106 protein-coding genes (1 of these 106 cut by a window edge) are annotated in these 112474 nt (G+C 70.9%); 63 read left to right on the forward strand and 43 right to left on the reverse strand.

Features of this window, described 5'->3' with window-relative positions; genetic code table 11:
* Positions 1-91: 91 nt before the first annotated feature.
* From AB0C26_RS41715 to AB0C26_RS41730, 4 genes are read right to left on the reverse strand one after another with little or no spacing between them, the layout of a single operon-like run.
* Entirely contained in the window at positions 92-484 is a 393-nt protein-coding gene (locus AB0C26_RS41715; RefSeq protein ID WP_360259543.1) for a hotdog domain-containing protein, read from the reverse strand.
* Positions 485-521: 37 nt separating this feature from the next.
* Positions 522-2015 carry a PH domain-containing protein gene (locus tag AB0C26_RS41720; RefSeq protein WP_360259545.1) on the reverse strand — a complete coding sequence of 498 codons (1494 nt, stop codon included), beginning with the start codon at positions 2013-2015 and terminating at the stop codon, positions 522-524.
* A complete protein-coding gene (locus AB0C26_RS41725; protein WP_360259548.1) occupies positions 2012-2524 on the reverse strand; it encodes a PH domain-containing protein in 513 nt (170 codons plus the stop codon). The genes AB0C26_RS41720 and AB0C26_RS41725 overlap by 4 nt, the downstream gene beginning before the upstream one ends.
* Before the next feature lie 10 nt (positions 2525-2534).
* On the reverse strand, positions 2535-2780 hold the full coding sequence (locus AB0C26_RS41730) for a hypothetical protein (RefSeq protein WP_360259807.1): 246 nt from the start codon (positions 2778-2780) through the stop codon (positions 2535-2537).
* A gap of 286 nt (positions 2781-3066) precedes the next feature.
* On the opposite strand from AB0C26_RS41730, the gene AB0C26_RS41735 reads away from it, so the two are divergent.
* From AB0C26_RS41735 to AB0C26_RS41745, 3 genes are read left to right on the forward strand one after another with little or no spacing between them, the layout of a single operon-like run.
* Positions 3067-4197, forward strand: coding sequence for a MoxR family ATPase (locus tag AB0C26_RS41735; protein ID WP_360259550.1), 1131 nt, complete (start codon positions 3067-3069; stop codon positions 4195-4197).
* Positions 4179-5186 carry a DUF58 domain-containing protein gene (locus AB0C26_RS41740; protein WP_360259552.1) on the forward strand — a complete coding sequence of 336 codons (1008 nt, stop codon included), beginning with the start codon at positions 4179-4181 and terminating at the stop codon, positions 5184-5186. The genes AB0C26_RS41735 and AB0C26_RS41740 overlap by 19 nt, the downstream gene beginning before the upstream one ends.
* Entirely contained in the window at positions 5183-6133 is a 951-nt protein-coding gene (locus AB0C26_RS41745; protein WP_360259554.1) for a VWA domain-containing protein, read from the forward strand. The genes AB0C26_RS41740 and AB0C26_RS41745 overlap by 4 nt, the downstream gene beginning before the upstream one ends.
* 371 nt (positions 6134-6504) lie before the next feature.
* Here AB0C26_RS41745 and AB0C26_RS41750 read toward each other — a convergent pair whose 3' ends face one another.
* The 3 genes from AB0C26_RS41750 to AB0C26_RS41760 form a co-directional block, all read right to left on the reverse strand.
* Entirely contained in the window at positions 6505-7380 is an 876-nt protein-coding gene (locus tag AB0C26_RS41750; protein WP_360259556.1) for an alpha/beta hydrolase, read from the reverse strand.
* A gap of 63 nt (positions 7381-7443) precedes the next feature.
* On the reverse strand, positions 7444-8088 hold the full coding sequence (locus AB0C26_RS41755; RefSeq protein WP_360259559.1) for a response regulator transcription factor: 645 nt from the start codon (positions 8086-8088) through the stop codon (positions 7444-7446).
* Positions 8085-9284 (reverse strand): sensor histidine kinase, encoded by a 1200-nt coding sequence (locus tag AB0C26_RS41760; protein ID WP_360259561.1) that lies wholly within the window; start codon positions 9282-9284, stop codon positions 8085-8087. The genes AB0C26_RS41755 and AB0C26_RS41760 overlap by 4 nt, the downstream gene beginning before the upstream one ends.
* Positions 9285-9372: 88 nt before the next feature.
* Here AB0C26_RS41760 and AB0C26_RS41765 point away from each other — a divergent pair, with 88 nt between their 5' ends.
* The 5 genes from AB0C26_RS41765 (at position 9373) to AB0C26_RS41785 (ending at position 13769) form a co-directional block, all read left to right on the forward strand.
* Positions 9373-10077 (forward strand): beta-ketoacyl-ACP reductase, encoded by a 705-nt coding sequence (locus tag AB0C26_RS41765; RefSeq protein WP_360259563.1) that lies wholly within the window; start codon positions 9373-9375, stop codon positions 10075-10077.
* A 20-nt stretch (positions 10078-10097) separates the two neighbouring features.
* Entirely contained in the window at positions 10098-10865 is a 768-nt protein-coding gene (gene fabI / locus AB0C26_RS41770) for an enoyl-ACP reductase FabI (RefSeq protein WP_360259566.1), read from the forward strand.
* A 20-nt stretch (positions 10866-10885) separates the two neighbouring features.
* Positions 10886-11911 carry a ferrochelatase gene (locus AB0C26_RS41775; protein ID WP_360259568.1) on the forward strand — a complete coding sequence of 342 codons (1026 nt, stop codon included), beginning with the start codon at positions 10886-10888 and terminating at the stop codon, positions 11909-11911.
* Positions 11911-12690 (forward strand): HAD-IIA family hydrolase, encoded by a 780-nt coding sequence (locus tag AB0C26_RS41780; protein WP_360259570.1) that lies wholly within the window; start codon positions 11911-11913, stop codon positions 12688-12690. The genes AB0C26_RS41775 and AB0C26_RS41780 overlap by 1 nt, the downstream gene beginning before the upstream one ends.
* A gap of 206 nt (positions 12691-12896) precedes the next feature.
* Positions 12897-13769: a L,D-transpeptidase gene (locus AB0C26_RS41785; RefSeq protein WP_360259572.1), complete on the forward strand. Its 873-nt coding sequence runs from the start codon at positions 12897-12899 to the stop codon at positions 13767-13769.
* Positions 13770-13993: 224 nt separating this feature from the next.
* On the opposite strand, the gene AB0C26_RS41790 is transcribed toward AB0C26_RS41785, so the two are convergent.
* A complete protein-coding gene (locus AB0C26_RS41790; RefSeq protein ID WP_360259575.1) occupies positions 13994-14995 on the reverse strand; it encodes an SDR family oxidoreductase in 1002 nt (333 codons plus the stop codon).
* 104 nt (positions 14996-15099) lie between these two features.
* The gene (locus tag AB0C26_RS41795) at positions 15100-16359 is read right to left on the reverse strand and encodes a hypothetical protein (RefSeq protein WP_360259578.1); all 1260 of its coding nucleotides are present in this window, start codon (positions 16357-16359) and stop codon (positions 15100-15102) included.
* Positions 16360-16512: 153 nt separating this feature from the next.
* On the opposite strand from AB0C26_RS41795, the gene AB0C26_RS41800 reads away from it, so the two are divergent.
* Positions 16513-17739 carry an MFS transporter gene (locus AB0C26_RS41800; protein ID WP_360259580.1) on the forward strand — a complete coding sequence of 409 codons (1227 nt, stop codon included), beginning with the start codon at positions 16513-16515 and terminating at the stop codon, positions 17737-17739.
* Positions 17740-17826: 87 nt separating this feature from the next.
* Entirely contained in the window at positions 17827-18063 is a 237-nt protein-coding gene (locus tag AB0C26_RS41805; RefSeq protein WP_360259583.1) for a hypothetical protein, read from the forward strand.
* 51 nt (positions 18064-18114) lie between these two features.
* Here the strand turns inward: AB0C26_RS41805 and AB0C26_RS41810 are convergent, their stop codons facing one another.
* Together AB0C26_RS41810 and AB0C26_RS41815 are read right to left on the reverse strand one after the other, a co-directional pair.
* A complete protein-coding gene (locus tag AB0C26_RS41810) occupies positions 18115-18606 on the reverse strand; it encodes an NUDIX domain-containing protein (protein ID WP_360259585.1) in 492 nt (163 codons plus the stop codon).
* Positions 18599-19381 (reverse strand): hypothetical protein, encoded by a 783-nt coding sequence (locus AB0C26_RS41815; protein ID WP_360259588.1) that lies wholly within the window; start codon positions 19379-19381, stop codon positions 18599-18601. The genes AB0C26_RS41810 and AB0C26_RS41815 overlap by 8 nt, the downstream gene beginning before the upstream one ends.
* Positions 19382-19470: 89 nt before the next feature.
* On the opposite strand from AB0C26_RS41815, the gene AB0C26_RS41820 reads away from it, so the two are divergent.
* On the forward strand, positions 19471-20271 hold the full coding sequence (locus tag AB0C26_RS41820) for a DUF3097 domain-containing protein (RefSeq protein WP_360259590.1): 801 nt from the start codon (positions 19471-19473) through the stop codon (positions 20269-20271).
* On the opposite strand, the gene AB0C26_RS41825 is transcribed toward AB0C26_RS41820, so the two are convergent.
* Positions 20258-21643, reverse strand: a complete 1386-nt coding sequence (locus AB0C26_RS41825; protein WP_360259593.1) for a PLP-dependent aminotransferase family protein — start codon at positions 21641-21643, stop codon at positions 20258-20260. The genes AB0C26_RS41820 and AB0C26_RS41825 overlap by 14 nt on opposite strands.
* A 57-nt stretch (positions 21644-21700) precedes the next feature.
* Here AB0C26_RS41825 and AB0C26_RS41830 point away from each other — a divergent pair, with 57 nt between their 5' ends.
* Both AB0C26_RS41830 and AB0C26_RS41835 read left to right on the forward strand, forming a co-directional pair.
* Positions 21701-22816 carry a DMT family transporter gene (locus AB0C26_RS41830; RefSeq protein ID WP_360259595.1) on the forward strand — a complete coding sequence of 372 codons (1116 nt, stop codon included), beginning with the start codon at positions 21701-21703 and terminating at the stop codon, positions 22814-22816.
* A 499-nt stretch (positions 22817-23315) separates the two neighbouring features.
* Positions 23316-24041 carry an SDR family oxidoreductase gene (locus AB0C26_RS41835; RefSeq protein WP_360259598.1) on the forward strand — a complete coding sequence of 242 codons (726 nt, stop codon included), beginning with the start codon at positions 23316-23318 and terminating at the stop codon, positions 24039-24041.
* Positions 24042-24121: 80 nt separating this feature from the next.
* Here AB0C26_RS41835 and AB0C26_RS41840 read toward each other — a convergent pair whose 3' ends face one another.
* Positions 24122-24541 (reverse strand): helix-turn-helix domain-containing protein, encoded by a 420-nt coding sequence (locus AB0C26_RS41840; protein ID WP_360259601.1) that lies wholly within the window; start codon positions 24539-24541, stop codon positions 24122-24124.
* 92 nt (positions 24542-24633) lie between these two features.
* Here AB0C26_RS41840 and AB0C26_RS41845 point away from each other — a divergent pair, with 92 nt between their 5' ends.
* Entirely contained in the window at positions 24634-25242 is a 609-nt protein-coding gene (locus AB0C26_RS41845) for a flavodoxin family protein (protein WP_360259603.1), read from the forward strand.
* Between the two features lie 11 nt (positions 25243-25253).
* On the opposite strand, the gene AB0C26_RS41850 is transcribed toward AB0C26_RS41845, so the two are convergent.
* Entirely contained in the window at positions 25254-26573 is a 1320-nt protein-coding gene (locus AB0C26_RS41850; RefSeq protein ID WP_360259606.1) for a serine hydrolase domain-containing protein, read from the reverse strand.
* Positions 26574-26705: 132 nt separating this feature from the next.
* On the opposite strand from AB0C26_RS41850, the gene AB0C26_RS41855 reads away from it, so the two are divergent.
* From AB0C26_RS41855 to AB0C26_RS41865, 3 genes are all read left to right on the forward strand, one after another.
* Positions 26706-27155 carry an NfeD family protein gene (locus AB0C26_RS41855; RefSeq protein WP_360259608.1) on the forward strand — a complete coding sequence of 150 codons (450 nt, stop codon included), beginning with the start codon at positions 26706-26708 and terminating at the stop codon, positions 27153-27155.
* A 9-nt stretch (positions 27156-27164) separates the two neighbouring features.
* Positions 27165-28295 carry an SPFH domain-containing protein gene (locus AB0C26_RS41860; protein WP_360259610.1) on the forward strand — a complete coding sequence of 377 codons (1131 nt, stop codon included), beginning with the start codon at positions 27165-27167 and terminating at the stop codon, positions 28293-28295.
* 110 nt (positions 28296-28405) lie between these two features.
* Positions 28406-28612, forward strand: a complete 207-nt coding sequence (locus AB0C26_RS41865; RefSeq protein ID WP_360259612.1) for a hypothetical protein — start codon at positions 28406-28408, stop codon at positions 28610-28612.
* A 17-nt stretch (positions 28613-28629) separates the two neighbouring features.
* Here AB0C26_RS41865 and AB0C26_RS41870 read toward each other — a convergent pair whose 3' ends face one another.
* From AB0C26_RS41870 to AB0C26_RS41880, 3 genes are read right to left on the reverse strand one after another with little or no spacing between them, the layout of a single operon-like run.
* Entirely contained in the window at positions 28630-29460 is an 831-nt protein-coding gene (locus AB0C26_RS41870; RefSeq protein ID WP_360259615.1) for an RNA methyltransferase, read from the reverse strand.
* Positions 29461-29465: 5 nt separating this feature from the next.
* Complete coding sequence (locus tag AB0C26_RS41875; RefSeq protein ID WP_360259617.1) at positions 29466-30053, reverse strand: dihydrofolate reductase family protein; 588 nt, start codon at positions 30051-30053, stop codon at positions 29466-29468.
* A 16-nt stretch (positions 30054-30069) separates the two neighbouring features.
* Positions 30070-30747, reverse strand: a complete 678-nt coding sequence (locus AB0C26_RS41880; protein ID WP_360259620.1) for a hypothetical protein — start codon at positions 30745-30747, stop codon at positions 30070-30072.
* 130 nt (positions 30748-30877) lie between these two features.
* Here AB0C26_RS41880 and AB0C26_RS41885 point away from each other — a divergent pair, with 130 nt between their 5' ends.
* The 3 genes from AB0C26_RS41885 (at position 30878) to AB0C26_RS41895 (ending at position 35482) form a co-directional block, all read left to right on the forward strand.
* On the forward strand, positions 30878-31420 hold the full coding sequence (locus tag AB0C26_RS41885) for a GNAT family N-acetyltransferase (RefSeq protein ID WP_360259623.1): 543 nt from the start codon (positions 30878-30880) through the stop codon (positions 31418-31420).
* A gap of 4 nt (positions 31421-31424) precedes the next feature.
* Positions 31425-32573, forward strand: coding sequence for an aminotransferase class I/II-fold pyridoxal phosphate-dependent enzyme (locus AB0C26_RS41890; RefSeq protein ID WP_360259625.1), 1149 nt, complete (start codon positions 31425-31427; stop codon positions 32571-32573).
* Positions 32574-34276: 1703 nt separating this feature from the next.
* Positions 34277-35482 (forward strand): globin, encoded by a 1206-nt coding sequence (locus tag AB0C26_RS41895; protein WP_360259628.1) that lies wholly within the window; start codon positions 34277-34279, stop codon positions 35480-35482.
* A gap of 1 nt (position 35483) precedes the next feature.
* Here AB0C26_RS41895 and AB0C26_RS41900 read toward each other — a convergent pair whose 3' ends face one another.
* Positions 35484-35849: a signal peptidase I gene (locus AB0C26_RS41900; RefSeq protein WP_360259631.1), complete on the reverse strand. Its 366-nt coding sequence runs from the start codon at positions 35847-35849 to the stop codon at positions 35484-35486.
* A complete protein-coding gene (locus AB0C26_RS41905; RefSeq protein ID WP_360259809.1) occupies positions 35839-37131 on the reverse strand; it encodes a hypothetical protein in 1293 nt (430 codons plus the stop codon). The genes AB0C26_RS41900 and AB0C26_RS41905 overlap by 11 nt, the downstream gene beginning before the upstream one ends.
* Positions 37132-37209: 78 nt before the next feature.
* On the opposite strand from AB0C26_RS41905, the gene murD reads away from it, so the two are divergent.
* From murD to AB0C26_RS41945, 8 genes are all read left to right on the forward strand, one after another.
* Positions 37210-38559 carry a UDP-N-acetylmuramoyl-L-alanine--D-glutamate ligase gene (gene murD / locus AB0C26_RS41910; protein ID WP_360259633.1) on the forward strand — a complete coding sequence of 450 codons (1350 nt, stop codon included), beginning with the start codon at positions 37210-37212 and terminating at the stop codon, positions 38557-38559.
* An 838-nt stretch (positions 38560-39397) separates the two neighbouring features.
* Complete coding sequence (locus AB0C26_RS41915) at positions 39398-40375, forward strand: MurR/RpiR family transcriptional regulator (protein ID WP_360259636.1); 978 nt, start codon at positions 39398-39400, stop codon at positions 40373-40375.
* A gap of 70 nt (positions 40376-40445) precedes the next feature.
* Positions 40446-41756, forward strand: coding sequence for an extracellular solute-binding protein (locus AB0C26_RS41920; RefSeq protein WP_360259638.1), 1311 nt, complete (start codon positions 40446-40448; stop codon positions 41754-41756).
* A gap of 56 nt (positions 41757-41812) precedes the next feature.
* Positions 41813-42775: a sugar ABC transporter permease gene (locus tag AB0C26_RS41925; protein WP_360259641.1), complete on the forward strand. Its 963-nt coding sequence runs from the start codon at positions 41813-41815 to the stop codon at positions 42773-42775.
* Positions 42775-43668 (forward strand): carbohydrate ABC transporter permease, encoded by an 894-nt coding sequence (locus AB0C26_RS41930; protein ID WP_360259643.1) that lies wholly within the window; start codon positions 42775-42777, stop codon positions 43666-43668. Before AB0C26_RS41925 ends, AB0C26_RS41930 begins: the two co-directional genes overlap by 1 nt.
* Before the next feature lie 26 nt (positions 43669-43694).
* Complete coding sequence (ngcE, locus tag AB0C26_RS41935) at positions 43695-45134, forward strand: N-acetylglucosamine/diacetylchitobiose ABC transporter substrate-binding protein (protein ID WP_360259645.1); 1440 nt, start codon at positions 43695-43697, stop codon at positions 45132-45134.
* 30 nt (positions 45135-45164) lie between these two features.
* Positions 45165-46070: a sugar ABC transporter permease gene (locus AB0C26_RS41940; protein ID WP_360259648.1), complete on the forward strand. Its 906-nt coding sequence runs from the start codon at positions 45165-45167 to the stop codon at positions 46068-46070.
* A 10-nt stretch (positions 46071-46080) separates the two neighbouring features.
* Entirely contained in the window at positions 46081-47013 is a 933-nt protein-coding gene (locus AB0C26_RS41945) for a carbohydrate ABC transporter permease (protein WP_360259650.1), read from the forward strand.
* On the opposite strand, the gene AB0C26_RS41950 is transcribed toward AB0C26_RS41945, so the two are convergent.
* Positions 47006-47908, reverse strand: coding sequence for an AraC family transcriptional regulator (locus AB0C26_RS41950; RefSeq protein WP_360259652.1), 903 nt, complete (start codon positions 47906-47908; stop codon positions 47006-47008). The two genes, AB0C26_RS41945 and AB0C26_RS41950, sit on opposite strands and share 8 nt — an antisense overlap.
* 38 nt (positions 47909-47946) lie before the next feature.
* On the opposite strand from AB0C26_RS41950, the gene AB0C26_RS41955 reads away from it, so the two are divergent.
* The 5 genes from AB0C26_RS41955 to fxsT (AB0C26_RS41975) all read left to right on the forward strand — a co-directional run bounded on the left by AB0C26_RS41955 (position 47947) and on the right by fxsT (AB0C26_RS41975) (position 56285).
* Positions 47947-48690, forward strand: coding sequence for an SDR family NAD(P)-dependent oxidoreductase (locus AB0C26_RS41955; protein WP_360259654.1), 744 nt, complete (start codon positions 47947-47949; stop codon positions 48688-48690).
* Positions 48687-50057 carry an FAD-linked oxidase C-terminal domain-containing protein gene (locus AB0C26_RS41960; RefSeq protein WP_360259657.1) on the forward strand — a complete coding sequence of 457 codons (1371 nt, stop codon included), beginning with the start codon at positions 48687-48689 and terminating at the stop codon, positions 50055-50057. Before AB0C26_RS41955 ends, AB0C26_RS41960 begins: the two co-directional genes overlap by 4 nt.
* Positions 50058-50474: 417 nt before the next feature.
* The gene (gene fsxC, locus AB0C26_RS41965; protein WP_360259659.1) at positions 50475-51602 is read left to right on the forward strand and encodes an FxsC protein; all 1128 of its coding nucleotides are present in this window, start codon (positions 50475-50477) and stop codon (positions 51600-51602) included.
* Positions 51603-51666: 64 nt separating this feature from the next.
* Entirely contained in the window at positions 51667-52374 is a 708-nt protein-coding gene (locus AB0C26_RS41970; protein WP_360259661.1) for a TIR-like protein FxsC, read from the forward strand.
* Positions 52371-56285: an FxSxx-COOH system tetratricopeptide repeat protein gene (gene fxsT, locus AB0C26_RS41975; protein ID WP_360259663.1), complete on the forward strand. Its 3915-nt coding sequence runs from the start codon at positions 52371-52373 to the stop codon at positions 56283-56285. The genes AB0C26_RS41970 and fxsT (AB0C26_RS41975) overlap by 4 nt, the downstream gene beginning before the upstream one ends.
* A 44-nt stretch (positions 56286-56329) precedes the next feature.
* Here the strand turns inward: fxsT (AB0C26_RS41975) and AB0C26_RS41980 are convergent, their stop codons facing one another.
* The 5 genes from AB0C26_RS41980 to AB0C26_RS42000 form a co-directional block, all read right to left on the reverse strand.
* Positions 56330-57550, reverse strand: coding sequence for a hypothetical protein (locus AB0C26_RS41980; protein WP_360259664.1), 1221 nt, complete (start codon positions 57548-57550; stop codon positions 56330-56332).
* 17 nt (positions 57551-57567) lie between these two features.
* Positions 57568-58068, reverse strand: coding sequence for a SigE family RNA polymerase sigma factor (locus AB0C26_RS41985; protein WP_360259666.1), 501 nt, complete (start codon positions 58066-58068; stop codon positions 57568-57570).
* A gap of 72 nt (positions 58069-58140) precedes the next feature.
* Positions 58141-58866 (reverse strand): anti-sigma factor, encoded by a 726-nt coding sequence (locus AB0C26_RS41990; protein ID WP_360259669.1) that lies wholly within the window; start codon positions 58864-58866, stop codon positions 58141-58143.
* Positions 58863-59426 carry an ECF RNA polymerase sigma factor SigK gene (gene sigK, locus AB0C26_RS41995; protein WP_360259671.1) on the reverse strand — a complete coding sequence of 188 codons (564 nt, stop codon included), beginning with the start codon at positions 59424-59426 and terminating at the stop codon, positions 58863-58865. Before sigK ends, AB0C26_RS41990 begins: the two co-directional genes overlap by 4 nt.
* Before the next feature lie 21 nt (positions 59427-59447).
* Positions 59448-60314, reverse strand: coding sequence for a LysR family transcriptional regulator (locus tag AB0C26_RS42000; protein ID WP_360259673.1), 867 nt, complete (start codon positions 60312-60314; stop codon positions 59448-59450).
* Positions 60315-60391: 77 nt separating this feature from the next.
* Here AB0C26_RS42000 and mgrA point away from each other — a divergent pair, with 77 nt between their 5' ends.
* Positions 60392-61423 carry an L-glyceraldehyde 3-phosphate reductase gene (gene mgrA, locus AB0C26_RS42005; protein WP_360259676.1) on the forward strand — a complete coding sequence of 344 codons (1032 nt, stop codon included), beginning with the start codon at positions 60392-60394 and terminating at the stop codon, positions 61421-61423.
* Here mgrA and AB0C26_RS42010 read toward each other — a convergent pair.
* The gene (locus AB0C26_RS42010) at positions 61420-62286 is read right to left on the reverse strand and encodes an NAD(P)-dependent oxidoreductase (RefSeq protein WP_360259678.1); all 867 of its coding nucleotides are present in this window, start codon (positions 62284-62286) and stop codon (positions 61420-61422) included. The genes mgrA and AB0C26_RS42010 overlap by 4 nt on opposite strands.
* Positions 62287-62348: 62 nt before the next feature.
* On the opposite strand from AB0C26_RS42010, the gene AB0C26_RS42015 reads away from it, so the two are divergent.
* The 3 genes from AB0C26_RS42015 (at position 62349) to AB0C26_RS42025 (ending at position 68140) form a co-directional block, all read left to right on the forward strand.
* The gene (locus AB0C26_RS42015; RefSeq protein WP_360259680.1) at positions 62349-64010 is read left to right on the forward strand and encodes a bifunctional 3'-5' exonuclease/DNA polymerase; all 1662 of its coding nucleotides are present in this window, start codon (positions 62349-62351) and stop codon (positions 64008-64010) included.
* Positions 64011-64130: 120 nt separating this feature from the next.
* Positions 64131-67751: a methionine synthase gene (gene metH / locus AB0C26_RS42020; RefSeq protein ID WP_360259683.1), complete on the forward strand. Its 3621-nt coding sequence runs from the start codon at positions 64131-64133 to the stop codon at positions 67749-67751.
* Positions 67748-68140 (forward strand): rhodanese-like domain-containing protein, encoded by a 393-nt coding sequence (locus AB0C26_RS42025; RefSeq protein ID WP_360259686.1) that lies wholly within the window; start codon positions 67748-67750, stop codon positions 68138-68140. Before metH ends, AB0C26_RS42025 begins: the two co-directional genes overlap by 4 nt.
* Here AB0C26_RS42025 and AB0C26_RS42030 read toward each other — a convergent pair.
* On the reverse strand, positions 68134-69147 hold the full coding sequence (locus AB0C26_RS42030) for a sialidase family protein (RefSeq protein ID WP_360259688.1): 1014 nt from the start codon (positions 69145-69147) through the stop codon (positions 68134-68136). The genes AB0C26_RS42025 and AB0C26_RS42030 overlap by 7 nt on opposite strands.
* Positions 69148-69346: 199 nt before the next feature.
* Here AB0C26_RS42030 and AB0C26_RS42035 point away from each other — a divergent pair, with 199 nt between their 5' ends.
* Together AB0C26_RS42035 and AB0C26_RS42040 are read left to right on the forward strand one after the other, a co-directional pair.
* The gene (locus AB0C26_RS42035; protein WP_360259691.1) at positions 69347-71050 is read left to right on the forward strand and encodes an NAD-binding protein; all 1704 of its coding nucleotides are present in this window, start codon (positions 69347-69349) and stop codon (positions 71048-71050) included.
* Positions 71051-71064: 14 nt separating this feature from the next.
* Positions 71065-71544, forward strand: a complete 480-nt coding sequence (locus tag AB0C26_RS42040) for a hypothetical protein (RefSeq protein ID WP_360259693.1) — start codon at positions 71065-71067, stop codon at positions 71542-71544.
* Here the strand turns inward: AB0C26_RS42040 and fxsT (AB0C26_RS42045) are convergent.
* A complete protein-coding gene (fxsT, locus tag AB0C26_RS42045; protein ID WP_360259696.1) occupies positions 71541-74387 on the reverse strand; it encodes an FxSxx-COOH system tetratricopeptide repeat protein in 2847 nt (948 codons plus the stop codon). The genes AB0C26_RS42040 and fxsT (AB0C26_RS42045) overlap by 4 nt on opposite strands.
* Before the next feature lie 209 nt (positions 74388-74596).
* Here fxsT (AB0C26_RS42045) and AB0C26_RS42050 point away from each other — a divergent pair, with 209 nt between their 5' ends.
* From AB0C26_RS42050 to AB0C26_RS42065, 4 genes are read left to right on the forward strand one after another with little or no spacing between them, the layout of a single operon-like run.
* Positions 74597-75448 carry an AAC(3) family N-acetyltransferase gene (locus AB0C26_RS42050; RefSeq protein ID WP_360259698.1) on the forward strand — a complete coding sequence of 284 codons (852 nt, stop codon included), beginning with the start codon at positions 74597-74599 and terminating at the stop codon, positions 75446-75448.
* Positions 75445-75642: an FXSXX-COOH protein gene (locus tag AB0C26_RS42055; RefSeq protein WP_360259700.1), complete on the forward strand. Its 198-nt coding sequence runs from the start codon at positions 75445-75447 to the stop codon at positions 75640-75642. The genes AB0C26_RS42050 and AB0C26_RS42055 overlap by 4 nt, the downstream gene beginning before the upstream one ends.
* A gap of 4 nt (positions 75643-75646) precedes the next feature.
* Positions 75647-76834, forward strand: coding sequence for an FxsB family cyclophane-forming radical SAM/SPASM peptide maturase (locus AB0C26_RS42060; protein ID WP_360259702.1), 1188 nt, complete (start codon positions 75647-75649; stop codon positions 76832-76834).
* Entirely contained in the window at positions 76835-78469 is a 1635-nt protein-coding gene (locus AB0C26_RS42065; protein ID WP_360259704.1) for an aKG-HExxH-type peptide beta-hydroxylase, read from the forward strand. It begins immediately after the preceding gene.
* On the opposite strand, the gene AB0C26_RS42070 is transcribed toward AB0C26_RS42065, so the two are convergent.
* Positions 78466-78945, reverse strand: coding sequence for a hypothetical protein (locus AB0C26_RS42070; protein WP_360259706.1), 480 nt, complete (start codon positions 78943-78945; stop codon positions 78466-78468). The two genes, AB0C26_RS42065 and AB0C26_RS42070, sit on opposite strands and share 4 nt — an antisense overlap.
* 77 nt (positions 78946-79022) lie before the next feature.
* Between AB0C26_RS42070 and AB0C26_RS42075 the strand changes: the two genes are divergently transcribed.
* Together AB0C26_RS42075 and AB0C26_RS42080 are read left to right on the forward strand one after the other, a co-directional pair.
* Complete coding sequence (locus tag AB0C26_RS42075; RefSeq protein ID WP_360259709.1) at positions 79023-80219, forward strand: cytochrome P450; 1197 nt, start codon at positions 79023-79025, stop codon at positions 80217-80219.
* The gene (locus AB0C26_RS42080; RefSeq protein ID WP_360259711.1) at positions 80216-80416 is read left to right on the forward strand and encodes a ferredoxin; all 201 of its coding nucleotides are present in this window, start codon (positions 80216-80218) and stop codon (positions 80414-80416) included. The genes AB0C26_RS42075 and AB0C26_RS42080 overlap by 4 nt, the downstream gene beginning before the upstream one ends.
* A gap of 60 nt (positions 80417-80476) precedes the next feature.
* Here the strand turns inward: AB0C26_RS42080 and AB0C26_RS42085 are convergent, their stop codons facing one another.
* Genes AB0C26_RS42085 through AB0C26_RS42095 form a run of 3 tightly spaced genes read right to left on the reverse strand, consistent with a single transcriptional unit; the run spans position 80477 to position 82914 of the window.
* Positions 80477-81517, reverse strand: a complete 1041-nt coding sequence (locus AB0C26_RS42085; protein WP_360259714.1) for a glycoside hydrolase family 43 protein — start codon at positions 81515-81517, stop codon at positions 80477-80479.
* Between the two features lie 39 nt (positions 81518-81556).
* Positions 81557-82381: a metal-dependent hydrolase gene (locus AB0C26_RS42090; protein WP_360259716.1), complete on the reverse strand. Its 825-nt coding sequence runs from the start codon at positions 82379-82381 to the stop codon at positions 81557-81559.
* A gap of 56 nt (positions 82382-82437) precedes the next feature.
* Positions 82438-82914 (reverse strand): DUF1707 domain-containing protein, encoded by a 477-nt coding sequence (locus tag AB0C26_RS42095; RefSeq protein WP_360259718.1) that lies wholly within the window; start codon positions 82912-82914, stop codon positions 82438-82440.
* A gap of 219 nt (positions 82915-83133) precedes the next feature.
* On the opposite strand from AB0C26_RS42095, the gene AB0C26_RS42100 reads away from it, so the two are divergent.
* The 4 genes from AB0C26_RS42100 (at position 83134) to AB0C26_RS42115 (ending at position 86489) form a co-directional block, all read left to right on the forward strand.
* On the forward strand, positions 83134-84453 hold the full coding sequence (locus tag AB0C26_RS42100) for a histidine kinase (protein WP_360259720.1): 1320 nt from the start codon (positions 83134-83136) through the stop codon (positions 84451-84453).
* Positions 84454-85125, forward strand: coding sequence for a response regulator transcription factor (locus AB0C26_RS42105; RefSeq protein ID WP_360259723.1), 672 nt, complete (start codon positions 84454-84456; stop codon positions 85123-85125).
* A gap of 59 nt (positions 85126-85184) precedes the next feature.
* A complete protein-coding gene (locus AB0C26_RS42110) occupies positions 85185-86000 on the forward strand; it encodes a formate/nitrite transporter family protein (RefSeq protein WP_360259725.1) in 816 nt (271 codons plus the stop codon).
* A gap of 135 nt (positions 86001-86135) precedes the next feature.
* Positions 86136-86489 carry a hypothetical protein gene (locus AB0C26_RS42115; protein WP_360259727.1) on the forward strand — a complete coding sequence of 118 codons (354 nt, stop codon included), beginning with the start codon at positions 86136-86138 and terminating at the stop codon, positions 86487-86489.
* Between the two features lie 157 nt (positions 86490-86646).
* On the opposite strand, the gene AB0C26_RS42120 is transcribed toward AB0C26_RS42115, so the two are convergent.
* The 4 genes from AB0C26_RS42120 to AB0C26_RS42135 form a co-directional block, all read right to left on the reverse strand.
* Positions 86647-87012 (reverse strand): nuclear transport factor 2 family protein, encoded by a 366-nt coding sequence (locus AB0C26_RS42120; protein ID WP_360259729.1) that lies wholly within the window; start codon positions 87010-87012, stop codon positions 86647-86649.
* Positions 87013-87158: 146 nt separating this feature from the next.
* Positions 87159-87488 carry a hypothetical protein gene (locus AB0C26_RS42125; protein WP_360259731.1) on the reverse strand — a complete coding sequence of 110 codons (330 nt, stop codon included), beginning with the start codon at positions 87486-87488 and terminating at the stop codon, positions 87159-87161.
* Positions 87485-87970, reverse strand: coding sequence for a response regulator transcription factor (locus AB0C26_RS42130; protein ID WP_360259733.1), 486 nt, complete (start codon positions 87968-87970; stop codon positions 87485-87487). The genes AB0C26_RS42125 and AB0C26_RS42130 overlap by 4 nt, the downstream gene beginning before the upstream one ends.
* Before the next feature lie 43 nt (positions 87971-88013).
* Positions 88014-88688 (reverse strand): histidine kinase dimerization/phosphoacceptor domain-containing protein, encoded by a 675-nt coding sequence (locus tag AB0C26_RS42135; RefSeq protein ID WP_360259735.1) that lies wholly within the window; start codon positions 88686-88688, stop codon positions 88014-88016.
* Positions 88689-88785: 97 nt separating this feature from the next.
* On the opposite strand from AB0C26_RS42135, the gene AB0C26_RS42140 reads away from it, so the two are divergent.
* On the forward strand, positions 88786-89169 hold the full coding sequence (locus AB0C26_RS42140; RefSeq protein ID WP_360259737.1) for a hypothetical protein: 384 nt from the start codon (positions 88786-88788) through the stop codon (positions 89167-89169).
* A gap of 7 nt (positions 89170-89176) precedes the next feature.
* On the opposite strand, the gene AB0C26_RS42145 is transcribed toward AB0C26_RS42140, so the two are convergent.
* Both AB0C26_RS42145 and AB0C26_RS42150 read right to left on the reverse strand, forming a co-directional pair.
* Positions 89177-90928 carry a SpoIIE family protein phosphatase gene (locus AB0C26_RS42145; RefSeq protein ID WP_360259739.1) on the reverse strand — a complete coding sequence of 584 codons (1752 nt, stop codon included), beginning with the start codon at positions 90926-90928 and terminating at the stop codon, positions 89177-89179.
* A 23-nt stretch (positions 90929-90951) separates the two neighbouring features.
* Positions 90952-93570 carry a glucosidase gene (locus AB0C26_RS42150; protein ID WP_360259741.1) on the reverse strand — a complete coding sequence of 873 codons (2619 nt, stop codon included), beginning with the start codon at positions 93568-93570 and terminating at the stop codon, positions 90952-90954.
* Between the two features lie 55 nt (positions 93571-93625).
* Here AB0C26_RS42150 and AB0C26_RS42155 point away from each other — a divergent pair, with 55 nt between their 5' ends.
* The 3 genes from AB0C26_RS42155 (at position 93626) to AB0C26_RS42165 (ending at position 97457) form a co-directional block, all read left to right on the forward strand.
* Positions 93626-95527, forward strand: coding sequence for an amylo-alpha-1,6-glucosidase (locus tag AB0C26_RS42155; RefSeq protein WP_360259744.1), 1902 nt, complete (start codon positions 93626-93628; stop codon positions 95525-95527).
* Positions 95528-95658: 131 nt separating this feature from the next.
* Positions 95659-95811 carry a hypothetical protein gene (locus AB0C26_RS42160; RefSeq protein WP_360259747.1) on the forward strand — a complete coding sequence of 51 codons (153 nt, stop codon included), beginning with the start codon at positions 95659-95661 and terminating at the stop codon, positions 95809-95811.
* Positions 95812-95888: 77 nt separating this feature from the next.
* Positions 95889-97457 carry an FAD-dependent oxidoreductase gene (locus AB0C26_RS42165; RefSeq protein WP_360259749.1) on the forward strand — a complete coding sequence of 523 codons (1569 nt, stop codon included), beginning with the start codon at positions 95889-95891 and terminating at the stop codon, positions 97455-97457.
* Here the strand turns inward: AB0C26_RS42165 and AB0C26_RS42170 are convergent.
* Positions 97370-97588 carry a hypothetical protein gene (locus AB0C26_RS42170; protein WP_360259751.1) on the reverse strand — a complete coding sequence of 73 codons (219 nt, stop codon included), beginning with the start codon at positions 97586-97588 and terminating at the stop codon, positions 97370-97372. The two genes, AB0C26_RS42165 and AB0C26_RS42170, sit on opposite strands and share 88 nt — an antisense overlap.
* 68 nt (positions 97589-97656) lie before the next feature.
* Here AB0C26_RS42170 and AB0C26_RS42175 point away from each other — a divergent pair, with 68 nt between their 5' ends.
* Together AB0C26_RS42175 and AB0C26_RS42180 are read left to right on the forward strand one after the other, a co-directional pair.
* A complete protein-coding gene (locus AB0C26_RS42175) occupies positions 97657-98487 on the forward strand; it encodes an LLM class F420-dependent oxidoreductase (protein WP_360259753.1) in 831 nt (276 codons plus the stop codon).
* Positions 98484-98903, forward strand: a complete 420-nt coding sequence (locus tag AB0C26_RS42180) for a TIGR03668 family PPOX class F420-dependent oxidoreductase (RefSeq protein ID WP_360259755.1) — start codon at positions 98484-98486, stop codon at positions 98901-98903. The genes AB0C26_RS42175 and AB0C26_RS42180 overlap by 4 nt, the downstream gene beginning before the upstream one ends.
* On the opposite strand, the gene AB0C26_RS42185 is transcribed toward AB0C26_RS42180, so the two are convergent.
* The gene (locus AB0C26_RS42185) at positions 98900-99502 is read right to left on the reverse strand and encodes a hypothetical protein (protein ID WP_360259757.1); all 603 of its coding nucleotides are present in this window, start codon (positions 99500-99502) and stop codon (positions 98900-98902) included. The genes AB0C26_RS42180 and AB0C26_RS42185 overlap by 4 nt on opposite strands.
* Positions 99499-100380, reverse strand: coding sequence for an ATP-binding cassette domain-containing protein (locus tag AB0C26_RS42190; protein ID WP_360259759.1), 882 nt, complete (start codon positions 100378-100380; stop codon positions 99499-99501). The genes AB0C26_RS42185 and AB0C26_RS42190 overlap by 4 nt, the downstream gene beginning before the upstream one ends.
* An 80-nt stretch (positions 100381-100460) precedes the next feature.
* Here AB0C26_RS42190 and AB0C26_RS42195 point away from each other — a divergent pair, with 80 nt between their 5' ends.
* From AB0C26_RS42195 to AB0C26_RS42210, 4 genes are all read left to right on the forward strand, one after another.
* A complete protein-coding gene (locus AB0C26_RS42195; protein WP_360259761.1) occupies positions 100461-102089 on the forward strand; it encodes an SCO7613 C-terminal domain-containing membrane protein in 1629 nt (542 codons plus the stop codon).
* 57 nt (positions 102090-102146) lie between these two features.
* Entirely contained in the window at positions 102147-105200 is a 3054-nt protein-coding gene (locus AB0C26_RS42200; RefSeq protein ID WP_360259763.1) for an EAL domain-containing protein, read from the forward strand.
* Complete coding sequence (locus AB0C26_RS42205; protein ID WP_360259765.1) at positions 105197-106435, forward strand: pyridoxal phosphate-dependent aminotransferase family protein; 1239 nt, start codon at positions 105197-105199, stop codon at positions 106433-106435. The genes AB0C26_RS42200 and AB0C26_RS42205 overlap by 4 nt, the downstream gene beginning before the upstream one ends.
* Before the next feature lie 95 nt (positions 106436-106530).
* Positions 106531-107397, forward strand: coding sequence for an LLM class flavin-dependent oxidoreductase (locus tag AB0C26_RS42210; RefSeq protein ID WP_360259768.1), 867 nt, complete (start codon positions 106531-106533; stop codon positions 107395-107397).
* Positions 107398-107489: 92 nt separating this feature from the next.
* On the opposite strand, the gene AB0C26_RS42215 is transcribed toward AB0C26_RS42210, so the two are convergent.
* Both AB0C26_RS42215 and AB0C26_RS42220 read right to left on the reverse strand, forming a co-directional pair.
* Positions 107490-107759 (reverse strand): hypothetical protein, encoded by a 270-nt coding sequence (locus AB0C26_RS42215; RefSeq protein WP_360259770.1) that lies wholly within the window; start codon positions 107757-107759, stop codon positions 107490-107492.
* Positions 107760-107856: 97 nt separating this feature from the next.
* Positions 107857-108435 carry a DsbA family protein gene (locus AB0C26_RS42220; protein ID WP_360259772.1) on the reverse strand — a complete coding sequence of 193 codons (579 nt, stop codon included), beginning with the start codon at positions 108433-108435 and terminating at the stop codon, positions 107857-107859.
* Positions 108436-108735: 300 nt separating this feature from the next.
* Between AB0C26_RS42220 and AB0C26_RS42225 the strand changes: the two genes are divergently transcribed.
* The 4 genes in view from AB0C26_RS42225 to ugpC are tightly spaced (at most 6 nt apart) and all read left to right on the forward strand, a layout consistent with a single transcriptional unit that may run on beyond the window.
* The gene (locus tag AB0C26_RS42225) at positions 108736-109863 is read left to right on the forward strand and encodes an ABC transporter substrate-binding protein (RefSeq protein ID WP_360259775.1); all 1128 of its coding nucleotides are present in this window, start codon (positions 108736-108738) and stop codon (positions 109861-109863) included.
* Positions 109860-110831 (forward strand): sugar ABC transporter permease, encoded by a 972-nt coding sequence (locus tag AB0C26_RS42230; protein ID WP_360259777.1) that lies wholly within the window; start codon positions 109860-109862, stop codon positions 110829-110831. Before AB0C26_RS42225 ends, AB0C26_RS42230 begins: the two co-directional genes overlap by 4 nt.
* Positions 110832-111665 carry a carbohydrate ABC transporter permease gene (locus tag AB0C26_RS42235; protein WP_097318874.1) on the forward strand — a complete coding sequence of 278 codons (834 nt, stop codon included), beginning with the start codon at positions 110832-110834 and terminating at the stop codon, positions 111663-111665.
* A gap of 6 nt (positions 111666-111671) precedes the next feature.
* Positions 111672-112474, forward strand: the 5' portion of a protein-coding gene (gene ugpC / locus AB0C26_RS42240; protein WP_360259780.1) for a sn-glycerol-3-phosphate ABC transporter ATP-binding protein UgpC. Its footprint extends 403 nt past the window's final position; only the first 803 of its 1206 coding nucleotides appear in the window; its start codon is at positions 111672-111674; its stop codon lies off the right edge, out of view.

Consider the following 112474-nt stretch of genomic DNA (forward strand, 5'->3'; position numbering starts at 1 on the left):
CTAGGTGAAGCGTCGTAACTTCCACCTCGCCGGAGGTCTTCTCATTGATCAAGGCGCCACGCCGCGTCAACAACCCTCATGGTCACTACACCTAGTCGCCGAGCGCCTTGGAGATGAAGCGCTGGCGATCGAGGATCACGCGCTCGACGCGGACCTCGGCCACGAGTTCCTCGCCGTCGCGGACGGCGACGTCGAAGATCAGCTTGCGGCCGTCCACTTTGGCCAGGGTGGCCAGGGCGGTGACCCGGCGGCCGAGCGGGGTGGGCGCCCGATGCTCCACCTCGGCCCGGGTGCCGACCGTGGTGAGGCCGCCGGGGATGGTGCGGGCGGTGGCGGCGACCGTGGCCGCCTCGGCCAGCGCCAGCACGCGCGGCGTGCCCAGCACGGGCACGTCGCCCGAGCCGAGCGCCTGCGCGGTGTCGGCGTCGGTCACGGTCAACTCCACCCGGGCGCTGAGACCGGGCGAAAAATCCGGAAGCTCCATGTCCAGAGCTTAGGGCCGCGCGGGGTAGGACGGGGGCCTAGGACTGCTCGGGCCGTCGCCAGTAGGAGTCGTCGGGGCCGTTCTCCATCGTGTCGCCCACCGTGCCTTCCACAGCGCCCGAGCCCGAGGCCGGGACCGCCACGGCGGACGGGTCGAGGCGGTCGGTGAGCAGCGGGGCCGGGCGGCGGGCCAGGCGGGCCCGCTCGGCCAGCTCGCGGGCGAGGGCCCAGGCCTCGGCCAGGTCCCGGTCCTTGGCCTGGCCCGAGCGGCCCCGGGCCGTGTCGGCGTAGACGGTGGCCAGGCCCAGCCGGCGCTGCACGGGACCCTGCACGACGCGGACGCTTTGCAGGCGGGCGTACGGCACGATGTGCATCTCGCGGGTGAACAGGCCCCAGCGGCTGACGAAGACCTCCGGCGCCAGGCCCACCCCGAGGGAGCGCAGTGCCACCGGGTTGAGCCAGCGGGCCCGCTTCGGCGGCGGGCTGGTGGCCAGGGTGGCCAGGTCGACGCCGGGCAGGACGTCCCACACGAGGGCGCGGGCCGTCGCGAAGTCGCCGACCGGCAGGAGACGGTCTGATCCCTTGCTCTCGCCGGGCTCGCCCGCGTAGCCGGCGATGTCCAGGCGCAGGTGCAGCCAGCCCTGTGCCCGCCACAGCAGCGGCCAGGTGACACCCACCGCCTGCACCCGGTTCAGCGGGACGATCTGGCTGCGGGTCTCGAGCAGGCCGAAACGCACCACGAGGCGGCCGTCCGGGTCACGGGCGAGCCGGAAGTCCCAGTCCTGCAGCACCCGGCGCACCGGTTGCAGCAGCACGCCGGCCATCGCGGTGACCGTGCTGGCGATGCCGATGAAGGTCCAGGAACCTTCGAGCACGAACTGCATGACGACGAAGGCGATGCCGACCGGGAGGAAGAACGCCTGCGGGGTGAGGAGCTGGCTCACCACCAGATCGCGGTTGCCGACGCGCAACAGCGGGCGTTCGACGGCAGTCGTCTCGAAAGCGGCCGCGGGCCCGGTCGCGGAGGGTGGGGTCACCGTCGCGGGCCCGGCCAGCGCGAGCAGGCGCTCGCGCAGGGCGGAGGCCTCGCGCACGGTCAGGAACGACAGGGGCGCCTCGGTCTTGCCGCCGCCGATCACCTCCAGGCGCAGCTCGGCGAGGCCGGTGAGCTGGGCCAGCAGGGGACGGCGGAGCTCGACGGCCTGCAGACGTTCGAGGGGGATGGCCCGGTTGCGGCGCCAGATCACGCCGTCGGAGATGCGCAGCTCGCGGCCGACGACCTGATATCCGGTGGTGAGCCAGCCGACGATGGAGAAGATGACGACGCCGACCGCGAGGACGAGCACGACGAGCGTGAATCGCTCGAGGCCGACCCGCGACAGCGTCTGCCAGGACAGCGCCGCCACGATGACCGCGATGCTCTTGGCGCCGTGCAGCAGTGGGCTCAGCGGGTGAAGGCGCCGCCGCGGCTCCTCCTGCGCGGTGGTGGCGGGTGGAGCGGCGGCGGGCGGGTGGGGACCGGGGGTGCTCACAGGCCCTCGGCCCGGTCCTCGCCCAGGGCGGTGAGGCGGTCGCGCAGGCGGGAGGCCTCGGCCGGGGGCAGGCCGGGGATGCGGGCGTCGCTCGCGGCGGCGGCGGTGTGCAGTTGCACGGTGGCCAGGCCGAAGGCCCGTTCGAGCGGGCCCGCGGTCACGTCGACGAACTGCATCCGCGCGTACGGGACGATCGAGAGGCGGCGGATCAACAGGCCGTGCCGGACCAGAAGGTCCTGGTCGCGTTCGGCGTAGCCCCAGGCGCGCACGGCGCGGACCGTGACGAAACAGCGCCAGATCGCGTTGAGGACGACCAGCAGGATGCCCAGGCGCCACAGCCAGTGGCCCTGCAGGGCCCAGCCGACGGCCAGCCCGGCCACGATCACCAGCGACCAGGCGATGCGGACGATCAGCTCCACAGTGATCAGCTTCGGGGAGACCGGGCGCCACTCGACGGTGTCGGGCCACGGCTCCAGGGCATCGACGGCGGCACTCTGCGGCTCGGTCACAACTCGAAGCCTAGGAGATGGGCGCGCTCGACGCCGTACCGAAGGGCGTCACTTCGCGCAGGAAACCCCGGAGATCGAGGAAGTTTCCCAGGGAAATCCGATGTTCCTCGCACGCGAGCCACGTTTTGCGGTAATCGGGGGCGTGCAGCTTGGGGTTGTTCCACCGAAGTTGCCACACCGCTTCAGCCCGACAACCCTTGGCGGAGCACTGAGGGCTGAGTTCCACAGGGCTGAGTTCGACCGGGCTGGGTTCCATCGGGCTGGGTTTCATCGGAAAATTATGCGCCGGGCGACCACGGGGGAAGTCGCCCGGCGACGCGATGAATGTTACACGGTTCACGGCGTGACGCATCCACCCGGCTCGGGTGCCCGATCCGGCGTATCGCGCAGAAAGATCGACACGTCCGACCCATGGTGGCGGTCACCGGCGGCGCGTAATGCGACACCACGAGCGCGCTCTCAGGTCGGTCGTGTAAGTCTTGAGCGTCGGCAGCACGCCGGCGCGAGGAGTCGATGGCATTTTCGACCGCTGTGGAGGACCGGTGGCTCAGCCGCTCACGCCCGAGACCGAGAACAACAACGGCGCGGCCGCGCCGGTGCCCCCGGCACAGGACGCCTCGCAGCTCGAGCGCGCGATGTTCGAGGTCAAGCGGGTGATCGTCGGGCAGGACCGGATGGTCGAGCGCATGTTCGTGGCGCTGCTGGCCCGCGGGCACTGCCTGCTCGAGGGCGTGCCGGGCGTGGCCAAGACGCTCGCCGTCGAGACCCTGGCCCGGGTCGTCGGCGGCACGTTCTCCCGGGTCCAGTTCACCCCCGACCTGGTGCCGGCCGACATCGTCGGCACCCGCATCTACCGGCAGAGCAGCGAGAAGTTCGACGTCGAGCTCGGGCCGGTCTTCGTCAACTTCCTGCTCGCCGACGAGATCAACCGCGCGCCGGCCAAGGTGCAGTCGGCGCTGCTCGAGGTGATGGCCGAGCACCAGGTGTCGATCGGCGGGCAGTCGCACGCCGTGCCCGACCCGTTCCTGGTGATGGCGACGCAGAACCCGATCGAGCAGGAGGGCGTGTACCCGCTGCCCGAGGCGCAGCGCGACCGCTTCCTCATGAAGATCCTGGTGGGCTACCCGACCGACGCCGAGGAGCGGGAGATCGTCTACCGGATGGGCGTCAGCGCCCCCGAGCCCAAGCCGGTCTTCACCCCGGACGACCTGATCGGCCTCCAGCGCCGGGCCGACCAGGTGTTCGTGCACAACGCCCTGGTCGACTACACCGTCCGGCTGGTGCTGGCCACCCGCGCCCCGGCCCAGCACGGCATGCCCGACGTGGCCCAGCTCATCCAGTACGGCGCGAGCCCGCGCGCCTCGCTCGGCATCGTCCGGGCCACCCGCGCGCTGGCGCTGCTGCGCGGCCGCGACTACGCGCTCCCGCAGGACGTGCAGGACATCGCGCCCGACATCCTGCGCCACCGCCTCGTGCTCAGCTATGACGCGCTCGCCGACGACATCCCGGCCGACCACATCGTCAGCCGCATCATGCAGAGCGTCCCGCTGCCCTCGGTCGCGGCCCGCCAGGGCACCTCGCCCAACGGCACCCACCCGTCCGCCGCGCCCGTCAGTGGGGTCCCGCAGGGCGCGCCGGCCCAGAACGGAGCGGCATGGCCGGCGCAGCACTGAGTGGGCTGGCTCCCGAGGGCGAGACCGGGACCGCCCGGGCCGAGGCGGTGCTGTCCCGGCTCCAGCTGCTGGTCACGCGCAAGCTCGACGGGCTGCTGCAGGGCGACTACGTCGGCCTGCTGCCCGGGCCCGGCAGCGAGGCGGGGGAGTCCCGCGAGTACCGGCCCGGCGACGACGTGCGCCGCATGGACTGGCCGGTCACCGCCCGGACCACGCTGCCGCACGTGCGCCGCACGGTCGCCGACCGTGAGCTGGAGACCTGGATGGCGGTCGACCTGAGCGCCAGCCTCGAGTTCGGCACGGCCCAGTGGCTCAAGAGCGACCTGGTGATGGCCGCGGCGACGGCGATGGCCCACCTGACCGTGCGCGGCGGCAACCGCATCGGTGCGGTCGTGGGCACCGGCACCGGCGTACGGGCGAAAAGCGGACCCCGCTGGGGCCGCAAGCGGGACCCGCAACCGCAACCCGGCAGCGAGGTCGTCCGGATGCCGGCCCGGCCCGGCCGCAAGGAGGCGCAGGGTCTGCTGCGCGCGATCGCCCGCACCGAGATCCGGCCCGGGCGCGCCGACCTGGGCGCTCTCATCGACATGCTGAACCGGCCGCCGCGGCGGCGGGGCGTGGCCGTGGTGATCAGCGACTTCATGGCGCCGGTGGAGGGCTGGTCGCGGCCGGTCCGCAAGCTGGCCGTGCGGCACGACGTGCTCGCGATCGAGGTCGTCGACCCGCGTGAGCTGGAGATCCCCGACGTCGGGGTGCTGACCCTGGCCGACCCCGAGACGGGCGCGCTGCACGAGGTGCAGACCGCCGACCCGAAACTGCGCGCCCGCTACGCCGAGGCGGCCGCACATCAGCGGGGCGAGATCGCCCGTGCGCTGCGCGCCGCCGGCGCCGCCCACCTGCGCCTTCGTACCGATACCGACTGGCTGCTGGATGTGGTCCGATTCGTGGCCGCCCAGCGACACGCACGTACCCGGGGGACCAAGCGATGATCCGTTTCCTGGAGCCCTGGTGGCTGCTGGCGCTCCTGCCCGTGGTGATCGTGGCGGGCGTCTACGTGTTCCGGCAGTTCCGCCGCCGGCAGTACGCGATGCGGTTCACCAACGTCGACCTGCTCCGCACGCTCGCCCCGCGCGGCCTGGGCTGGCGCAAGCACGTCTCGGCCGCCGCCTTCCTGCTCTCTCTGCTGACCTTGGGCGCCGCGCTGGCCCGGCCCTCGGTCGACAAGGAGGAGCCGCTGGAGCGGGCCACCGTCATGCTCGCCATCGACGTGTCCCTGTCGATGGAGGCCGACGACGTCGCCCCCAACCGGATCGAGGCGGCGCAGGAAGCGGCCAAGGCGTTCGTCAACGAGCTGCCACCCACGTACAACCTGGGTCTGGTGTCCTTCGCGAAGTCGGCGAACGTGCTGGTGTCGCCGACCAAGGACCGCTCCGAGGTCGTCTCCGGGATCGACGGGCTGTCGCTGGCCGAGGCGACGGCGACCGGCGAGGCGGTCTTCACCTCGCTCGACGCGATCCGCTCGGTGCCGGCGGACGGGGCCGACGGCGCGCCGCCGGCCCGGATCGTGCTGCTCTCCGACGGCTACCGCACCTCGGGCCGGTCGATCGAGGACGCGGCGACGGCGGCCTCGCAGGCGAACGTGCCGGTCTCGACGATCGCTTTCGGCACCGACAGCGGCGTGGTCGACATCCGTGGCGCGCTGCAGCGGGTGCCGGTCGACCGGCTGTCGTTGCAGCAGCTGGCGGAGAAGACCGACGGCTACTTCTACGAGGCGGCGTCGGTGAGCGAGCTCAAGAAGGTCTACCAGGACATGGGCAGCTCGATCGGCCACCGGGTGCAGCCGCGCGAGGTCACTCAGTGGTACGCCGGAGTGGCGCTCCTGCTGGGCCTCGCGGCGGCCGCCAGCAGCCTGCTCTGGACTTCACGGCTGCCGTAGGACCCGGTCATGGGTTGCCGTGCACGAGGACGAACAGGACGACCACCCAGACGGCGGCGATGGTGAAGCTCAGCGGTGCGACGAAGTTCTTCATGTCGGGGGCTACTTCCACGCGGTGGCGGGCGAGGGGAAGCGCACACGGTCACGTCGCGGCCGGCACCCGCGCATCCGTGTCGCGGTGCACACGACGGGGCCGGGGCCGTCGACAGGACGGCACCGGTGGATGCGGGGCGGTGAAAAGGAACGTGTCAGCGACGGGGCTGACGAACGGCCCGGCCGCGACTAGGAGGATCGCTATCTCGCACAGCGATCACCTCCCGAGAGTCGTTTCGGCGTCAGGGCCGGATGGCACAATACCCCTTAAGGTTCCGCTAAGAAACTTCCCCCGCCCCGTCGTGGCGCGGAACACCCGATAGGACGACATCGCCGACCGCGCGCAGGGTGGTGCTACCCGGCGTCAGGTAGTAATCGTGGCCGGCCACACCGTCGGTGGGCAGCGCGAACGCTCCGAAGTCCGGATTCGACGGCCGCCGGCCGAGGCCCAGGCCGAGCAGGCGCACCTGGGGGATCCGGCGGATCCAGTCGGTCGGCGCGAGCGCCGACCAGACCCGTGCGCCGCCGAGATCGGCCGCGTGCGAGGCGCCGATGCCCGGGGCGCCCAGGGCGATCACGTCACCGACCCGCGGGAGCCGGGGTGCGGCCAGCCCGACGACGACCGAGCCGTAGCTGTGCCCGATCAGGGTCACCGCCAGGCCGGGGCGCTGGGTCTCCAGGGATCGGACGAAGGTGACCAGCGCGGCGGCGCCCGTCCGGGCCCGCCCGTAGGTGGCGGCGGCCGGCCCGATGCCCTCCGGCGGGTCGTAGCCCAGCCAGGCGATCACCGCCACGCCGGGGGAGCGCTTGCTCAGCTGCTCGTAGAGGGCGCGGGCCTGGACGCCCGGAGCGCGCCGGGGCACTCCGCCGAGGCCGCGGTCGAAGTCGGCCAGGACGGTGTCGACGCCCGGAACCAGGACGGCGACGCGCGACGCCGTGGCGAGGTCGCCGAGCACCTCCACCGCCCGCCCGTCGCCGGTCGGGTCGAAGGCGAGGAAGCGGCGGCCCTGGGCGGCCCAGGTGGCGTACGGGCAGCCGGTGGCCAGCATCCGTACGGCGGTCTCGCGGTAGGTGTAGTGGAGGGGCGGAAGTTGATCTTGAGCAACGGGAAGGGAAAGAGCGGACAAGGCCAGGACGAGCGGCAGGATTCGCATGAGCCGCAACGTCTCGCGGCGACGGGGTCCCGATCGTCACCCTCCAGACCGGACATCGATGTCCTACCCCGGTACTACGAGGCCGGTCTCGTAGGCGAAGACGACCGCCTGGGCCCGGTCGCGCAGGCCCAGCTTGGCCAGAATTCGGCCGATGTGGGTCTTCACGGTCTGCTCGGCCACCACCAGATCGGCGGCGATCTCCTGATTGGACAGGCCGCGGGCGATCAGGCGCAGCACGTCGGTCTCGCGCGGGGTGAGCGCGTTCAGCGCGGCCGGCCGCGGCCGGTCGGTGACGGGCCGGGCCGCGAACTCGGCGATCAGCCGGCGGGTCACCGAGGGAGCCAGCAGAGCCTCGCCGGCGGCCACGATCCGTACGGCCTGAATGAGATCGGCGGCCGGGGCGTCCTTGAGCAGGAAGCCGCTCGCGCCGGCGCGCAGCGCCGCGTACACGTAATCGTCCAGGTCGAACGTCGTCAGAATGACGACCTTGACATCCGCTGTGAGCCGCCGTGTCGCCTCCAGGCCGTCCATGACCGGCATCCGCACGTCCATCAGCACCACGTCGGGCCGCAGCTCCCGGGTCCGCGCGACCGCCTGCGAGCCGTCCGCGGCGTCGCCCACCACGAGCATGTCGGGCTGGGCGCCGAGCAGCGCGCCGAAGCCCTCGCGGACCATCGCCTGGTCGTCCGCGATCAGAATCTTGATCACTCGCCCGCCTCCACCGGAAGGACCGCCCGCACCACGAAAGCTCCCTCGACGACGCCGGCGGTCAGGGTGCCACCGAGCAGTGTGGCCCGTTCCCGCATCCCCGGCAGGCCGTGGCCGCCCTCGCCCACCGGGCCGGCCACGGGATTGCTGATCCCGAGCTCCAGACGCCCGCCGTCACCGCGGGCGGTCACCGTCACCGCCGCCCCCGGCGCGTGCCGCGCCGCGTTGGCCAGGGCCTCCTGCACGATCCGATAGGCGGCCAGCCCCACCGTCTCCGGCAGAGCGGGCACATCCGCGTACGACAAAGAAACCTCGACCCCCGCCGCCCGGGCCGTCTCGACCAGCTCGCCCACCTCACCGAAGCCGGGTTGCGGCGCCCGCGGAGCGTCGCCCTCGCCGGTCCGCAGCACGCCCAGCAGCCGCCGCATGTCGGTCAGCGCCTCCCGGGCCGCCGACGCGATCGTCGCCAGCTCCTGCCCGGCCTCGTCCGGCAGCCCACCCAGCCGGTAGGGCGCGGTCTCCGCCCGTACGGCGATCATCGACATGTGGTGGGCCACCACGTCGTGCATCTCGCGGGCGATCCGGGCGCGTTCCTCCAACACCGCCCGCTTGGCCCGCTCCAGCTCGGTCAGCTCCTCGTTCTCGGCGAGCATCCGGCGGGCCTGGCGCCACCGGGACACGATGTCGCCCATCACCGTGATCACCGCCACCAGCACGGCGGCGCCCCACGCGTTGGCCTCCGGCGCATAGGCGAAGATCGGTACGACCGTGAGGGCGGCCGCCCACACCGTCAGCGCCGTGTCCTGGGTGACGGCGAGCCGGCCCAGCACGAAGAGGAACCCCAGGATCTGCACGGTGTTCCAGGGCCACGCCTCCTTCGGGACGTAGTACATCGACCCGATGAACAACATCACGTAGCTGAACCGCCAGGCGAGGACGGGCCACCGGAAGGCCACCGCGACCGGCAGCACCGAGCCGATCGCGATGATCCCGATCGCTATGCCGGGCGCGTTCCGGTTCTCCCCGAGGTACGTCGCCGCAGCTCCGCCCAGGCCGATCAGCGCCAGAAGGCCGACCGGCCACGCGTAGACCCAGGGCCGGCGCCGGATCGGCGGCCGGGGTTTCTCCCGGCTCCAGAGCAACCGGCGCAACGGCCCCATGACGTTGCGCGCCGGCGCCGGGCCGATAGTCTCCATCCCGGCAGGTTACGGCGCTGACGAGGCGCCGTCGTGCCCCCGAGGTGCCACCCGGCACCCCCTACCTGGGTATGAGGAGCGTTTCGTCGTGGCTCGCACGGTATTGGTGACTGGCGGCAACCGGGGCATCGGCCTCGCCATCGCGCAGGCGTTCGCCAAGCAGGGTGATCGGGTCGCGGTGACCCACCGTGGCAGCGGCGCGCCCGAGGGCCTGTTCGGGGTGCAGTGCGACATCACCGACCCGGCCCAGGTCGACGCGGCCTTCACCGAGATCGAGAAGGAGCTCGGCCCGGTCGAGGTGCTGGTCGCCAACGCCGGCATCACCGACGACACGCTGCTGCTGCGGATGAGCGAGGAGCAGTTCGAGCGGGTGATCGACACTAACCTCAAGGGCTCGTTCCGGGTGGCCAAGCGCGCCAGCTCCAAGATGCTGCGCGCCAAGTGGGGCCGGATTATCTTCATCTCGTCGGTCGTCGGCCTCTACGGCGGGCCCGGCCAGGTGAACTACGCGGCGAGCAAGGCCGGACTGGTCGGCATGGCCCGCAGCATCACCCGTGAGCTGGGCAGCCGCAACATCACGGCCAACGTGGTGGCGCCGGGCTTCATCGAGACGGAGATGACAGCGGTCTTGTCCGAGGCCCGCCAGGCGGAGATCATCAAGGCGGTTCCGGCGGGGCGGCTGGCCAGCCCCGACGAGGTGGCGGCCGCGGTGACGTTCCTGGCGAGCGACGCCGCCGCGTACATCAACGGCGCTGTCATCCCGGTCGACGGCGGCCTCGGTATGGGTCACTAAACAACTTAGGAGCGTTTTCAGTGTCTGGACTGCTGGCCGGCAAGCGGCTGCTCGTCACCGGTGTCATCACCGACGCGTCGATCGCGTTCTCGGTGGCGAAGATCGCTCAGGAGCAGGGCGCCACCGTCGTGCTCACCGGCTTCGGCCGGCTGTCGCTGGTCGAGCGCATCGCCAAGCGCCTGCCGTCGCCGCCCCCGGTGATCGAGCTCGACGTGACCGACCCGGATCATCTGGCCGCGCTGCCCGACAAGGTGCGCGAGCACGTCGACGGCATCGACGGCGTCGTGCACTCGATCGCCTTCGGCCCGCAGAGCGTGCTCGGCGGCGAGTTCCTCAACGCCAAGTGGGAGGACGTGGCCAAGGCGATCCAGGTCTCCACGTACTCGTACCAGGCCCTCGCCGTGGCCTGCCTGCCGCTGATGCAGCAGGGCGGCGGCATCGTCGGACTGACCTTCGACGCGACCAAGGCGTGGCCGGTGTACGACTGGATGGGCGTGGCCAAGGCCGGCCTCGAGTCCGCCTCCCGGTACCTCGCTCTGCACCTGGGCAAGCAGGGCATCCGCAGCAACCTGGTCTCGGCCGGCCCGCTGCGCACGATGGCCGCCAAGTCGATCCCCGGCTTCGAGCAGTTCGAGGACGCGTGGGCCGACCGGGCGCCGCTCGGCTGGGACCTGCACGACACCTCGGCCGCCGGCAAGGCCGTCTGTGCCCTGCTCTCCGACTGGTTCCCGGCCACCACGGGTGAGGTTGTGCACGTCGACGGGGGTTACCACGCGCTCGGTGCCTGACCCGGTGACAGTATTGACAGGTGGTTTACGACGCCTTCGTCCTGCTGTCCTTCGGCGGCCCCGAGAAGTCCGATGACGTGATGCCGTTCCTGCGCAACGTGGTGCGCGGGCGCGGCGTCCCCGACGAGCGCCTGGCCGAAGTGGCCGAGCACTACTACCACTTCGGCGGCGTCTCGCCGATCAACCAGCAGAACCGCGATCTGCTGGCCGCGGTTCGCCAGGAGTTCGCCACCCACGGCATCGATCTGCCGACGTACTGGGGCAACCGCAACTGGCACCCCATGCTCACCGACACCCTCGCCCAGATGCGCGACGACGGTGTCAAGCACGCGCTGGGGTTCGCCACCAGCGCGTACGGCGGCTACTCGTCCTGCAAGCAGTACTGGGAGGACATCGCCAACGCCCGGGCCAAGGTCGGCCCGGACGCCCCGATGATCTCCAAGATCCGCCAGTTCTGGGACCACCCCGGCTTCGTGCTGCCCAACGTCGACGCCGTCCGGGCCGCCCTGGCCACGCTCGACCCGTCGCGCCGCGCCACCACGAAACTCGTCTTCACCGCCCACTCCATCCCGGTGACGATGGCCGAGACGGCCGGGCCGACCGGCGGCCGCTACACCGCCCAGCTGGAGGAGACGGCCCGCCTGGTGCACGAGCGCGCCGCCGCCGACCTGCCGTGGGATCTGGTCTGGCAGAGCCGCTCCGGCCCGCCGCAGGTGCCGTGGCTCGAGCCCGACATCAACGACCACCTCGTTCGTCTCGCCGAGGACGGGGTCACCGATGTGGTCGTCAGCCCGATCGGCTTCGTCTCGGACCACCTCGAGGTGGGCTGGGACCTCGACAACGAGGCCGCCGAGACGGCGCAGAAGCTCGGCCTGGGCTACGCGCGCGCCGCGACGCCGAACACCGACCCCCGTTTCGTCAGCATGGTCCGCGAGCTGGTCCAGGCGCGCACCGACGGCATCCCGCTCCAGCGACTCGGTACGCTGCCGGTCTGGGACGACTGCCCGGTGAACTGCTGCCCACCACCACGGCGACGAGGAGCATGATGCCTGAGCGCAAAGCCATCGAGAGCTGGCTCACCGACATGGACGGCGTCCTCGTCCATGAGGGTGTCCCGGTCCCCGGCGCGCCCGAGTTCGTCAACAAGATGAAGTCGTCCGGCAAGCCGTTCCTCATCCTGACGAACAACTCGATCTACACCCCGCGCGACCTGCAGGCCCGGCTCAACCGGATGGGCTTCGACGTGCCCGAGCAGTCCATCTGGACGGCCGCCCTGGCCACCGCGCAGTTCCTGCACGACCAGCGCCCCGGCGGCACGGCGTACGTGATCGGCGAGGCCGGCCTGACCACCGCCATGCACGCGACCGGCTACGTGCTGACCGATTTCAATCCCGACTACGTGGTGCTCGGCGAGACCCGTACGTACAGCTTCGAAGCCATCACCAAGGCCATCCGCCTCATCGACGGCGGCGCCCGCTTCATCTGCACCAACCCCGACGCCACCGGCCCGTCCAACGAGGGCGCCCTCCCCGCCGCCGGCTCCGTGGCCGCCATGATCTCCAAGGCCACCGGCGTCGACCCCTACTTCGTCGGCAAGCCGAACCCGATGATGATGCGCTCGGCCCTCAACACCATCGAGGCCCACAGCGAGAGCACGGCCATGATCGGCGACCGCATGGACACCGACATCCTCTGCGGCCTCGAGGCGGGCCTCGAAACGATCCTCGTCCTGACCGGCATCAGCACCCGCGAGGAAAGCGACCGCTACCCGTTCCGCCCGTCACGCGTCGTGAATTCGGTAGCCGATCTGATCCCCGAGATCTAAAACCAGATGTCGTAGCGGGGTGGGGTGTACGGACCGTAACTCCCGTCGAGGGCCGTGGCGGGGCGAGCAGGGCGCTGCGCGCCCAGAGCGCTCACCCCGCCACGGCGACGTGAGTAAGCGGTAACGCCCAAAAGCCAAACCGTGAGGGATGTCGCGTAACAGGCGTTATGCGCAATTGAGACTGTTTCGGGTCTTAGGGTGGGGGTGTGCCGCGCCTTCCCAGCTCTCGCCGCTTGGCCGCGGCCGGGGTGTTCGTGGCGGCGCTCGCCGTCGGCGTGGGCGTCGCGCGGGTTGACGCCGCCCCGCAGGGGGAGCGCTACGAGATCAGGGTGGCCCAGCGGGCCGTGGCCGTCGCGCCGGCGCCCGCTCGGAAGGCGGAGCCGGTGGCCGAGGCACGGCCGGCGCCGCGTGATCTGCCGGTGATCGACTACTGGGGTGCGCCGAGTGGGTTCCGCCGGGACGCGGCGCCCGCGTCGGTGGCGGCGATCCCGGAAGGGCTGCGGCCGCTGCGGAAGCTGGCCGTCTACGACGCTCCGGGCGGGCGGCCGCGCGCCTTCCTGCCGAAGTCGATCAGCGGCCTGCCCGTGACCCTCCCGATCGTCGAGCGGCGGCCCGGCTGGGCCGGCGTGCTGCTGCCCTCGCTGAACCGCCGCGTCGGCTGGATCCCGGAAAGCCGGCGCGGGTGGGAGGTCCGGCGGCTGCGGGACCAGTTGGTCCTGCATCGGCGCGAGCACCGGCTTGTCTGGCTGCGCGACGGCCGGCCGCGGGCGGACTGGGAAGTCGCCGTGGGGGCGCCGCGGACCCCGACGCCGCCGGGGCGGACCTTCGTCCTCGGGCGGACGATCACGGTGGGCGGGGTCTACGCCGGGCTGGACGCGCTCGTGCTCGGTGCGGTGCCGGACGACCGGGACGCACTCGCGCCGGCGCTGCGCAACGGGCACACCGGCATTCACGCCTGGAGCCGGCGATCCGCCTTCGGCCGCAGCGTTTCCAACGGCTGTGTGCGCCTGCCCGCCGGCGCGCAGCGGACCCTGCTGCGCCACCTCGCCTCCGGAACGCCCGTCCACATCGTCGACTGAGCCCCGTCAGCGGCGGAGGAGCCACGCGCCGTCGGCGGGGGAGGGGCCAGGGCGCCGTCGGCGGCGGAGGGGCCAGGCGCCGTCGGCGGGGGAGGGGCCAGGGCGCCGTCGGCGGCGGAGGAGCCAAGGCGCCGTCGGCGGCGGTGCCGTAGGCCGGGAAGGTGCCGTGTGCGCCGTGCCGAGCGGGTCGCCATCCTGGCGGAGCCGGCTGCGCGGGAGCCGGACTACTCCGCCGGGCGCCGCCCCTGGTTGATCCGGCGCACAGCGGCCAGCAGCCACTCGCCCGGGCGCCGGCGCCGGCCGATCAGCGTGGTGAAAGGGCTGTGCCGCAGCACCAGGCCCGGGTGGGCCCCGTGGACCCGGCCGGGCTCGCCGATCGGGCCGTCCACGTTGTCGATGTCGTTGTCCGGGCGGCGCGTGCGCTGCGAGCCCAGCCCGAGCCGGCGCACGCCCAGCAGCGCGTCGGTCACCGCGGGGGTGAAGCGCTGGGCCAGGCCGAACGCGGCGGCCGCCCCGCCGACCGGTATCTCCCGGCGGGGGTGGGCGGCGGCGTAGAGGATGGTCTCGGCCACGAGCTCGGGTGTGTAAACGGGCGGAGGCGGCTTGACCATGGTGCCGAGCCGGCTGCGGGCGTGCTCGAAGAACGGGGTGTCGATCGAGGCGGGCAGGATGGTCGTCACCGCGATCGGGGCGCCCTCCTGGGCCAGCTCGCTGCGCAGGCTGTCGTGCAACGCGCGGACGGCGAACTTGCTGGCCGTGTACGGAGCCTGCAGCGGCACGCTGCGGACACCCTCGGCCGACACGACCCCGATCAAGGTGCCACCCCCGGCCCGGCGCAGGGCGGGCAGGGCGGCCTGGATGCCGTGCAGTTGGCCGAGGAAGTTGACCCGCATCACCCGCTCGAACTCGGCGCTGCTGATGTCCTCCACCCGGCCCCAGATGCCGACGGCGGCGTTGTTGATCCAGGTGTCGATCCGCCCGAACCGCTGCTCGGCCGCCTCGGCCAGGGCGGTCACCGCGTCCGGGTCGGCGACGTCGGTCGGCACGGCCAGCGCGGTTCCGCCGGCTGCGGTGATCTGCTCGGCCAGCGAGTCGAGCGCTGTCGTGGTCCGCGCCGCGCAGACCACCCGTGCGCCTCGGGCCGCGAAGGCCAGGGCGGTGGCCCGGCCGATGCCGCTGGACGCTCCGGTGATCACCACGACCTGGTCGGGTACGGGTACAGGCATGCGTAGCCACTACCCCGATCGAGGTCGCTTAGTGCGCTTTCCGGCACCGGACCCACGAAGAAGGGCGCCGCCCGGAGGCGACGCCCTTCTCCACTGAATCCGGATCAGCAGCGGCCCTTGGTGACCACCGGCTCCTTGCTCGCCGAGACCTTCACACAGGCGAACGCGCCGTCGGCCGTCACCTGGGCGACGCCGCCGCGGACGACGGCGGCCTTGACGCCGTCGCCCTCCGCGTTGCGCTCGGCCACGGCCTGCTTGAGGTAGGTGTTGACGTTGCCCTTCTCCAGCTGGCGGAGCTGGACGTCGAGGGCGAGCAGGCGCGCCTCGGTGTACGCCGTGTCGCCGTCGAGGCCGCTGAGGCCGCCGCCCGCGGACGGGCTGGTGGCGCCGGCGCCGGCCAGGCCGGAGGTCAGCTTGCTCGGGTCGATCTTCGTGGCGCCCTCGGGGACCGCGATCTCGGAGCCCGTGGTGACCTCGAAGCGCAGCGCGGCCCGGCCGGTCGCGCCGTCGATGAACTGCAGGAAGTTCACCTCGATGGCGGTCAGCTTCTCATCCTTGATCCACAGGTCGAGGGTGATCGGCCGCTCCTTCGGCGCCTTCGGGAGCTCCTTGGTGACGTCGGTGCCGAGCTCCTTGCCGAAGACCCCGGCCAGCCGCTTGAACTCCTCGTACCCCTTCGTGGTGGACGAGGTCACCGTGAGGTGGGCCGGGTCGGCCGAGTCGCGGACGATCTGGGCGGACTCGAACAGGTTCTTCGCGCTCGTCTGGATCTCGCTCTGCAGCTTGGCCGCCTGAGCCGGGTCCTGCGTCGGCGTGGCCTTGCCGAGCGCGCCCTCGGTCACCTTGGCCACGTCGACCGAGACCCACTTGCCGTCGAAGAGCGCGGAGGCCTCGGGCAGCTCGGACGACAGGCCCTGGCGCATCTCGGTGATGTCGCTCGCGGCCGCGCCGAACTTGGTGGCCAGCTCCTGCACCGGCGCCTTGACGTAGACGACGCCGTCGACGACCCGTAGCTCGGTGCCGGTCACGCCGTCGATGGTGGCCGACAGCGACGCGCGGTCGTCCTTGTCGCCCTCGCCGGCCTTGTCGGTGGCGATGGTGAACGACGAGTTGAACAGCTTCTTCAACGTGTCGGCGTCGGGCACGTCGGCCGGGTCCTCGAGCTTGAGGCCGGCGGCCAGGTCGTCGGGGCTGCCGGTGACCTTGACCGTGAAACCGGTCTGCTTGGCCTCGGACAGCTGCGAGGCGGCGTTGCGCAGCTCGAGCTTGGGCTCGATCTGCTTGATCTGCTGGGCGCACGCGCCGGCGAAGGCCAGAGCGGTGGCACCGGCGGCGGTTCCCGCCAGGAGGCGCTTAACGCGCATTTTGGTTCTCCCCGTGATAAAAGTCAGCAACCTAGGGTGCTGCATCGACGTCCGACGCGCCATAGACGAACGTACTAATCCTTGTCAACGGGTGACTGAGTCCTTGATCACGGAGCGCCATGGTTGCCCGCGCAAGCGGGCAAGGGCGTCGCCGTGGCGAAAAACGGATTCCGGGCGCTGAGGTCAGTGCCGTTCCGCTGGTACTTCGGCGGGCAGATCGCGTCGGCGAGCGGCACCTTCCTGCAACAGACGGCGATCGGCTGGCTCGTGCTCCAGCTGACCGGCTCCGCCTCGGCACTGGGCCTGGTGCTCGCTGTGGGCGGGTTGCCGTCGCTGCTGCTGGGCCCGTGGGGTGGCAGCATCGCCGACCGGTTCGACCTGCGGCGGCTCCTGATCGTGACGCAGGCGATCTACGGGGCGCTGGCCCTGGCCATCTGGATCGCGGCCACCACCGGGCACGCCGGGGTGCCGCTGGTCATCGCGATCGGCGTCGCCGGCGGCATCGTCGGCATCGTGGACTCGCCGGCCCGGCAGGCCTTCGTGTCGTCGCTGGTGCCCCCGGACGACCTGGCCAGCGCGGTCAGCCTCAACGGGGTCGTGATGAACAGCGCCCGGGTCGTCGGCCCGGCCGTGGCCGGCGTGCTCATCGTCGCGGTCGGCGTCACCCCGTGCTTCCTGGTCAACGCGATCTCGTACCTGGCCGTGATCGGGGCTCTCCTGCTGATCCGCCCGCTCGGCGGCCCCCGGCACAAGCCCACGCACGCGACCGGCGTGGCCGCCGCCGTCCGCTACGCCCGCACCCGCCAGCAGGTGTGGCTGCCGCTGACCATGATGGCCCTGGTCGGCCTGCTGGCCTTCAACTTCTCGGTGGTGCTGCCGGTCCTGGCCAAGCAGACCTTCCACGGCTCGGGCGGCACGTACGGCCTGCTCTCGACCATGCTCAGCGTCGGCTCGATCGCCGGTTCCCTCGGCGTGGGCCTGGTCAAGCACCCGCGGCGGCAGTACCTGATCGTCACCGCGCTGGCCTTCGCGGCCGGGCTCGGCGCCACCGCCGCCGCGCCGAACGTGGCCACCGCGACGGTCACCCTGCTGATCACCGGCGCCGCCGGGTTCGCCTTCACCACCCTCGCCTCGACGACGATCCAACTGCACACCGCACCCGAGTACCGCGGCCGGATCGTGGCCCTCTGGGTCTTCGTCTACATCGGCACGACGCCGATCGGCAGCGTGCTCACCGGCTGGCTCAGCGGCCTCGGCGGCCCGCGCCTGGCGTTGCTGGTCGGCGCGGTCTCGTGCGTGGTCGCCGCCCTGATCGCCGCGCGGGTGAAGACTCCGCCGCACATCGACGACACCCTGCTCGACCTGACGCCGTCCCGGTAATCGTGCTGTTCAGGGACGCGCCGACACAGCGCCCGCCTCCGAGGTACCGCCTTGATATCGCCGTGCGACGCGGATACACAGGGCCACATGTCCGCCCTTCTCATCATCGCCGGGCCACCCGGAGCCGGGAAGTCGACCATCAGCTCCATCGCTTCCTCGCGCCTGTCGCCAAGCGTCCTGATCCGCGGAGATGCCTTCTTCCGGTTCCTGGACCAGCGCAAGCAGGAGCCGTGGCGGGCGGCGGCGAAGGAGCAGAACCGGACGGTCATCCGCGCCTGCTGTTGTCTAGCTACCGTCGGGGTGCCCTACTCTGTCGCGAGATGACGTGGCCGAATCGTTCCCCATGACACCGGCTACCGCGGTGTGAATGCGCGGCTAGCGCGAGGCGAACCAGCGGTCGGCAATCGCCGTGTGCAGGCTGAAGCCCAGTTCCTGGGGCGCGGCCAGGATCTCCCAGCCCAGCGACTCGTCGTTCGGCTCGGACAGGGGCATGTCGGACACGTGGGCCAGCGCCGGCAACAGCCCGAAGACGAGCAGGGTCCCGTCCGGGGCGCTCCGGGTGTCGTACAGGCGTACCTCGCAAGGGTCTGCTCTGAGCCCGGTCTCCTCGAAGAGTTCGCGGACGACGGCCTCGGGCCACGCCTCGCCGAAGTCGATGAAGCCGCCGGGCAGCGCCAGCTGGCCGGCGGCCGGGGGAATGGCGCGCCGGACCGTCAGCAGGCCGCCGCCGACCGGCTGCACCGCCACCCCGACCGGGGTGGGGTTGCGATAAGTGGTCTCACCGCAGGCGCCGCAGCGGCGCGGCCACTCCCGTACGGCGCCGAAACGGGCCCCGCAGAACGTGCAATGCAGGAACCGGTCAGGCATGCAGCGGCGAGTTGCACGCGGCGACCAGCGCCTGCCGGCACGCGGTCGTCAACGGGCGCAGCGCCGCGTCGCGCTGCTGAGCCTCGAAGCCGTTCACCGCGCCGCCCGGCGCGCTGGTCCCGGCCAGCGCCAGCACCTGGTCGAGCACACTGGCCCGGGCGAACAGCCGCCGCGCGCGGGGGTCGAAGCCCGGCGGCAGCGTGGCCGTGCTCTCCGGGCGGCGCAGCGCCTGCAGAGCGCCGGCCAGCTCGGGTTTCCACTGGGCCACGTCGAGCTTGGTCAGTTGCGCGGTGGCCTCGCTCAGCGCGAGGGTCAGCTCGCCCTCGGCCTCGGCCGCGCCCATCTGGAAGACCGGGCGGTAGCCCTCGACCGGGAAGTAGCGCCAGACCACCGTCTCGAATTCGACGCCGGAGCCGGAGACGTGCCGCCGCACGTCGGGCACCACGCCGAAGTCCGGGGTCATCACGGCCTCGCCGGCCAGCATCGCGGCGCCGGTCAGCTCGCCCGGGCCGGGCAGGCCGCGCGGGTCGCCGGGCGCCGGCAGGACCAGCCGGATGTCGTCGGGGTGCACCTTGGCGAAGGCCGGCAGGCCCTGCGGCAGCGGGACGTCGGTCCAGGTGCCGGGCGCGTCGGCGAACAGGTGTTCCTCGTCGTGGGCGATCTCGTCGGCGAGCTCGTCGAACGGCACGAGCCCGGCACGCCAGGCGCGAACCCAGGACACGAACCGGGTGGAGCGCCGCGTGGTGCGGGTGGCCGCATCAGCTGCGGGGGACATGCGAGCAAGGGTACGTGCCCACCGGGAAGCTTGTCTCGGCCGGAGAGTCATAAGTGGCGTGTCCGAGCCCACGGGTTACGGTGCCTGGCATGTATGGGGAGGACGTGCTCAAGGGCGACTGGCGTAAGCGCCGGACCGTGCCCGAGGTGGACGCCGAGCGGGACCTGGTGGTCGAGGACGCGGAGTCGGGCTTCTGCGGTGCGGTGATCGGCTTCGAGTTGGGCGCGGTGGTGCTCGAGGACCGGTTCGGCAAGCGGCGCAACTTCCCGCTGGCGCCGGCCGCGTTCCTGCTCGACGGCAAGACGGTGACGCTGCGCAAGCCGGCCGCGGCGCCGGCGCAGGCCCAGCGGCGGGTCACCGCGTCCGGCTCGATCGCCGTCGACAACGTGCGCGCGCAGGTGGCGAAGGCGAGCCGCATCTGGGTCGAGGGCATCCACGACGCGGCCCTGGTCGAGCGGATCTGGGGCGACGACCTGCGTATCGAGGGCATCGTGGTGGAGCCGCTGGACGGCATCGACGACCTGGCCGCGGCGGTGCGGGAGTTCCAGCCGAGCTCGCGGCGGCGGCTGGGCGTGCTGGTCGACCACCTGGTGGCCGGCTCGAAGGAGAGCCGGATCGTGTCCTCGGTCACCGATCCGAACGTGCTGGTCACCGGCCACCCGTACGTCGACATCTGGCAGGCGGTCAAGCCGGAGCGGGTGGGCCTGTCGAAGTGGCCGGTGATCCCGCCCGGCCGGCCCTGGAAGGAGGGCATCTGCCAGGCCGTCGGCGTGCGCGAGCCGGCCGACATGTGGCGGCGGATCCTGCGCTCGGTGAGCAGCTACAAGGACGTCGAGACCCCGCTGATCAACTCGATGGAGCGGCTGATCGACTTCGTCACGGTCCCATGACCGTCGCGAGGCGCCGCGCGGCCTCGGCCAGGCGGTCCGGCGGCTGCGCGGCGTAACCCAGGATCAAACCCGGCGGTCCGGGTGTCAGGCAGTGCCACGACAGGGGGTGCGTGAGTACGCCGGTACGGGCGGCCGCGCGCTCGGCGAGCACCGTGTCCGGCGTGTCCCCATCGGTCATGATCAGCAAGTGGAGCCCGGCCGCGACGCCGGTGACCCGGCCGCCCGGCAGGTGCTGCCGCAGCCCGGCGAGCAGGGCGTCACGCCGCCGCCGCTGCCGGGACCGGACGGTCCGCAGGTGCCGTTCGTAGTCACCGGACGCGAGCAGCCGGGCCAGCACCAGCTGCGGCAGGGCCGGGTTGCCGAGGTCGCTGTCGTGCTTGGCCGCGAGCAGTTCGGCCTGCATCGGCCGGGGCGCCACCAGCCAGCCGAGGCGCATCCCGGGCGCGAGCGATTTGGAGACGCTTCCGCAGTACGCGACGTGATCGGGCGCCGATCCTTGCAGGGCGGCCACGGGCGCCCGGTCGTAGCGGTGCTCGGCGTCGTAGTCGTCCTCGATGATCAGCCCGGGCCAGGTCAGCAGCGCCCGCCGCCGGGCCGGGCTCAGCACCACCCCGGTCGGGAACTGGTGGGCCGGGGTCAGCAGGACCGCGTCCTGCGTCAGCGCGCCGACCTGGAGCCCCTGCTCGTCGACGGGCACCGCCTCCGGGCGTACACCCCAATGCGCGAGCTGGTCCCGCGCCCCGCGTGACCCCGGGTCCTCGACCGCGACAGCGGTCCGGTTCCGCGCGTGCAACGTCTGCGCCAGCAGGGCGAGGGCCTGGGCGACGCCGCCGACCACTATGACGTCGTCCGGTTCGCAGCGCACCCCGCGGATCCGGGCCAGCCACGACGCCAGCTCCGTGCGCAGCCGGGGCGCGCCGCCCGGATCGCCGTAGCCGAGGTCGGCCGCGGTGATCTCGTCGAGGACCGCCCGCTCGGCCCGCAGCCAGGCCGCGCGCGGGAAAGCGGCGAGGTCGGGAACGCCGGGGGAGAGGTCGATGTCGATCCCCTCGGGCGGCGGCAGCGGCAGCCGGATCGCGGCCAGATCGCGGCGGCGGTCGGTGGTCCGGGCCGAGACCGCCGGCGCGGCCGTGACCACCGTGCCGGCGCCGGTGCGCGCGGTGGCCAGCCCTTCGTCGACGAGCCGTTGGTACGCGTCGACGACGACCCCGCGGGAGACGGCGAGTTCGGTGGCGAGCTGCCGGGTGGCGGGCAGCTTCGCGCCGGGGGTGAGACGGCCGGTGGTGATCGCGGCCCGCAGCGCGCCGGCCAGCCAGGCGGTGAGGCCCTTGGGCGGCGCCTCGGCCGGCCGGAGCTGGAGGAAGTCGGACATTGGTCCTCCCGGGCGATCCGCGATTGGTCCTTCAATCGGACCATACCGCCGACGAGCATGAGGGACGTGACATCTTTGCCCGCCCTTTCGGGCGCCCTCGGAATGGTCTTCGTCGGCGGCAGCGTCGCCGTCTCCGGCGTGCTCGGCGACGCCCCCGCCCTGACCGTGCAGGCCTTGCGGTACGCGGTGGCCTGCCTGCTGCTGGTGCTCTACGCCCGCGTCATCGGCCGCCGGCTGGTGCGCCCGCGCGGCGCCGAGTGGCTGTGGCTCGGCGGGGTCGTGCTCACCGGCATGTTCGTGTTCAACCTGGCCCTCGTGCACGGCGCCCGGCACGCCGAGCCGGCGGTCCTCGGGGTGGCGGTGGCCTGCGTGCCGCTGCTGCTCGCGGTCGGCGGTCCGCTGCTGGAGGGCCACACCCCGGCCCCGCGCCTGCTGCTGGCGGCCGCGGTGGTCACCGCGGGCGCGGTCCTGGTGCAGGGCCTCGGCCGGGCCGACGGGATGGGGCTGGTGTGGGCGCTGGTCACGTTCGTCTGCGAGGCCGGCTTCACGCTGCTGGCCGTGCCCCTGCTGAACAGGCACGGCCCGCTGGGCGTATCGGTCCACTCCACGTGGATGGCGGCCGGGGTGTTCGGGCTCGCGGCCCTGTTCCTGGAGGGCCCGTCACCCCACCTGCGCGCCGCGCACGTGTTCGCCGGGATCTACCTCGCGATCGCGGTGACGGCCTTGGCGTTCGTCCTCTGGTACACGTGCGTGTCCCGGCTCGGCTCGGCCCGCGCGGGCTTGCTCACCGGCATCGCCCCCATCGCCGCCGCGGCGGCGGGCGTGGCCCTGGGCGGCCCGATGCCGAGCCCGCTGGTGTGGGCGGGGATCGCTTTGGTGGCGCTCGGACTCGCCGTGGGCATGGCCCCGCGCCGGCACCTCCCGGCGGCCGCCTCGTCCCCGCTCCCCGGACCTGAAGTCATGCCCTCGCTTTCCCCGCCGACCGTGCCGCTGGCGCTGGCCGCCGCGTCCCCGCCCGCGGTTGCCGCCGCGCCTCTGACGCCTTCCGCCACGCTCCCGCCCGCGCCTCCAACGCCTTCCGCCACGCCCCCGCCTCTAACGCCTACCGCCCTGCCCACGATCGCCGCCCCGTCCCCGAACCCGGGATCCGCCGCTGAGCCCACCGCCCTTTAGCCGTCTGCACCCCGCCGCCATGCTCGCCGCCTCGGCCCTCTCCGTCCGTCGCGCCTTCGGCGCCTTTCCCGCCCGCCGTCTCTCCCTCCGTGCCCGCAGCCATGCCCGCCGTCTCTCCCTCCGCGCCCGCAGCCATGCCCGCCGTCTCTCCCTCCGCGCCTGCCACGCCCGCCGCCTCGCCCTCTGCGCCTGCCTCCTCCGCCGCCGCGCCCGCCGCGCGCGCCGCGCCCGCAGCCTCGGCCTCCGCGCCCGCAGCCATGCCTGCTGCCTCGCCCTCTGCGCCCGCCGGGCCCGCCGCTTTTCTCTCCGCGCCTGCCGTCTGCCGCCCGCCCGCCGCCCGCGGCCGCTGTCGGCTGACTTCTCGCTATGTCTTCGGTCTGCCGCCGGTCGAGCGAATCAGCGATACGTCTTTCTCGTATCGTCGCTCCGATGTCGTGCTATGGTTGGCTTATCGGCGATACGCAGAAGGCGTATCGACATGATCATTGAGGTGAGACTCATGGCCGTAGCTGTAGTCACCGGTGCCTCGCGCGGGATCGGCCGCGCCGTCGCCATCGCCCTCGGCGCCGCCGGCCACGACGTGGTCGTCGGTTACGCCGGCTCGGCGGGTGCCGCTGAAGAGACCGTCTCGCTGGTCACGCGGGCCGGCGGGCGTGCCGTGGCCGCTCAGGCCGATGTCGCCGACGAGCAGGCCGTGGCCGGCATGTTCGATCTGGCCGAGAAGGAGTTCGGCGGGGTCGATGTCGTGGTCAACTCGGCCGGGTCGATGGTGCTGTCCCCGCTGGTCGACCTGAACCTCGACGACCTCGACCGCATGCACCGCACCAACATTCGGGGCAGCTTCGTGGTCGCCCGCGAGGCCGCCCGCCGCCTGCGCGACGGCGGCGCCATCATCATGATCTCCACGTCCGTGGTCGGCCTGCAGTTCCCGTCGTACGCGGGCTACGCCGCCAGCAAGGGCGCCGTGGAAGCCATGATTCTGGTCCTGGCCCGCGAGCTCCGGGGCCGCAACATCACGGTGAATGCGGTGGCCCCCGGCCCTACCGCCACCGATCTGTTCCTGAACGGCAAGGACCAGTCCGTCATCGACAACCTGGCCAAGCAGCCCCCGCTGGAGCGCCTGGGCCAGCCCGAGGACATCGCCCAGGTTGTCGCCTTCCTGGCCGGCCCGGCCGGCCACTGGGTGAACGGCCAGACCGTCCGAGCCAACGGCGGCATCATCTGACCCGCCGCGGCCCGGCGGTTGCCAGAGGCTGGGCCTCGTCGGAGCGTCCCCGGTTCGGCGGTTGCCGGGGCTGGGGTGTGTCAGGCCGGCTCGGTGCGGTGGTCGTAGGCGTCGCGGGCGGCGTGTACCTGGGCTGCCCGGCGGCCGCTCCATGAGCAGAGGACCTTGGTCTCCTCGGCGATCTCGGCGCCGAGCGGGGTGAGGGCGTAGATGACCTGCGGCGGGGCGGCCTCGCCGTGCACTGTGCGGCTGACCAGGCCGTCGCGCTCCATGGTGCGCAAGGTCTGCGCCAGCATCTTGCGGCTGATCCCGCCGACCGAGCGCTGCAGCTCCGAATAGCGCTGGGCGCCGCGCTCGCGGAGGCTCATCAGCATCAGCAGAACCCACTTGTCGGCCAGGTCGACGAAGACGTCGCGGCTCGGGCACGCCGCGTCGAGGAGGTCCATCTCCCGGTTCGGATCGATCTGTACGGCATCGACGGCCGCGTGGCGCTGTGACACAGCATCCAACTTACACCTGCCCTGTCGGGAAGACTTGGTAACCAAGAGAGACTTAGACTCTTGCGTAAACCAGCTACACCGAGGAGCAGTTCATGTCCGAGACCATTCGCCGTCCGCTCGTCGCCGTCGCTTACCACTCCGGGTACGGGCACACCGCCGTACTGGCCGAAGCTGTTCGCCGTGGCGCTGAGAACCAGGGCGCCGACGTGGCCCTGATCGCCGTGGACGCCATCACCGAGGACCAGTGGCGGCAACTGGACGACGCCGACGCGATCATCTTCGGGGCGCCCACCTACATGGGTGGCGCCTCGTCGGCCTTCCACGCCTTCGCCGAGGCGACCAGCGGCCGCTACCTCGCCAACCGCTGGGCTGACAAGATCGCCAGCGGCTTCACCAACTCGGCCTCCAAGAGCGGCGACAAGCTGAACACGCTCAACTTCATGACCGCCCTGGCCGCCCAGCATCACATGCTCTGGATCGGCCTGGGCCTGGCTCCGGGGTGGAACGCCACGACGGCCGCCGAGCACGACCTCAACCGGCTCGGCTTCTGGCTCGGCGCCGGCGCGCAGACCCCGCAGGACGGCGGCGTCGACACCGTCCACGCGGCCGACGTCGCCACCGCGGAGCACCTGGGCCGTCGCGTCGCCCACCAGTCCGCGATCAACGCCGCCGGAAAGGCGCTGCTCGCCGCCGCGGCCTGACAGCGCGAGAATCAGGCGAGGTGGGACGGGTCGCGACTGAAGACGAAGGTGGCGATGTCGAGGCGGTCGACCTCGCCGTCCGGGGTGCGCAGGACGGCGAGGATCTCGCCCTCGTTCTCGCCGTCCACGCCGCGCCAGCGGTCGGGGGCCTCGCGGGTGAACCGGGTCCAGTGGAACGGTCCGGTCATCTCCAGGGCGGCGCCGTCGGCGACGATCTCGTACTCGCGGCCCATCCACCACCATCGGCCCACCAGCGACGCCGCCTCGCCGGTCGGGGGCGACGGCGGCTGCCACGGCGCGGGCGGGGCCGGCGGCTCGGCGTCCAGCACTGCGGTCAGGGCTTCCAGGCTCACCTCTCTGATGCCGGTGCCCCTCAGGCCGTACGCGTTGGCGAAAGCGATGACCCCGATCCGGCTGCGCCGGTGCACCGCGAGGAAGGCGTTGTAACCGGGCATGGAGCCGCCGTGGCCGACGAAGACGCGCTCGCCCACCCGGAACAGCTGGGGGCCGAGGCCGTGGCCGGCGGTCCACGACTCGAGGTCACTGATCACCACCGGCGCGCACATCTCGTCGACCGTTTCGCGGGAGAGCACCGCCGGGGCGGGGTCGGTCCAGAACGCCGCCCACTTGGCCATGTCGGTGATCGTCGACCAGAGCTGGCCGGCCGGGGCCATCGCGCCCGAGTCGAGGCGCGGCTCCTCGTGCGTCGTGCCGCCCAGCGCGTGCACCACATAGCCGCGGGCGAAGGGCTCCACCGGAGCGTACGTCGTGCGTTTCATGCCCAACGGGTCCAGCACCCGCTTGCCGACCAGCGTCGCCCAGCTCTCGCCCGTCACCTTCTCCAGGACCGCGCCCAGCAGGCCGTAGGCCAGGTTCGAGTAGCGGAAGCGGCGGAACGGCGGGCCGGCCACCTTGTCGTACCCGAGCTCGGCCAGCAGTTTGTCGACGTCACCGCCGGGGGCGCGTTCCCACCAGGCGCCGTCCGGCTCGCGTTGCAGGCCGGAGACGTGGCCGAGCAGCTGGCGCAGGGTCACGCCGCCGATCGGGGTGCCCGGCAGGTGGCGGTAGAGGAGGTCGTCGAGGGCGAAGAAGCCCTCGTCGCGCAGCTGCATGACCATGGTCGCGGTCAGGGTCTTGGTGATCGAGCCGAGACGGTACTGCGTTTTCGCGTCCGGCCGGGGGTGCTCCCCGGCGAAGGACTGGTGCAGCACCGCCCGGTCCCGCACGATGGCCAGGGCGAAGGACGGCGTACGCCCGTCGGCCTGCGCCCGCGCGGCGATCTCATCGACCCGCCGGCCGGTCTGCGGTAGCAGCGATGGAAGCGGCGACACGGAGGACCCTCTCGATAAACGACTGATGGGTACAACTGTGTACTACGGATTGAGTGTCGCCCCCGATGCACCGAATCTGCGCTCGGTGTATGGGAAGTCGCCGTACGTGCGCGAGCGTGCAACGATCGACGTGTGGAAGCGGTTCTCTGGATCGTGCTAGGCATCGCGTTGGCGATCGCCGAGGCGTTCACGGCCACGTTCCTCATCATCTTCTTCGCGGCGGGCGCGCTCGCCGCGGCCGGCGTGGCCGCCCTGGGCGCGCCGCTGCTGGTTCAGGTGATCACGTTCGCGCTCGTCTCCGGCATCTCGGTCGGCGCGCTCCGGCCGATCATCATGCGGCACGCCCGGCCCGCCTCCGAGACCGGCGAGACGCCGTTCGGGGTGGAGGCGATCGAGGGCAGCCACGGGCTGGTGCTCGAGGAGGTCGACGCCGACCGGGGGATGATCAAGCTGGACGGGGAGCTCTGGCAGGCCCGGTCCTTCGACGGCAACGAGAAGTACCTACCCGGCGAACGCGTCCGGGTCATCAAGGTCAAGGGCGCCACCGCCATCGTGTGGCGCGACGACCTGCCCAACATATAGAGAGGCGCCATGGAAGCTGTGATCGGTGTACTCGTCATCGTGATCGTGGTCTTCGCCATCGTCACGTTGCTCCGGTCCGTCCGCATCGTCCCCCAGCAGCGTATGGACGTGGTGGAGCGCCTGGGCAAATACAAGCGGACCCTGTCCCCGGGTCTGAACCTGCTGGTGCCGTTCGTCGACTCGGTGCGCAGCAAGGTGGACATGCGCGAGCAGGTCGTCTCCTTCCCGCCGCAGCCGGTGATCACCTCGGACAACCTGGTCGTCTCGATCGACACGGTGCTCTACTTCAAGGTGGTCGACCCGGTCCGGGCCACGTACGAGATCGCGAACTTCCTCCAGGCGATAGAGCAGCTGACCGTCACGACGCTGCGTAACGTCATCGGCTCGCTCGACCTGGAGCGTGCTTTGACCAGTCGTGAGGAGATCAACCGGCACCTGTCGTCGGTGCTGGACGAGACCACCGGCCGCTGGGGCATCAAGGTCACCCGCGTCGAGATCAAGGCGATCGAGCCGCCGCCGAGCATCCGCGACTCGATGGAGAAGCAGATGCGCGCCGAGCGGGACCGCCGCGCCGCGATCCTGAACGCCGAGGGGCACAAGCAGTCGCAGATCCTCACCGCCGAGGGTGAGAAGCAGGCGGCGGTGCTGCGCGCCGACGGTGACCGGCAGGCCCGCATCCTGCAGGCCGAGGGCCAGGCCAAGGCCATCCGTACGGTCTTCGACGCGATCCACACGGCGAACCCGTCGCAGAAGGTTCTGGCCTACCAGTACCTTCAGGCCCTGCCGCAGATCGCCAACGGCTCGGCCAACAAGGTCTGGATCGTGCCGACCGAGCTGACCAAGGCCCTCGACGGTCTGGGCGGCGCGCTGGGCGGGCTGGCCAACATGGCCGGCGACGCCCCGAAGGCGGGGGTCGACGCGGCCGCCGTCGAGCGTGAGGCGGTGGCCGCGGCGCAGGCCGCGGCGGCCGAGGCCAACAAGATCAACGAGGCCGTACGGGAGGCGGAGGCGCAGGTCAGCGGCGACCCCGACAAGACGGCCGCCCTGCCCGCTCCCGAGCCGATTCCGCCGTCGGCCGCCCTCGGCGGCGCCGACTACAACGGCGCGGCCGACCTCGAGGGGCGACGCGAGCGCGCCTGACGTTTTTGATCGCGGCCGGCCCGAACGGGTCGGCCGTGTCGCGTCCGAGCGGGGATAATCATGCTGCCGCCCGGTTCCTCGCGCGGCCACGGATGCTTCAGGAGGCACGGATGTCTGAGTCCACCGCAAATTCCGAGACCCCGGACGAGACGCCGGAAGCCGAGCAGCCCGAGGAGTTCCTCAACCGCGCCGCCCGCCGGGCGGCGAAGGGCAAGGCCAAGGGCCATTCGCATCACACCGAGCACACGCACGGCGGCCCGCACGGCCGCGGCGCGGTGCAGAGCCCGCGGCAGTACGGCAACCGCCGCAGCGGTTGATCAAGGAGGGCCTTCAGTCAGGTCAAGGGCGGCCGGTGGGGTGGTTGGATGGGGTCGTCGCGGCCCAGCTCCCAGAACGCCACAGCTGCGGCCGCGGCGACGTTCAACGAGTCCACGTTGCGGCGCATCGGGATCTTCACCGGTACGTCGCTGGCGGCCATCGCGTTCTTCGACAGGCCGGGACCCTCCGCCCCGAGGAGCAGGGCGGTGCGCTCCCGCTGAGATGCGGTGAGCCGCTGCAAGGCCACCGCGTCAGGGTCGGGGGTGAGGGCCAGCACGGTGAACCCGGCGTCCCGCAGCTGTTGCAGGCCCGACGGCCAGGGCTCGAGGATCGCGTACGGCACCGCGAAGACCTCGCCCATGCTCACCCGCACGCTGCGCCGGTAGAGCGGATCGGCGCATGTCGGCGAGAGCAGCACGGCGTCGATGCCGAGCGCCGCCGCCCCGCGGAAGACCGCGCCGATGTTCGTGTGGTTGTTGACGTCCTCGAGCACGGCCACCCGGCGGGCGCCCTCGACGACCTCCGCGGCCGACGGCAGCGGCCGGCGGTGGAACGACGCCAGCACACCCCGGTGCACGTGGAAGCCGGTCACCTTCTCCAGCACCGACGGCACTGCCGCGTAGACCGGCGCGTCGTCCGGCAGGTCGGCGATCTGGCCGGTCCGCTTGGCGTCGATCAGGTAGGACCGGGGCCGGTATCCGGCCCGCAGCGCCCGCCGCAGCACCAGCTCGCCCTCGGCGATGAACAGCCCGTTCGGCGGCTCCCACTTCGTCCGCAGTTCCAGGTCGGTCAGCGCGTGGTAGTCGCCCAGCCGTTCGTCGTCCGGGTCGGTGATCTCGAAAACCACTGAAGTCAGTCCACCCGGTACGTCAGGTGGGTGGCGTGACCCGAGGCCCGCACGTGGATCTGGCGCAACTGCCGGGGCGACGCGCCCTGGAACAGCGGGGTGCCCGACCCGAGCAGCACGGGGGCCAGGTGCAGCCGCAGCTCGTCGACGACGCCGGCCTCGATCGCGCCGCGGATCACCGCGCCGCCGCCCATGACCACCACGTCCCGGCCGTCGGCCAGCGCGGTCGCCTTCGCCACCGCGCTACGCACACCGTCCACGACGAAGCTGAACCGGTCGCCGAGGCGTACCGAATCGGGCGGGTTGGAAGTGACGACCAGCACCGGCGGCGCCGTGTTGAGCCCGGCGCCGTAACCCTCCTCGTCGTTCCACCCGTGCGGGCCGTCGACGACGTCGAACAGGGCCCGCCCCATGACGACAGCGCCGGTCGCGTCGGTCGCCTCCTGAAGCACCGCACGGTCGATCGCGTCACCCTCGAAGACCCACCGGTGCAGCGCGTCGCCTCCGGTGCCGAGCCCGTTGTCCGGGCCCGGATCAGGCCCGGTGACGTACCCGTCCAGCGAAACCGAGATGTCGGCGACCACCTTTGTCATGCACCGAGCATGCCATTCAGGTCTTCGGGATCAACCGGCCACCCGTCCAGGCGAGGCCGGTTCCGGCCGCGAGGAGCAGCAGGGCGCCCACGGTCGGCAACGGCTGCCGGGCCTCGGCGCCGGCGCCGAGGGTGACCGCGGCGAGCATGAGCAGTACGCCGTCGGCCGGGTTGACCAGGCGCGAGCGGAACACCGCCCAGCCCATCACCAGCCACCCGACGCCGGCCGTCGCGGCCGCGGTCACCGCGACCAGGCGCAGCTGATCGGCGGTGAGTGGCGCCCCGGCGGCCACCGTCCCTTTGGGCAGCGCGGCCAGCGGCAGGGTCAGCACCTGCCCGCCCAGCCCCAGCAGCAACCCGGTCAGCGCGGTCCGCCGGGTGCGGGCGCCGGCCAGCAGCCCGGCCAGGGCGATCAAGGCGATGGCGGCCAGCCAGTTGGCGGCCAGCTCGACGACTAGGGGCCCGGGTGGCGTGTCGATGCCGAGCGTGGTCCAGCCGTACAGCAGGGCCGCCGCCGGCAGCGCCCACAGGGCCAGGCGCGCGTACCGCCGTACACCCCAGACCCAGACCGCCTCCCGCACCGGAAGATGATCGTCGTGTCCGGCCGAGCCGGCGGGCGGGGTCGCGGCACCGACCCAGGCCGGGGAGACCCGCAACGGTCGTCCGCTGGCCGTGCGGTGATGGCTGATGGTCATGGGTGTGCCCTCGCGTCGGCTCAAGCCGAACGGCCCGGGGGTAACCGTCGGGAATCCTGGCCGAAGCCTCGCAAATGGCGGAGGTCCCCGCACCCGGTTCGGCGGAAAAAACGCCGATAGGCTGTCGCCGATGATTGAATTGCGCACCGAACGCCTGCTTCTGCGCCAGTGGCGCGACGACGACCTCGACGCCTGGGCCGACCTCAACGCCGACCCGGCGGTCCGCGAATTCTTCGGTACGGTGCTGGCCCGCGACGAATCACTGGGGTCGCTGAATCACTTCCGCGCCGAACTGGACGCACGCGGCTGGGGCTGGTGGGCCGTCGAGGCGCCGGACGAAGGCGGCCTGATCGGCATGGCCGGCCTCGACCCGGTCGACGACCAGGTGCCGTTCGAGGGCACCGAGGCCGGCTGGCGCCTGGCCCGCAAGACCTGGGGCAAGGGGTACGCGACGGAAGCGGCACGAGCGGTTCTCGAGTACGGGTTCACCCAGCTCCGCCTGCCGGAGATCCTGGCCATCGCCGCCGCCGGCAACGTCCGCTCGCACGCGGTGATGCGCCGCCTCGGCATGACCCACGACCCGGCCGACGACTTCGACGACCCGACGGCGCCGCCCGGCCCGTTGCGCGCCTCGGTGGTGTACCGCCTGCGGAACCCGGCCCTGGCACCCTAGGGGCATGAGCGAAGAGCTTCCGGTCGCATCGCTGGCCGAGCTGCGGCGGCGGCGCAGCGAGAAATGGCGGACCTTTCCCGACGACGTCCTGCCCCTGTTCGTGGCCGAGATGGACTACGACCTGGCCCCGCCGGTGACGGCGGTGCTGACCGAGGCGGTGCGCCGCGGCGACCTGGGCTACGCGTCGTCCACTCCGGACCTGGGCCGGGCCCTGGCCGGTTTCGCCGGCCGGCAGTGGGGCTGGGAGATCGACCCGGCCCAGGTCACGGCGGTCACCGACGTCGGCGTCGGGGTGGTCGAGCTGATGCGCGTGCTGACCCGCCCGGGCGACGCGGTGGTGATCAGCCCGCCGGTGTACTCACCGTTCTTCGACTGGGTGCCCGAGGTCGGCGCCCGCGTCCTCGAGGTGCCGCTGGCCCGCCACGAGTCCGGCTACCGCCTCGACCTGGCCGCGCTGGAGGCCGCGTTCGCCACTCACCCGGCGGCGTACGTGCTCTGCAACCCGCACAATCCGGTCGGCCGCGTGCACACCCCCGGCGAACTGGCCGAGTTGGTCCGGCTCGCGCGCCTGTACCGGGTGCCACTGATCAGCGACGAGATCCACGCCCCGCTCGTGCTGCCCGGCGCGACCTTCACCCCGATCCTCACCGTGCCCGGGGCCGGGGAGGTGGCGGTCAGTGTCATCTCGGCCAGCAAAGCGTTCAACACGGCCGGCCTGAAGTGCGCGGCTGTCGTCACGGCCGACTCCCGCATGGCCCAGGCGGTGACCCGTTTCCCGCCGAACCCCGACGATCGAGTCGGCCACCTCGGGGTGCTGGCCACCATCGCCGCCTTCACCGAGGGCGACGCGTGGCTGGCGGCGCTGCGGACCACGCTCGACCGGCGCCGCACCCAGCTCGGGGACCTGCTGCGCGCCCATCTGCCCGCCCTGGGCTGGACTCCGCCCGAGGCCACGTACCTGGCCTGGATCGACGCCTCGTCCCTGGGCCGCGACGCCGCCGCGCGCGACCGTTTCCTCGCCAAGGCTCGCGTGGCCCTGGAACCGGGCACGAAATTCGGCGCGGCGGGCTCGGGTCACGTACGCCTCAATTTCGCCACCAGCCCCGACATCCTCACCGAGGCGGTCCAGCGGATGGCCGCCGCCATGCCCTGACCGAAGAGTCGGCGAAATGAGGTGATTTGTAGCAGTACGGTGGAGGGCAGGGAGCCGTCCAGCGGGGGTGTGTAGCGGTGTCGTCCGGATCGGGTACGGGCTCCGGCGGAGACCAGCACCTGCTGGCCCTGCTGCGAGCGATCCGCCTGCGCCAGGCCGCCCCCGACGCGGTCGCCGCCGGCATCGCCGACGCCGCGGCCGCGCTGCACGAGCTCACCAGCGAGGGCGAGGAGGGCAACCATCCCGCCCTGCCGCCGGGCGAGAGTCACAGCGCTCTACCACCGGCCCCACCCCGCCTGGGCCTCCCCCCGGCGTCTCCCCATGACGCGGCTTCCCCCGGCGTGGCTCCTCCCTACGGTGCGGCTTCCCTCGGCGTGGCTCCTCCCTACGGTGCGGCTTCCCCCGGCGCGGCTCCTCCCTACGGTGCGGCTTCCCCCGGCGCGGCTTCTCCCTACGGCGCGGCTCCTCCCCACGGCGCAGCTTCCCCTCGCGGCGCGGCCTCGTCGTATGCGGCGGGCGAGGGCGGCGGCTCCGGTCAGCAGTTGCGGCCTCGCTGGGCTGCCGGAACTCCAGGTTCGACGGGTCCGAACAGGCCCGGTGTCCCGCCCTTCTCCGACGACAGATCCGGCGTCCCGCCGCTCCCGGGTGACAGGTCCGGCGTCCCGCCGCTCCCGGGTGACAGGTCCGGCGTCCCGCCGCTCCCGGGTGACAGGTCCGGCAACCTCCCGCTCCCGGGCGACAGGTCTGGCGTTCCACCTCTGCCCGGCGATAGGTCCGGCGTCCCTCCCTTCTCAGGCGACCGGGCCGGCGCGCCCTCCGACGGGGCCGGAGAGCATGGCGCGGCGGAACCCGTTGTCACCCCGCCGATCGGGCCGTCGGGCGGCGGCCGCGTCGTTCATTCGCCGATGGCGGGCGACGGCGAGCCGCCGTACTTCGACGACCTAGCGGCGGAAAATGCCGATATCTCACCCGCCGGGCGAAGTTTCTGGGACAGGCGCCCGGTCCGGCCCGGCTTGTCGCGACCGCACGGCGACCGGCCCGAGACGACCGGTCGAGGAGATCACCCGGGCGGCGGGGGAGGACGGCCCGTCATCTACGGACTCACCGACACGCCGCGGGTGAGCCGGGGCACCGAGCTGGGCGGACTCACTGACATGCCGCGAGTGGGCCGGGGTCCGGAGGCGGGCGGTCTCGCTGGCACGCCGGGGGTGGGCCGGGGTGCGAAGGCGGGCGGTCTCGCCGGCACGCCGGGGGTGAGCCGGGATCTGGAGCTGGGCGGTCTCGCTGGCACGCCGGGGGTGGGCCGAGAGGTGGAGACCGGCGGTCTCGCTGGGATGGGACGGGATTCGGAGACGGGCGGAGAGGTCGCCGAATCGTCGCCGGGGCGTGCTGTGGTGTGGCGGCCGCTGGCTGGTGGGTCCGATGCCGGGGGATTCGATGAGGAGAACGGGACCGAGGCGGTGGGGCGGCCGCATCGGAATCGTTTTGCCGGGCTTCCCGTTCGGCGGCCCGGCGCAGAGGTTCAGCCGAAAGGCGGGGCCGATTCGGAAGGGGCGGTGGGGCGGGACGGGCCGGAAGGGCGCGGTGCCCTGGGCGCCGGGGACAGTGGCCGATGGGGTGACACGAACGCGGGTGCGCGAGCTCGATGGGGCGCGCGGCCGCGATGGGCGGCCGAAGGTCAGTCCGCACCGCCGGGTCACCCGATGCGGCGGCTGCCGGAGATGGATCTGCCGCATGTGATGCCGCCCCTGGTGACCCGGGTGAACGCCGGCGACGGCATGGATCCGGCCGACGACGCGCTTCTGCGGCAGACGCAGCGGCTGCTCAGCACCAGTCTGACCTTCGCCGGTGGGCCGCTGGAGGTGGCCGAGCGGCTGCGGGCCGCGTTGATGCAGGCGCATCCGGGACTGATCGCCACCCTGCCGGGTGGGGCGGCCACCCAGGTGGGGCAGCTGGCCAAGGCCGTGACCTGGCTCGTGCACAACCTCGACCGGCCGCCGGTGCTCGTCGAAGGGTGCGGGCGGCTGGGGGCGGCGCTGGCCGCCTGCGGGGTCCGGGCGGGACAGCTCCAGCTCGTCGGCGCGGCGCTGGCCGAGGCCATGCGGGCCGGCATGTCGGCCGGGCAGTGGCGGCTGGACTTCGAGGTGGCCTGGCGGTCGACGTGGCAGCACGCCTATGAATGGATTGTGCACGGTGGAGCTTCGGCGGCCTATGAGCCGCCCGTCTGGGACGCGGTAGTGGTCGAGCATCAGATGCGGCGGCCGGACCTGGCCGTCGTACGGCTGCGACCGTTTTTGCCCATGCCTTTCGAGGCCGGGCAGTATGCGCGGATTCAGGTGCCCGAGTTGCCGGCGATCTGGCGGCCCTATTCGCTCGCGGGGGCGCCGGCCCGCGATGATCTGGTCGAGTTGCATGTGCGGGCCAAGACCGAGTCGGGGGTCAGCGGCACCCTGGTGCACCGCACCCGGGTGGGTGATCAGGTGCGGCTGAGCCGGGCCGAGGGCACGATGACGCTGCCGGCCGATCCGCGGCGGCACCTGCTGATGATCGCCGGGGACACCGGGGTGGCGCCGTTCAAGGCGCTGCTGACGCGGCTGGCCGAGACGGGCGACGCGCGGTCGGCGGTGCTGTTCTGGGGCGTACGGGATCTCTCGCAGCTCTATGACATCGAGGAGCTCACCGAGATCGCGCGGGCCGCGCGCCGGGCCACCGTCGTGCCCGTGGTGGCCGAGGGCGACCCCGGGCCGTACGCGTCGGGCCTGGTCACCGACGCGGTGGCGGGCTACGGCGAATGGTCGGGCCACGAGGTCTTCCTGGCCGGGCCGCCGCTGATGGTGGCCGCCACCTCCGTGGCCCTGCACCAGCTCGGCGTCGCGCCGGAGCGCATCCACCACGACCCGCCCGAATAGGTCAGGGCACCGCGTAACCCGGAACCGACGGCCACCGGACCGTCAGCACCACCGACTCCTGTTCGGCCACCCACGAGTGGTCGACACCGCGACCCCAGACCACGTAGTCGCCCGGCTCGGTCAGCACCACCGTCCGGTCCGGCAGCTCGACGTGGAAACGGCCGCTGATCAGCAGGAGCAGGGCCTCGCGCTCCTCGCCGGTCACCCACTGGGCGCGGCGGTCGCCCTTGACGTGGCGCCCCCACTTGATCTCCACGTCGGTGCTGTGGCGCGGGTCGCCCGGCGGCCGGAAGTAGCCCAGCAGCCAGCCTTTCTCCTCGGGGGCGTCGAGGTCGGCCTTGCCGACGTAGACGCCGTCAGAGGGCATCGGTCAAAACCTTCGCGTACGCGGCCGGTACGAACGTGGGCCCGCCCGGCGTCAGCACGTCCTCGCGGGACGCCTCGGCCCACGCCGAATCGGGCACCGCCGCCCGCAGCGCCACCAGCACCGGCGCGTCGTCGGTCAGCATGGCCAGCGCCACCAGCGACTCCTCGACCTCGCCGACGCACTCGAACGGCTTGTGCGCGTCGATGCCGAGCAGTTCCAGGAAGCCGGGCACCTGCTCGACGTCGGCGAACAGGTCCTTGCCGAAGATGCGGGTCAGCCTGTCCCGCTCCATGGCCGGGGCCATCGCCAGGAAGACGAACCGGCACTTCGGGCAGTCGCCGCACCAGCGGGCCGTCGGGTCGTGCAGCTTGAACGCCTTGTTGCAGCTGGTCACCACGTCGTCGTAGCGGTCGTGCCGCGCGTACAGCTGGGCGATGTGCAGTTCGGAGAGCGAGCGGAGCAGCGAGAAGTACGGCTCGGTCAGGCCGACGTGCGCGGTGACGGCGGCCCGCAGCAGGCCCTCGGCCTCGACGCCCTTCGACCACTGGTGGTTGACCTCGTGACCGTTCCAGATCAGGTTGGGGTCGGAGGCGGACCGCTCGTTCGACATCACCACCGGCCCGAGCCCGTGCCAGACGGCGGTGGCGATGGCGATCAGCGAGTTGATCGCGGTGACCGGGATGTGGCCGTTGAGCGCGCCCGCCTTGTTCAGCTCGAACAGGCGCGGGTCGAGCTGCCGGCGGGCGGCGAGCGCGTCCAGGCCGGAGGCGGCGTTCACGTTCTTGATCACCGGGTTGGGGTTCACCGAGAACGGCACCGGGTCGAGCCCGGCCGCGCGCAGGATCTCCAGGGTGACGATCGAGTCCTTGCCGCCGCCGACCGCGGACAGCGGCCGGTCGCCCGCGTTGTCGATCGGGGCGGCCGTCGTCGCGCCGGACGGCACCTCGACGACGGCTTCGAGGACCCAGGGCAACTGATTGCGGTACGCGTACTCGGCCATCCCCTTGGTGTAGATGGCCGTGAAGAAGGAGGCGGCCTCGGCGGGCAGCGGCTTCGGGGCGACGATCCGGCGCGGGGCGCCGACCTTGAAGTAGCTCACCCCGGCCACGACGTGCAGCAGATCGAGGACGCGGTAGAGCGCGCTCTCGCGGCTCTCGTCGCTGCTCGAGGGGACCGGCAGCGTGATCGTCTCGGTGAACTCCAGCGGCTCCGGGCCGTCGAGCACGTAGTCGAACGTCGCGACGCCGGTCGACGGGTCGAAGGCGTACGAGGGGAAGCGCATGACGTCGAACTGCACCCGGAAACTCCTGTCTTGGGACCGACGGGCAATACTAGTTCGACTCATCGAGGAGGGAACGACGTGCGCCTGTCAGACCTGAAAGGCCGCTCGGTGGCGGTGTGGGGCACCGGCCGGGAAGGACGGGCCGCGGTCACCGCGATCGCCGCCCACGGGCCGTCGCGCCTGATGGCGGTCGATGACAGCGCCAACTTCCTGTCCGTCGAATGGGACGCCTCGCTCGCCGCCCTGGCCCCGCTGGCCGGTGGTGACCACGCGTTCCCGGCCCTGGTCAGTGCCGACGTGGTCGTCCGCTCGCCCGGCGTGCCGAACACGCACCCGTGGATGGCGCAGCTGCGCGAGCGCGGCGTCACGGTTACCGGCGGTAGCGCGCTCTGGATGGCCGATCACGCCTCGCGCACGATCGGTGTCACGGGCAGTAAAGGCAAGAGCACCACCTCGAGCCTGATCAGCCACCTGCTGGCCGCGGTGGGCCGCCCCAACGTCTTCGGCGGCAACATCGGCGTACCCCTGCTGGACCTTCCCGAGGCGGAGCAGTACGTGCTGGAGCTGTCCAGCTACCAGTGCGCCGACCTCACCGACTCGCCGCGCGTGGCCGTGGTGACCTCGCTGTTCCCCGAGCACCTGGACGCGCACGGCGGCGAGCGCGAGTACTACCGCGACAAGCTCAACATCCTGCGGCACGACCCCGACCTGATCGTCGTGAACGGGGCCGACGACCGGCTGCGGGCCGAGATCCGCGGCGTCACCGACGTCAACGGCTTCCCGCCGGTGCCGGCCGCGGCCGACGACTCCCGCTTCCGGATCGAGGACGACACCGTCTTCTGCTCGGACGAGCCGCTGTTCCCGCGCGCTGCCCTGAAGCTGAAAGGCGCCCACAACGGCCGCAACCTCTGCGTGGCGCTCGCCGTGCTCGACGGTCTCGGCATCGACGTCCCCGGTCGGAAGGACGTGCTGGCCGAGGCCGTGGCTGCCTTCGAGGGCCTGCCGCACCGGCTGGCCGAGATCGAGGACCCGTCCGGCGTCACCTTCGTCGACGACACGCTGTCGACCAGCCCGTACGCGACCATGCACGCCATCGACGCCTACACCGGCCGGCCACTGACCGTGCTCGTCGGCGGCAACGACCGTGGCCTCGACTACTCGCCGCTGCGCGAGTTCCTGCGCGACAAGCAACTGACGGTGATCGGCATGCCGGACAGCGGCCCGCGCATCCTGGCCGAGCTGGCCGGCCTCGACGGCATCGTGACCCACCAGGCCGACGACCTTCACGCGGCGGTACGGCTGGCCCGCGAGACCACCCCGAGCGGAGGCGCCGTCCTGCTGTCGCCCGGCGCGCCCAGCTACGGCCAGTTCCGCAACTTCGAACACCGCTCCGAGGTCTTCCTCGAGGCGATCCGCGACTCCGCCTGACAGATTCCCCCTCCGCCGGCGCCCGCGAGTGGAGGCCTGGCACCGCCTACGCGTGGCGTGTTCGATGCCGCGCTGCGGAGCAACTTGTGCTCGATCCTCTTGAGCAGCGGCGCGGCGGAACCGATTCGCCGCGAGCTGCGCGGAGTCGCGCTGCGGTCCGGTGTCCGCGCGATGTGCGTGACAGCGTCTTCCGCGACGGAGGCGCCGGCGGTCGTTGGGACCTGATCCGCCACGGCGACGCCGGTGGTGAGGCCGAGCTGCGCGCGTCGGCGGCGGCGGTCCCGGCCTGAGGCGGCGACGTAGCCAAGATCTGAGGACAACGGAACCGAGGCCCGAGGCAGACGGACCCGGTCCCGGGCCGGGTCGAACCGGGGCGGGGGAGACGGGACCGGTCCTGGGGCCGGGCCGAACCGGGGCCTGAAGGAGACGGAACTGAGGTCTCGGGGAGACGGCACGAAAGGCTGACGAAGGCGAACCGAGGGTGGCGTGATCGCCACCCTCGGCTCTTTGTGCCGCTCAGGTTTGTTACGGCGGTAAAAACCGCGTTTCAAGGACGCCAAGATCTAGTACGAACGGGCCACCGGCTCTAGTTCGAACGGGCACACGGCATCAGTAAAACGTCCGAGGACAAATCGCATCAAAAGCGGACGCGTGATGGCGGTCACGTCGTAAAGAACATTTCCGGATCGATGACTGTCAAGTGGTGGTCGCGTAACACGCGTTCATCGGCGCAGGTCAGGTAACGGTTTGAAAACTTCGCCCACAGTCTTGACACGGAGGGGCCTTCAGTAAGAACTTTTACCGCGACAGTAAACAGTCCTTCCTGAAGGGATGACCAATGGGCGAGCCGGAGATGGACGGCACCGCGTCGACCGCGGTCGTCGACTCCCTGGTTCGTGGCGAGCCGGTCGTCCCGACGGTCGAGAGCGCCGCGAACCAGGTGTCGGTGCTCGTGCGTGTGCGGTCTTTGCTGCCGGAGTTCACGGGGGCCCTGCGGCGCGTCGCCGAGCAGGTGCTGACCGATCCGGCGGCGGCCTCGCGGGCCACCATCGTCGAGCTCGCCGAGCGCAGCGGCACCTCACCCGCGACCGTCACGCGGTTCTGCCGTGCGCTCGGCTTCGACGGCTACGCCGATCTGCGGCTCGGGATCGCGGCCGAGACCGGGCGGGCCCGCTCCGCCGGATGGACCGTCGACATCGGGCGCGAGATCCAGCCCAGCGATCCGCTCGAGCGCGTGCTCGGCCAGATCATGGCGGCCGACACGCAGGCCATGCACGACACCGCCGCGCTGCTCGATCTCGCCGAGGTGGAGCGGGCCGCCGTCGCCATCGCCGCCGCCCCCCGGGTCAACATCTTCGGGGCCAGCGGCAGCGCCCTGGTCGGCGAGGAGATGCAGTTCAGCCTGCACCGCATCGGGGTGCCGGCCTGGGCCTGGACCGACGTGCACAACGGTCTGGCCAGCGCCGCCCTGTCCCGCCCGGGTGACGTCGCGCTCGGCATCTCGCACAGCGGCCAGACCGGCGAGACGATCGAGCTGCTGGCCGAGGCGAGCAGCCGCGGCGCCACCACCATCGCGTTGACCAGCTTCCCGCGCTCGCCGCTGGCCGAGCTGGCCGACATCGTCCTGCTCACCGCCACCCAGGCGACCACCTTCCGGCCGGACGCGCTCAGCGCCCGCCATCCCCAGCTGGTCGTCCTCGACCTGCTGTATGTCGCCGTGGCCCAGCGCACCCACGAACGCTCGCACGCCGCCTTCCAGCGCACCGCCCAGGCCGTACACGGTCACAAGGCAGCCAAGGACGGCAGCCCCACATGATCTCCGCCGGTCACCGGCGGTGCACCAGCGAAAAGACCTGACACATAAAAAACTCCCCTCTGGAGGAAGCGTGAAGCGCAAGATCGCGGTCGCCGCGGCACTCGCTGCGACGCTGCTCGGCGCCGCCGCCTGCGGCTCCAACGAAGATGCACCTACTACTTCCGCATCGGGCAAGGTCGACGGTGCCGGCAAGACCCTCAAGGTCTGGCTGATGGTCGACGCCCAGACGGCGTGGAAAGACGTCGTCGACAACGCGAGCAAGCGCTTCACCGAGGCCACCGGGGCCCAGGTCAACGTCGAGTACCAGCAGTGGGCCAACCACCTCACCAAGCTGGACGCCACGCTGGCCGGCACCGACGTCCCGGACGTGATCGAACTCGGCAACAGCGAGTTCCCCAAGTACGTCTTCAGCGGCGGCTTCGCCGCGATCAACCCGTCCGACTACGAGAACTCGGGCACCTGGCTGGCCGGTCTCAAGGGCGCCTGTGACTTCGAGGGCAAGACCTACTGCGTGCCCTACTACGCCGGCGCGCGCCTGCTGATCTACCGCACCGACCTGTTCAAGGAGGCCGGCGTCACCGCCGCCCCCAAGACGTACGAGGAGTTCCTCTCGGCCGCCGACAAGCTTCAGACCCTGAAGAAGTCGGACCCGAAGTTCGGCGCCGTCTACATGCCGGGCCAGTACTGGTACGCGGCGATGAGCTGGGTCAAGTCGACCGGCGGCGACATCGCCAAGCAGGACGGCGACAAGTGGGTCGGCCAGCTTTCGCAGCCGGCGTCGATCGAGGGCCTGCAGCGCTGGGTCGACATGGTCAAGAAGTACTCGAAGGCCGACCCCACCAAGAACGAGAACGAGCAGGCCGGCATCTTCGCGCAGGGCACCTCGGGCATGTTCTACGGCAACGCGTGGGAGCAGGGCTCGGCCGAGGAGGTCAAGAAGGACCCCAACGACGAGAACTCGCCGCTGGTGCCGACCAAGGTCAAGGGCAAGCTGGCCACCGCGGCCATGCCGGAGGTTCCGTCGTTCCTGGGCGGCTCGAACCTCGGTGTGGCCGAGAAGAGCCAGAACAAGGAGCTGGCGGCCCAATGGATCAAGGCCTTCACCGACAGCCAGTCGATGGCCGGCCTGATCAAGGCGAACGCGCTCCCGAACTCGACCGCGCTGCTGGACAAGGCGGCGGCCGACAACCCGTCGCTGGCGCCGGCCGCGCAGGCGGCCAAGGACAGCTGGTTCACGCCGAACGCCGAGAAGTGGGCTGACGTCGAGAAGGGCGCGGTGCTGCAGACCATGCTCACCGACATCCTGACCGGCAAGAAGTCGGTGGCCGACGGCGCCAAGTGGGCCGACGACCAGATCAACGCGACGCTCAACGAGAGCTGAGGCCTCGCGGTGCTGCCCGTAGGGGCAGCACCGCCCCTCCCTGAAGGGAACCGCTGATGTCCGTCGTCGAATCACCGGCGACCCGCCCGGCTGCTCCAGCTCCGATTCGGCCGGCGTCGGGAAAAACCCGCAAGTCGGATAAAACCCCTTGGCTGCTGGCGATTCCGGCTCTGGTGCTGCTGGCCGGGCTGCTCGGCTACCCGCTGGTCCGGATGGTGGTCCTCTCCTTCCAGAACATGCGGTTGCGCGAGCTGTTCAGCGGCGCCACGCCGCCGTGGGTGGGCTTCGACAACTACACCAAGGTGCTCACGGACGGCGTGTTCTGGGGCGTCGTGGGCCGTACGGTCGCCTTCACGGTCGTCTCGGTCGTGATCTCGGTGGTCTTCGGCCTGGCCATCGCTCTGCTGATGCGGCGGGTGACGCGAGGGGTACGGCTGTTCATGGTCGTCGCCATGATGTTCGTCTGGGCGCTGCCGCAGCTGGTCGCCGCGCAGATCTTCCGGTGGATGACCGACTCCGACTTCGGCGTCGTGAACTACCTGATCGACAAGATCCCGGGCGTGGACTACGCGAACCACAGCTGGTTCGTGAACCCGTGGCAGGGCTGGTCGGTGATCACCACGCTGGTGATCTGGGCCGGCATCCCGTTCCTGGCCATCACTCTGAACGCCGGCCTCACGCAGGTGCCCAAGGAGCTGCTCGAGGCGGCGACGATGGACGGCGCGACGCCCTGGCAATCCCTGCGCAACATCATCCTGCCGATCTTGAAACCCTTGATCACTATCGTCACGACGCTCTCGGTGATCTGGAACTTCGGGCTCTTCACGCAGGCGTGGGTGCTGCGTGACGGGCACCCGGAGCCGTCGTACCAGACTCTGGCGACGTATTCGTACACGCAAGCCTTCGGGCAGTCCCGGTACAGCCTGGGCTCGGCCATCGCGGTGATCACCGTGATTCTGATGCTCGGCGTGATGGTCTTCTACATCCGCCAGATGTTCAAGATCGGTGAGGTGGAGTGATGGTCGCCGTCGCACCCGTGGTGAAGAGAAGACGCGCGAAGAGCGCCGACGACGGCGTGCTCACCGTCGGCCGCAGCCGGGCCGGCACGATCGCCGCCAACACCGCCGGCATCCTGTTCTCGATCTTCATGCTGTTCCCGGTCTACTGGGTGCTCAACACCGCGTTCAAGCCGGCCAACGAGGTTCTGTCGCTGGAGCCGACGCTCCTGCCGAAGAGCCCGACCTTCGACAACTTCCGGTCCGCGTTCAACGCGCCGCTGTTCCTCGAGAACATGCTCAACGGCGTGATCATCACGCTGCTGGCGGTGGCCGGAGCGCTGGTCGTGGGCTTCCTGGCCGCGCTGTCGATCGCCCGGTTCAAGTTCTACGGCCGCAAGTCGATCATCCTGGTCATCCTCGTGGTGCAGCTGATCCCGTTCATCTCGTTGCTCATCCCGCTGTTCCTGATGCTCCAGCAGGCCAAGTTGACCAACAGCCTGATCGGTGTGAGCATCACCTACCTTGTGCTGATCCTGCCGTACACCGTGTGGACACTCCGCGGCTTCATCTCGGGCATCCCGCGGGAGCTCGACGAGGCCGCGCTGATCGACGGCTGTACCCGGGCCCAGGTCTTCTGGCGCATCATCCTCCCGCTGACCGGACCCGGCCTGGTGGCCACCAGCGTCTACGGATTCATCCAGGCCTGGAACGAATTCATCATCATCAACACGCTCAACAGCCCGGACAAGCAGAACCTGATGGCCTGGCTGCTGCAGAACCAGACGACCCGCGGTACCGCCTGGGGCCCCCTCATGGCCGGTGCGATCATCACCTCGATCCCGGTGGTGATCTTCTTCCTGATCATCCAGCGCAATATCGCCACCGGTCTCACGGCCGGCGCGGTCAAGGGCTGATCACAAACACAACCTGAGGAGATGTTGTGACCGATATTTTCGCCAAGCCCGAGCTGGACCGCCGTACGCTGCTGCGTCGCGCCGCCGCCGTCGGCCTGCTCGCGACCCCCGCCGTCGGCCTGCTCAGCGCCTGTGTCGGCGGTGGCTCGGACGACAGCGACTCCGAGCAGGCCACCGGCACCAAGTCGGCTGACAACCCGCTCGGCATCGACACCAAGGCCGGCGTGGAGATCGTGATCTTCAACGGCGGTCTCGGTACGGCGTACGCCACCGACGTGGACACCCCGCTGTTCAACAAGAAGTGGCCGGACGCCAAGATCACCTACTCGGCGACCGAGCAGATCTCGACAGTCATCCAGCCCCGGATCAACGCCGGCAACCCGCCGGACATGATCAACAACTCGGGCTCGAACCTGATGGACTTCGGCGCCATCGTCAAGGCCGGCCAGGCCGCCGACCTGACCGACCTGTTCGCGGCGCCGTCGCTGGACGTGCCGGGCAAGACCGTGGGCGAGACCCTGGTGCCGGGCGCGATCGAGCAGGGCAGCTACGACGGCAAGCCGTTCGCGGTGAACTACTCGTACACCGTCTTCGGCCTCTGGTACAACAAGAAGCTGTTCGAGAAGAACAACTGGACCATCCCCACCACCTGGACCGACTTCACGGCGCTGCTCGACAAGATCAAGGCGGCCGGCATCACGCCGTTCGGCTACGCGGGCGCCAACGCGTCGTACTACATGGTCCGGGCGCTGCTCACCAGCGCCGCCAAGATCGGCACCGAGCAGGTCCTCAAGGACATCGACAACCTCAAGGAAGGCGCCTGGCAGAACGACGCCATCAAGAAGGCCGCCCAGGCCTGGGGCGAGATCGGCAACAAGTACATCAACAAGACCTTCCTCGGCCTCAAGCACACCGAGGTCCAGCTCCAGCAGGACCAGGACAAGGTCGCGTTCTACCCCTGCGGCTCGTGGCTCGAGAACGAGCAGGCCAAGGACACCCCGCCCGGTTTCGAGTACGCCATCGCGGCGTACCCGAGCGTGACCACCTCGGACAAGCTTCCGGCGACGGCGATCAACGCCGCGGCCGGCGAGATCTACTTCGCGGCGGCCAAGGGCAAGAACCCGCAGGGTGGCAAGGAGTACCTGCGGACGATGCTCTCCAAGGAGGCGGCGCTGGGCTTCACCAAGCTCACGAAGTCGCTTACGGTGGTGGCGGGCGCCTCCGACGGTGTCACCATCTCGCCCGGTCTGACCAGCGCCAACGACGCGGTCACCAAGGCCGGCAAGGACATCTTCATGGGCTACCTGTTCGACACCTGGTACAAGAAGCTCGACGACGAGTCCCGCGGCGCCGTCAACGACCTCATGTTCAAGGGCGGCGACGCGCAGAAGTTCTGCGACCGGATGGAGAAGGCGTCCCAGGCCGTGGCCAAGGACTCCTCCATCACCAAGTTCACCCGTAGCTGATCTTCGGTAACAAAAAGTAGGTAGGGCGCCATGCGACGCGGCAAGTACCCATTCATCATCGGCTTCCTTATCGTGCCGGTGGCGCTCTACTGCACCTTTGTGGTGGCGGCGTACATCCAGACCTTCCAGTTGTCGTTGAGCAACTGGTCGGGGCTCGGCCCGATCGAGTACGTCGGCTTCGACAACTTCACGAAGCTGTGGCACGACGAGCTGTTCTGGAAGTCGATCCGGCACAACCTCTTCCTGCTCATCCTGCTGCCGATCGTCACGATCATCCTGGCCCTGGTCTTCGCCTTCCTGCTCAACGTCGGCGGCGGCCACAAGGGCGGCGCCACCCGTGGCGTCTGGGGCTCCAAGGTCTACCGGGTCATCTTCTTCTTCCCGCAGCTGCTGGCCCTGGCCATCGTCGCGGTGATCTTCGGCCGGGTCTTCGGGCCGGACAAGAGCGGCATGCTCAACGGCCTGTTCCCGGACGACTGGAAACCCTGGCTGTTCCTGGCCGACGAGCGGTACGCGATGCTCTGCATCCTGATCGTGCTGATCTGGCAGGCGGTCGGCTTCTACGTCGTGCTCTTCTCGGCCGGCATGGGCTCGATCCCGGCCGAGATCTACGAGGCGGCCGCACTCGACGGCGCCACCCGCATCACCCTGTTCTTCCGGATCACGATCCCGCTGCTGTGGAACACCGTGCAGGTCGCCTGGGTCTACCTGGGCATCGCCGCGTTCGACGCCTTCGCCCTGGTCAACATCATGACCGTGGACCGCGGCGGCCCGAACGGCGCCTCGTCGGTGCTCAGCCTGATGATCTACCGCAACGCCTTCGAATTCTCGCAGGCCGGCTACGCCTCCGCGCTGGGCGTGGTCCTGTTCTTCCTGACCCTGACCTTCGCCGCGCTGACCCTGAGGGTCACCCGCCGCGATTCCGTCGAAGCCTGAGGCGGACGAGATGACGAACCTGACCAGTACCCCCGGCACCGACGCCGCGCCGGCCCCCGTCTCGCCGACGCCCAAGAGCGCCGGCCGCAAGCCCGACAAGAAGCGCGACGTCAGCGCGTTCACCGGCCTGGCCCACATCGCCCTGTTCGCCTGGGCGCTGGTGACCGCCGGCCCGCTGATCTGGGTGCTGCTGGCCTCCTTCAAGAGCAACACCGAGATCTTCCTGGGCAAGCCGTTCGCGCTGCCCGACCACTTCTCGTTCCAGACGTACTTCGACGCCTGGGGCGAGGCGCACATCGGGCGCTACTTCCTCAACAGCGTCATCGTCGTGATCATCAGTACGGCCGGCACGATGCTGTTCGGTTCGATGGCCGCGTACGTGCTGGCCCGGTACCGCTTCTGGGGCAACCGGTTCATCTACTACCTGTTCGTCTCGGGCCTGGCGTTCCCGACCTTCATGGCGCTGGCGCCGCTGTTCTACATCCTCAAGAGCATGGGGCTGCTGGGCTCGTACACCGGTCTGGTCCTGGTCTACATCGCCTACTCGCTGCCGTTCACCGTCTTCTTCCTCGCGGCGTTCTTCAAGACCCTGCCGTACGAGATCGAGGAGGCGGCCACTGTCGACGGCGCCTCGCACACCCGCAAGTTCTTCCAGATCATGATGCCGATGGCCAAGTCCGGCCTGGTCAGCATCACGATCTTCAACATCGTCGGCCAGTGGAACCAGTACCTGCTACCGGTCGTGATCATGACCGGTCCCGGCGCCGAGTCGAAGTACCTGCTCACTCAGGGCATCGCGAACATCAGCACCTCGGCCGGCTATCACGCGGAGTGGTCGACGCTGTTCGCCGCGCTCGTCCTCTCCATCCTGCCCATGATCATCGTCTACGCGATCTTCCAGCGGCAGATCCAGGCCGGCCTCACCGCCGGCGCGGTCAAATAGAACGCCAGATTCCCGGGGGTACGCCGTACGCGCGCCGAAACGCCGCCGCGAACGCGAACTCCGAGGAGTAGCCGACCCGGGCCGCCACCGCGGCCACAGTGAGCCGCTCGTCTCGCAGCAGGAGCCGCGCCTTGTGCAGGCGCAGCGCCCGCAGATAGTGGACGGGCGGCTCACCCACGGCGGCCGAGAACCGGGCCGCGAACGCCGTCCGGGACAGCCGCGCCGTGGCCGCCAGCGACGCGAGCGTCCACGGGCGGGCCGGCTGGCTGTGCATCGCGCCGAGCGCCGCCGCCAGATGCGGGTCGCGCAGCCCGGCCAGCCACCCCGGACGCTCGGTGACCTCGCCGTGCCGGCGGATGGCCCGCGCGATCATCGCGTCGGACAGCCGGGCCATGACGACGTCACTGCCCGGCCCGGCGTCGAACGCCTCCTGCCGCAGCGCCTCGACGTAGGGCGTCAGCCACCGGCTCTCGGACGCCGGAACCAGGATCACCCGCGGCAGCCCGCTCAGCGCCGGATGGCCGGGCTCGCCCGCGACGAAGGCCCCGCAGACGATCGTGGTGCGAGGCCCGTCCGTGCCGTGGCGCAGCCGCACCCCCTGCGCCCGCGCCGCGAGCTCGAAGCCGGAGGTGGCGGGTGCGGACCCGTACCTCAATTCGTGATCGTCGCCCTGGGGCAGGATGACCGTGTCGCCCGCGCTCAACGCGACGACCTCGCCGGCCAGCGCCAGCTCGCAGGCGCCGCCGGTGATCAGGTGGACGCCGCGCAGCCCCGGCCGGTCGAAGACGAGCCGGAACGGGCCGCTCATCTCCAGCCAGCGGTAGGCGGCGGTGGTGAAGCGGACCTCGCGCAGGATCGCGCCCAGGACGTCCGATGGGGTCTGCGGGACGGGCACACATGGATTGTCGCCCCGGCCCTTCCTAGCGTCGAGGCATGACGAAGATACTGGTGACGGGCTCGACGGGAATCGGCGGCGCGGTGGCCGCGTGGCTGGGGGAGCGGGCCCTGACGGTCGGCCGCCACGGGCGGATCCGGGCCGACCTCTCCTCACTCGAGCAGACGTCACAGGCCGCCGAGGAGATCGCCGCGAGCCATGACCGGCTCGACGCGATCGTCTGCTGCGCCGGCGTGTTCACGATGCGCGCGGCTCTGACCGGGGAGGGGCTGGAACGGGCGTACGTGCTCAATTATCTTTCCCGCTTTCTGCTGATCGGCCGGCTGCTTCCGCTGCTGCCGCCGGACGGGCGCGTGGTCCTGGTGGCCAGTGCGGGCCGCTATCGGGACACGAGCGCGAACCGCACGTGGGGGATGGGGGTCGCCGGTCGCACCCAGTTCGCCAACGACCTGTACGCGGTGGAGCTGGCGGCCCGGCACCCCTCGCTCTCGGTGGCCTGCGTCTACCCGGGCCTGGTGGCGACGCGGGTGTTCCGGGACGCGACCGGTGTTCCGGCCGCGCTGCGGTGGGTGATGGACGCACTCCAGCAGCGGATCGGCGCGTCACCGGAATCGGCCGCGCGAGGACCCGTACGACTGGCAATCGGTCCTCGGTTCGCCTCCGGCTTCTATGGGCCGTCGGCGAAGCCGCTGACCGTGCCCGCGCGGGTCCGCGACGGGCGGCGGACCGAGCTGTGGGCCGAGAGCGAGGAGCTGACCACGCGCGTAAGGTCGCAGGGGTGAAAGATCTGCTCAACGGGATCGATGTCGTCGACGACGCGGACGTGCTGGAAAGCCTCGCCCACGACGACGCCGAGTGGGCGCCCTACGGCAAGCCGGTCGCGGCCGTCCGCCCCCGAACCACCGATGAGGTACGCCGGGTGGTGGCGGCCTGCGCGGAGCGCGGCATCCCGCTCGTCGCGCGCGGGGCCGGCACCGGACTCTCCGGCGGCGCCAACGCGGTCGACGGCGCCATGGTCGTCGACCTGTCGAAGATGAACCGGATCGTCGAGATCGACGCCGAGAACATGACGGCGACCGTGCAGCCGGGCGTCGTCAACGACGACCTGAAGAAGGCGGTCGCGGCGCACGGCCTCTGGTACCCGCCCGACCCGGCCAGCGCGCCCTGGTCCACCATCGGCGGCAACGTCGCCACCAACGCGGGTGGCCTCTGCTGCCTGAAATACGGGGTCACCCGCGACTACGTGCTCGGCCTGGAAGCGGTGGTGGGCGGCCCGGCGGGGGACTACGGCACTGTCGTCCGCCTCGGTCACCGCACCACGAAGGGCGTCAGCGGTTACGACCTGGCCGCCCTGTTCACCGGCTCCGAGGGCACCTTCGGCATCATCACCGAGATCACGCTGCGGCTGCGCCCGGCCCGCCGCGAGGCGCCCCGCACGGTCGTCGGCGCCTTCGACAGCGTGGTCGCCGCGGGTTCGGCGGTGGCCGCCCTGACCCGGTCCGGCCTGCTGCCGGCCGCGCTCGAACTGCTGGACCGGACCTGCCTGCGCGCGGTGGAGGAGTGGAAGCACCTGGGCCTGTCGGCCGACGCCGCCGCCCTGCTCCTGGCTCAACTCGACAGCCCGGGCGCGGCCGGCGACGAGGAGGCCGCGGCGGTGGCCGCCGTCTTCCAGGAGGCCGGCGCGATGTGGGCCGAGCAGTCCACCGACGAGTTCGAGGCCGAGGCCCTGTTCGCGGCCCGGCGCCTGGCCTACCCCGCGCTGGAGCGCCTGAGCCCGGTGCTGACCGAGGACGTGTGCGTACCCCGTTCGAAGGTCCCGGCCATGCTGGCCGCCATCGAGGAGATCGCCACCCGCCACGGGGCCACGATCGCCACCATCGCCCACGCCGGGGACGGCAACCTGCACCCATTGATCCTCGCCCCCGCCGGCGACGACGAGGCCCGCCGCGCCGCTCAGGCCGCTTTCGAAGACATGCTGACAGCCGCCATAGCCATGGGCGGCACAGTGACCGGCGAACACGGCGTGGGCCTGCTGAAGCGCGACGGCATGAAGCAGGAACTCGCCCCGGAAGTCCTGGCCATGCAGGTGGCCATCAAGCAGACCCTCGATCCACTGAACATCTTCAACCCGGGCAAGGTCGTCGGCTGACCTGGCCGTACTTCGGTCGGGGGACGTCGGGCAGCAAGACCCCGGAGGGGCGGGCACCGCGGAGACCGGCGCGACGCGCCGGTCCGAACAGGATCTTTGGCCCGCGTGCGACTTGCGCCGTTGAGCAACCTTCGAAGGTGTGCTCTCTTCGCGATTGAGTCCCGCTGGCGCTACCACTAGCCTGGTCGGGTCCCTCGGCCGACCTGGTCCGCCGAGGGGCCGCCGAGACCCGCATGCTCGGCAACCGCGCTGGCGATTCTCCACCCGCCACGCTTGTCGACCCGGTGACCGGCGAAAGAGGCTTCAGATGATCGAGCGCGACTCACGCTGCTCTTTCGCGCTGCGTGGTGTAGTCGTTACGCTAGGGCGGTCCAGGCGTCGTCAGGAAGCCGGGGGTCTATAGTGCCGAATTTCTTTTTGAGTTCGGCCGCCGGCGACGACGATCCGTATGTTCGGCAGTTCTTCGACGATCTCCGCGGCCAGGTCTCGGCCCTGAGCTCCGACCACGGCGCTGATCTTTCCTTCCTCGGTACGGTCGGCAACCGGGACACCGCCCTTCCGGCCGACATGCTCTTACGCCTGGCCTCGTGCGATGTCTTCGTCGCGCTGACGTCGCCGCGGTATTTCCGCAACGCGACCTGCGGGCGGCAGTGGGAGATCTTCACGAGCCGGTTCAAGGCGGGCGACGACCGGGCGGCGGTCATCCCGGTCGCCTGGTCGGCCGACGCGGCGATGCCGGAATTCCTGGATGTCCCGCTGGTCGTGCCGGAGGGCACCTCGCGAGGACTGCGACAGCTGGTTCGCCTGCGTGGCCTCAGATCCGACTACGAGTCGTTCCTCGGCCAGCTCGCGCGCCGGGTCGTCGCCGCCGGTGAGGCCGCCCCGGCCCCGGCGAGCGAACCGGTCACGGATTTCGCGAGGGTGCCCAACATCTTCTCGGCGTCCATCGTGGACCGCCGGGTGCACATCATCATCGCGGCCGCGTCCCGCCAGGAGATGGACGAGGTCCGCGACGACCTCTCCTATTACGGCGCCGAGGCCGGGGACTGGGCGCCCTACCGGCCGGACGTGCCGGGATCGCTGGCCAGCCGGGCCCGCCTGCTGGCGGCCGATCAAGCGCTGCGGGGTGAGGTGGCGGCGCTCGACGACGTCGTCGACCGTATCGAACGTGCCCGCGCCGCCCACGAGATCGTGGTCATCCTCTGTGACTGGTGGATCACCCAGCTCGACGCCTACCGGCACATCCTCGCCGAGATCGATCGCCGTGGACTCGGTGACACTGTCGTGCTGGTTCCGGCCAGCCGGGCCGACCGGGAGTCGATGGACAACCTCGCCGAGCTCCGCTTCGGGTTACGCCGGACGTTCCAGGAGAGTTGGCGGCAGGCGCAGGGCCGCCTGCACAGCGATCTCAGCACGGCCGAGGCGTTCGACGCCGACCTGGCCGGCGTCCTCGAGGAAGCCCGCAACCGTCTGTTCCGCAGTGGAGCCGAGCCCGGTGAGGACAGCGGGCCGGTGGTCGAACGGCCCATCCTCCGTGGTCCGTGATGGCGCAGGGAAAGTACACTGAGTGATCGATTACTTACGATCAATCGTCCTCGGGAGAAGGCACGTGGGATCGTCAGTCGCGCCGCCGTTCTTCTTCATCAGCTATGCGCATGATCCCGGCGAGGACAACTACCACGTCGACCGGTTCTACCGGGATCTGAACCATGACGTGCTGATGTTCGCCGGCAGCCGGGCCGAGACCGCCGGCTTCTGCGACGCCCTGCTCAAGCTCGGTCAGCGCTGGTCCGAGTCGCTTGTCGACAATCTCAGCACGGCCCAGGTCTTCATCCCGATCATGAGCCCCGGTTACTTCCGCAGCCCGGCGTGCGGCAAGGAATGGGCCGTGTTCTCCGCGCGGCTCGCCCGCGGCGCCCGGCCCGGCTCGGAGAGCGCGCTGATCATTCCCCTGCTGTGGGTGCCGATGACGCCGCCGCCGATCGCCCAGCCGTACCAGTTCAAGGACAGAGACCTCGGCGCCACGTACGACGAGGTCAAGCTCCGCGCCCTGATCCGTGAGGGCCGATACGCGGACGACTACAAGGCTTTCGTGCAGAAGCTGGCCCAGCGGGTGTTCGAGCTCGGCGAGACCGCGCCGTTGGCCCCGGAACCGGGCCGGCCGAGCTTCGACGACATCGCTTCCGCGTTCCCCACCGTGCCCGAGGCCCGGACCCCGAACGGGGGCCGGGACGTGAAGGCCCCCGCCGGCAACCGCCGGTCGTCCCGCGTCGACCGCCCCATCCTCAACACCAACCTCCCCGAGGACCCCCGATGAGTGTCAGCGCCGACAACGGCCCAGCCGGCCGGATCATCACCTTCTACAGCTACAAGGGCGGTACCGGGCGGACGATGGCGCTCGCCAACGTCGCGTGGCTGCTCGCGATGAACGGGTACAAGGTGCTGGCCATCGACTGGGACCTCGAGTCGCCCGGCCTGCACCGCTATTTCCACCCCTTCCTACGGGACAAGAATCTGCGCAACTCCGAGGGCATTCTCGACCTCATCCGCCAGCACACCGAGTTCAACTTCCGGCTCGAGGACACGCTGGATCCGGCGCGGGCCACGGTGCAGATCCACGAGTACGCCGCCTCCCTGGAGTGGGAGTTCCCGCGCGGTGGTCTGCTCGACTTCGTGCCCGCGGGCCGGCAGGACCTGGGATACACCGAGGCGGTCAGCACCTTCGACTGGGACTCGTTCTGGCGGTTGCACCACGGGCCCCGCCTGCTCAACGCTCTGCGCGAGGACATGGCGCGCAACTACGACTTCGTGCTGATCGACAGTCGTACCGGCACAAGCGACACGGGCGGGATCTGCACCGTGCATCTGCCGGACACGGTGGTCAACTGCTTCACGCTGAACACGCAGAGCGTCAACGGCGCGGTGGCCATCACCGCGTCGATCCTCAAGCACGCGTCGGACATCACGGTGTTGCCGCTGCCGACCCGCATCGAGGACGGTGAGATGGCGAAGCTCGAGCGCGGCCGGATGTTCTCCCGGCGCAGCTTCGAGCCCTACCTCGGTTTCCTGGGCACTCAGTCCGCCGACGAATACTGGAACAGCATCGAAGTTCCGTACATCCCTTATTACGCATATGAAGAGATTTTGGCCGTTTTCGGGGACATGCCGCGTCTCAACGGCCCGCTGCTCAGCCCGTACACCAATCTGGCGTCGCGGATCGCCGGTCGTGAATGCCGGGCGGTGGCCATCCCGGAAGCCGACCGCAACCGGGTGCTGCGCGCCTTCGAGCAGTCCGTTCCTCACCAGAAACGGACGATCGTGGTGGCCTACGCGCCGCTCGACCGGATCTGGGCCGAGTGGCTCAGCGACCGCCTGCGAGGCACTGCCAACCGCGTCATCCTGCAGAGCATCCGGGAATCCGTACCGGACCTCGACGCTCTCGACCATCTGGTCGTGATCTTCTCGCGCGACCTGATCGCCCGCGAGGGCGGCCTACGGTTGCTGCGGACCGTTCGCGACAGCACCACGCAGAACAACGACAGCCTGCTCGCGGTACTCCGGGTCGACGCGACGCCGCTGGACGGCCGGGTACCGCCGCGCATGCTGGTCGACGCCATGGGCACCAGCGAGGACCGCGTCCTGGAGACGGTCTCGTCGGTTCTGGCGCTCGACGCGTCCGCGGTGTCCACCGGCGGGGCGGAGGTGGGCGAGGTGCGCTACCCGGCCGACCTGCCGCCGTACTTCCAGGTCAGCCTCACCCGTAACCCCCGCTTCTCGGGCCGGGGTGGCGTCATCGAGGACATCCGCAATCGCCTGGTCGGCAGCGAGCCGAGCGGCGCCCGGCTGGCGTTGACCGGCCTGCCCGGTGTCGGCAAGACGCAGACGGCCTTGGAGTACGTCTACCGGTTCGCCGCCAGCTACGACGGCATCTGGTGGATCTCGGCCGCGCAGCCCAGCCGGGTCCGGATCGGCCTGGCCGAGATCGCGACCAAGCTGTCCCTGCCCGGCGGCACGGTCGAGGAACAGGTCGCCGCGGTCATGGAGGCGCTGAAGCGGGCCGTCCCGGTGCGCCGGTGGCTGGTGGTGCTGGACAACGCCGACGCGCCGGCCGATCTGGAGGGCCTCGTCCCGTCCGGCCCGGGCCACGTCCTGGTGACCTCGCGCAACCCGCAGTGGGCGAACGAGCTCGACGCGGTCGACGTCGGGGTGTTCAAACGGGCCGAGAGCATCGAGCTGCTGGGCCGTCGGGTGGAGAACCTGGGCCCGGCGGACGCCGACCAGCTCGCCGGCCGGCTGGGCGACCTCCCGCTGGCCCTCGAACAGGCCGGCGGCTGGCTGGGCAGCACGGCCATGTCGGTGTCGGACTACCTCGACCTGCTCGACCGCGGCGCGGCGGCGGCGATGAGCGAGAGCGCGCCCGCCACGTACAACCAGACCGTGGCCTCCACCGTCGGCGTGGCCTACGAGCGACTCAGCCAGACCAGCCCGGCCGCCACCCGCCTCATCGAACTTCTCGCATTTATGGCGCCCGAAGTCATCCCTTATCGCATGATTAGCAACAAACAACTGACCGCGCTTCTGGCGCCGATCGACCCGCGGATGTACGACCCGGCCCGACACGGGTCGCTCATCCAGGACATCGGCCGCCTGGGGCTCGCGAGGGTGGACGCAGGCACGAACGAAGGGAAACCGGCTCCGGGAAGGCGTGGCATCGTGGTGCATCGGCTCACTCAGGATATCGTCCGGTCGCGGTTGTCCCCTTCCGACCAGGACGAGCGCAGGAGGGAAATCCAGAGCGTGCTGGCAGAAGCGGACCGGGGAAACCCGGACAATTTTGAGAACCGCGAGGCCTACGAGGCCATCCGCCCGCACCTGGAGCCGAGCGGTGCGCTCACCTCCGACCGGCCCGAGACGCGTCAGCTCGTCATCGACATGTCGCGTTACCTCTACGTGCGCGGTGACTTCGAGGGATCGCGGGAGCTGGCCGAGGCGGCGCTGAAGGAGTGGCTGCCCAGCTTCGGCGTCGACGACCTGTGGTTGCTGCGGCTCAAGCGCACTCTCGCCGTCGTCCTGCGCGAGCAGGGCCACGAGGCCGAGGCGTACGACATGAACGCCGACAGCCTCGAACGGCTCCGCCGGGTCGCGGGCGACAACGATCCGTACACGCTCTCGACCGCCATGAGCTTCGGCGCGGATCTCCGCGCCCGCGGCGAGTACGAGAAGGCCGTAAGCCTCGACGAGCAGACCCTCAAAGGCCTCCGTGAGGCGTACGGCGACAATCACCCCGAGACCCTGAACGCGGCCAGTAACCTGGGCGTGTCACTGCGCTTCGTCGGCAACTTCGAGGATGCGGCCGAGCGGGACCGCGACACGCTGCGCCGCCGCCGCGAGGTTCTCGGGCCGCGCCATCTCTACACCATGAGTTCGCAGGAGAATCTGGGTACCGACCTGATCGAACTGGGCGACCTGGTGCCGGCGCGGAACCTCCTCGAGGAGGCGTACGAGGTGACGCGCGCCGATCACGGAGAGAGCCACTGGCGCACGCTTCGCGTGGCCACCACCTACTCGGTGGCTCTGCGCCGGCTGAACGAGGTGGCGAAGGCCGCGGAGGTCATCGACGACATGGTCCGGCGGGCTACCGAGGTCCTCGGGCGCTACAACCGGGTGACCCTCACCGGGCGCCTGGAACAGGCGGACGTGCGCTGGGCGCAGGGCCGGGTCAAGGAGGCCCGCGAGGTCGCCGAAGAGGTCTACGCCGACTTCCGTGCCACCCGGGGCGAGCAGCACCCCGACACCATGGCCGCCGGAAACGACCTGGCCGTCTTCCGGCGGCTGACGGGGGACGCGGCGAAAGCGCTGACGCTGGCCGAGCGCACGTTCGTGGTTCTCGACGACGTCTTTCGTCCCGGTCACACCTACACTCTCGCGGCGATGATCACCTTGGCCAACGCTCAGTTCGCGGACGGAACGCGCCACCTGGCCCAGGAGACTGACGCCGGCGTTCTTCAGCGGGCGCGCCGGGTCTTCAAGGACGCCCACCCGACCGTGGCCGTGGCGATGATCAACTGGGCGGTGAGCCATCGCGAGGCCGACCCGGGCACCGCGAACCGCAACCGGGACGAGGCGCTGAAGACGTTCGATGCCGCCCTGGGCTCCAACCACCCCCGAACGATCGCGGCGCGTGAGTGGCAGCGTGTCGACCAGGACATCGCGCCGTTCCCGGTTTAGACCTTGATCTCGGCCGCGGTTCCTCGTGTCGGTGTACCCGACGTTCACCGGCAGGTCCACATGAGAGGGCGGTTGGCCACCGGCTCGGTGGCGGTCGTGTCGGTGGTGTAACCGCCGGCTGTCTTGCCGTCGGCGCTGAGGGTGGTGGTCACGTACTCGCGCATCTTGGTGAATCCGGGGAGCGTGACCACCTTGCGGCCGGCGATGATGACCGGCTTGAAGTCGCCCGTGGTGGCCAGCACCCAGCCGTTGGCGGCGCCGACCGCCGGCGGGCCGAGCGGGATGGGCAGTTTCTCGTACCGGCCGGCGGCGATGTCGTAGCGGTACGAGGCGAAGCTGCGGCCGCCGCTCCTCCCGATGATGTCGCGGACCGCCCGGCCGTAGACCCAGCCGTTGCTGATGGACTCCGGCCAGAACAGGGTCGCCTGCCCGCCGTCCACAGTAGGCATCGGCATGAGACGGCCCGAACCGTCGGGGCGCCACAGATAGCCGGTGCTCTCGCCGTTCTCTCGGGCGACGGTGCCGACGATCGTGCCGTCCTCGTCGATGCCCTTCCCCTCACCGGTGACGAAGCCGGCCGGCAGTGCCAGCCGCACCGGGGCGGCCGTCGGTGACGCCCAGGTGGCCGGGATGCCGTTGTCCGGGTCGCCCAGCGTGCCGACGATCCGGCCGGCCTCGTCGATGCCGGACGCCACGGCCCGGCCGCCGGGCAGCCGGGTCACGCTGGCACCCGTGGAGGTGTACGCCTGCTGTCTTTCCGCCTCGTCGAAGCTGTAGCCGACGGCGACGCCGGCCGAGTTGATGTCGCCCCACGCCCCCTCCTGGCCGGGCATCGCCGGGCGGGGCTGGAGGACGCCGTCCTTCCAGATGACCGAGTGGGACTCGAGCCGGGCCGGATAGACGCGCCCGGTCAGGTAGTGGCCGCTCGGGTCGCCACCGCTGACGATGGCCTTCTCGACGTCGCCGGTGGGCAGCAGCTTCACCGTGCAGTCCCGCGGCACCGGCACCGGCACCGGCACCGCCGCGGCCGACGGCGCCGCGGAGACCACCGGCTCGGGGTCGTCGCGCAGGGCGGCCACCGACACCGTTCCGCCGCCCGCGGCCACGGCGGTCACCGCGGCCAGCGCCACCCCGCCGGACCAGCGGCGCACCCGGCGCCGGCGGCGGCCCTCGGCCATCGTCCGGGGGATGTCGATCCCGGACGGCGCCGGCGGCTCGTCCGGGATCGTGCGCAGAATCCGTACCGCCCGGTTGTCCTCGGTCATGTCTTTCTCTCCACGGTTCATAGCCGGTCCAGGGCGGCTGAGTCGAATGCGAGGCGAAGCTTGTCCAGGGCGTGCGCGCACTGGCTCTTCACGGTCCCCTCGGAGCAGCCCAGGTGGTGGGCGACGTCCTTGACCGGCAGATCGCAGAGGTAGCGCAGCACCACGACGGCCCGCTGCCGCGGCGGCAACTCCATCAGCGCGGTCCGGACGACTGACTGGTCGTCGACCGGCGCCACGACGGCCGGAGCCCGGTCCGGTAGCCAGTCGAGCAGGGCGACCTTCCACCAGCCGCGGCGGCGCTCGTCGAGGAAGACCCGCACGAGCATGGTGTTCACGTAGGCGTCGACGTTCTCCACGTGGCCGATGCCGGGCCATCGTGTGTAGAGCTTGGTCAGGGTCTCCTGCACGAGGTCGTCGGCCTGATGCGAGTCACCGCAGAGCAGGTAGGCCGTGCGCCGCAGCGCTTTGACCCGGCCGTGCACGAACGCCAGGTAGTCGCTGTCCGTTCTCTTCGGCATTCCCGCTCCTGTCGGTGTCCTGTGTATCCGACGGCGGATCGAGGGGATCGGTTGGTCCGGGAGCAAAGAAAATCAAAGTTGTACGAGGGCGTCGAGCGGCGTGGTCGGCGTCGTGGCCCCGGGCGCGTTCTCGATCGTCACGCCCACCGCGCTCGACGCCGGCAGGCCCTGGACGATCCGCACGGTGGCCGCCTGGCCCTCGCCGAGCGCCCCGGCCGAGGCCGGGTCGTCGTCGCGGATGGTCCACAGTTGATAGACGCGTCCCTCGCCCGGCGCCGAGGTGGCGGCCAGCATGATCACGCCGGCGTCGGTCAGTTTCGACGACGCCACTGTCACCCGCCCGCCGCTGGTCAGCGTCTGTTCCCGCACCTGCAGGTCGGGGGCGGCCAGGATCGCGCGGACACGCGCCTCGGAGGCGCGCGCGGCTTCGGCGACGGCCCGTTCCTGCCGTACCCGCTGATCTTGAATGGCGTAGACGGCGGCGCCGACGCCGGCGGCCGCCACCACCGCGGCCGCCGCGGCCACCAGGTGAAAGCGGCGTTTCGGCGTGACCGCACGGACCGGGACGGCCGGATCTTGCCGGGTGGTGGTGATCGCGTCGAGGACGTTCGCCCGCAGCGCGGGCGGCGGCACCGACCAGGTGGTATCGGCCAGGCGGGCCGCGGCCTCGCGGAATTCGTCCACCTCGGCCCGGCAGGCCGCGCACTCGCGCAGGTGCCGCTCGAAGGCGGCCCGTTCGAGGTCGTCCACCGCGTCCAGCACGTAGGCGCCGACGAGCGCGTGCACGTCGGGCCTCACGCCGTCGCCCCCGTCGTCAGGCAGTCGCGCAGCCGGGCCAGGCCGTCGCGCATCCGCGATTTGATCGTCGGCAACGGCGCCCCCAGCAGCTCGGCCACCTGGGGGTAGGTGTGGCCCTGGAAATACGCGAGGGTGACCGCCTGCCGCTGGAGGCCGGTCAGCTCGTCCAGGCAGTGCCGCACCTGCCGGCGTTCCAGGCGCACCGCGACCTCGTCGGCCACGGCGTCGTACGGGGTGTCGACCGCCGCGATGCCGGCCCGGACGGTCCGGTCGGCCGCCGCCCGCTCGGAGCGGGCCCGGTCGACCGCCCGGCGGTGCGCGATCGTGAAGATCCACGCCGTCGGGGTCCCCCGCCCGGGATCGAACTGGGGAGCCCGCCGCCACACCTCGACCAGCACCTCCTGCGCGACCTCCTCGGCCTGCGACACGTCCCGCAGCACCCGCCGAACCAGCCCGAACACCCGCGGCGCGACCACGTCGTACAGCCGGGCGAAGGCCTTCTCGTCGCCCCGCGCCACCCGCGCCAGCAGCGCCTCGATGTCCAGCACCGGCGTCACCATCCGCGCCCCCTCACGGGGAGCCTAGAGCGAGGAAATCATGCGCAACAGCTCCCCGGCCGCCGGCCCGGGCGGCGCCGACGCGGGCAGGGCCACCGACACCTGCCAGGACGCACCGGCGGCGAGCCGGGCCACGTGCAGGCCCGAGGCGTGCGGCTTGCGGGTCACCGGCGCCGGCACGACGGCGATCCCCAGCCCCTGGTGGACGAAGTCCAGCAACGTGTGGACGTCGTTCACTTCGACCGAGACGCGCCGGTCCACGCCGTGCCGGGCGAACAACTGGTCGTTGACCTTGCGGGCGCCCCAGTCGGGGCGGAAGTCGACGAAGTCCGCCCCGGCCAGGGCCGCGGGATCGAGGTCGGCCGGTACGTGGTCCGGGTGGGCGAGGAGCAACATCTCCTCGGTGGCCAGCGGTTCCAGCCGTACGCCCTCGGGAGCGGCACCGGGAAGCGCGACGAATCCGACGTTGAGGCGCCCCTGCCGGATCTCCTCGACGATGTGCCCGGAACCGGCGTAGCGCAGGCTGATCTCCACCCCCGGATGGGCGCGGCGGAACGACGCCAGCAGCGGTGGCGGATCGATCACCCCGAGGCACTGCTCGGTGCCGACCGCGAGGCTGCCGCGCAGCAGTCCGCGCACCGCGGCCACCGCTTCCCGGGCCGCGGCCGCGCTGGCCAGCGTACGATTCGCCTCGGTCAGCAGGGCGCGCCCGGCGTCGGTGAGCCGCACGCGGCGGGTGTGCCGGACGAACAGCTCGGCGTCCAGTTCGCGCTCGAGCGCCTTGATCGAGGCCGAGAGGCCGGACTGCGCCACCCGCATCCGCTCGGCGGCCCGGGTGAAGTGGCGTTCCTCGGCCACCGCGACGAAGTACTCCAGGTGCCGCAACTCCATGATTGAGCAGTCTAGGTGCTGAATCCGAGCGCTTTCTTCTGTTGGACCTTTGATCACCGAGGGACGAGGGTGGGGACATGCCAACCAGCTACACCGCCGAAGGCGACCGTTACGACACCATGGAGTACCGCCGGACCGGGCGTTCCGGGCTCAAGCTGCCCGCCGTCTCGCTCGGTCTGTGGCACAACTTCGGCGACGACAAGCCCCTGGAGACCCAGCGGGCCATCCTGCGCCGGGCCTTCGACCTCGGCATCACCCACTTCGACCTGGCCAACAACTACGGTCCGCCGTACGGGTCGGCCGAGCTCAACTTCGGGCGCCTGCTGGCCGAGGACTTCCGCCCGTACCGCGACGAGCTGGTCGTCTCGACCAAGGCCGGGTACGACATGTGGCCCGGACCGTACGGCGAGTGGGGCTCCCGCAAGTACGTGACGGCGTCGCTGGACCAGTCGCTCAAGCGGATGGGCCTGGAGTACGTCGACATCTTCTACTCGCACCGCTTCGACCCGGAGACGCCGCTCGAGGAGACGATGGGCGCGCTCGACGCCGCCGTGCGGGCCGGCAAGGCGCTCTACGTGGGCATCTCGTCGTACTCGCCGGAGAAGACCGCCGAGGCGGCCGCGATCCTGCGTGACCTGGGCACGCCGTTGCTGATCCACCAGCCGTCGTACTCGATGCTGAACCGCTGGATCGAGGGCGGCCTGCTCGACACGCTGCGGGAGGTGGGCGCCGGCTGCATCGCCTTCTCGCCGCTGGCCCAGGGCATGCTCACCGACCGCTACCTGGACGGCGTCCCTTCGAACAGCAGGGCCGCCGAGCACAAGTCGCTCTCGACCGACCTGCTGAGCGACGACAACCTGGGCAAGATCCGGGCGCTGAACGAGATCGCCCAGCGCCGCGGTCAGAGTCTGGCCCAGATGGCGATCGCCTGGTCGCTGCGCGATGAGCGGATGACCTCGGTGGTGCTCGGCGCGAGCAGCGTGGCCCAGCTCGAGGCGAACGTCGCGTCCCTGGGGAACACGACGTTCACCGACGGCGAGCTGGCCGAGATCGACAAGTACGCCACCGAGTCGGGCATCAACCTCTGGGCGCGCAGCAGCGGGGTCTAAGAGAAGGACGCGTGGTAGGACGCGGCCATGTCCGCGTCCCCATGCCCCTGCTCCTCGGCCCGGCGGAAACGTTCGGCGCCGGCTTCGGCCAGGTCCAGCCGTACGCCGTGACGCCGGCCGGCCTCGACGATGAGCCGCGCGTCCTTGCCGGCCGTGCTCACCGCGAAGCTGGCCGGCGTCAGGTTGCCCTCGCGGATCAGGCCGGTCTTGGCTCGCAGGTAGCCGTTGTCGAGCGGGCCGCCCTGGATCAGCTCGAGGAACTTGCCGAAGTCGACGTGCAGCGCCTCGGACAGGGCCAGCACCTCGCCGCCGGCGTGGGTCAGGGCCAGCACCCAGCTGTTGGCGACCAGCTTCAAACGGGTTCCCTCGCCCGGTTTGTCCAGCCACACGGTTTTCGCGCCGACCGCGTCCAACACCGGCGCGATGTCGTCCCTTTTGTCAGCGGGGCCGGCCGCCAGCACCGTCAGCTGGCCCGCCTCGGCCGGCTGCCGGGTGCCCAGCACGGGGGCGTCGTAGTAGACGAGGCCGTGGGACGCCGCATAACCGGCGAACTCGTCGACGTCGTCCAGGCTGACCGTTGTCGACTGCACCCAGATCTGGCCCTCGGAGAGCGCGAGCTGCGCCTCGCGCATCACCTCGCGCACGGCCGCCCCGTCGAAGAGCATGGTCAGGACGACGTCGGCCCCGCGCACGGCCTCCTCGACGGTGGTCACGACCCGCGCCCCGTCGGCCGCGAGGGGTTGCGCCCGCTCCGGGGTGCGGTTCCACACCCGTACGGTGAAACCGTTCTTGACCAGATTGCGGGCCATGGCGGCGCCCATGATGCCGGTGCCGAGAACGCTGACGGTGAGGGTCTCTGTCATGCGCATCATCTTCCCGCTCGCCCGCGGCGAAAACTGTCGTACCCCTTCGCGAGAATGGCCACGTGCTGGTAGCGGTGGACCCGTCGGGGTTCCTTCAGGAGCTGCGGGCCGACGGATCACCCGCCGGTCCGCCGGTCCGCGCCGCCGACCTGCCGGCCGCGATCGCCGCGCGGGAGGCCGCCGACGGGCCGCGCTGGGTCTGGCCGTCCACCGCCGAGTTCTATCCGGGCCTGCTCAAAGCCGGGGTCCGGGTCGCCCGCTGCCACGACCTGGAGCTCACCGAGACGCTGCTGCTCGGCCACGCCGGCCAGTGGGGCGCTCCCCGCTCGCTCGCCGCGGCGCGGGCCCGCCTGCACGGTCTGCCCGTCCCACCCGATCCACCGCCGCGTCTGCCCGATCCGCCCGGTCTGGCCCAGGTCGCCCTGTTCGAGACCTTGGGCGGGCCTCCGGCGCCCGGATTCGACGTTCTCGAGACCATTTCCCAGGTGTACGCCGATCAGGTGCGCCGGGTCGCGACAACCGAACACCCGGGCCGCTTCCGGCTGCTCGTGGCCGCCGAGTCGGCCGGCTCCCTGGTCGGGGCCGAGATGGGCCACGCCGGCCTGCCCTGGCGGGCCGACGTGCACGACGAGCTGCTGCGCGAGCTGCTGGGCCCGCCCCAGGCGGTCGGGCCGCCGCGCCGCCTGGCCGAGCTGACCGCCGAGATCAACGCGGCCTTCGGCGTCCGGGGTCTCCACCCCGACTCGCCGGCCGAGGTGGTCAAGGCGTTCGCCCGGGCCGGCGTCGACATCCCCAACACCCGGGCCTGGGTGGTGCGCCAGGTCGAGCACCCGGCCGTGAAGCCCCTGCTGGAATACAAGGAGCTCTACCGCATCTGGACCGCGCACGGCTGGTCGTGGCTCGACCAGTGGGTCACCGACGGCCGCTTCCGCCCGGAGTACGTGCCGGGCGGCGTCGTCTCCGGCCGCTGGGCCACCCGGGGCGGCGGCGCCCTCCAGGTGCCGAAAGTGGTGCGCCGGGCCGTGATCGCCGATCCGGGCTGGCGGTTCGTGGTGGCCGACGCCGGTCAGCTCGAGCCGCGGGTGCTGGCCGCGATGTCCGGCGACCGGCGGTTCGCCGAGGCCGGGGCCGGACACGATCTCTACGCGGCGCTGGCCGCGGCCTCGTTCGACGGTGACCGGGCCAAGGCCAAGGTGGCGCTGATCGGCGCCATGTACGGCCAGACCGGCGGCAACGCGATCCCCGCCCTGGCCGTGCTGCGCAAGCACTACCCGGTCGCCTTCGACTACGTGGAGGCCGCCGCCCGTACGGGCGAGGCCGGTGGCCTGGTCCGCTCCTGGCTGGGCCGGACCTGCCCGCCCTCGTCAGCAACCTGGGGCGACGACGCCGGGCTGGACCCGCCCGAGACCGAGCAGCCGCTGAGCGGCGCGTCCGGGCGGGCGCGCGGGCGCTTCACGCGCAACTTCGTCGTGCAGGCCACCGCGGCCGAGTGGGCGCTGGTACTGCTGGCCACTTTGCGTACGGCTTTGGAGGGAACCCGGGCCGAGCTCGTGCTTTTCGTGCACGATGAAGTGGTCGTGCATTGCCCCGCCGAGGAGGCGGACCAGGTGGTCGCCGCCGTCCACGACAGCGCCGCCAAGGCGGGCCGGATGCTTTTCGGGGACACGACGGTGCGCTTCCCGCTCGACGTCTCAACAGTTGGCGCGTACGCCGACGCCAAGTGAGATTGCGGTAACTTGGGTGGACCGAAGCGAGAGGCGCTGCAACGGGGAGTGATCCCCGCCACGCTCGCTCGGGGCAATCCGACCAAGGGCGCCTCCGTTGTAACCACGGAGGTGGTCGGTATGGAGAGAAACGAACGTGTCGCGGAACTGAAGCGTCTGCTCGGCGAGCGGATCCTGGTGCTCGACGGCGCCTGGGGCACGATGCTGCAGGGCGCCGAGCTCAAGCCGGAGGACTACCGGGGCGACATGATCCCGGCGGATCATCCGCAGGACGTGACCGGCGACCCCGACCTGCTGATCCTCACCCGGCCCGACGTGATCCTCGACGTCCACCGGCAGTACCTGGCGGCCGGGGCCGACATCACCACGACCAACACCTTCACCGCGACCAGCATCGCCCAGGCCGACTACGGCCTGGAACATCTGGTCCGCGAGATGAACATCCGCGGCGCCCGGCTGGCCCGGCAGGCGGCCGACGAGGCCGGGGGGATGCGGTTCGTGGCCGGCTCGGTCGGCCCGCTGAACGTCACGCTGTCGCTCTCGCCCAAGGTCGACGACCCGGCGTACCGCGCGGTCACCTTCGATCAGGTCAAGGCGGCGTACGCGGAGCAGATCTCGGCCCTGGCCGAGGGCGGCGTCGACCTGCTGCTGATCGAGACGATCTTCGACACGCTGAACGCCAAGGCGGCCGTCGCGGCCGCCCGCGAGGTCGCGCCCGACCTGCCGCTCTGGATCTCGGTGACGATCGTCGACCTGTCCGGGCGTACGCTCAGCGGCCAGACCGTCGAGGCGTTCTGGCGCTCCATCGAACGGGCCGAGCCGCTGGTCGTGGGCGTGAACTGTTCGCTCGGCGCGACCGAGATGCGCCCGCACGTGACCGACCTGGCCCGCCTCTCGAACGTCTACGTGGCCTCCCACCCGAACGCCGGCCTGCCCAACGCCTTCGGTGGCTACGACGAGAAGCCCGCGGAGACCGCCGCGCTGGTGAAGGGCTTCATCGACGACGGCCTGGTCAACATCGTCGGCGGCTGCTGCGGGACGACTCCCGCCCATATCGGGCAGATCGCGCTGGCGGCCAAGGGCGCGACGCCCCGCGTGATCAACCCGCCGGCCGAGACCACCCGCTTCAGCGGCCTCGAGCCGTTCGCGATCGGCCCCGACACCGGCTTCGTCATGATCGGCGAGCGGACCAACGTCACCGGCTCGGCCAAGTTCCGCCGGCTCATCGAGGCCGACGACTACCAGGGCGCGGTCGACGTGGCCCTCGACCAGGTGCGCGGCGGGGCCAACCTGCTCGACGTGAACATGGACGCCGACCTGCTCGACAGCGAGCAGGCGATGACCACCTTCCTCAACCTGATCGCCACCGAGCCCGAGGTGGCCCGCATCCCGGTCATGATCGACAGCTCCAAGTGGAGCGTGCTCGAGGCCGGCCTCAAGTGCGTGCAGGGCAAGGGCGTGGTCAACTCGATCAGCCTCAAGGAGGGCGAGGAGGCCTTCCTGTCGCAGGCCCGCAGGATCCGTGACTTCGGTGCGGGCGTGGTGGTCATGGCCTTCGACGAACAGGGCCAGGCCGACACCCGTGACCGCAAGGTCGAGATCTGCGGGCGCGCGTACGACCTGCTGGTGAATGTCGCCGGCTTCGCGCCGGACGACATCATCTTCGACCCGAACGTGCTCGCGGTCGCCACGGGCATCTCCGAACACAACGGCTACGCCAAGGCGTTCATCGAGGCCCTGCCGCTGATCAAGCAGCGCTGCCCGGGCGCCCGGACCAGCGGCGGCATCTCCAACCTGTCGTTCTCGTTCCGCGGCAACGACGTGGTCCGCGAGGCCATGCACTCGGCCTTCCTGTTCCACGCGGTCAAGGCCGGCCTCGACATGGGCATCGTCAACGCCGGTCAGCTCGCCGTCTACCAGGACATCCCGGCCGACCTGCTGGAGCTGGTCGAGGACGTGCTCTTCGACCGCCGCCCGGACGCCACCGACCGGCTGGTCACCTTCGCCTCCACGGTCACCGGCAAGGGCAAGCAGCGCGAGGTCGACCTGTCCTGGCGCGAGGCCCCGGTCGCCGAGCGCCTGTCGTACGCCCTGGTCCACGGCATCGTCGACTTCATCGAGGACGACACCGAGGAGGCCCGGCAGCAGTTCGCGCGGCCGCTCGAGGTGATCGAGGGCCCGCTCATGGACGGCATGAAGGTCGTCGGCGACCTGTTCGGCTCGGGCAAGATGTTCCTGCCCCAGGTGGTCAAGAGCGCCCGCGTGATGAAGCGCTCGGTGGCCTACCTCGAGCCGTTCATGGAGGCCGAGAAGGAGCAGGCCCGCCTGGAGGGCCGGGTCGAGACGTCGCGCGGCCAGGGCAAGGTCGTGCTGGCCACGGTCAAGGGCGACGTGCACGACATCGGCAAGAACATCGTCGGCGTCGTGCTCGGCTGCAACAACTACGAGGTGATCGACCTCGGCGTGATGGTGCCGGCCGCCAAGATCCTCGACACCGCGGTGGCCGAGGGCGCCGACGTCGTCGGCCTGTCCGGCCTGATCACCCCGTCGCTCGACGAGATGGTCGCGGTCGGCGCCGAGATGCAGCGCCGCGGCCTCAAACTGCCGCTGCTCATCGGCGGGGCGACGACCTCGAAGCAGCACACGGCCGTCCGCATCGCGCCCGCCTACCAGGCCTCGACCGTGCACGTGCTCGACGCGTCGCGGGTCGTCGGCGTGGTCTCCGACCTGCTCGACCCCGACCGGGCCGAGAAGCTCGACGTGGCCAACCGGGCCGACCAGGAGCGCCTGCGCGAGCAGCACGCCAACCGGCACGCGCAGCCGCTGCTCACCCTGGAGCAGGCCCGGGCCAACCGTGAGCGGGTCGACTTCAGCGACCTGCCGACGCCCACGTTCACCGGGGTACGGGACGTGCAGCCCACGATCGCCCAGCTCCGCGAGATGATCGACTGGCAGTTCCTGTTCCTGGCCTGGGAGCTCAAGGGCAAGTACCCGGCCATTCTGGAGCAGCCGGTCGCCCGCGAGCTGTTCGACGACGCGAACACCCTCCTCGACAAGATCATTTCGGACGGTTCGTTCCAGGCCCGGGGCCGGTACGCGTTCTGGCCGGCACACAGCGACGGCGACGACATCGTGCTCGACAACGGCGTGACGTTCCCGATGCTGCGCCAGCAGACCCAGAAGCCGGCCGGCCGGGCCAACCGCTCGCTGGCCGACTACATCGCCCCGTCGGGCGACCACCTGGGCGGCTTCGCGGTCGCGATCCACGGGGCCGACGACCTGGCGGCCAAGTACGAGGCGGAGAACGACGACTACCGCGCCATCATGGTCAAGGCGCTGGCCGACCGCCTGGCCGAGGCGTTCGCCGAATACCTGCACCTCCAGGTCCGCCGCGAGTGGTTCGAGCCGGACGCCAAGCCGAAGCTGGAAGACCTGCACGCCGAGCGCTTCCGCGGCATCCGGCCGGCGCTGGGCTATCCGGCGAGCCCCGACCACAGCGAGAAGAAGGACCTGTTCAACCTGCTGGGAACGCGGGAGATCGGCGTGGGCCTGACGGAGTCGTACGCGATGACCCCGGCCGCCGCGGTCAGCGGCCTGATCTTCGCCCACCCCGACTCGCGGTACTTCACCGTGGGCCGGCTCGGCAAGGACCAGATCGTCGACTACGCGGCCCGCCGCGGCATGAGCGTCGACGAGGTCGAGCGCTGGCTGCGCCCCAACCTGGCCTACGAGATCGCATGATCGACTCTGTGCTGGAGAAGGCCCGCGAGGGCCTTCTCCGCCTGGATCCGCACCAGACCCGCGCCGCCGTTCTCGACGGCGCTCTGCTGATCGACACCCGGACCGACCGGCAGCGCGCCGAGCAGGGCGACCTGCCCGGCGCGATCGTCATCGACCGGACCGTGATGGAGTGGCGCCTCGACCCGGCGTCGCCGAACCGGATTCCCGAGGCCACCGGCCACGACGTACAGATCATCGTGGTCTGCCGTCAGGGTTACAGCTCGAGCCTGGCCGCGGCCAGCCTGCAGGCGCTGGGCCTGTGGCGGGCGACCGACATGATCGGCGGCTTCGAGGCGTGGGCGGCGGCGGGCCTGCCCCGGTCGGACAAGCCCGCCGACGTACGTTACTGAGGGTAGTCCTTGGTTTCGGTGAAGATGCCGACCACGGTGGCTGCCCGCACGTCGAAGCCCAGGGTCAGGAACCTGCCCGGCTCGAGCTCCACACTCGACGGATTCGCCTGGTCGGAGTGGCCCGAGTCGTAAAGCTGCACATCCTCGTACCCGTCCCAGCCCTTCTCCGGATCTCGCACGAGACGCCCGACCGTGTCGCGGTGCTCCGAGAACCGGGGCTTGAGGTCACCGTACGTCACCAGCACCTCGCCCGTGCTCAACCGCAGAGCGTGATGGGAGGAGGCGGGCATGTCGGTCGGCTGGGCGATGCTCCAGGTGTGCCCGTCGTCGGTCGACTCGGCCAGGTAGGCGTGCCCCACTGTCGTCCGGATCAGCACGATCACCCGGTCGTCGAGCACCGTGAGCGTCGGCTCCTGGAAATGGACGCCGTCCGCGGCCGCCAGCAGGATCTCGGACTCGGCGGGCCAGGTCCGCCCGCCGTCGGTGCTGCGCACCACTGTCGCGCGCATCCAGGCCTCGCCGGGCAGACGCCCGTACAGCGGAAAGAGTAGATCGCCGCTGGGCAGCTCGGCCGCCGCGCCGTGCGAGGCCGAGAAGGTCTTGGAGGCCCGCCGCTCCTGTTCCGGCAGAGCCATGGCCGTGCCGACCAGGATCGGCTCACCCCAGGTCTCGCCGTTGTCGGTGCTGCGGTGCACCCAGGTGCCGTGCGTGGTGTGCCACGGCTCGGTCCACTCGATCACGAAGTAGCTGAGCAGCACGGTGCCGTCGCGCAGCACGGCCAGCTTGGGATCGCGGTCGTCGAAGGGCCCGTCCACCGCCGTACGCGGCGCACTCCAGGTCTTGCCGTTGTCATCGCTTTCCGCGAGCCGGATCCGCCCGTCCGCCTTGACGTGCCCGGTGCTCTCCCGCCAGGCCGCCAGCAACCGCCCGTCGGCCAGCCGCACGACATCGGGAAAATGCGGAAGCAGCCCCGGCTCGGCCCGGGCCACAGTGATCTGCGTAGGCAACGCTTCACCCCTCACGCGATGGTCGTCCCTCCCGTCCGACCCTACCGTGACGCCCTCGGCGGGAGCGCCGGCGAACCATCAGGCCGTACTCCAGGTAGCCGCGCAGTGACACAATGAGATGATGGCTGTGGCGAACGTCGATAGAGCAGCATCCGCCGCTTTCGGGCGCCATACCGCTGTCGTCGTACGGCTGTCCTTTGTGGCTCTGGCTTTCGCGGCGCTCATTCTGGGCTACCTGGGCCTCGACCGTTACTTCGTCGAGCAGGGTCTGCCGGGACGGACCTTCCTCAACATCGCCTACTTCGACCTTCAGCTGTTCGTGCTCGGCGCCGACCCGCTGCAGGAAGCCACCGCCCTGCCGCCGACTCTCCAGATCGCCCGCTTCGCCGCGCCTGCCGTGACGCTGTTCGCCCTCGCCGAGGCGGCCCGGCTGCTGCTGTCGGCCGAGTTCGGCCGGCTCCGGGCCCGGAGCGCCCGCGGGCACGCCATCGTCTGCGGCGACTCGACCGCCGCGGCCACCCTGGCCCGTAATCTCGCGACAGCGCAGCGCCGGACGGTGCTCATCCGCACCCTTCCGAGCGGCCCGCTGGCGTCCCGCCGCGACCATCTGCTGAGCGTCACCGGCGATGCCACCGACCCGGACATCCTCCGCGGCGCCGGCGTCGCCCACGCCACTGTCATCTACGCCTGCACGGATGACAGCGCCACCAACGTGGCCATCGCGGCCGCGGCCGGCCGGGTCATCGACAACCAGTCCGGACGGGCGACCGTGTACGCGCAGATTCACGATCCGGAACGGGCCGTAGCCCTGCAGGCCCGGCGCCTGGGAGTCGACGCCGCCCCCAACCTGAGGCTCGACTTCTTCAACCTCGACCAGCTCGCGGTGCAGGTGCTGCTCACGGAGCGGCCGCCGGAGCCGGTCGGCGGGCATGCGCCGAGACTGCTGATCGCCGGCGACGCGCCGTTCGCCCGGGCGCTGCTGGTCTCACTCGCCCGGGGCTGGCGGCTGCGGCGCCCCGGCGGCGACACGCGGATCGCTGTCGACTTCGTCCGGCCCGGCGCGGGCGACACGCTGGCCGCGCTGCGCGGACGTTACCGGATCCTCGACGACGCCTGCGAGATCACGGCGTACGAGACCGACGTCCCGTCCGTGCTCGCCGGGCGGCCGGAGCTGGTCTACGACGACGCCTATCTCTGCTATCGGGACGAGGAGTACGGCCTGGACCTGGCGCTGACCACGTACGAGTTGTGGCATCGCGTCGCCGGAACGGTGCTGGTGCCGGTCGACCGGCTGGCCGGGCTGACCGACGCGTTCGGCGACGAGCACGGCCGGCGGCTGCTCGACCAGGTCCACGGCAAGATCAAGCTGTTCCCGAAGCACGCCGCCGCCTGCGATCCCGCGCTCATCGCCGAGGACCTCGTGGAGCGCCTGGCCCGCCTGATCCACGAGCGGTACCTGATCGCCTGCCGGGAGCTTCCCGACGAGCCCACCGACCCGGCCGCCCTCGTGGAGTGGGACCGGCTGGACGAGGAGCGCCGCGCCTCCAACCGGTCGCAGGCGGATTCCATCGGCGCCAAGCTCGGCGCCATCGGCTGCACCATCGTGGCCCGCAGCGGCTCCGGCGACTTCGCCCTCACCGAGGACGAGGTGGAGCTGCTGGCGCGGGCCGAGCAGGCGCGCTGGGCCCGGGAGGCGCGGGCGGCCGGCTGGCGCTACGGCCCGGCCCGCGATCCCCGGGCGAAACTGACGCCGTATCTGCTCGACTGGGCCGACCTGCCCGACGAACGCCGGGAGAAGAACCGCGCCGCGGTGCGCGACCTGCCGACCGTGCTGGCCGACGCCGGATTCCAGGTGGTACGCCTCGCCGGCCCTCAGCACGCCCGCACGGCACACCTGGTGTGACGGACGGAGAGGTGATGGGCGAGCGGGCGCTGCGCGTCGGAGTCACCGGCCACATCCGGCTGAGCCGCGAGTCCAGCCGCCCGATCTACCTGGCGCTGCGAAGCTATCTGGCCGGGCAGCTGCGCGTCCATGATCACCTGTACGGCATCACCTGCCTGGCCGACGGGGCCGACAGCCTGTTCGCCCGGGCGGTCAGCGACCTCGACGGCATGCTCGAGGTGATCCTGCCCGGGCCGCCCGGCAACCGGCGCCGCACCCGGCGCCTGCTGAGACGGGCCCACCGGGTCTCGCAGGTCGGCCCCGGCCCGGTGGAGGCCCGCTACGCGGAGGCGAGCGAACGCGTGCTGCGTGGCTGCGAGGTCTTGGTTGCGGTCTGGGACGGCACCGACGCCGGCGGACAGGGCGGTACCGCTCACACCGTGGCCCGGGCCCGTGAACTGGGCAAGCAGGTCGAGGTCATCTGGCCCCCACAGGCACGTCGCCTCGGCCCCTAGGTGGGCGGCGGCTCGATGTCGCATTCCAGCCGCCTTCCGGCGAGGGCGGCCCGCGCGTCGGGGTGCTCGTCACCCAGCAGCCCCGCGAGCCGGCCGGCGGCCTCCCGCCGTGACTCTCCCCGATCGAGCGCGAGATTGGCGGCGCAGACCCAGGTCTCCGGGTGCTCCTCACCCCGTACCCGCAGAAAGCGCTCCACCGTCGCCTCGCCCAGGTCGACGGCGTCCTTCTCGAGGTGATGGTGCGCCAGATCGTTGGCCAGCCCGATCGCGGTGATCAGGGTGTGGGGATGGTCCGGTCCCAGGGTCCGCGCGGTCTGCTCGTACGTCAGCTCGTCGATGTTGTACGCCTCCCGCCACTGTCCCAGCGCCCGCAGGACGACGGCCAGGTTCGTCGAGGCGGCGAGCGTCAACGGGTTCCGCGGCCCGAACAGCCGCCGATAGCGATCGAGCGCTTCGGTAGCCAATCGCCGAGCGCCGAGCGCGTCGCCGACGGCCCGCAACGTGTTGGCGTAGGTCATGATCGACGCCAGGGTCAGGTGGTGATCGGGCCCGTACCGGCTCTGGCAGGTCCGATAGTCGTCGGCCGACGTCTGCAGGGCCTCGCCGAACCGTCCCGACTCGCGCAGCCCGACGGCGACCGCCCGCCGGGCCAGGGCGATGTCGCCGGCGTTGCGCCTGCTCATGTGCTGACGTTGCAGGTCGACCGCCGCATCGAACCGGGCCAGCCCGAGCAGGTCCCAGACCTGGTTGCGCACGGCCACGCGGGTGCGCTCGTCCTCCGCCCCGATACTTCGGCTCAGCGTGCCGACCAGCTTCTCGTCGAGCTCCAGCGCCGCACCCGGATCGCCCAGCAGTCTCAGGTTGATGGTGAGGTTGCCGACCGCGTCCGTCGTCCGCGTGTCCTGCGGGCCGTGCAGCCGGCGAAGCACCTCGGCCGTGCGGCGATCCTCGTCGAGGGCCTGCCGGTACTCTCCCGCCAGCCTCAGATAGAAAGCGAGGACCCGGGCGGTGGCCAGGGTGTCGGGATGATCGGGGCCGAACTCCCCGCTGGCCCGCAGCACTTTCAGCAGCTCGACGATCATGCCGCGGGACTCGTCGTACGAGCCGAGCGATCGCAACGCGTTCGCGAGATGGCGGGTGGCCCGGACGGTGAGCTTGTGCTCCGGGCCCAGCCCGCCGTCGGCCGGATCGGCCCGCCACACCTCGACGGCGGAGCGTCCCAGCTCCGCTGAGGCCTCGAAGTCACCGATCCGTTCCAGATAGCGGATCTGATCGAGGACAGCCGCCCGCGCGGCGATGTCCGCGGAACGCAGGGCGCCGGACGAGATCAGGTGCGGGCCGATCTCACCGTGCTGGGTCCAGGTGCGTGAGTCGTCGGGATCCCGGGGATCGGCGGCGGCCAGGAGGCGATGAACGTCCAGCCGGCGCAGGCCGGCGTCCCTTTCGCTGAGACCGTCCCGCACCATCAGCTGCACCAGCCGATGCATCTGGATCTGTTCGCCGTCGCCGCCCAGCTGGACGAGACCGTACCGGCCCAGATGCTCCGCCTGCTTCCTCAGATCATCTGTGCGGTACAGCACCCGGCCCAGAGGGAGCGTCACGTCGGCGTCCCGGCCCCGGTGCAACAGGGACAGCGACACCGGGAGCGGTGCCATGAACGCCAGAACCTCCAGCAGCTGAGCCGCCGCGACGGACTCCGCCCGCAGCCGCCCCGCCGCGACACTCACGAACGTGGTCACCGTCGTGGTGCGCGACCCGGGCCGGAGCCCCGCCGCCAGCAACTCCTCCAAGTGCTCGGCGAACAACCTCAGATATTCCCCGAGCGGCATGCCCGTCGCGGCCTGCATCGCACAGACCTGGTCGACGGCGAGCGGGAGGTCGCCGAGCTGACCGGCCAGCATGTCGCAATCGTCGGCGGGGGCGGTGACACCCCACTCGCGCATGAAGGCGATGCTCTCCGGCCGGGAGAAGACGCCCACACTGAACGGGGTACCCGCGGCGGACGCCCAGGCGTAGTTGCGCGATGTGATGATCACCTGGCCACCGACCGCCGGGACGAACGAGGCGAGGTCCGCCGGCTGGTCGGCGTTGTCGTAGATCAACAGCCAGCGCAGCGCGCTCTCCTCGAGCGCGGTGAGCACGTCCCGGACGGTCTGCCGCATGTCGTTGGCCGGAATGATCCCCAACTGGTCGCCGAGGGCGGCCAGAGCCGCGATCGCCTGCGACGGCTGCTCGGCGGGCACCCACCAGAGCACGTCGTACTCGGCCGCCCACCGGGCGACGTACTGCAGCGCGAGCTGCGTCTTACCCACACCGCCGAGCCCCACCAGCGACATCGGCATCCGGGCGGGACCGGTGAGCACCGCCCTCATCTGCGTGAGCAGTTCCTGCCGGCCGGTGAAGTGAGGGGCCGGGCCGGGCACGTTGTTCACCACCGCGCCGGAGGCGACCGGCGGAACGGCCGGCGGCGCCGGCCGGTGCGAGGCGACGAAGTCGTTCCGTACGCGGGCCGGCAGGTCCGGGGCCGGGCCGTCGTCCGCCGCCAGCCAGAGCTGATGGAAGCGCCGGATCTCCTGATCGGCGTCGTGCCCGGTCACCGACCAGTCGGCGAGTTGCCGGACGACACACTCGACTTTGACCCATTTCGGCAGGCCGCTGCCGCGCAACATGGCGCCGATCGTCTCGTGGCTGACGGTGTCCGGCATATCGCCCCGGTCCCGGATCGCCGCGCTGATCCGGCGTGCGCCCGGCTTCCCGGCGGCGCGGTGGAGCTCGTGCAGGCCGCGGAGAAGATCACCCAACGGGCCGTCGCCGACGATGCCCGGCTTAGGTGCCCTCGCCACCATCAGACTCCCGTTCGTCAGCACCGGATGCCAAGAACTGTCAAGTTGCGCCAGCTTCTCCGAAGTCCATTGGAAGGCCAGATGCCAATAGTCGTCAACTTGTGCGGGGAGATGACAGAACCGGGCGCCGCGCCGGCCCGGTAAACGACAATAAAGGCCTCGCCGTGAAGTGCGAGAACAAGCCTGTTCCTCCTGAGAAGGAGTTTTAGATGATCGCTCCCGGCACACCGCTGAGGACACGTGAATCACTCACGCGCGAATTCATGTCGCTCGGTGTCCGGGCCGGCGACGTCCTGCTGGTGCACAGCTCGCTACGTGCCATCGGCTGGGTGTGCGGCGGCGCCACGGCTGTGGTTCAGGCCCTGCTCGACGCCGTCGGTCCAGGTGGGACTGTCGTCGTGCCGGCGCAGACGCCCGGCCACCGTGACCCCGCGCGCTGGTCGCACGAAGCGGTCCCGTCCGAGTGGTGGGACACGATCCGTGATCACCTTCCCGCTTTCGAGCCGCTTCTGACGCCCAGCGCCACCATGGGCGTCATTGCCGAGCGCGTCCGGACATGGCCGGGCGCCTGCCGGAGCGGGCACCCGCTGACCTCGTTCGCCGCCGTCGGATCGGCTGCGGAGGAGCTGATGGCCGGGCACGAGCTCGAATCGATGCTCGGCGACGGCTCGCCCCTGGGGGCGCTGGAGCGCGCCGGCGCGAAGGCGCTGCTCCTCGGCGTCGGTTACGAGAAATGCACCGCATTCCACCTCGCGGAGTCGCGCCGGGAACACCCTTCCGTCGTGGAACTGACGGCCGTCATGCGCACCGGAAACGGACGGGAGTGGGTACGATACGAAACGATCGGGCTCGATGATCACGATTTCGGTGATCTGGGAGTCGCGTACGAGGCCGCGTACCATAAGAACGACTCTCTACGCCGAGGGATGGTCGGCGCAGCGACGAGTCGCCTTTTCCCCATTCGCGAAGCGGTGCGTTTCGCGGAAAGCTGGTTGACCGACCGGCGACCCGTGTTCCCGAATCCCCGTCCAGGCACGGGCGACGAAAGCGAGAAGCGATGACGCCACCTTCCGCCCACTCCATCGAGACCCGGCTCGTCCGCGTGGCTGACATGCCGCTCGACGAACTCCTGGCCTTGAGGAAGCGCGGTGACACCGCCCTGGATCACTGCCTGCGCCGGGTGCTGGAGCGCGCCTCGTCCGGAGAGCAGGACAGTGTGGCCGCCTTCAACTCGGCGCCCCTGCGGCGCTCCTGAACCCATGGTCGCCGTCGACCTGGGGCCACCGCGCCGGACGGCCGGCGACGCGGCGCCGGCCATGGAGCCGTTCCAGCAGTTCATCGTCAAGGTCCACAGCCGGTGCAACCTGTCGTGCGACTACTGCTACGTCTATCACCACGTCGATCAGAGCTGGCGTGACCGTCCAACGGTGATGAGCGCGCAAACCATCGAGGCGCTCGCCGACCGTATCGGGCAGCATGCGGCCACCCACGCTCTGCGAAAGCTCTTCATCCTGCTCCACGGTGGGGAGCCTCTGCTCGCCGGGCCGGCCGTCATCGAGCACGTCATCACATCGGTTCGCGCCCGCGTGCCCGCCGCGACCGAGGTCGACGTTTCGGTGCAGACCAACGGCACCCTCGTCAACGACGAGTTCCTCGGCGTCTTCGACCGGCACCGGGTCGCCGTGGGCGTCAGCATGGACGGCGGCCGGGAGGCGCACGATCGGCATCGGCGCTACGCCGACGGGCGCCCCAGCTTCGACCTCGTGAAGCTGGGCTTGGACCGGCTGAAGACGCACGGCGACATCTGGACCGGGCTGCTTCTGACCATCGACTTGGCGAACGACCCGGTCCGGACGTACGAGGATCTGGTGGCTCTCCGCCCACCGAGCATCGACCTCCTGCTTCCGCTGGCCAACTGGGTGCACCCGCCGCCGCACCACGACCCGGCGTCGACGCGGTACGCGACATGGCTCATTCGTGTCTTCGACCGATGGTTCGACGCCCCGGTCCGCGAGACCGGCGTCCGGCTCTTCGAGTCGATCATCATGCTGATCCTCGGTGGCGCCAGCGACACCGAGGCGATCGGACTGGACGGCCCCCGCGCCATCACCATCGAGACCGATGGGAGCCTGGAGGTGACCGACGCGCTCAAGACCACCGCTCCCGGCCTGGGCGCCCTGGGGATGTCGATACACGACCATTCACTCGACGAGGCCGCCGGCCACCCGGCCGTACGAGCCACCGGGCGAGGACTCGCGACACTGGGCACCGGCTGTCAGATCTGCCCGGTGGTGACGACTTGTGGAGGCGGCCAGTATTCGCACCGTTTCGGCGCCGACGGCGGTTTCGCTCAACCGTCCGTCTACTGTCGGGACTTGTATCGGCTGATCGCTCACATCCGGGGCCGCGTGGCCGACGCGCTCGAAGCGCGCGGAAGGCAGCACTGAATGCGCCGATACGTCCTCACCGGCCCGCAGTTCCGCAGCCTGGCCGAGGGCGGCGGCTCACCGGACGCCATAGCCCTGCTGACCGAGGCGCAGCTCTCCGCGCGCCGCCTGCGCCTGCTCGCCGTGGCCGAAAGGTGGGACTCCCTTCCGGTCACGCTCCGAGACGCGCTCCATCTCGTGATGGAGACCGAAAAGGTGTCGCCCGCAGCCGGACTCGAGCTTCTGCGATACCCGTTTCTGCGCGCCTGGTTCGGGTCGGTGGTGCCCGTCCTCGGCGGCCGGGCGGCGGAGCAACTCGGGTCGCTGGCCGCCGCCACCGCTGTCTGCGCCGGTGTCCCTTTCGAGCTCACCATCGACTGCTCCGGAGCGGATCTGCACCTGCCGCGGGTCGGTACGGCCACCGACGTAGGACCCGCCTCGGTGCCGGTCCGGTTCGACGGCACCACGCTGACCGTGGGGAGCGCGCTCAAGCTGCCGGTGCCCGCGGACGAGTCGCGCCCCGGATGGCGTCCCGTCCACCACGTCCGTCTCGCCGGCCACTCGCTGGAGATCATCGACGGGGACGCGCTGCGAGACCGTTTCCCCGTGGCTCCCCTCGACCCCCTGCCCTCCGCCGCCCTGGACCGGCTGGACCACCTGGTACGCGAAGCCTGGCAGCTGCTGGAGGACGAACAACCGGCGCACGCCGCGGGAATGCGTATCGCTCTGCGCGCCCTGGTGCCGCTGCGGACGCCGGAGGACGCCGCCCAGGTGAGCGCCTCGGTCCGTGGCTGCTTCGGCGCGATCGGGATGTCGATACCGGACGATCCGATGACCCTCGCGGAACTGCTGGTGCACGAGTTCCAGCACGAGAAGCTCGGCGCCCTGCTCGATCTGACGGATCTGAGCCCCGGCGACGGCTCTGCCCGCTATCACGCTCCGTGGCGACCGGACCCGAGACCGGCCCACGCGCTTGTGCAGGGCGTCTACGCCTTCACCGGCGTAGCCGGCTTCTGGCGAGCCTGCCGATCGCGTACGGACGATGCCGGCACCCGTTACTTCACCTGGCGCGACCACGTCGGCTACGCCCTCGGCCAACTGCTCGACGGGGGTGAACTCAGCTCGGAGGGCGATCGGTTCTTTCGTGGTCTCGACGGCACGCTCGCCACCTGGCGGAGTGAGGAGGCGACGCCATCGGCGATCCGGCTCAGCACCATCGCGACGCAGGTGTCGTGGCGCCTGGCCCACTACCGTCCGCGGGACGCCGACGTCGACGCCCTCGTGCGCGCCTGGTCCGCGGCGCGGACCCGGCCCGCCTACGGGCCGCCCGTGGTTGGCGCGGGGATGCCGCCGGCCGAGTTGGCCGGCCTGTTGGAGCGCCGGGCCGCGGGAGACGGCACAGGGTACGCGGACGCGACCGAAGCCGAACGGGCGATCCTCCGCGGCGAGTCCGCGGTCGCCCTCCGTCTCCTGCCGTCGCCGGTCGGCGACCGGGAGTGGGCCGCGGCGGCCGTCGCACTGTGCACGCCGACGGGCGACCGGGCAATCGCCGGCCGGCGGCCGGACCTGTTGAGGGCCGTCTTCGAGCGGCTCGACGCCGAGCCACGGCGACCCGGCCTGTCGACCCTCCATCGATGGCTGAGCGACGAGCCCTAGCCCAAGCCGTGTCTCAGCGCCTCGGCCATCGCGTCGCGGCGGCGCAGGGCCGCTCGCCAGCCGACCACCTCGGCCTCGGTGGTGTCGCCGGTGCTGGAGGTCGCCCGGACTATCCAGGGCCGCCGGAACAGCACCCGGGTCACCACCGAGGCGGCCAGCAGGATCAGAATGATCAGCGCGTCCAGGACGATCAGCAGCAGTGGGAGCAGCACCCACCAGAACAGCACCGCGGCCAGCACGAAGGCGAAGAAGACGATCGCGATGATGACGAACTCGTCGTTGAAGTTGCCGCCGCTGCTGCCGACCTCGCTGCTCACCTCGGCACCGCCGCTGACCACGTCGCCGGGGCCGACGTCCTTGCGGCGCTTGGCCCGCCACCCGCCGAACCGCCGGGCCATCACCCGCCACCGCGGCTCCCACACCACTCGTACCTCCCACCGCGTCCCGCCGGGCGCGGAGACCTCCACTGTTCGCACGGGCACAGCCTCTGGTATCGATCAAGATGAATGTCGAGTAGGGTCGGCCCCGTAGGTCTCACGGGGAGGTACGCCGGATGTCACTGCCCGCGCTGCCGATGCCGGCCGAGGACGAACGGCCCTTCGATCCGCCGCCCGAGTACACCGAGCTGCGCGCCGGCCGGCGAATGGTCCGGGTGGCCTGCCCGACCGGTCTCGACGCCTGGCTGGTCTCCGACTACGCCGGGGTGCGGGAAGTCCTCGGCGACGGCCGCCGGTTCTCGACCCGGCCCGGGCTGGCCGCGCACGTGCTCGCCTCCTACGCGGAGGACGGCCCGATCGACAACTTCACCCGCATGGACGGGCCCGAGCACGTCCGGATCCGGCGCAACTTCGCCCCGCAGGTGACACACGCCCGCCGGCTGGCCGAGCTGCGCCCGATGGTCGAGCGGATCACCGACGAGGCGATCACCCGCATGCTCGCCTCACCCCAGCCGTACCCGTTGCACAGTCAGTTCTCCACGGCCGTCACCACCGCGGTGATCGCCGAGCTGATCGGTGTGCCGCCCGAGCAGCGCCACCTGTTGCACCAGGCCGCGACGGCCCTGTTCGACACCTCGACCAAGGCCGACGAGCTCCGGGAGGCGCTGACCCCGCTCTACACGTACCTGTGCGAGGCGGTCGCGACCCGGCGCGCCCAGCCCGGCGACGACGTGCTCAGCCGCATGATCGAGCACAGTGCCGACAGCGACCGCCCGCTGACCGACACCGAACTCACCGAGATGAACGCGGCCCTGCTGATCGCCGGCTTCGACACGACCGCATCCATGATCACGTACGGCCTGGTCGCCCTCCTGAACATCCCCGGCGAATGGGACAAGCTGGTGGCGGACCCGTCGACGGCGGCGTCGGCCACCGAGGAACTGGTGCGCTACCTGTCGGTCGGCGCGGGCCTGCTGCGCCAGGCCACCGAGGACACGGTCCTGAACGGCCAGCGGCTCAAGGCCGGCGACTACGTGGTGGTGGCCGTCCAGGCCGCCAACCGCGACCCGGCCCTGCACCCCGACGGCGACGACTTCGACATCACCCGCAAACCGGGCGCCCACCTGGGTTTCGGCCACGGCGCCCACGCCTGCGTGGGCCAGCAGATAGCCCGCATGGAACTGACCACGGTCCTGCGGGCCTTGGCCACCCGGGTCCCGGCGCTGCGCGTGGCGGTCCCGCTGAACGAAATCAGTTGGAAGAAGGACTCGGTGGTACGGGGCCCGGCCGAACTCCCGGTGGCGTGGACATGAGGGTGGCCGTGGACCGCGACCACTGCATAGGCGCGGGCAGTTGCGCGATGACCGCCCCCACGGTCTTCGACCAGGACGCCGAGGAGGCGCTGGTCATCCTCCTGACCGACTCCCCACCCGACTCCGACCAGGACGCCGTCCGGCAGGCGATAGACCGCTGCCCGGCCGCCGTGATCCGCCTCCTGCCTACGAAATAGGGCCGTTCCATCCGGACGCTGTCGAGCCGGGCCGGGACGCTCACGGCCACCCTCGTGCGGTCACTCGAAGAACTTCAGGCTGAAGCCGGTGTCCGTGGCCGGGCCGGGGACGTTCGCGCGTGCGTACGTGGTGGTGCCCCACCAGACGAACGTGCCGGTGTACCAGTAGCGGTTCTCCCAGGTGTACGGCGTGCCCTTGGCGACCGCGTGGTAGGCGAACGGGAAGCGGGGGCCGGCCGGTGGGCTCGTGGCGATGTCGCCGTTCAGGAGGACGAACGTGTGGTGGCCGGGGCCGTCGACGGACAGCGTCGGGTCCCAGCCGGGCATCATCGTGGCGCGGTTCGAGCCGAACAGGCAGCCGTTCGACTTGTACCAGTCCCAGACGTACGTGGGGTCGCCGCCGGCGCGCAGGCGCAGGTCGGCCAGGCAGTACTGGTCGCTCCAGCTGCCGTTCGCCGAGTAGACGATGTGCAGTCGCCCGTCGGGGTCGCGGATCGGTTCCGGGGCCTCGTTGATGAACGGGTTGCCGACGACGCGCTCCCAGCTCTCACGCGGCTGCGAAACGACGTAGCGGGGGCCGGTGGCCGCGTACGGGCTGCTCATCTTCGCCAGGTAGATGTTCTGCTCGAGGTTCGTGTCGCCGGCCCAGCCGGACCAGACGAACCAGCGCTGCCCGTTGAAGACGAACATGCTGCCGTCGATGGCCCACTTGTCGTCCGGCAACGCCACCTGGGTCTCGGCGCCGTAGCCCGTGGCGGCGGACGCCGAGCTGATGACGTACATCCGATGGGCCGCAGCGCGCCCCGCCGAGAAGTGGATGTAGTAGCGGCCGCCGTCCAGCGCGATCTCCGGCGCCCACACCTCGCCGAGGTTGCGCGTGTCGCTCCAGACCGTGCGCGCCGGTGCGGTGGCCACTGCCTCGGGCGACGGTCCTTGGCGTACGGCGATGCCGGCTCCCGTCGACTGCACGCCGATGTAGGTCGCGCCGACCCGGATGACGCTCGGGTCGGCGGCGCGCAGTGACGTCCGGGCGGCCGCGGCCGGCGCCGCCAAGCCGGCCAGAACCGCTGCCAAGAAGAGGAGAACCAGGCGAGCCCGCATGGCTCGACGATCCGAGCCATAGCGATGTCTGTCAATGAGTTAGCCGCGGTCGGCCCACGTGTCCAGCTCGAGCTGGTGCAAAAGGGAAGGCGCGAAGATGCCGGCGATCGACAGGAGCGAGACGATCACGAAGGCCGTACGGAGAACGACCGTCTCGACCTTGCCGCCGACCTTGACCGCCATGCTGTTGGGGACGCCGACCATCCGCCACAGCTTGCGGCCGGTCGGTATCGGCCACAGGATCGGCACGCCGGCCGACGTGATGATGTCGCCCAGTAGGTGCACGACGCAGCCGACCGCCACCGCGAACCCCAGTAACGGATAGCCGCGGTCGCCCGGCAGGTGGGCCGCGGTGAACCAGGCGATCGCGGCCGAGCACAGGGTCACGATGACCCAGCCGGCGCGTTCGGCCCACTCGTCGAACAGGCCGCGCAGCGCCAGGCCGGCCATGAAGAACACGATGCCGACCACCGCCCACTTGCCGTAGTGGGTGGCCAGCGCCGTCGTGCCCCAGCCGACCAGGGCCGCGAACGGCAGCGTGTGGGTGAACGTGCGGTGCCCGTTGTTGCGGCGCGGGTCCTTGCTGAGCCGGGTGGCGGTGTAGACGCCGAGCGACACCTTCTCGATCACCTCGGCCGCGAACAGCGAGAACACGCCGAACGTCCGCGCGACCGTGGCGCCACCCTGGTTCCGGGTGACCTTGCCGGACAGGTCGAGGTCGGGCAGCAGTGCTCCGCCCGCGCAGACGAGCGTGCCGACGCCCACGGCCAGCGGTGACTGCTCGTACCCGGCGTATTGGCTGAGTGCCCAACTGCCGGCGAGCCAGGCGGCCGCGCCCGAAAGGGCGTGCGACGGACCCATCATGTTGTGTTGTCCCTCCCCACAGAGCCGGGTAACTCTGGCAGAGCGGGGAGGGAAGATCAACAACCTCGATGGCCACTGTGGAACCGGGGGTGCCCCGAGTAGCCGGGCGCGTTCCACGGCGCGATCCGGTGGGCGTAGGCGTAGCGGCCCCATCGAGCGTGCCGGATGAGGCCCATGACCAGGAAGGCGAGCGGGATGGCGGGCCAGAAGAACTGCGCCCCCGAGATGATCCACAAACCGGTCAGGATCATCGCGACCGACACGACGATGTTGACATGCCGCCGCAGGCCCCGGCGTGTCGCCTTCTTCACCGCGGGTGACTCGGCGAGTGCCCACAGTCCGTTACCGGGCAGATCGGCGGTCAACGGGGTGAGCTCGTCGCGGTACGTCGCCGCGTAGCAGGCGGCCAGTCGCTGTTCGCCCTCGGTCAGGTCGAGGCGGCCCTCGGCCATCGCGGCCCGCAGGATCTCGGCGACCTGCTCGCGTTCCTGGTCGGAGGTCCGCATCCGTCTGGTGGTGTCGTTGGGTTGCACCGTTCCTCCTCAGTGGCTTCCGTGACACCAGAATCGGCGTTTCCGCCGCCTGCGGCGTCGGCCCGCCGGAGCATCTTTCCTGCGGCGTGTGGGTTATCCGCTTCTTGAGATGTACGACTTCTGGAGTACCCCGACCGCAGGCCGTACGCCCCGGGAAGCACGGGGCCGGCCGCCCGCACGCCGATGTCCCACCCCGGCCGAAGTCGGTAGGTTCGCAGCGTGAGGCAGAGAAAGCGGTGGGCGCCGCCCCCGACCGCCGACAGCCCGGCCCCGTGGTGGGACGGCGCTGGACGGGGGCCGGGGTGGCGGCCGGAGAACCGGACCGGGCGGTTCCGGTCCTCCCGCATGCAGCCGGGGGTCGGCGCGGTCATCGCCGGGGTGCTGTTCCACGTGCTCGGCGGGAACGGGCTGGCCGACGACGGGAAGGTCTTCGTGCCGCTGACGCCGTGGGCCTGGATGCTGCTCGTGGTGGGGCCGGCCGCGCTGCTGTGGCGGCGCTCCTGTCCGATCACCGTGTTCGCGGTCGCGGCGGCCGCCTCGATCGGCTTCGGCACGATCGCGGAGCCGAGCTGGGTGTACGCGGTGGCGCCGGCCCTGGCGCTCTTCCAGATCGCCCGGAACGGCCGGCCGGTGGCCGCCGGCGTCGCCGGTGGCACGGCTTACGTGACGTACCTCCTTGTTTGTGGCTTCTTCGCCGAGCGTCTGAGCCTGAACCCGGCCGTGCGGCCCAATGTGGGCCAGGCGGTGCTGCTGGCCGTCGGCCTGGTTCTGATGATCTTCCTGGGCAGCGCCTCGAAGTCCCGGTCCGAGCACATGGCCGAGATCATGAAAGTGCGGGCCGAGCGGGCCCGGGCCCGCGAGGAGCAGGAACGCCGTCAGGCCTCCGAGGAACGGCTGCGCATCGCCCGCGAGCTGCACGACGTGCTCGGCCACCACCTCTCGCTGATCAACGTGCAGGCCGGCGTCGGCCTGCACCTGATGGAACGTCAGCCCGAACAGGCCCGCGAGGCGCTCGCCGCGATCAAGACGGCCAGCGCCGAGGCGCTGCGTGAGGTGCGCGCGGTCCTCGATGTGCTGCGCACCGAGGACGAGGCCGCCCCGCGCCAGCCCGCGCTGGGCCTGAGCCGCCTGGAGGACCTGACGGCGGACGCCGGCCTTCCGGTCGAGACCAAGGTGACCGGCGAGCCGCGCGACCTGCCGCCGGAGGTCGACCGCGCCGCCTACCGCATCGTCCAGGAGGCCCTGACCAACGTCCGCCGCCACGCCGGCCCGGCCGCCACCGCCCGGATCAGCGTCGACTACCTGCCCACCACCCTGCACCTCGGCATCCGCAACGACGGCACCACCACCGCGCCCCGGGACGCCGGCGAGACCGGGGAAGCGCATGCCGGGACGGGGATCGCCGGGATGCGGGCCCGGGCCGAGAGCCTGGGCGGTCAGCTGGAGGCCGGCCCGGTCGACGGCGGCTACCTCGTCTCCGTGCTGCTGCCGTCCCCGGCCGCCGCGCCCATGGCCGCGCCCATTCCAGAGGAGTGCTAGATGATCTCGGTGCTGCTGGCGGACGACCAGCTTCTCGTCCGGGCCGGCTTCCGCGCGCTGCTCAACGCGGAACCCGGCATCCAGATCGTCGGTGAGGCGGCCGACGGGCTCGAGGCGGTGAAACTGGCCCGGCAGACCCGGCCCGACGTCGTCCTCATGGACATCCGCATGCCCGGTGTCGACGGCTTGGAGGCGACCCGCCGCATCGCCGCCGAGCCCGAGCTGGCCGAGGTGCGGGTGGTCATTCTGACCACCTTCGAGCTTGACGAGTACGTCTTCGAGGCGCTCCGCGCGGGCGCGTCCGGTTTCCTGGTCAAGGACACCGAGCCGGTCGAGCTGATCCGCGCGGTGCGCGCCGTCGCCGCCGGTGACGCGCTGCTCTCGCCGAGCGTGACCCGCCGGGTGATCGGCGAGTTCACCGCCGGTCACCGCGGGCGCCAGGCCGTGCCACCGGCCGCGCTCGACCAGCTCACCGACCGCGAGCGCGAAGTGCTCGTCCTGGTCGCCGAGGGGCTGTCGAACGACGAGATCGCGGCCCGCCTGGTGATCAGCCCGGCCACGGCCAAGACCCACGTCAGCCGCACGATGATCAAACTGGGGGCCCGGGACCGCGCGCAGCTGGTCGTCTACGCGTACGAGGCCGGTCTGATCCGTCCCGGCTGGCTGGGCTGAGTAACCGCCCCATCGGCGGGTATCTCTCTGTCCGCGAGTCGGCAGGCGGGAGTGGTGTGATGGCCGCGAAGGAACCCCCGGAGATCGCCGAGGCGGCGGTGGCCACCGGCGTCAAGAAGGCCGAGCTCAGGTGGGACAAGACCCTGGTCGGGTCCTTCCTGGCCGGCGCCTACATCGCCTTCGGCGGGCTGGTCGCCATCGCGGTGTCGTCCGGTCTGGACCCGCGGCTGTGGGGCAGCCTGCCGACCCTGTTCACCGGGGCCGCGTTCACCCTCGGGCTCGTGCTCGTCCTGGTCGCCGGTTCACACCTGCTGACCGGCAACATGATGCTGGTGCCGATGAGCGCCATGCGGGGCCGGCTCACCACGGGGGACGTCGCCCGCAACCTGACGCTCGTGCTGGTCGGCAACCTGGCCGGGGCGCTGTTCGTGGCGTACTTCCTCGCCGTGCAGAGCGGCGTGATCGGCGACGTCGGCACCGACGCCGGCACCTCGGGCGGCATGGCCTACGAACGGCTGGCCGGCATCGCCGAGGCCAAGGGGATGCACGAGAGCAACTGGCAGATCTTCCTGCGGGCCGTCGGCTGCAACTGGCTGGTCTGCCTGGCCGTCTGGATGTCGCTCGCCGCCGACACGCTCTCCGGCAAGATCCTGGTGATCTTCTTCCCAATCATGGCCTTCGTGGCGATGGGCTTCGACCACGTCGTGGCCAACATGTTCTTCCTGCCGGCCGCGATCTTCGCCGGCGTGCCCGGCCTCGGCTGGGACGACACCCTGCGCAACTGGCTGTTCGCCGGCGCCGGCAACCTCGTCGGAGCGGTCGTCTTCGTCGCCACCTCGTACTGGTATATGTACCTGCGCGACGATTCCAAATGATCTTTTATATCCATCGCTTGCCGTACGGAAATCATTCACTCTTTCGTGGTTGTGTTTCTGCGCGTGGAAAATGCAGCGTGCCTCCTAACATTCTTTCCATCAGGCACCGCTTGATGAGAGAGAAAGGCAGTTGTCATGAATAAGGTCACGCGCAAGATCACGATGACCGGTGTGGCCCTGGCCGCCGGCCTGACCATGGGCGTCGCCCCCGCCGCCGTCGCCCTCGCCGGCCCGGCCCAGGGTGGCGCGGCCGCGCAGGCCAGCGACCACCGGAGCCCCCGCGGCGACCGCCTTGTCGGCTTCTACCGCACGCAGAGCCAGTGCTGGAAGGTCGGCCGCATCGGCCAGTTCCACGACAAGTGGGACCGGTTCGACTGCGACCGCGTGCAGCGCGGCTTCAAGCGTGGCTGGGTCGCGCTGAAGGTGAGCAAGGACATGCGGGGCCACCAGCACGGCCACGGCCCGAGCCGCCCGCACGGCCACCGGTAATCTCGTTGCACGACGAAGGCCGCACCCCGGCGACGGGTGCGGCCTTCGTCATTTTCAGACAATTCCCAGGTTTGCGCTTTTTAACCGATGGGAAGTGATAGTCAGGACGGCGTGTCGTTTCCGCAAAGCAATTCCGCTAGTACTTTCGGACAATTCCTCAACGATGATCGTTCTCTTTGAGCTCGATCACCCAGGCCCGCCGCTCACAAATCTTCCCGTCCCGCATCCGGAACACCTCGGCCATCGACATGCGCACGACCGCACCGGTGTCGCGCGTCGCCGACCCGCTCAGCTCGGCCATCACGGTGTCACCCTGCTCCACCATCCGTACCACCTCGAGCCGCGGCGGCCCGGCAAAGCCCGGCCCCTCGATGGCCGCGTCGTAGGCGGCCTTCCCGCTCAGCCGGAACGCCCCGAACACCGTCCACTCGATGTCATCGGTGAGACACGACAGGATCCGCTGGTGATCCCCCCGGCGAAACCCCTCGAGGTACTCCTCAACCGTCTCCGTGTTGCGCGACATGTGCACCCTCCCACTCGCGTCTGGTCGTCCTAGACGGTCGTAGCCGTCCCGCAGCTCTTGACATCCCCGCCGCGTGCGGCGACCTCACGGACGCCATGATGGGCCGATGGATGACCGGGAGCTGGTCGGCTACTTGATCCGGTGCCTCAACGCTCGCGCATGGCGGCCTTCGCGTCGGTGAGCGGAGTCTGGTAGCCGTCTCTGAAATCCCGGCCGCCCGCGATGAAGTCCCGCGTCCACGATGGCCGGCAGTTCCGGGAGGCCGTTCGTCGCGTGTGGCGGGCCTCGTACTCGTCCCCGCCGTCGGCGAGATAGGCGGTGATCTTGTTGACGTTGGCCCTGATCGAGTGCTGGTCGTCGCCGAAGAGTCCCACGGCGGCCCGTAGATCCATGTCGATCTCTTCGAGCGGGGGAACCGTCCTCATCAGCTCGCGGTGCCGCTCGACGTAGGTCTGCCCGGACCGGTGAGCCCTCATGAGCCGTTGCGAGAGAGCCACCTGACTGTGCACGGCGGCCAGCCGGCGCAGAAAATCGAGCTGCTTGGCGCCTCTTCGGCCCGCAGCCGCGCCGCCCGCTGCAGCAGGTGGGTGAGAGCCGCACCGAAGAGCACCACGACCGCGATCTCGATCAGCGCCTCGGCGACGGCCCGCCCGAAGGTGTGCACCTCGGCGTCCGTGTCGAACGTGGTGAGCATCAGCACGGCCACGCCGGCACACCCGGGATCAGCCCGGAGGGCCCTCGTGGCGGCCACCCCGCCGACGCCCGGCATCCGCACGTCCATCAGGACCACGTCGGGTCTCGTACGGCGGGTCAGCCCCACCACCTGAGCCCCGTCGGAGGCCTCACCGACCACGGCGATCCGCTCGCCGGCACCACCCTGGAGAAGCACGGTCAACCCGGCCCGCACGATCGCCTGGTCGTCGGCGAGCACCACCCGCGCCACCCCGTCACCGGTCATGGCGCGTCGTGGGGGATCGTCGCCTCGACCCGCCAGCCGGCGGTCAGGGTGCCGCCCGAAGCGACGTCAGCGCCTCCGAGATCGAGGCGGTGACCTGGTCGAGAGCCCGTGACGCGGCGGCCGGATCTCGGCGGTCCTCCTGCCGGGCGACGCCGGCGTGGATCGCCGCCACGGTCAGCGTGTGACCGATCGAGTCGTGCAGCTCACGGGAGAGTTCCTGCTTGTGCGCGGCCAGCCGGTGCTCGGCGGCCAGCGCGATCTGCCGCTCGGTGAGCTCGCCGATCCGGCGCCGTGCCCGGACCAGTTCGCCCAGCGCGATGGCGGCGACGGCCAGCGCGACGTGCCCCGTCATGTCGTAGAGCAGCACGTACTTCTCGTTCTGCCCGTCGAGGATCCGGAAGACCGCCGACACGCTCAGGGCGATGACCGCGGCCGCGGCGGCCGAACGGCGATGCCCGGCCTCGGCCGCCGAGTAGAGGGCGGCGGCCACCGGCACGGCGACGCCGATCGCCGGATAGCCGGCGGTGTAGTACGCGAACAGCCCGAACACGGTGAGCGCGAGGACGAGCCGCGGATGAGCCCGCCGGCGCAGCATCAGGGCGCCCAGCGCCACGGCCCACACGTAGGCGCCGGGAGTGTTCTGTCCACCCTGGCCGGCCGAGACCACCACGGCCAGCACGGCCGCCACCCCGACCGCGAGTGCCGCGTCTCGTCTCACATCCCGATGCTAAAAGGTTCTTCGTACGCTCAGAAGCGACATTCGCGGCCGCCCTCGGCGGGAAGTCGTGGCGTGGGGCCGGCCCTATGGTCGCCGCATGAGACTCGGTCTGCGTCCCTGGGTGATCGTTCTGCTCGGCCTGGCGGCCGCCCCGCGGGCGGTGTTGCACGATCTCGACCTGATCCACGAGAGGACCGGAGTCAACGCGGTGCTGGTCTTCGTCCCGCTGCTCGTGTGGGTCGCCGTGGCCGTTCGCTGGTCGGCGAATCCCTTTCTTTCCCTGCTGGCCGTGGGCGGCGCCTACGGGGTTGCCCTGGCCGTCGTTCACAACCTGCTGTGGGACGGCGGGTCGGTTCTGCTGCGCGGTGCCATAACGGTCAGCAGCCTCTTCACCGGCCTGGCCGTCGGCGCGATCTGTGGTGCGATCGCCTGGCTCGTGAGCTGGGCCGTCGGGAGCCGCCGCCGAGGGCGCGCGTCGTGACGCGGTGTCAGACGGTGGGGTCCCGGGGGGTGGCGACCAGCAGCAGCGCCACGTCGTCGTCGGGGGCTGTGGCTTCGGCGTGGTGGAGGACCAGGTCGGCCAGGGCGTCGATGTCGGTGGTGGTGTGGCCGGCCAGGAGGCGGTGGACGCGGGCGATGCCGTCGTCGATGGTGGCTGTGCGGCTTTCGACCAGGCCGTCGGTGTAGAGCATCACGATCGCGCCCGGTGGCAGGTGGCAGGTCTGGTTGCGGCGGGAGACGCGGCGGACCGCGCCGATCAGCGGGTCGTGTTCGCCCAGCGAGACGGCTCGGCCGTCCAGCAGCACGACGGGTGCCGGGTGGCCGGCGTTGGCCCAGGTCAGCTGATGTCCGCCGGCGGGGTCCGGCTCCAGGTAGGCCAGCAGCACCGTGGCCAGGTTCTCCAGGCCCGCCACCCGGCGGGTGTGCTCCAGCCGGCGCAGCACCGCCGACGGTGGCTCGTGCCGGTCGATGACCAGGGTGCGCAGCATGCTGCGGTACTGGCTCATCGCCGCCGCCGCGGTGACGCTGTGGCCGGTGACGTCGCCCATGACCAGCACCAGGCGGTTCCCTTCGAGGGCCAGCGCGTCGTACCAGTCGCCGCCCACGTGGTCCTCGTGGTGGGCGGGGGCGTACCGGGCCGCCACCCTCAGCGTCGGGTGGTGCGGCAGCGGGCTGAGCAGCGCCTTCTGCATCACCGCGGCCGCCGCCCGCCGGTCCGCCAGCACGTCGGCGCGGGTCAGCGCCTGCACCACGAAACCGGCCAGCGCGGTCAGCACTGCCTGCTCGCCGGAGTCCAGGATGTTCGGCTGGCGCCAGACGAACGTCAGCGCCCCGGCCGGGCCGGTCGCCCCGGGCAGCGGCACGCTGGCCGCCGACTGCCAGCCCAGTTCCTCGAACGTGCTCAGCGCGTCCGGCGCCGTCGCCGCGACCGCCGCCAGGTTGGGCAGCAGCACCGGCCGGCCGGTCCGCGCGGCCAGCGCCGACGGGGTGCGCGTCCCGTCCGGGTAGAGCGCCCATCGGTCGGCCTGAACGGACGGCAGCAGCCTCTTCGACGCCAGCGCCACCTGTTCGCCCTCGGCGAGCAGGGAGACTCCGACGTACGCCGGGTCGAGTGTGCCCGTCACCAGTTCCCGCACCGCGTCGACCACCTTGTCGACGCTGTCGGCGTCGGCCAGGGCCGCGCTGGCGTGCAGCAGCAGCCGGGTCCGGCCGGCCACGGTCTCGGCCGCGTACCGGGCGATCCGTGCCCGCAGGGCGTCGGAGCATGTGGCGGCCAGGTCGGCGAGCAGGGACAGCTCGGCCTCGGTCCAGTGCCGGGGCTCGTGGTCGATGGCGCACAGGGAGCCGAGCACCTGCCCGTCGGCGTCGGTCAGCGGCATTCCCGCGTAGCCGACCACGCCCAGGTCGTCGACGGCGAGGCTGTCGCGGACCAGGGGGTCGGCGCGGGCGTCGACGACCACCAGCGGCTCGCGGGTGGCCACCACGTGCTGGCAGAAGGAGTGCGACAGCGGGGTCTGCCGTTCCCGCGCCCACGGCTGGCCCAGCCCGCAGGCGCCCGGGAAGACCTGCCGGTCGTCGCTGACCAGGGACACCAGGGCGACCGGCACGTGCAGCGTGCGGCGAACGATCTCAGCGAACCGGTCGAACGCCTCGTCGGCGGCCGCGCCGAGGCCGGTGTGCCGCAGCGCCGCCAGCCGAGCCTGGCCGGCCAGCGTCCGGCGCAGATCGTCGTCGAGCATCCGGCAATTATGGGACGGCCGGATCAGCGGCGCAGCGTCAGGATCAGGTCGACGACCAGGGCGGTCCAGCCGGTCTGATGCCACGCGCCGAGGCCGGCCCCGTTGTCGCCGTGGAAGTACTCCGGGAAGACGATCAAATCCTTCCAATCCGGGTGGGTCTGCAGGAGTTCGGAGGCGCCGTAGATCGGGCGGTGGCCGTTCTCGTCCGGCAGGAACAGGGCGATCAGCCGCCGCGAGATGTCGTCGGCGATGTCGGCCAGCGGTTCCTTCTGTTGCGAGCCGGTCGGGTACTCCGCCTTGATGTCGTGGCCGAAGAAACCCGCGTACTCACGAAGGGCCTCGATGAGCAGATAGTTGACCGGCATCCAGATGGGGCCGCGCCAGTTGGAGTTGCCGCCGAACAGGCCGCTCGTGCTTTCCGCCGGCTCGTAGCCCACCGTGAAGTCGGAGCCGCCGAGCGACACGGTGAAGGGCTTCTCCAGATGCGATCGGGAGAGGGTCCTGATCCCGTACGGGGAAAGGAATTCCTCCGGGTCGAGCATGCGGCCCAGGACGCGCAGCAGCTGGTCCTGGCCGACCATCGCCAGCAGGCGTTGCTGGCGGCCCTCGGGGGAGAGGCGGCGGGCGCTGATCACGTCGGCCATCTCGCCCTGTGACGCGCGCAGCCAGCGCAGGCGGGCGCTCAGCTCGGGCAGCCGGTCCAGCGTGGCCTTCGTGATCCGGGTGGTCGCGGCCAGCGGGAGCAGGCCGACGATGGAGCGCACCTTCAACGGCAGCTTGTGGCCGTCGGGCAGGCGCAGCTGGTCGTAGAAGAAGCAGTCCTCCTCGTCCCACAAGCCCTGGCGGTAGGCCGCCTCCGCGATGTAGGCGAAGTGTTCGAAGAACTTCGTCGCCATGTCCTCGTAGGTGCGGTCGTGCAGGGCGAGCCGGATCGCCATGTCGAGCAGGTTCAGCGCGTACATGGCCATCCAGCCCGTGCCGTCGGACTGCTCGAGCACACCGGCCACCGGCAGGGCGGCCGAGCGGTCGAACGGGCCGACGTTGTCCAGGCCGAGGAAGCCGCCCTCGAACACGTTGTTGCCGCCGACGTCCTTGCGGTTGACCCACCAGGTGAAGTTCATCAGCAGCTTGTGCATGACGCGGGCCAGGAAGTCGAAGTCGCGGCCGCCGTCGATCTCGAAGACGCGCAGCGCCGCCCACGCGTGCACCGGCGGGTTGACGTCGCCGAACGCCCACTCGTAGGCGGGGATCTGGCCGTTGGGATGCATGTACCACTCGCGCAGCAGCAGCACGAGCTGGGCCTTGGCGAAGCTGGGGTCGACCCGGGCGATGGAGACGCAGTGGAACGCCAGGTCCCAGGCCGCGTACCAGGGGTACTCCCACGGGTCGGGCATGGAGATGACGTCGAAGCTGTTCATGTGCCACCAGGCGTTGTTGCGCCCGTAGCGCCGGCCCGGTGGTGGCGGCGCCGAGCCGGGGTCGCCGGCCAGCCACTGCTTGACGTCGAAGTGGTAGAACTGCTTGCCCCACATCAGCCCGGCGATGCCCTGCCGGGCCACGGCCTTCTCCTCGGCCGACGCGGCCGCCGGAATCACGTCGCCGAAGAACTCGTCGGCCTCGGCCAGCCGCGCGCGCATGACCTCGTTCCAGTCGTCGGCCAGGTCGAGCGCACCGACCTGGTCGTCGTCGGCCGCCAGCCGCAGGCGAATTGTCCGAGTCTCGCCGGCGCCTAGCGTTACTTTATACCTGAGTGCACCTTTTGTGCCGGTCAGAGCGGGGTTCACGGTAGGGGCGCCGGAAACCACGAAGTCGTTGATGCCGTCCTTCGGGAACATGGTCGTACCGGGCTGGCCCCACAGGCGCTGCGAGTTGGTCTCGTTGTCGCAGAGCAGCGGCTCGCCCCGCTCGTCACCCTCGAGGACGATGCTCCCGAGCGTGCGATGACGCCCGGCGAGCCGGCCGGGACGGCCGACGATCGACGGTACGGCGCGATTGGGCAGCCCCCACGACCACGTGTTCCGGAACCACAGCGTCGGCAGCACGTGCAGGGTGGCCGGCTCCGGGCCGCGGTTCGCGATGTGGATCGCGATGCACATGTCCTTCGGGGACGCCTTGGCGTAGTCGACGGTCACCGCCCAGTAGCGGTCCTCGTCGAAGATCCCGGTGTCGGCGAGCTCGTACTCCGCCTCCTCCCGGGAACGCTGCCCGTTGACGCGGACCAGCTGGTCGTACGGGAAAGCCTCCTGCGGATAGTGGTAGCGCCAGCGCATCCACGAGTGCGTGGGCGTCGAGTCCTGGTACCACCAGTACTCCTTGGCGTCCTCACCGTGGTTGCCGCCGTCGCCGCCGAGCCCGAACATCCGCTCCTTGAGGATCGGGTCCTGCCCGTTCCACAGAGCCAGCGCGAAACAGAACGTCTGCCGGTCGTCGCAGATACCGGCCATGCCGTCGTCGTTCCACCGGTAGGCTCGCGACCGCGCGTGGTCATGGGGAAAGTAGTCCCACGCCGTCCCGTGCTCGCTGTAATCCTCCCGGACCGTGCCCCACGCGCGCTCCGCCACGTAGGGGCCCCATGCCCGCCACGGCTGCTCGCCGGAGTCCGCCTGCGCCAGGCGTAAGCGCTCCGCCACGCCGTGTCTCACCCCCACTATCCGTTGTCACCTAGTTTGATTGTGCCCGAGAACTGGAGGTCATCTGATGGCTACGCTGCGCAGGACGGCGTTCGGCCCCCAGGTGTGCGGGCACCTCGGCGAGTCCGCCACTCGTGAGTGGCTCGTACCCGACGGCGCCGGCGGATACGCCATGGGCACGATAAGTGGTCTGCGGACCCGGCGCTACCACGGATTACTCGTCGTCGCGGGGGAAACGCCGGCGTCGCGCCGGCTCGGTCTGGCCTCTCTGGACCCGGTTCTCACGCTTGCCTCGGGTACGTCCGTACGCCTGGCCACCCACGAATGGTCCGACGGCACCATCGCCCCGCGCGGCCACGAACTGCTGACGAGTTTCGAACTGGTCGACGGCCTGCCCCGCTGGCGCTGGCGGATCGGCGACGTCGTCCTGGAACGCGTGCTGGCCATGGAAGCGGGCCGCCCGGCCGTCGCCGTGGTCCATCGCCTGCTCACCGGCGGCCCGGTCGGCCTCACCCTGGACGCGCTCTGCACGTGGCGCGACATCCACGGTGAGCGCACGGCGTCCGGCCCGCCGCCGGCGGTCACCGCCGCCGAGGGCGGGTGCGTGGTCGAGGAGGCGTACCGCTTGCGGGGTCCCGAATTCCGCCCGGCGGGTGCGTGGTGGCGCGGGGTGCGGCACCACGAGGAGGCGGCGCGGGGCCTCACCCCGACCGAGGATCTGTGGTACGCCGGAAGCTTCCACGCCGAGCTGCGCCAGCCCGGCGCGGTCGCGTCGGTCACGGCCTGGGCGGGCGATCTGAGCTCGCCCCCGCCGCCGGCCTCGGAGGTGGTGGAGGCCGCGCAGGCCCGCAACCGGGCCGTCGTGGCGGCGGCCGCACCCGCCGACGACGACCAGGCGACCCTCGCGCTCGCGGCGGACGCCTTCATCATCCGTACCACCACAGGGTTCGACGTCGTCGCCGGCTATCCGTGGTTCGGCGCCTGGTCCCGCGACACGATGATCAGCTACGAGGGCCTGTTCCTGTCCACGGGCCGGTTCGACGAGGGAAGAACTTTATTGCTGTCGTACGCGGCGACGCTCTCCGAGGGCATGCTGGCCAACACGGACGGCCAGTTCAACACCGCCGACGGCAGCCTCTGGTTCATCCACGCGGTCGGCCGCCACGTGGCCGTGACCGGCGACGTGGACCTGGCCGCCACCCTGCTCCCGGCGCTGCTGGACGTGGTCGGCCACCACCTGCGGGGCACCCGCTACGGCATCGCCGTCGACCGGTCCGACGGCCTGCTCCGCCAGGGCGCCCCCGGCGAGGCCCTGACCTGGATGGACGCCCGGGTGGAGGGCGTGCCCGTCACCCCGCGCGCGGGCAAGGCGGTCGAAATCAACGCCCTGTGGGTGAACGCCCTGGCCACGGTCATCAAACTGGCCTGGCAGGCCCGCACCGGAGCCGGCCCCGCCGTGAAGGCCCACCCGGAGGCCCTGACCAGCTTCGCCCGCCGCTTCCCGGCCCCGTCCGGCTGGCTCTACGACGTCCTCGACGGTCCCGCGGGCGACGACGCCACCATGCGCCCCAACCAGCTCCTGGCCTGGTCTCTGCCGTACGCCCCGCTCCGCCCGGCCCCGGCGGCGCTGCAGGCGATCGGCGCCGCCCTGATGACCCCGCTGGGCTTGCGCAGCCAGGCCCCGAACACCCCCGGCTACCACGGCACCCACCGAGGCACCCCGGCCGCCCGCGACGCGGCCTACCACACCGGAACGGTCTGGCCCTGGCTGATCGGCCCCTTCGTCACGGCCTGGCACCGCATAGGAGTCCCCGCCACCCAGATCATCTCCGACGCCGACGACCACCTGTCCGAATACGGCCTGGGCTCCATCTCGGAAACCGCCGACGGCAACGCCCCGCATGCCGCCACCGGCTGCCCCTTCCAGGCCTGGTCGGTAGCCGAGGCCCTCCGAGTCCGCCGCCTGTAGTCAACCTCCTGTCCCGCCGGGTAGATGCGCCAAGGGCTGGATCACCTACGAGCCCGCGGCCACCGGCAAGCCGGACGGCGTCGAATACCGCAACGACACGACGGGCGCCCGCTGGGAGTGGTAGATCCGCGGTGGTGATGCGCGTCGGCGTGGCGTTCATCGCGGGATTCAGCGAGCGGCTGGCCCAGGACGCCATCACCCGGGCCAGCAGCGCCATTCCGGCCACCGAGCTGCCCGAGGATCCGGCGCTGAAGCCTCCACCCCGGTCGGGAAAGCCGGCATAGGCATAGTTCAGTTCAGGGAATCGGCCGCCAGTCGGGTGACGCATGGTTGCGGGCCGCGGGGCTGGCACGGTGGCTGCATGACTCAGAGCACGCCGTCGTTTCCCGAAGTGGGGGATGTGGAAGCGGCCGCCACGGTGCGGTTGAGCGCGGAGCAGTTCGAGCGGGCCGCGCGGTACGGGGTGGTGGCCGAGGTCGAGCCGGGGCAGCGTCTGCCCAATGACCTGACCCTGTGTGACACTGCCACGCTGGCCGATGGGCTTGTCGCCTACGGGCCAGGCGGGTTCGCCGGGGAGCTGAGCGTTCTCACGGGGCAGAAGCCGGCTCTTTCCGTACGGGTGGTGACGGCGGGCCGGGTTCACCGGCTGGACCGGCCGGCTTTTCGGCGGCTGATGGCTCAGCAGACGGATCTGTCGGATCTGTTTCTGCGGGCGCTGATCGCGCGCCGGCGGCTGCTGCGGTTGAGCGCGGAGCAGACCACCCGCATCATCGGTGATCCGCGGGGTGGGGACGGGCTGGCCCTCCGGGTTTTCCTGTCGCGGCAGGGGCTGCCTCATCTGTGGCTCGACGCCGCTTCGGTGGAGGCTCACGCCGTACTCAACAGGGAGGGCCTGCGGGAAGACGACCTGCCGGTTGCTTTCACGCCGGACGGGATCTTGCGGCGGGTGACGCCGGGTGTGCTGGGGGAGCGGCTCGGGCTCACCTATCGGGCCGCCGGGCGGGGTGTCGTCGACCTCGCCGTCGTCGGGGCCGGACCGGCCGGGCTGGGTGCGGCCGTCTACGGCGCTTCCGAAGGGCTGAGCACGCTGCTGGTCGACGCGGTCGCCACCGGCGGGCAGGCCGCGACCAGCGCAAGGATCGAGAACTATCTGGGGTTCCCGTTCGGGCTCAGCGGCTCCGACCTGACCACGCGGGCGGCCGTGCAGGCGCTCAAGTTCGGGGCCGAGATCGCCAGCCCGTGCGAGGTGGCGGCGCTGCGGACCGGGGAGAAGGAGCATGTGCTGGTGCTGTCCGACGGCACCGAGGTGCCGGCCCGGGCGGTCGTCGTCGCCACCGGGGCGGCCTACCGGACGTTGCCGATCGCCCGGTGGGACCACTTCGTGGGCAGGGGGATCTACCACGCCGCCACCGATCTGGAGGCGCAGGGCGTCGCGGGGGAGGCGGTCGCGGTGGTCGGCGGGGCCAACTCGGCCGGGCAGGCGTCGCTTCACCTGGCCCGGTACGCCGAGCACGTCACGCTGATCGTGCGGGGTGCCGACCTCGGGGCGAAGATGTCGGCCTACCTGGTCGAGCGGATCCGGGCCGACCCGCGGATCACCGTGCGGACCGGCACCGAGATCACCGGGCTGCTGGGTGAGGAACGACTCGACGGCCTGACCGTGACCGGACTCGGCGAGCCGCTGGCGTGCCGGGGGCTGTTCAGCTTCATCGGCGCGGTCGCGGCCACCGGGTGGCTGGCCGGGCCGGCGCTGGACGAGGACGGGTTCGTGCTGACCGACGGGCCGGGGGCGCTGCCGTTCGAGACGAGCGTGCCGGGGGTCTTCGCGGCCGGGGACGTGCGTCACGCCTCGCTGAAGCGGGTGGCGGCGGCCGTGGGGGAGGGCGCGAGCGCGGTCCGCTCGGTGCACCAGGCGCTGGCCCGGGGGTGATCCTCCGTGCAGAGGGGACAGAGCCGGGTCACGCCGTGGCGTTCGCAGTACTCGTTCGTCTTCTTGAAGGACACCAGGCCGGCCAGGAAACCCACCAGCAGGGCGGCGACGACGACTATGCCGAGGATCATGGGACTCTCCTCCCGCGCTTTCCCCTCACACGTCGCGGGGCGGCGGGCCGGTTCATAGGATCAGCGGCATGGATTTCGGTGTCGGTTACTTCCCCACCCATGACGGCGTTCGGCCCGGTGAGATCGCGAGGCGGGTCGAGGAGCGCGGGCACGCCGCGCTGTACTTCGCCGAGCACACGCACATTCCGGCCAGCCGCGAGACGGCGTGGCCCGGTGGTGACGTGCTGCCGCAGAAGTACTCGCACACGTACGACCTGTTCGTCGCTCTGACCGCGGCCGCCGAGGCCACCAGCCGGCTGCGGATCGGGGCCGGGGTGTGCCTGGTCATCGAGCGGGACCCGATCACCACGGCCAAGGAGGTGGCCAGCGTCGACCACCTCAGCGGCGGGCGCCTCGACTTCGGCGTCGGCATCGGCTGGAACCGCGAGGAGATGCGCAACCACGGCACCGACCCGCGCACCCGGGTGCGGCTGTTCGGCGAGCGGATCAAGGCGATGAAGCAGATCTGGACCGAGGACGAGGCGACGTTCCACGGCGAGTTCGTCAACTTCGACCGGATTTGGTCGTGGCCCAAGCCGGCCCAGAAGCCGAACCCGCCGGTGCTGATCGGCGGCGGCGGCGAGAGCGTGGTCGATCGGGTTCTGGAGTACGGCGACGGCTGGTTCCCGCAGTGGCGCGACGACAACATCGCGGCCCGGGTGACCGAGCTGCGCGCCCGGGCCGACCGCTACCTGCAGATCCAGATGCTGAGCGTTCCGCCGGACCCGAAGGCGCTGGAGAAGTGCGCCGAGGCCGGCGTCGAGCGGGCGTCGGTGTGGTTGCCGTCGGGCCCGTGGAGCGTCGTCGAGCCGGCCCTGGAGAGGTGGGAGAAGGCGATCGGCGAGCTGGTCGGGCGGTGACGCCGGCCGAGCGCTTCGCCACACAGCCGGTGGCCCGGCTGGCCACGGTCGGCGCGGACGGGGCGCCGCATCTCGTGCCGATCGTGTTCGCCCTGATCGGCAACGTGATCATCTCAGCCGTGGACGCCAAGCCGAAGCGGACCCGCGCCCTCAGGCGGCTGGCCAACATCGCCGCCGAGCCGCGCGTCAGCGTGCTGGCCGACCATTACGACACCGATTGGCAAACCCTGTGGTGGGTACGGGCGGACGGCCTGGCCCGGGTCCGCGACGACCCGCCCGCCGGTGTGCCGGAGCTGATCGCGCGCTATCCGCAGTATCAGCAAGCCGCTCCAGCCGGCCCGTACCTCGAGATAACCGTGACGAAGTGGACAGCGTGGGACGCCACGGCTCACAGTTCGCCGGGGGCGCCCGCCTAGTCGCCGGAAAGGTCGCGGCGGATGCTCCAGATCGCACCGGCCATGGCCAGGACGGTCCAGAGGGTGAACTTGAGCAGGCCCTCGGGCTTGCCGCCGGCCGCCTCGAGGAAGGACGTGAACGGCCACGGGTCCTTCAGCTGGCCGAGCAGGCCCTCGACGAAGGTGATGAAGCCGATGTAGCCGGCGAAGAGCCAGAGCGGGCGGCGTACGAGGGTCGCGTTGGCCACGCCGAACAGGGCGATCATCGGCAGGGCGATCAGGGTGCCGGTGAACTGCTTCGACTCCTGGCTCCCGATGAACGTGAAGCCGCTGATCACGGCGAGGGCCACCGCGATCAGCACGGCGGCCACGCACTGGCCGGCCAGCACGACCAGCCGGCGCGGGCGGCCGAGGAACAGGAGTACGGCCGTGCGGTGCTGGTAGTGGGCCGACGTGGTGACGACGGCGATGCCGAAGACGCCCAGCCCGGCGAAGAGCGACCAGAAGTCGGCGCTGAGGAAGCCGAACATCATGGCCAGGGCGATCGTGCCGGCCAGCGACACCCAGCTGGAGCGGATGGAGAGCGTCCGGTAGAGCTCGCTGCGGATCACGGCGATCATGAGGCGCCCCCGGCCAGTTCGAAGAAGAGCTGTTCCAGGGTCGGTGCGTCGGAGGCGAGCTCGTAGATCGGCTGCTGGACCGCGAAGGCGATCTCGCCGGCGTCCTCGGGGGTCAGGCCGGTCACGTGCAGCACGTGGCCATCGGTGGTCACACCGGCCCCGGCGCTTTCGAAGGCGGCCCACAGGGCGCGCGGGTCGCGCCCGCGGACGCGCAGCCGCATCGCCTGCCGGCCGGTCAGCGCCTGAAGGGGCTCGGCCAGGCGGATCCGGCCGCCCGCGATGATCACCACGTCGTCGACCAGCTGCTCCAGCTCGCCGAGCAGGTGGCTGGAGATGAGCACGGTGCCGCCGGCCTCGGCGTGACCGCGCAGCAGCCCGCGCAGCCAGGCCATGCCGGACGGGTCGAGGCCGTTGGCCGGCTCGTCGAGCACGAGGATCGACGGCCCGCCCAGCATGGCGGTGGCCACGGCCAGGCGCTGCCGCATGCCGAGTGAGTAGTCGCCGGTCCGCTTGCGTGCGGCGTCGGCCAGGCCGACGTACTCCAGAAGCTCGTCGACCCGGCCGGCGCCGGCGCCGCAGAGGAGAGCCTGCGTGCGCAGATGGCCGCGCCCGGTCTGGCCGGGATGGCTGAGCCCCTGCTCGAGGACCGCGCCGACCTGGCGCGACGGCCGGTCCAGGTCGCGGTAGCGGCGGCCGTTGAGCAGGGCCTGGCCCGAGGTGGCCCGGCTCAGGCCGAGCAGCACGCGCAGGGTGGTGGTCTTGCCCGACCCGTTCATCCCGAGGAAACCGGTGACCCGGCCCGGCGAGGCGGTGAACGTGACGTCCTTGACGGCGTCGATCCCGCCGTAGGTCTTCGTCAATTCCCGGATCTCGATCATCGCCGCGCATTATGTCGGCCTGGGTCAAGTGAGTACGCGGACTCATCCGCCGGCGGCCGGCCGCGACAAGGATCGACGGCATGACTCATCCTGCCGCGAACACCGAGCTGGCCCTGGCCGATGCCGAGATCACCGAGCTGATCCGGCGGCTGGGCGCGGCCCGCCTGGCCGTACGGGAGATCGAGGTGGCGCTCGATCAGGCGTGGAAGCGGCGGAACGCCATCGCGGCGCCGGCGGCTTCCGGCGGTTTCGTGCGGAACGCGCTGTTCATTCTCGGTGGGCTGCTGCTGGCGGTGGCGGCGATCGTGTTCACGGCGGTCGCCTGGGCGCAGTTCGGGATCGGCGGGCGGGCCGTGCTGCTGACCGGGTTCACGGGGGTGGCGCTCGCGGTTCCGCCGGCGGCGGCGCGGCGTGGCCTGACGGCCACGGCCGAGACGTTCGCCGCTGTGGGTTTTCTGCTGACGCTGCTCGACGGGTACGCGGCGTGGCACGTGAACCTGTTGGGCGTCGCGGACGGATCGGGCTGGGGGTACGCGGCGGCGGTCTTCGCCGTCACCGGAGCCGTGGCCGCGGGGTACGAGCACTTCACCGGGCTGGTGGCGCCCCGCTATGCCGCTCTGCTCGTGGCGCAGCCGGTGATGCCGTTGCTGGTGGCAGTCGCCGCGCCGGGCCTGACCGGGTGGGCGTTCGCCTTCGTGGGGGTGGCCGCGCTGGATGTCGCGGTGCTGGCGACCGGGCGCCTGCGCCTGGCCGCCACGGTCGCGGGTGGTGTGGCGGTGGTGGCGGCTGGGGTCTGTGCGCTGATCGGGCTGGCCTCGGACGAGCCGTTCGGGGCGGCGGCGGCGCTGGTCGCGGCGGCGCTCGCCGTGGTCACGGGGGCTGTCGTCGCCCGGCGGCGGACCGCCCGGGCCATCGCGACGTCCCTGCTGCTGGTGGCGTTCGTGGTCGCGGCCGGCCGGGTCACCGCGGTGCTGAGCCCGGCCGGCTGGCTGGTCGACGTCGCGGCGGTAGTCGTGGTGGCCGCGTTGTTCGCGTCTCTGATCGGTGCGCGGATCGCGGCTCTGTCGGTGGCGGCCGTCCTGGGGATCGCCGTCTTCGTGGTGACCGTCGACCAGGTGACCATGGCTCGGGCCGACTGGTCGGTTCCGGTGGCGCTGGCTCTGCTGGTCGCGGCCGCGATCGTGCTGGTCCCGGCGGGCCGGCGTGGGCCGGGTGCGGTGCTCGGGGCGTACGCCGTCCTGGTCGACGCGGTGGTCCTGGCGCTCGCTCACGCTGGGGTGAGCGTGCTGGAGGCGTACACCCTGCCCACCGCAAGCGTCGCCCTGCTGGCGGGAATCCTCGTCCGCCGGGCGCGACCGGCGGCCGGAAGCTGGACCACCTACGGCCTCGCCCTGGTGGTGGCGCTGGCGCCGAGCCTGATCGCGATCGTCGCGGGCGACGGGCAGCATCCGCGGCGGCTGCTGCTCGGTCTGGGCGCGCTGGCGATCGTGCTGGCCGGGGCGCGGGCCGGACTACGGGCCCCGGTGCTGCTCGGCGGCGGCGCCCTGGCCCTGGTGGCGCTGCACGAGATGGCGCCGGTGTGGGACCTACTGCCGCGCTGGATCCCGCTCGCCGCGGCCGGGCTGCTGCTGGTGGCGCTGGCCACGACGCTGGAGCGCCGGCGGCGTGACCTGGACCGGCTCCGCGCCACCCTGCACCGGTTTTCGTAAAGCCGCGTCCTCCGCCGCCGATCTGAGGGCCTGTCATTCCCGAGATCGGAGGCCCGGATGTCCGCCGCGCGCATGCAGTTGTGCTTCGCCGCGTGGGTGGCTGCCCTGACGGTGGTCTTCTACGCGCTCCCGGCGTACAGCATGTACTCCTGGGCGGCGATCGGGCTTTCCGGGGCGGCAGCCGTGCTGGTCGGCATCCGGTTGCACAAGCCGTCGCGCAAGCTGCCCTGGTACCTGCTGTCGGCCGTGGTCGCCTGCTTCACCCTGGGCGACACCACCTACAACGTGCTCACCGACTACCTCGGGTACACCAACCCGTTCCCGTCGCTGGCCGACCTGTTCTACCTGATCATCTACCCGATGCTGGCGATCGCGTTGCTGATCTTCATCCGCGCGCGGTCCGGCACCGACAACCGGGCCGCGCTGCTCGACGCGCTCGTGCCCACGGCCGGTCTCGGCCTGCTCTCCTGGGTCTTCCTGATCGCGCCGTACGTGCACGACACCGGCCTGACCCTGCCCGACAAGCTCGTCTCGATCGCCTACCCGCTCGGCGACGTGCTGGCCCTGGCCATGTTCGCCCGGCTGCTGACCGGCGGTGGCCGCAAGCCGGCCGCACTGACGATCCTGGTCGTCGGCGTCTCCAGCCTGCTGGTCACCGACGTCGTCTACGGCCTGCGGCAGCTGGCCGACAACTGGGAGGTCGGCGGCCCCGTCGACTTCGGCTGGATCTTGTTCTACACCGCGATCGCGCTCTCCTCCCTGCACCCGTCGATGCGGGACCTGACCCTCAGCGGGGAACGGGTCACGCAGACCATCGCGGGCGGCCGGCGGATCGCCCTCATGGTCGTCGCGGCCCTGATCGCCCCGGCTGTCCTGCTCATCGAGGACCTCGGCGGCGACGTCACCGACGCCCCGATGATCGCCACCGCCAGCGCGCTGATGTTCCTGGCCGTGATGCTGCGCGTGGCCGGGCTCATGCAGGTCCAGCGGGTCGCCGCGGCCCGGGAGCGCACACTGCGCATCACCGGCGCCGACCTGGTCGCGGCGAGCAGCGAGGCCGACGCGTACGAGGCCCTCAAGAAGGCGCTCGGCGCGATCGTGCCGGCCGGGCAGCCGTGGGCCGAGTTCGTGCTCTCCGTCGACGCCCGGCCCGGCAAAACCACCGGCCTGGTCGGCACCCGCAAGGTCCCGATCGCCGAGGAGCCGGCCCTGGTCGCCCAGGCGCTCGCGGGCTTCACCTGGGCGCTGTGCGCCGAGGCGATCGCGTCACCGCGCAAGCCGGGCGAGCCGCGCCGGCACCGGCGGATGTACCTGGCCGCCGACGACGAGGTGCTGACCGCGCTCGAGCCGGCCTTCGTGGCCCTGATGACGCAGGGCACCATGGCCATCGAGCGGATCAACCTGACCGCCGAGGTGAACCGGCGCAGCAGCGAGGACTACTTCCGCGCGCTGATCCAGAGCGCCTCCGACGTGATCATGATCGTCGGCGACGACGAGGTGATCCGCTACGCCAGCCCGTCCGCGCTGCCCGTGTTCGGTCACACGAACCTGGTCGGCATGCCGCTGCGCCGGCTCATCGCCGGCACCGACCACGCCGAGCTCACCGGACTACTCGACCAGGTGCGCTCGGGGCAGGGTTTCCGCGACGGCGTCGACCTGACCGCGATCAGCGGCGACGACCTGCTCCTGCAGGTCGAGTGCACCTGCCGCGACCTGCGCGACGACCCGGCCGTGGCCGGGCTCGTGATCACCATAAGAGACGTCACCGAGCGGCGGCGCCTCGAGAACGACCTGGCCCACCAGGCGTACCACGACGCGCTGACCGGGCTGGCCAACCGCGCCCTGTTCCAGAACCGGCTCGAGCACGCGGCCCACTTCGCCGACGGCCGCCGGCACGAAGTGGCCGTGCTCTTCATCGACCTCGACGACTTCAAGGAGGTCAACGACACGCTCGGGCACGCCGCCGGCGACCAGCTGCTGACCACCGTCGGCGAGCGCATCTCGGCCGTGGTCGGACCGCTGAGCACGGTGGCCCGCACCGGCGGCGACGAGTTCGCGGTGCTGCTGGAACAGGTCGACGCGCAGGCCGACGCCGAGCAGATCGCCGGGCGCATCGTGGCCGCGCTGGCCGAGCCGATCGAGGTCACCGACGCCACCGGGGCCACGCACCTGGTGCGCGGCGCGGCCAGCGTCGGCGTCGCGACCAGCGCCGAGACGGCCGGGATCACCGAGCTGCTGCGCCGGGCCGACGTGGCCATGTACGGGGCGAAGACCGAGGGCAAGAACACGTGGCAGCGCTACGAGGACGAGATGCACGAGGCGATGCTGCGCCGCCTCGAGATGCGCTCGGCCCTCAACGAGGCGGTGCCGGGCGACCAGATGCGGCTGCGCTTCCAGCCCATCGTCGACCTGCCGACCGGCGAGACGATCGGCCTCGAGGCCCTGGTCCGCTGGCAGCACCCGGCCCGCGGCCTGCTCGGCCCGAACGAGTTCATCGAGCTGTCCGAGGAGAACGGGGCGGTGGTCGCGATCGGCGGCTGGGTGCTGCGCGAGGCGCTGCGCACCTTCGCCGAGTGGCGGCGCGCGGACACCGGCGGCCTCATGCGGTACGTCAGCGTGAACGTGTCGGCCCGTCAATTCCGTACACCCGGCTTCGTCTCTCAAGTCAAAGAGGTGCTGGCCGATATAGGAGCCGACCCGAAATGGCTGCTCCTGGAGATCACCGAGAGCCTGGTGCTGCACGACGCGGACCAGGTCTGGCGTGACCTGCACGAGCTGCGGGCCATGGGCGTCCGGATCGCCATCGACGACTTCGGCACGGGGTACTCATCGCTGAGCTACCTGAGCCAGATGCCGGTCGACGTCCTGAAGATCGACAAGTCCTTCATCGACGACATCCTGCACAGCCGCCAGCAGATGGCCCTGGTCGAGACGATCGTCAACCTGGCCCGAACCCTCGACCTGGCGGTCGTGGCCGAGGGCATCGAGCTGGAGGAGCACCGCGCGGCCCTGGTCGCCATGGGGTGCCCGTACGGGCAGGGCTACCTGTTCTCCAAGCCGGTCACATCCGAAGAGTTCCAATCAACGATTCTCACGAAGGGTCTTTCATGAGCGACGGTCTCGAGTTCGTCAAGCGCGACGGCAAGTGGGCGGACCTGGAGCGACTGCGTAGTGGCAACCCCATGTACGACGCCACGATCGAGGAGGTCAAGGGCCGCCGCATCCGGGTCGGCGACCACTGGCTGGCCGACTTCGCCTCCTGCAACTACCTCGGCTTCGACCTCGAGCCCGAGATCATCGAGGCCATCGAGCCCGAGGTACGCCGCTGGGGCACGCACCCGAGCTGGTCGCGGCTGCTGGGCAACCCGGCCCTGTACCCGCAGATCGAGGAGCAGCTGACGGCCCTGCTGGACGCGCCGGACACGCTGGTCCTGCCCACGATCACCCACATTCACATGTCGGTGCTGCCGATCCTGGCCGGCAAGGGCCACATCTTCCTCGACTCCCAGGCCCACAAGACCATTTACGACGGTTCCATGTACGCCCGTGGTCTGGGCGCCGCGGTCTCCCGCTTCGCTGCTTCCGACGTGTCCGAATTGCGGGCTATGTTGCGTGCGGCTCCCGCCGGCGTCTCGAAGATCGTGGCCATGGACGGCGTGAACAGCATGACGGGCAACGCGCCGGACCTGGCGGCCTTCGCCGCGGTGTGCCGCGAATACGGGGCCCTGCTGTACGTGGACGACGCCCACGGCTTCGGCGTGATCGGCGAGCGCGGCGCGAACGAGAAGTCCCCGTACGGCCTGAAGGGCAATGCGATCGTCAAGTACGCCGGCGAGACGTACGACAACATCGTGCTGGTGGGCGGCTTCTCGAAGAGCTACTCGTCGCTGCTGGCGTTCCTGGCCCTGCCGACGTGGCTGAAGAACCACCTGAAGGTGTCGGCGCCGCCGTACCTGTACTCGGGCCCGGCCCCGACGGCGTCCCTGGCGACGGTGCTGGCCGGTCTGTCGGTGAACGAGAAGCGGGGCGACGACATCCGGGCCGAGCTGTACCGGAAGACGATGAAGGTCCTGGACCACGTACGGTCCCTGGGCGTCTACACCCCGAACACGGGCAGCACGCCGGTGATCGAGCTGCCCCTGGCCGAGGGCGAGGACATCGACGCGGTCGGCAAGCTGCTGTGGGACCGCGGCATCTACGTGACGCTGGCCGCGTACCCGCTGGTCCCGCGCGACCAGGTCGGCTTCCGGGCCCAGGTGACCGCGGCCAACGCCGACGACGAACTCGACGAGCTGAACGCCGCCATCACCGAACTCCACGCGGCCGGCAAGCTCCGCCTCGCCTGACGCCCTTCCCCGGGTCAGGTGGCCTTCCGCGGGCCGGGCGGCGTGAAGTCGCCCGGCCCGCGCCTTTCTCCGGCGCTCAATGTGATGATCGGCGTATGCGACTTTCGATCTGGCCCTCGGCGGCGCAGAGCTTTGCGAACGTGCTCGAGGCGGCCCGGCACGCGTCGGAGACCGGCTGGGACGGCGTGCACTTCGCCGACCACTTCATGCCCAACGGCGAGTCGGGCGCGGTGCTCGAGTGCGGCTCGGTGGTGGCCGCCTTGGCCGCCGCGGTGCCGAGGGTCGAAATCACCACTCTGGTGTACGGCATGACCTACCGTCACCCGGCCGTGCTGGCCAACATGGCCGCGACCGTCGACCACATCAGCGACGGCCGCTTCCGGCTGGGCGTGGGAGCGGGCTGGCAGATCAACGAGCACGAGCAGTACGGCATCGAGCTGCCCCCGGTGAAGCAGCGCATCGACCGTTTCGTCGAGGGTCTGCTGGCGATCAAGAGCCTGCTGACCGAGTCCCGCACCACCCTGCACGGCGAGTATTACCAGCTGACCGACGCCGAATGCGACCCGAAGCCCGTACGGACCCCGCTACCGATCCTGATCGGCGCCAAGGGCGAGAAGCGCATGCTCCGCATCGTCGCCGAACACGCCGACGCCTGGAATACTTGGGGCATACCCTCCCACATCGCCCAGAAGTCAGCGGTCCTGGACGCGCATTGCGCCACCATCGGCCGCGACCCACACTCGATCGCCCGAACCGCCCAGGCGCTGACGGTGGTGAACGGCCCCATCCCCGAGGGCATCACGTCCCCGGTGATCGGCGGTTCCCTCGCCGCCCTGAAGGACGCGATCGCCGAGTACGAGTCCCTGGCCCTGGACGAACTGATCATCCCCGACGGCTTGCTGGGCACCGGCCCCACCCGCCTCAAGGCCATGGACACCCTGAGGGACCTGGTCCGATCCTGAACCGCAGCACCCGCCCGGCCCTGAACGGGGATTTGTTCCGGGTCTGAACCCATCGACGGGCCGGCCGTTTCCTACGGCCGGCCCCGCGCGTATCAGCGCCCCGCGACGATGGCCTCGGCCACCTGACGCAGCTGGTGGTGGTCCGGGTGGAACCCGGCGGCGATGTCCGGATGCAGATGCGTCTTAGTGTCGTCGAGAAGCATCGCGGTGACTTCGTCCACGCTCTGCCCGGCGTACTCGTGCCGAAGCTTGTCCGTCGCGGCCTGAAGCGCCGAGGTGAGTTGATCTTCGAGCGGTCCGCGCAGTTTCTCCTCCACCGGGTTAAGGCTCTGCGGATCCAAGGTGACCTGTGGCTCGGCCATGTAGCCCTCCCGTGTTCTGTGGCGCGACGCGGATACCCGCCCCGCTCACGCCGTTAAACGCATTCACCCCCTCCCACGTTGTGTCCACAGCCAACTCTCAGCCCCGGCCGCGCTTGACCTCGAAGAAAGTGTCGACGCGGCTGAGCGGCTCGACCGCGTCCCAGATCGCCAGGGCTTCCTCGCGCTCGGGGACCGCGCCGATGATCGGGCCGTGGAGGCCGCGCTTGGCGCCTTCCACGTGCAGGACCGGCGAGCCGATGCCCGGCCCGGCCAGGGCGAGTGCGGCCTCGTGCGACTCCCGGACCGAGTCGTCCCAGCTGGCGTCGTCGAGCACGGCCTTGGCGTCCTCGATGCCGGCCGCCTCCGCGGCCTCCTGCACCAGTTCGTCGCTGAGAGCTGCCCCGCCGTCGTGCACCCGGGTGCCGATCTCGGTGTAGAACGCCGCCGCCACCTCCTCTCGGCGATCCGCCCGCAGAGCCTCGACCAGGCGCAGCGCCCGGAAGGACGCGTCGCTGGCCGCCCGGTACTGCTCAGGGATGCTGTCGCCGTTCAGGATCTTCAGGCTGAACGCACGCCAGCGCAGGGTCAGGTCGCGCTCTCCGGCGACTGCGACCAGCCAGCGCGAGGTGCGCCAGGTGAACGGGCACGCGGGATCGAAGAAGTAAGTGGCCTCCATAGATCACAGCGTAGGGCGCATTGTGCCTGCATTTCCCGGAACCGGCGAGGGTTTGTTTCGTCGCTGTGCGGGGCAGGAGGATCACTGGTCGTCGAAGTGATAGAGATCACTTCGACGCACGTTCGGCCGGATGGAGGGTCAATGGCGACTATCGACCGACATCCGCAAAGGCGCTCTCTGCGCGCTCGGGCACTCGCGGCGGGGGCCGCGTTAGCTCTGGCAGCACCACTGGCGGCCTGCGGATCAGACGACAACGGCGGCGTACCCGTCCTCAATCTGTACCAGTTCCCCGTCGAGAACATGCAGTCCGTCGTGGACATGTGCAACCAGCAGGCGGCGGGCAAGTACGAGATCAAGTACCAGGTGCTGCCGCGGGCGGCCGACGACCAGCGGGTCCAGATGGTCCGCCGGCTCGCCGCCAAGGACGACAGCATGGACCTCCTCGGCATGGACGTCACCTGGACCCAGGAGTTCGCCAGCGCCGACTGGATCAAGGAGTGGACCGGCGCCGACCGCAGCGAGATCGAAAACGGCACGTTGCCCGGCCCGCTCGCCTCCGGCGAATACGAAGGCAAGTTGTACGCGGCGCCGAACAACACCAACGTGCAGCTGCTCTGGTACCGCAAGGACCTCGTGCCGACCCCGCCGAAAACATGGGACGAGATGATCCAGATGTCCCAGAAGCTCAAGGCCGAGGGCAAGACGTACCAGGTGCTCACCATGGGCGCCCAGTACGAGGGCCTGGTGGTGCTGTACAACAGCCTGGTCGCCAGCTCGGGCGGCACGGTGGTCAGCGAGGACGGCAAGTCCGCCGTGATGGACGCCGGCGCGGTAAACGCGCTGCGCACCCTGAAGACTTTCGCCACCGCCGGCGTGACCAGCCCGTCGTTCTCGAACTCGATCGAGGACGACGTCCGGCTCGCCTTCCAGAACGGCGGCGGCGCGTTCCAGCTGAACTGGCCGTACGTGTACGCCTCGATGCAGAGCGACGCGCCGGACCTCGCCAAGAACGTCGCCTGGGCGCGATACCCGGGCATCGACCCGAACAAGCCGAGCGTCACGACGATCGGTGGTTCGAACATCGCCGTCAGCGCGTTCAGCAAGCACCCCGACCTCTCGTTCGAGGCCGCCAAGTGCCTGCGCGGCCCGGAGGCGCAGAAGTACCTGGCTATCAACGCCGGACAGCCGCCGTCGATCGAGGCGGTGTACAACGAGCCGGAGATGGCCAAGGCGTACCCGATGAAGGAGACGCTGCTCGAGGAGCTGAAGGACGCCGCTCCACGGCCGCGCACCCCCGCGTACCAGAACCTTTCCACAGTCGTGTCGGCCGAGCTCTCGCCGCCCGCGAGCGTCGAGCCGGACCAGACCGGCGCCGAGCTGAAGAGCTCCATCCAGGACGCCCTCGAGTCGAAGGGAGTGCTGCCGTGAGCATTTCCAGCACCACGCCGGCTTCTTCGCAGGCCGCCGAGCAGCAGACCATCCCGCGGCAGCGGCGCCGGCGGCGCGCCGAGCTGAGCGAGGGCAAGAAGCAGGAGCGCAAGCTCGGCTGGCTGCTGTGCGCGCCGGCCGCGCTGGTCATGGTGGTCGTGACCGCGTACCCGATCCTCTACTCGTTCTGGCTGTCGCTCCAGCGGTACGACCTCAAGTTCCCCGAGGACCGGCAGTTCGTCTGGTTCGAGAACTACGTGACGGTGCTGTCGAACAGCTACTGGTGGACGGCCTTCGGCGTCACGATGCTGATCACCGTTGTCTCCGTGGTGGTCGAGCTGGTGCTCGGCATGGGGCTGGCGCTGATCATGCACCGCACGCTGGTCGGGCGCGGGCTGGTCCGGACGTCCGCCCTCATCCCGTACGGCATCGTCACCGTCGTCGCCGCTTTCAGCTGGCGCTACGCCTGGACGCCGGGCACCGGCTATCTGGCGAACCTCGTCAGCCCGGAGGGGGCGCCGCTGACCGAACGGGCCAGCGCGCTCGCCATCATCATTCTGGCCGAGATCTGGAAGACCACCCCGTTCATGGCCCTGCTGCTGATGGCCGGCCTGGCTCTGGTGCCCGACGACCTGCTCAAGGCCGCGTCGATGGACGGCGCCAGCTGGTGGCAGCGGTTCACCAAGGTCATGCTGCCGGTGATGAAGCCGGCCATCCTGGTCGCGCTGCTGTTCCGCACGCTGGACGCGCTGCGCGTCTTCGACAACATCTACGTGCTGACCAATGGCGCCAACGAGACGTCGTCCGTGTCGATGATCGCCTACAACAACCTGATCAAGGGGCTCAACCTCGGCATCGGCTCGACGATGTCCGTGCTGATCTTCCTGACGGTCGCGATCATCGCGTTCATTTTCGTGAAGCTGTTCGGCACCGCGGCGCCGGGCGCCAGCGAGGAGGGGCGACGCTAGATGGCCACCGTAAACACCTCCGCGAAGGTCAAATGGGGTCTGCTCGACGCGGTCGTCGTCGTCTTCGCGCTGATCCCGGTGCTCTGGATCGCGTCGCTGTCGTTCAAGACGACGCCGACCCTGACCGACGGCAACTTCATCCCCCGCGACTGGACCCTCGACAACTACAAGCTGATCTTCCAGACCGACCAGTTCGTCCGCGCCCTGATCAACTCGATCGGCATCGCCCTCATCGCGACCACGATCGCGGTCGTGCTGGGCACGATGGCGGCGTACGCGATCAGCCGCCTCGATTTCCCCGGCAAGGGGCTGCTCGTCGGCGTCTCGCTGCTGATCGCGATGTTCCCGCAGGTGTCGCTGGTGACGCCGCTGTTCAACATCGAGCGCAACACGGGCCTGTTCGACACGTGGGCCGGGCTGATCCTGCCGTACATCACGTTCGCCCTGCCGCTGGCGATCTACACGCTGTCGGCGTTCTTCAAGCAGATCCCGTGGGATCTGGAGAAGGCGGCGAAGATGGACGGCGCCACGCAGGGCGAGGCGTTCCGCAAGGTGATCGCCCCGTTGGCGGCGCCGGGCGTCTTCACCACCGCGATCCTCGTCTTCATCTTCTGCTGGAACGACTTCCTGTTCGCCATCTCGCTCACCTCGACCGAGCGCTCGCGCACGGTTCCGGCGGCGTTGTCGTTCTTCACCGGTGCCTCGCAGTTCGAGGACCCCACCGGCGCGATCTCCGCGGCCGCCGTGGTGATCACGATCCCGATCATTCTGTTCGTGCTGTTCTTCCAGAGGCGCATCGTCGCGGGCCTCACGTCCGGCGCGGTGAAGGGTTAGGTTGCCATGGCTGACATCGTTCTTGACAAGGTCACGAAGAGCTATCCGGACGGCACCACGGCCGTGCACGGCATCGACCTGGAGATCGCCGACGGCGAGTTCATCATCCTGGTCGGCCCGTCCGGCTGCGGAAAGTCCACAACGCTGAACATGATCGCCGGCCTGGAGGACATCACCTCCGGTGAGCTGCGCATCGGCGGGCAGCGGGTCAACGACAAGGCGCCGAAGGACCGGGACATCGCGATGGTGTTCCAGTCGTACGCCCTTTACCCGAACATGAGCGTCCGGGAGAACATGGCTTTCCCGTTGAAGCTCGCGAAGATGGACAAGGCCACGATCAACCAGAAGGTGGAGGACGCGGCCCGCGTCCTGGAGCTGACGGATTACCTGGACCGCAAACCGGCCAACCTGTCGGGTGGCCAGCGCCAGCGGGTCGCGATGGGCCGGGCGATCGTCCGCAGCCCGAAGGCGTTCCTCATGGACGAGCCGCTCTCCAACCTCGACGCCAAATTGCGGGTGCAGATGCGTACGCAGGTGTCGCGCCTGCAGAAGCAGCTGGGCACCACGACGGTGTACGTGACGCACGACCAGACCGAGGCCATGACGCTGGGCGACCGGGTCGTGGTCATGCGCGGCGGCTACATCCAGCAGGTGGGCGACCCGCAGACCCTGTACGACCACCCGATGAACCTGTTCGTGGCCGGTTTCATCGGCTCCCCGTCGATGAACTTCCTGCCGGCCGCCGTCGAGGAGTCGGCGCTGCGCACACCGCTCGGCGACCTGCCGCTCGGCGAGCGGATGAAGCGAAC

Origin of the sequence: Actinoplanes sp. NPDC048796, from assembly GCF_040650035.1 — a bacterium.
Lineage (GTDB): Bacteria > Actinomycetota > Actinomycetes > Mycobacteriales > Micromonosporaceae > Actinoplanes.

Coding starts and splice junctions, on each gene's coding strand:
- AB0C26_RS41820 (WP_360259590.1), top strand. CDS start 19,471: ATGTATGGGGAGGACGTGCTCAAGGGCGACTGGCGTAAGCGCCGGACC.
- AB0C26_RS42115 (WP_360259727.1), top strand. CDS start 86,136: ATGAATAAGGTCACGCGCAAGATCACGATGACCGGTGTGGCCCTGGCC.
- AB0C26_RS42235 (WP_097318874.1), top strand. CDS start 110,832: ATGGCCACCGTAAACACCTCCGCGAAGGTCAAATGGGGTCTGCTCGAC.
- AB0C26_RS42065 (WP_360259704.1), top strand. CDS start 76,835: ATGCGCCGATACGTCCTCACCGGCCCGCAGTTCCGCAGCCTGGCCGAG.
- AB0C26_RS41715 (WP_360259543.1), bottom strand. CDS start 484: ATGGAGCTTCCGGATTTTTCGCCCGGTCTCAGCGCCCGGGTGGAGTTG.
- AB0C26_RS42010 (WP_360259678.1), bottom strand. CDS start 62,286: ATGACAGAGACCCTCACCGTCAGCGTTCTCGGCACCGGCATCATGGGC.
- AB0C26_RS42225 (WP_360259775.1), top strand. CDS start 108,736: ATGCAGTCCGTCGTGGACATGTGCAACCAGCAGGCGGCGGGCAAGTAC.
- AB0C26_RS42140 (WP_360259737.1), top strand. CDS start 88,786: ATGAGACTCGGTCTGCGTCCCTGGGTGATCGTTCTGCTCGGCCTGGCG.
- AB0C26_RS41760 (WP_360259561.1), bottom strand. CDS start 9,284: ATGGAGACTATCGGCCCGGCGCCGGCGCGCAACGTCATGGGGCCGTTG.
- AB0C26_RS42110 (WP_360259725.1), top strand. CDS start 85,185: ATGGCCGCGAAGGAACCCCCGGAGATCGCCGAGGCGGCGGTGGCCACC.
- AB0C26_RS42000 (WP_360259673.1), bottom strand. CDS start 60,314: ATGGAGTTGCGGCACCTGGAGTACTTCGTCGCGGTGGCCGAGGAACGC.
- AB0C26_RS42025 (WP_360259686.1), top strand. CDS start 67,748: ATGATCGACTCTGTGCTGGAGAAGGCCCGCGAGGGCCTTCTCCGCCTG.
- AB0C26_RS42055 (WP_360259700.1), top strand. CDS start 75,445: ATGACGCCACCTTCCGCCCACTCCATCGAGACCCGGCTCGTCCGCGTG.
- AB0C26_RS41930 (WP_360259643.1), top strand. CDS start 42,775: ATGGTCGCCGTCGCACCCGTGGTGAAGAGAAGACGCGCGAAGAGCGCC.
- AB0C26_RS42080 (WP_360259711.1), top strand. CDS start 80,216: ATGAGGGTGGCCGTGGACCGCGACCACTGCATAGGCGCGGGCAGTTGC.
- AB0C26_RS41790 (WP_360259575.1), bottom strand. CDS start 14,995: ATGCCTGTACCCGTACCCGACCAGGTCGTGGTGATCACCGGAGCGTCC.
- AB0C26_RS41980 (WP_360259664.1), bottom strand. CDS start 57,550: ATGACCGAGGACAACCGGGCGGTACGGATTCTGCGCACGATCCCGGAC.
- AB0C26_RS41925 (WP_360259641.1), top strand. CDS start 41,813: ATGTCCGTCGTCGAATCACCGGCGACCCGCCCGGCTGCTCCAGCTCCG.
- AB0C26_RS41955 (WP_360259654.1), top strand. CDS start 47,947: ATGACGAAGATACTGGTGACGGGCTCGACGGGAATCGGCGGCGCGGTG.
- AB0C26_RS42165 (WP_360259749.1), top strand. CDS start 95,889: ATGACTCAGAGCACGCCGTCGTTTCCCGAAGTGGGGGATGTGGAAGCG.
- AB0C26_RS42075 (WP_360259709.1), top strand. CDS start 79,023: ATGTCACTGCCCGCGCTGCCGATGCCGGCCGAGGACGAACGGCCCTTC.
- mgrA (WP_360259676.1), top strand. CDS start 60,392: ATGCCAACCAGCTACACCGCCGAAGGCGACCGTTACGACACCATGGAG.
- AB0C26_RS42170 (WP_360259751.1), bottom strand. CDS start 97,588: ATGATCCTCGGCATAGTCGTCGTCGCCGCCCTGCTGGTGGGTTTCCTG.
- AB0C26_RS41985 (WP_360259666.1), bottom strand. CDS start 58,068: ATGCCGAAGAGAACGGACAGCGACTACCTGGCGTTCGTGCACGGCCGG.
- AB0C26_RS41890 (WP_360259625.1), top strand. CDS start 31,425: ATGAGCGAAGAGCTTCCGGTCGCATCGCTGGCCGAGCTGCGGCGGCGG.
- AB0C26_RS41945 (WP_360259650.1), top strand. CDS start 46,081: ATGACGAACCTGACCAGTACCCCCGGCACCGACGCCGCGCCGGCCCCC.
- AB0C26_RS42090 (WP_360259716.1), bottom strand. CDS start 82,381: ATGATGGGTCCGTCGCACGCCCTTTCGGGCGCGGCCGCCTGGCTCGCC.
- AB0C26_RS42210 (WP_360259768.1), top strand. CDS start 106,531: ATGCGACTTTCGATCTGGCCCTCGGCGGCGCAGAGCTTTGCGAACGTG.
- AB0C26_RS42040 (WP_360259693.1), top strand. CDS start 71,065: ATGGGCGAGCGGGCGCTGCGCGTCGGAGTCACCGGCCACATCCGGCTG.
- AB0C26_RS41835 (WP_360259598.1), top strand. CDS start 23,316: ATGGCCGTAGCTGTAGTCACCGGTGCCTCGCGCGGGATCGGCCGCGCC.
- AB0C26_RS41780 (WP_360259570.1), top strand. CDS start 11,911: ATGCCTGAGCGCAAAGCCATCGAGAGCTGGCTCACCGACATGGACGGC.
- AB0C26_RS41875 (WP_360259617.1), bottom strand. CDS start 30,053: ATGACAAAGGTGGTCGCCGACATCTCGGTTTCGCTGGACGGGTACGTC.
- AB0C26_RS41860 (WP_360259610.1), top strand. CDS start 27,165: ATGGAAGCTGTGATCGGTGTACTCGTCATCGTGATCGTGGTCTTCGCC.
- AB0C26_RS42205 (WP_360259765.1), top strand. CDS start 105,197: ATGAGCGACGGTCTCGAGTTCGTCAAGCGCGACGGCAAGTGGGCGGAC.
- AB0C26_RS41905 (WP_360259809.1), bottom strand. CDS start 37,131: ATGCGCTTCCCCTCGTACGCCTTCGACCCGTCGACCGGCGTCGCGACG.
- AB0C26_RS41810 (WP_360259585.1), bottom strand. CDS start 18,606: ATGCCTGACCGGTTCCTGCATTGCACGTTCTGCGGGGCCCGTTTCGGC.
- AB0C26_RS41885 (WP_360259623.1), top strand. CDS start 30,878: ATGATTGAATTGCGCACCGAACGCCTGCTTCTGCGCCAGTGGCGCGAC.
- AB0C26_RS42220 (WP_360259772.1), bottom strand. CDS start 108,435: ATGGAGGCCACTTACTTCTTCGATCCCGCGTGCCCGTTCACCTGGCGC.
- AB0C26_RS42215 (WP_360259770.1), bottom strand. CDS start 107,759: ATGGCCGAGCCACAGGTCACCTTGGATCCGCAGAGCCTTAACCCGGTG.
- AB0C26_RS42185 (WP_360259757.1), bottom strand. CDS start 99,502: ATGATCGCCGTGATCCGCAGCGAGCTCTACCGGACGCTCTCCATCCGC.
- AB0C26_RS42060 (WP_360259702.1), top strand. CDS start 75,647: ATGGTCGCCGTCGACCTGGGGCCACCGCGCCGGACGGCCGGCGACGCG.
- metH (WP_360259683.1), top strand. CDS start 64,131: ATGGAGAGAAACGAACGTGTCGCGGAACTGAAGCGTCTGCTCGGCGAG.
- AB0C26_RS41805 (WP_360259583.1), top strand. CDS start 17,827: ATGTCCGCCCTTCTCATCATCGCCGGGCCACCCGGAGCCGGGAAGTCG.
- AB0C26_RS41750 (WP_360259556.1), bottom strand. CDS start 7,380: ATGCGAATCCTGCCGCTCGTCCTGGCCTTGTCCGCTCTTTCCCTTCCC.
- AB0C26_RS42195 (WP_360259761.1), top strand. CDS start 100,461: ATGACTCATCCTGCCGCGAACACCGAGCTGGCCCTGGCCGATGCCGAG.
- AB0C26_RS42050 (WP_360259698.1), top strand. CDS start 74,597: ATGATCGCTCCCGGCACACCGCTGAGGACACGTGAATCACTCACGCGC.
- AB0C26_RS42130 (WP_360259733.1), bottom strand. CDS start 87,970: ATGACCGGTGACGGGGTGGCGCGGGTGGTGCTCGCCGACGACCAGGCG.
- AB0C26_RS41730 (WP_360259807.1), bottom strand. CDS start 2,780: ATGGAACCCAGCCCGGTCGAACTCAGCCCTGTGGAACTCAGCCCTCAG.
- AB0C26_RS42120 (WP_360259729.1), bottom strand. CDS start 87,012: ATGTCGCGCAACACGGAGACGGTTGAGGAGTACCTCGAGGGGTTTCGC.
- AB0C26_RS42105 (WP_360259723.1), top strand. CDS start 84,454: ATGATCTCGGTGCTGCTGGCGGACGACCAGCTTCTCGTCCGGGCCGGC.
- AB0C26_RS41880 (WP_360259620.1), bottom strand. CDS start 30,747: ATGACCATCAGCCATCACCGCACGGCCAGCGGACGACCGTTGCGGGTC.
- AB0C26_RS42085 (WP_360259714.1), bottom strand. CDS start 81,517: ATGCGGGCTCGCCTGGTTCTCCTCTTCTTGGCAGCGGTTCTGGCCGGC.
- AB0C26_RS41815 (WP_360259588.1), bottom strand. CDS start 19,381: ATGTCCCCCGCAGCTGATGCGGCCACCCGCACCACGCGGCGCTCCACC.
- AB0C26_RS41865 (WP_360259612.1), top strand. CDS start 28,406: ATGTCTGAGTCCACCGCAAATTCCGAGACCCCGGACGAGACGCCGGAA.
- AB0C26_RS41830 (WP_360259595.1), top strand. CDS start 21,701: ATGAGGGACGTGACATCTTTGCCCGCCCTTTCGGGCGCCCTCGGAATG.
- AB0C26_RS42200 (WP_360259763.1), top strand. CDS start 102,147: ATGTCCGCCGCGCGCATGCAGTTGTGCTTCGCCGCGTGGGTGGCTGCC.
- AB0C26_RS42190 (WP_360259759.1), bottom strand. CDS start 100,380: ATGATCGAGATCCGGGAATTGACGAAGACCTACGGCGGGATCGACGCC.
- AB0C26_RS42125 (WP_360259731.1), bottom strand. CDS start 87,488: ATGAGGGCTCACCGGTCCGGGCAGACCTACGTCGAGCGGCACCGCGAG.
- AB0C26_RS41895 (WP_360259628.1), top strand. CDS start 34,277: ATGCGGCGGCTGCCGGAGATGGATCTGCCGCATGTGATGCCGCCCCTG.
- AB0C26_RS41900 (WP_360259631.1), bottom strand. CDS start 35,849: ATGCCCTCTGACGGCGTCTACGTCGGCAAGGCCGACCTCGACGCCCCC.
- AB0C26_RS41915 (WP_360259636.1), top strand. CDS start 39,398: ATGGGCGAGCCGGAGATGGACGGCACCGCGTCGACCGCGGTCGTCGAC.
- AB0C26_RS41740 (WP_360259552.1), top strand. CDS start 4,179: ATGGCCGGCGCAGCACTGAGTGGGCTGGCTCCCGAGGGCGAGACCGGG.
- AB0C26_RS42175 (WP_360259753.1), top strand. CDS start 97,657: ATGGATTTCGGTGTCGGTTACTTCCCCACCCATGACGGCGTTCGGCCC.
- AB0C26_RS41795 (WP_360259578.1), bottom strand. CDS start 16,359: ATGCGCGTTAAGCGCCTCCTGGCGGGAACCGCCGCCGGTGCCACCGCT.
- AB0C26_RS42145 (WP_360259739.1), bottom strand. CDS start 90,928: ATGCTCGACGACGATCTGCGCCGGACGCTGGCCGGCCAGGCTCGGCTG.
- AB0C26_RS41745 (WP_360259554.1), top strand. CDS start 5,183: ATGATCCGTTTCCTGGAGCCCTGGTGGCTGCTGGCGCTCCTGCCCGTG.
- AB0C26_RS41825 (WP_360259593.1), bottom strand. CDS start 21,643: ATGTCCGACTTCCTCCAGCTCCGGCCGGCCGAGGCGCCGCCCAAGGGC.
- AB0C26_RS42155 (WP_360259744.1), top strand. CDS start 93,626: ATGGCTACGCTGCGCAGGACGGCGTTCGGCCCCCAGGTGTGCGGGCAC.
- fxsT (WP_360259663.1), top strand. CDS start 52,371: ATGAGTGTCAGCGCCGACAACGGCCCAGCCGGCCGGATCATCACCTTC.
- sigK (WP_360259671.1), bottom strand. CDS start 59,426: ATGGTGACGCCGGTGCTGGACATCGAGGCGCTGCTGGCGCGGGTGGCG.
- AB0C26_RS41845 (WP_360259603.1), top strand. CDS start 24,634: ATGTCCGAGACCATTCGCCGTCCGCTCGTCGCCGTCGCTTACCACTCC.
- AB0C26_RS41940 (WP_360259648.1), top strand. CDS start 45,165: ATGCGACGCGGCAAGTACCCATTCATCATCGGCTTCCTTATCGTGCCG.